At 62.9% G+C, this 115,343-nt stretch carries 96 protein-coding genes and 1 tRNA gene (1 of these 97 running past the window's edge); 67 read left to right on the top strand and 30 right to left on the bottom strand.

Annotated elements, in window-relative coordinates:
- A protein-coding gene (locus CKO35_RS07155; protein WP_200174058.1) for a phosphoenolpyruvate carboxykinase (GTP) crosses the window boundary here: on the top strand, positions 1-1,665 show its 3' portion. The gene continues 210 nt to the left of window position 1, outside the view; only the last 1,665 of its 1,875 coding nucleotides appear in the window; its start codon lies beyond the left edge, outside the window; it ends in the stop codon at positions 1,663-1,665.
- 195 nt (positions 1,666-1,860) lie between these two features.
- Here the strand turns inward: CKO35_RS07155 and CKO35_RS07150 are convergent, their stop codons facing one another.
- Complete coding sequence (locus tag CKO35_RS07150) at positions 1,861-3,069, bottom strand: helix-turn-helix transcriptional regulator (protein ID WP_200174056.1); 1,209 nt, start codon at positions 3,067-3,069, stop codon at positions 1,861-1,863.
- 322 nt (positions 3,070-3,391) lie between these two features.
- On the opposite strand from CKO35_RS07150, the gene CKO35_RS07145 reads away from it, so the two are divergent.
- From CKO35_RS07145 to CKO35_RS07105, 9 genes are all read left to right on the top strand, one after another.
- Complete coding sequence (locus CKO35_RS07145) at positions 3,392-5,476, top strand: vWA domain-containing protein (RefSeq protein ID WP_242467070.1); 2,085 nt, start codon at positions 3,392-3,394, stop codon at positions 5,474-5,476.
- A gap of 23 nt (positions 5,477-5,499) precedes the next feature.
- Positions 5,500-6,252 carry an ABC transporter ATP-binding protein gene (locus tag CKO35_RS07140; protein ID WP_200174055.1) on the top strand — a complete coding sequence of 251 codons (753 nt, stop codon included), beginning with the start codon at positions 5,500-5,502 and terminating at the stop codon, positions 6,250-6,252.
- A gap of 6 nt (positions 6,253-6,258) precedes the next feature.
- Complete coding sequence (locus tag CKO35_RS07135) at positions 6,259-8,094, top strand: ABC transporter permease (protein ID WP_200174053.1); 1,836 nt, start codon at positions 6,259-6,261, stop codon at positions 8,092-8,094.
- Positions 8,084-9,775 carry a formylglycine-generating enzyme family protein gene (locus CKO35_RS07130; protein WP_338031765.1) on the top strand — a complete coding sequence of 564 codons (1,692 nt, stop codon included), beginning with the start codon at positions 8,084-8,086 and terminating at the stop codon, positions 9,773-9,775. The genes CKO35_RS07135 and CKO35_RS07130 overlap by 11 nt, the downstream gene beginning before the upstream one ends.
- 37 nt (positions 9,776-9,812) lie before the next feature.
- Positions 9,813-10,457 (top strand): glycine zipper domain-containing protein, encoded by a 645-nt coding sequence (locus CKO35_RS07125; protein WP_200174044.1) that lies wholly within the window; start codon positions 9,813-9,815, stop codon positions 10,455-10,457.
- Entirely contained in the window at positions 10,454-10,996 is a 543-nt protein-coding gene (locus CKO35_RS07120) for a hypothetical protein (RefSeq protein WP_242467069.1), read from the top strand. Before CKO35_RS07125 ends, CKO35_RS07120 begins: the two co-directional genes overlap by 4 nt.
- Positions 10,993-12,174, top strand: coding sequence for a S41 family peptidase (locus tag CKO35_RS07115; protein ID WP_200174042.1), 1,182 nt, complete (start codon positions 10,993-10,995; stop codon positions 12,172-12,174). Before CKO35_RS07120 ends, CKO35_RS07115 begins: the two co-directional genes overlap by 4 nt.
- 86 nt (positions 12,175-12,260) lie before the next feature.
- Positions 12,261-14,474 carry an NHL repeat-containing protein gene (locus tag CKO35_RS07110; RefSeq protein ID WP_200174040.1) on the top strand — a complete coding sequence of 738 codons (2,214 nt, stop codon included), beginning with the start codon at positions 12,261-12,263 and terminating at the stop codon, positions 14,472-14,474.
- 102 nt (positions 14,475-14,576) lie between these two features.
- The gene (locus CKO35_RS07105) at positions 14,577-16,787 is read left to right on the top strand and encodes a PepSY domain-containing protein (RefSeq protein WP_200174038.1); all 2,211 of its coding nucleotides are present in this window, start codon (positions 14,577-14,579) and stop codon (positions 16,785-16,787) included.
- A 12-nt stretch (positions 16,788-16,799) separates the two neighbouring features.
- On the opposite strand, the gene CKO35_RS07100 is transcribed toward CKO35_RS07105, so the two are convergent.
- Together CKO35_RS07100 and CKO35_RS07095 are read right to left on the bottom strand one after the other, a co-directional pair.
- Positions 16,800-19,430 carry a S8 family serine peptidase gene (locus CKO35_RS07100; protein WP_200174036.1) on the bottom strand — a complete coding sequence of 877 codons (2,631 nt, stop codon included), beginning with the start codon at positions 19,428-19,430 and terminating at the stop codon, positions 16,800-16,802.
- Positions 19,431-19,541: 111 nt separating this feature from the next.
- Positions 19,542-20,177, bottom strand: a complete 636-nt coding sequence (locus CKO35_RS07095; RefSeq protein WP_200174034.1) for a TVP38/TMEM64 family protein — start codon at positions 20,175-20,177, stop codon at positions 19,542-19,544.
- A gap of 203 nt (positions 20,178-20,380) precedes the next feature.
- On the opposite strand from CKO35_RS07095, the gene thrS reads away from it, so the two are divergent.
- From thrS to recJ, 12 genes are all read left to right on the top strand, one after another.
- Positions 20,381-22,312 carry a threonine--tRNA ligase gene (gene thrS / locus CKO35_RS07090; protein ID WP_200174032.1) on the top strand — a complete coding sequence of 644 codons (1,932 nt, stop codon included), beginning with the start codon at positions 20,381-20,383 and terminating at the stop codon, positions 22,310-22,312.
- A 3-nt stretch (positions 22,313-22,315) separates the two neighbouring features.
- Complete coding sequence (gene infC / locus CKO35_RS07085; protein ID WP_200174090.1) at positions 22,316-22,834, top strand: translation initiation factor IF-3; 519 nt, start codon at positions 22,316-22,318, stop codon at positions 22,832-22,834.
- A 110-nt stretch (positions 22,835-22,944) separates the two neighbouring features.
- A complete protein-coding gene (gene rpmI, locus CKO35_RS07080) occupies positions 22,945-23,142 on the top strand; it encodes a 50S ribosomal protein L35 (RefSeq protein WP_008931335.1) in 198 nt (65 codons plus the stop codon).
- A gap of 25 nt (positions 23,143-23,167) precedes the next feature.
- Positions 23,168-23,524: a 50S ribosomal protein L20 gene (rplT, locus tag CKO35_RS07075; RefSeq protein ID WP_200174030.1), complete on the top strand. Its 357-nt coding sequence runs from the start codon at positions 23,168-23,170 to the stop codon at positions 23,522-23,524.
- 104 nt (positions 23,525-23,628) lie between these two features.
- Positions 23,629-24,648: a phenylalanine--tRNA ligase subunit alpha gene (gene pheS, locus CKO35_RS07070; protein ID WP_200174028.1), complete on the top strand. Its 1,020-nt coding sequence runs from the start codon at positions 23,629-23,631 to the stop codon at positions 24,646-24,648.
- Positions 24,649-24,675: 27 nt separating this feature from the next.
- Positions 24,676-27,054, top strand: coding sequence for a phenylalanine--tRNA ligase subunit beta (gene pheT, locus CKO35_RS07065; RefSeq protein ID WP_200174026.1), 2,379 nt, complete (start codon positions 24,676-24,678; stop codon positions 27,052-27,054).
- 3 nt (positions 27,055-27,057) lie between these two features.
- Complete coding sequence (gene ihfA / locus CKO35_RS07060) at positions 27,058-27,360, top strand: integration host factor subunit alpha (RefSeq protein ID WP_200174024.1); 303 nt, start codon at positions 27,058-27,060, stop codon at positions 27,358-27,360.
- Positions 27,338-27,703 carry a MerR family transcriptional regulator gene (locus tag CKO35_RS07055; protein ID WP_200174022.1) on the top strand — a complete coding sequence of 122 codons (366 nt, stop codon included), beginning with the start codon at positions 27,338-27,340 and terminating at the stop codon, positions 27,701-27,703. Before ihfA ends, CKO35_RS07055 begins: the two co-directional genes overlap by 23 nt.
- A gap of 72 nt (positions 27,704-27,775) precedes the next feature.
- A tRNA-Pro gene (locus CKO35_RS07050) sits at positions 27,776-27,852 on the top strand.
- A gap of 87 nt (positions 27,853-27,939) precedes the next feature.
- Positions 27,940-29,328, top strand: a complete 1,389-nt coding sequence (locus CKO35_RS07045) for an AmpG family muropeptide MFS transporter (protein ID WP_200174020.1) — start codon at positions 27,940-27,942, stop codon at positions 29,326-29,328.
- A 43-nt stretch (positions 29,329-29,371) separates the two neighbouring features.
- Positions 29,372-30,448: a hypothetical protein gene (locus CKO35_RS07040; RefSeq protein ID WP_200174018.1), complete on the top strand. Its 1,077-nt coding sequence runs from the start codon at positions 29,372-29,374 to the stop codon at positions 30,446-30,448.
- A complete protein-coding gene (gene recJ / locus CKO35_RS07035; RefSeq protein WP_200174016.1) occupies positions 30,445-32,157 on the top strand; it encodes a single-stranded-DNA-specific exonuclease RecJ in 1,713 nt (570 codons plus the stop codon). The genes CKO35_RS07040 and recJ overlap by 4 nt, the downstream gene beginning before the upstream one ends.
- 3 nt (positions 32,158-32,160) lie before the next feature.
- Here the strand turns inward: recJ and mgtE (CKO35_RS07030) are convergent, their stop codons facing one another.
- The 3 genes from mgtE (CKO35_RS07030) to CKO35_RS07020 all read right to left on the bottom strand — a co-directional run bounded on the left by mgtE (CKO35_RS07030) (position 32,161) and on the right by CKO35_RS07020 (position 36,233).
- Positions 32,161-33,528, bottom strand: a complete 1,368-nt coding sequence (gene mgtE / locus CKO35_RS07030) for a magnesium transporter (protein ID WP_200174014.1) — start codon at positions 33,526-33,528, stop codon at positions 32,161-32,163.
- A 1-nt stretch (position 33,529) separates the two neighbouring features.
- Positions 33,530-34,897, bottom strand: coding sequence for a magnesium transporter (mgtE, locus tag CKO35_RS07025; RefSeq protein ID WP_200174013.1), 1,368 nt, complete (start codon positions 34,895-34,897; stop codon positions 33,530-33,532).
- A gap of 154 nt (positions 34,898-35,051) precedes the next feature.
- Complete coding sequence (locus tag CKO35_RS07020; protein WP_338031764.1) at positions 35,052-36,233, bottom strand: glycosyltransferase; 1,182 nt, start codon at positions 36,231-36,233, stop codon at positions 35,052-35,054.
- Between the two features lie 101 nt (positions 36,234-36,334).
- On the opposite strand from CKO35_RS07020, the gene CKO35_RS07015 reads away from it, so the two are divergent.
- Genes CKO35_RS07015 through CKO35_RS07000 form a run of 4 tightly spaced genes read left to right on the top strand, consistent with a single transcriptional unit; the run spans position 36,335 to position 41,463 of the window.
- Positions 36,335-37,069: an ABC transporter ATP-binding protein gene (locus tag CKO35_RS07015; protein ID WP_200174011.1), complete on the top strand. Its 735-nt coding sequence runs from the start codon at positions 36,335-36,337 to the stop codon at positions 37,067-37,069.
- Positions 37,066-39,582 carry an ABC transporter permease gene (locus tag CKO35_RS07010; protein WP_200174009.1) on the top strand — a complete coding sequence of 839 codons (2,517 nt, stop codon included), beginning with the start codon at positions 37,066-37,068 and terminating at the stop codon, positions 39,580-39,582. Before CKO35_RS07015 ends, CKO35_RS07010 begins: the two co-directional genes overlap by 4 nt.
- 33 nt (positions 39,583-39,615) lie before the next feature.
- Positions 39,616-40,716 carry a lipocalin-like domain-containing protein gene (locus CKO35_RS07005; RefSeq protein ID WP_200174086.1) on the top strand — a complete coding sequence of 367 codons (1,101 nt, stop codon included), beginning with the start codon at positions 39,616-39,618 and terminating at the stop codon, positions 40,714-40,716.
- 60 nt (positions 40,717-40,776) lie between these two features.
- Positions 40,777-41,463, top strand: coding sequence for a cytochrome b/b6 domain-containing protein (locus tag CKO35_RS07000; RefSeq protein WP_200174007.1), 687 nt, complete (start codon positions 40,777-40,779; stop codon positions 41,461-41,463).
- A 98-nt stretch (positions 41,464-41,561) separates the two neighbouring features.
- On the opposite strand, the gene CKO35_RS06995 is transcribed toward CKO35_RS07000, so the two are convergent.
- Positions 41,562-42,020: a c-type cytochrome gene (locus CKO35_RS06995; protein WP_200174005.1), complete on the bottom strand. Its 459-nt coding sequence runs from the start codon at positions 42,018-42,020 to the stop codon at positions 41,562-41,564.
- A 211-nt stretch (positions 42,021-42,231) separates the two neighbouring features.
- Here CKO35_RS06995 and CKO35_RS06990 point away from each other — a divergent pair, with 211 nt between their 5' ends.
- The 3 genes from CKO35_RS06990 (at position 42,232) to CKO35_RS06980 (ending at position 44,630) form a co-directional block, all read left to right on the top strand.
- The gene (locus CKO35_RS06990; RefSeq protein WP_200174004.1) at positions 42,232-43,164 is read left to right on the top strand and encodes an MCP four helix bundle domain-containing protein; all 933 of its coding nucleotides are present in this window, start codon (positions 42,232-42,234) and stop codon (positions 43,162-43,164) included.
- Complete coding sequence (locus CKO35_RS06985) at positions 43,157-43,870, top strand: methyl-accepting chemotaxis protein (protein WP_200174002.1); 714 nt, start codon at positions 43,157-43,159, stop codon at positions 43,868-43,870. Before CKO35_RS06990 ends, CKO35_RS06985 begins: the two co-directional genes overlap by 8 nt.
- 73 nt (positions 43,871-43,943) lie before the next feature.
- Entirely contained in the window at positions 43,944-44,630 is a 687-nt protein-coding gene (locus CKO35_RS06980) for an HAD family hydrolase (protein WP_200174000.1), read from the top strand.
- Between the two features lie 51 nt (positions 44,631-44,681).
- Here the strand turns inward: CKO35_RS06980 and CKO35_RS06975 are convergent, their stop codons facing one another.
- Positions 44,682-45,305, bottom strand: a complete 624-nt coding sequence (locus CKO35_RS06975) for an arylesterase (RefSeq protein WP_200173998.1) — start codon at positions 45,303-45,305, stop codon at positions 44,682-44,684.
- Here CKO35_RS06975 and CKO35_RS06970 point away from each other — a divergent pair.
- The 6 genes from CKO35_RS06970 (at position 45,304) to truD (ending at position 54,379) form a co-directional block, all read left to right on the top strand.
- Entirely contained in the window at positions 45,304-45,993 is a 690-nt protein-coding gene (locus CKO35_RS06970) for an ABC transporter ATP-binding protein (RefSeq protein ID WP_200173996.1), read from the top strand. The two genes, CKO35_RS06975 and CKO35_RS06970, sit on opposite strands and share 2 nt — an antisense overlap.
- Entirely contained in the window at positions 45,990-48,482 is a 2,493-nt protein-coding gene (locus tag CKO35_RS06965; protein ID WP_200173994.1) for an ABC transporter permease, read from the top strand. The genes CKO35_RS06970 and CKO35_RS06965 overlap by 4 nt, the downstream gene beginning before the upstream one ends.
- A gap of 75 nt (positions 48,483-48,557) precedes the next feature.
- Positions 48,558-50,729 (top strand): GTP diphosphokinase, encoded by a 2,172-nt coding sequence (gene relA, locus CKO35_RS06960; protein WP_200173992.1) that lies wholly within the window; start codon positions 48,558-48,560, stop codon positions 50,727-50,729.
- Between the two features lie 24 nt (positions 50,730-50,753).
- Positions 50,754-51,380, top strand: coding sequence for a tetratricopeptide repeat protein (locus tag CKO35_RS06955; RefSeq protein WP_338031763.1), 627 nt, complete (start codon positions 50,754-50,756; stop codon positions 51,378-51,380).
- Positions 51,377-53,317, top strand: coding sequence for a DNA repair helicase YoaA (locus tag CKO35_RS06950; protein ID WP_200173988.1), 1,941 nt, complete (start codon positions 51,377-51,379; stop codon positions 53,315-53,317). The genes CKO35_RS06955 and CKO35_RS06950 overlap by 4 nt, the downstream gene beginning before the upstream one ends.
- 24 nt (positions 53,318-53,341) lie before the next feature.
- Entirely contained in the window at positions 53,342-54,379 is a 1,038-nt protein-coding gene (gene truD / locus CKO35_RS06945) for a tRNA pseudouridine(13) synthase TruD (protein WP_200173986.1), read from the top strand.
- A 28-nt stretch (positions 54,380-54,407) separates the two neighbouring features.
- On the opposite strand, the gene tsaB is transcribed toward truD, so the two are convergent.
- From tsaB to CKO35_RS06920, 5 genes are all read right to left on the bottom strand, one after another.
- Positions 54,408-55,100 carry a tRNA (adenosine(37)-N6)-threonylcarbamoyltransferase complex dimerization subunit type 1 TsaB gene (tsaB, locus tag CKO35_RS06940; protein ID WP_200173984.1) on the bottom strand — a complete coding sequence of 231 codons (693 nt, stop codon included), beginning with the start codon at positions 55,098-55,100 and terminating at the stop codon, positions 54,408-54,410.
- Positions 55,101-55,160: 60 nt separating this feature from the next.
- On the bottom strand, positions 55,161-55,640 hold the full coding sequence (locus CKO35_RS06935) for a PAS domain-containing protein (protein ID WP_200173982.1): 480 nt from the start codon (positions 55,638-55,640) through the stop codon (positions 55,161-55,163).
- Between the two features lies 1 nt (position 55,641).
- The gene (locus CKO35_RS06930; protein ID WP_200173980.1) at positions 55,642-56,415 is read right to left on the bottom strand and encodes a Crp/Fnr family transcriptional regulator; all 774 of its coding nucleotides are present in this window, start codon (positions 56,413-56,415) and stop codon (positions 55,642-55,644) included.
- A 4-nt stretch (positions 56,416-56,419) separates the two neighbouring features.
- Positions 56,420-57,004, bottom strand: coding sequence for a Tll0287-like domain-containing protein (locus tag CKO35_RS06925; protein WP_200173978.1), 585 nt, complete (start codon positions 57,002-57,004; stop codon positions 56,420-56,422).
- A gap of 116 nt (positions 57,005-57,120) precedes the next feature.
- Entirely contained in the window at positions 57,121-57,663 is a 543-nt protein-coding gene (locus CKO35_RS06920) for a Smr/MutS family protein (protein WP_200173976.1), read from the bottom strand.
- 145 nt (positions 57,664-57,808) lie between these two features.
- On the opposite strand from CKO35_RS06920, the gene surE reads away from it, so the two are divergent.
- From surE to rpoS, 5 genes are read left to right on the top strand one after another with little or no spacing between them, the layout of a single operon-like run.
- Positions 57,809-58,561, top strand: coding sequence for a 5'/3'-nucleotidase SurE (gene surE / locus CKO35_RS06915; RefSeq protein ID WP_200173974.1), 753 nt, complete (start codon positions 57,809-57,811; stop codon positions 58,559-58,561).
- A 23-nt stretch (positions 58,562-58,584) separates the two neighbouring features.
- The gene (locus tag CKO35_RS06910) at positions 58,585-59,223 is read left to right on the top strand and encodes a protein-L-isoaspartate(D-aspartate) O-methyltransferase (protein ID WP_420870743.1); all 639 of its coding nucleotides are present in this window, start codon (positions 58,585-58,587) and stop codon (positions 59,221-59,223) included.
- A complete protein-coding gene (locus CKO35_RS06905) occupies positions 59,220-59,804 on the top strand; it encodes a YqaA family protein (protein ID WP_200173970.1) in 585 nt (194 codons plus the stop codon). Before CKO35_RS06910 ends, CKO35_RS06905 begins: the two co-directional genes overlap by 4 nt.
- A 10-nt stretch (positions 59,805-59,814) precedes the next feature.
- Entirely contained in the window at positions 59,815-60,732 is a 918-nt protein-coding gene (locus CKO35_RS06900; RefSeq protein WP_200173968.1) for a peptidoglycan DD-metalloendopeptidase family protein, read from the top strand.
- A gap of 33 nt (positions 60,733-60,765) precedes the next feature.
- Positions 60,766-61,806: an RNA polymerase sigma factor RpoS gene (rpoS, locus tag CKO35_RS06895; RefSeq protein WP_200173966.1), complete on the top strand. Its 1,041-nt coding sequence runs from the start codon at positions 60,766-60,768 to the stop codon at positions 61,804-61,806.
- Positions 61,807-61,829: 23 nt separating this feature from the next.
- On the opposite strand, the gene CKO35_RS06890 is transcribed toward rpoS, so the two are convergent.
- Positions 61,830-62,207 (bottom strand): Mth938-like domain-containing protein, encoded by a 378-nt coding sequence (locus CKO35_RS06890; protein WP_242467067.1) that lies wholly within the window; start codon positions 62,205-62,207, stop codon positions 61,830-61,832.
- 137 nt (positions 62,208-62,344) lie between these two features.
- Here CKO35_RS06890 and alaC point away from each other — a divergent pair, with 137 nt between their 5' ends.
- The 14 genes from alaC (at position 62,345) to thrC (ending at position 79,358) form a co-directional block, all read left to right on the top strand.
- Positions 62,345-63,550 (top strand): alanine transaminase, encoded by a 1,206-nt coding sequence (alaC, locus tag CKO35_RS06885; RefSeq protein ID WP_200173965.1) that lies wholly within the window; start codon positions 62,345-62,347, stop codon positions 63,548-63,550.
- Positions 63,551-63,805: 255 nt separating this feature from the next.
- The gene (locus tag CKO35_RS06880) at positions 63,806-64,171 is read left to right on the top strand and encodes a response regulator (protein ID WP_200173963.1); all 366 of its coding nucleotides are present in this window, start codon (positions 63,806-63,808) and stop codon (positions 64,169-64,171) included.
- A 35-nt stretch (positions 64,172-64,206) separates the two neighbouring features.
- Positions 64,207-66,534: a chemotaxis protein CheW gene (locus CKO35_RS06875; protein ID WP_200173961.1), complete on the top strand. Its 2,328-nt coding sequence runs from the start codon at positions 64,207-64,209 to the stop codon at positions 66,532-66,534.
- Entirely contained in the window at positions 66,531-67,034 is a 504-nt protein-coding gene (locus CKO35_RS06870) for a chemotaxis protein CheW (protein ID WP_200173959.1), read from the top strand. Before CKO35_RS06875 ends, CKO35_RS06870 begins: the two co-directional genes overlap by 4 nt.
- Positions 67,035-67,070: 36 nt before the next feature.
- Positions 67,071-69,539, top strand: coding sequence for a methyl-accepting chemotaxis protein (locus tag CKO35_RS18190; RefSeq protein WP_274600805.1), 2,469 nt, complete (start codon positions 67,071-67,073; stop codon positions 69,537-69,539).
- Between the two features lie 77 nt (positions 69,540-69,616).
- Positions 69,617-70,459 carry a CheR family methyltransferase gene (locus tag CKO35_RS06860; RefSeq protein WP_200173957.1) on the top strand — a complete coding sequence of 281 codons (843 nt, stop codon included), beginning with the start codon at positions 69,617-69,619 and terminating at the stop codon, positions 70,457-70,459.
- Positions 70,456-71,067 carry a chemoreceptor glutamine deamidase CheD gene (gene cheD, locus CKO35_RS06855; RefSeq protein ID WP_200173955.1) on the top strand — a complete coding sequence of 204 codons (612 nt, stop codon included), beginning with the start codon at positions 70,456-70,458 and terminating at the stop codon, positions 71,065-71,067. The genes CKO35_RS06860 and cheD overlap by 4 nt, the downstream gene beginning before the upstream one ends.
- 79 nt (positions 71,068-71,146) lie before the next feature.
- Positions 71,147-72,373 carry a methyl-accepting chemotaxis protein gene (locus CKO35_RS06850; RefSeq protein WP_242467066.1) on the top strand — a complete coding sequence of 409 codons (1,227 nt, stop codon included), beginning with the start codon at positions 71,147-71,149 and terminating at the stop codon, positions 72,371-72,373.
- 62 nt (positions 72,374-72,435) lie between these two features.
- Positions 72,436-73,500, top strand: a complete 1,065-nt coding sequence (locus tag CKO35_RS06845; protein ID WP_200173953.1) for a chemotaxis-specific protein-glutamate methyltransferase CheB — start codon at positions 72,436-72,438, stop codon at positions 73,498-73,500.
- A 75-nt stretch (positions 73,501-73,575) separates the two neighbouring features.
- Positions 73,576-73,881 carry an STAS domain-containing protein gene (locus tag CKO35_RS06840; RefSeq protein WP_200173951.1) on the top strand — a complete coding sequence of 102 codons (306 nt, stop codon included), beginning with the start codon at positions 73,576-73,578 and terminating at the stop codon, positions 73,879-73,881.
- Between the two features lie 10 nt (positions 73,882-73,891).
- Positions 73,892-75,625 carry an ATP-binding SpoIIE family protein phosphatase gene (locus tag CKO35_RS06835; protein ID WP_200173949.1) on the top strand — a complete coding sequence of 578 codons (1,734 nt, stop codon included), beginning with the start codon at positions 73,892-73,894 and terminating at the stop codon, positions 75,623-75,625.
- A 79-nt stretch (positions 75,626-75,704) separates the two neighbouring features.
- Complete coding sequence (locus CKO35_RS06830) at positions 75,705-76,799, top strand: HD domain-containing phosphohydrolase (protein ID WP_200174081.1); 1,095 nt, start codon at positions 75,705-75,707, stop codon at positions 76,797-76,799.
- Between the two features lie 84 nt (positions 76,800-76,883).
- The gene (locus CKO35_RS06825) at positions 76,884-78,194 is read left to right on the top strand and encodes a homoserine dehydrogenase (RefSeq protein WP_200173947.1); all 1,311 of its coding nucleotides are present in this window, start codon (positions 76,884-76,886) and stop codon (positions 78,192-78,194) included.
- A gap of 24 nt (positions 78,195-78,218) precedes the next feature.
- Complete coding sequence (gene thrC, locus CKO35_RS06820; protein WP_200173945.1) at positions 78,219-79,358, top strand: threonine synthase; 1,140 nt, start codon at positions 78,219-78,221, stop codon at positions 79,356-79,358.
- Positions 79,359-79,497: 139 nt separating this feature from the next.
- Here the strand turns inward: thrC and CKO35_RS06815 are convergent, their stop codons facing one another.
- Both CKO35_RS06815 and CKO35_RS06810 read right to left on the bottom strand, forming a co-directional pair.
- Positions 79,498-80,355, bottom strand: coding sequence for an ATP-binding protein (locus CKO35_RS06815; protein ID WP_200173943.1), 858 nt, complete (start codon positions 80,353-80,355; stop codon positions 79,498-79,500).
- 83 nt (positions 80,356-80,438) lie between these two features.
- Positions 80,439-80,885: a DUF2721 domain-containing protein gene (locus CKO35_RS06810; protein WP_200173941.1), complete on the bottom strand. Its 447-nt coding sequence runs from the start codon at positions 80,883-80,885 to the stop codon at positions 80,439-80,441.
- 125 nt (positions 80,886-81,010) lie between these two features.
- Between CKO35_RS06810 and CKO35_RS06805 the strand changes: the two genes are divergently transcribed.
- Positions 81,011-81,478: a bacteriohemerythrin gene (locus CKO35_RS06805; RefSeq protein ID WP_242467065.1), complete on the top strand. Its 468-nt coding sequence runs from the start codon at positions 81,011-81,013 to the stop codon at positions 81,476-81,478.
- Positions 81,479-81,516: 38 nt separating this feature from the next.
- Here the strand turns inward: CKO35_RS06805 and ettA are convergent, their stop codons facing one another.
- Entirely contained in the window at positions 81,517-83,184 is a 1,668-nt protein-coding gene (gene ettA / locus CKO35_RS06800; RefSeq protein ID WP_200173939.1) for an energy-dependent translational throttle protein EttA, read from the bottom strand.
- A 247-nt stretch (positions 83,185-83,431) separates the two neighbouring features.
- Between ettA and CKO35_RS06795 the strand changes: the two genes are divergently transcribed.
- Entirely contained in the window at positions 83,432-85,210 is a 1,779-nt protein-coding gene (locus CKO35_RS06795) for a sensor domain-containing diguanylate cyclase (protein WP_200173937.1), read from the top strand.
- Here the strand turns inward: CKO35_RS06795 and CKO35_RS06790 are convergent.
- Both CKO35_RS06790 and CKO35_RS06785 read right to left on the bottom strand, forming a co-directional pair.
- The gene (locus tag CKO35_RS06790) at positions 85,200-85,976 is read right to left on the bottom strand and encodes an ABC transporter permease (protein WP_200173930.1); all 777 of its coding nucleotides are present in this window, start codon (positions 85,974-85,976) and stop codon (positions 85,200-85,202) included. The genes CKO35_RS06795 and CKO35_RS06790 overlap by 11 nt on opposite strands.
- Positions 85,973-86,896, bottom strand: coding sequence for an ABC transporter ATP-binding protein (locus CKO35_RS06785; protein ID WP_200173928.1), 924 nt, complete (start codon positions 86,894-86,896; stop codon positions 85,973-85,975). The genes CKO35_RS06790 and CKO35_RS06785 overlap by 4 nt, the downstream gene beginning before the upstream one ends.
- Positions 86,897-87,026: 130 nt before the next feature.
- On the opposite strand from CKO35_RS06785, the gene CKO35_RS06780 reads away from it, so the two are divergent.
- Positions 87,027-88,415 carry a leucyl aminopeptidase family protein gene (locus CKO35_RS06780; RefSeq protein ID WP_200173926.1) on the top strand — a complete coding sequence of 463 codons (1,389 nt, stop codon included), beginning with the start codon at positions 87,027-87,029 and terminating at the stop codon, positions 88,413-88,415.
- 25 nt (positions 88,416-88,440) lie between these two features.
- Here the strand turns inward: CKO35_RS06780 and CKO35_RS06775 are convergent, their stop codons facing one another.
- From CKO35_RS06775 to CKO35_RS06750, 6 genes are all read right to left on the bottom strand, one after another.
- Positions 88,441-89,871, bottom strand: a complete 1,431-nt coding sequence (locus CKO35_RS06775; protein WP_200173924.1) for a Glu/Leu/Phe/Val family dehydrogenase — start codon at positions 89,869-89,871, stop codon at positions 88,441-88,443.
- 91 nt (positions 89,872-89,962) lie between these two features.
- Positions 89,963-90,151 (bottom strand): hypothetical protein, encoded by a 189-nt coding sequence (locus CKO35_RS06770; protein ID WP_242467064.1) that lies wholly within the window; start codon positions 90,149-90,151, stop codon positions 89,963-89,965.
- Positions 90,152-90,296: 145 nt separating this feature from the next.
- Complete coding sequence (gene cydC / locus CKO35_RS06765; protein ID WP_200173922.1) at positions 90,297-91,973, bottom strand: thiol reductant ABC exporter subunit CydC; 1,677 nt, start codon at positions 91,971-91,973, stop codon at positions 90,297-90,299.
- Positions 91,970-93,631 (bottom strand): thiol reductant ABC exporter subunit CydD, encoded by a 1,662-nt coding sequence (gene cydD / locus CKO35_RS06760; RefSeq protein ID WP_338031762.1) that lies wholly within the window; start codon positions 93,629-93,631, stop codon positions 91,970-91,972. The genes cydC and cydD overlap by 4 nt, the downstream gene beginning before the upstream one ends.
- A gap of 74 nt (positions 93,632-93,705) precedes the next feature.
- The gene (gene cydB / locus CKO35_RS06755; protein WP_200173920.1) at positions 93,706-94,710 is read right to left on the bottom strand and encodes a cytochrome d ubiquinol oxidase subunit II; all 1,005 of its coding nucleotides are present in this window, start codon (positions 94,708-94,710) and stop codon (positions 93,706-93,708) included.
- Positions 94,711-94,729: 19 nt separating this feature from the next.
- Complete coding sequence (locus tag CKO35_RS06750) at positions 94,730-96,118, bottom strand: cytochrome ubiquinol oxidase subunit I (protein ID WP_200174073.1); 1,389 nt, start codon at positions 96,116-96,118, stop codon at positions 94,730-94,732.
- Positions 96,119-96,266: 148 nt separating this feature from the next.
- On the opposite strand from CKO35_RS06750, the gene CKO35_RS06745 reads away from it, so the two are divergent.
- The 4 genes from CKO35_RS06745 to CKO35_RS06730 all read left to right on the top strand — a co-directional run bounded on the left by CKO35_RS06745 (position 96,267) and on the right by CKO35_RS06730 (position 101,523).
- Entirely contained in the window at positions 96,267-96,836 is a 570-nt protein-coding gene (locus tag CKO35_RS06745) for a TetR/AcrR family transcriptional regulator (protein ID WP_200173917.1), read from the top strand.
- Positions 96,837-96,839: 3 nt separating this feature from the next.
- Positions 96,840-97,184 (top strand): DMT family transporter, encoded by a 345-nt coding sequence (locus tag CKO35_RS06740; protein ID WP_200173914.1) that lies wholly within the window; start codon positions 96,840-96,842, stop codon positions 97,182-97,184.
- A gap of 127 nt (positions 97,185-97,311) precedes the next feature.
- Positions 97,312-98,445 (top strand): efflux RND transporter periplasmic adaptor subunit, encoded by a 1,134-nt coding sequence (locus tag CKO35_RS06735; RefSeq protein ID WP_200173913.1) that lies wholly within the window; start codon positions 97,312-97,314, stop codon positions 98,443-98,445.
- An 18-nt stretch (positions 98,446-98,463) separates the two neighbouring features.
- On the top strand, positions 98,464-101,523 hold the full coding sequence (locus CKO35_RS06730; RefSeq protein ID WP_200173911.1) for an efflux RND transporter permease subunit: 3,060 nt from the start codon (positions 98,464-98,466) through the stop codon (positions 101,521-101,523).
- 10 nt (positions 101,524-101,533) lie between these two features.
- Here the strand turns inward: CKO35_RS06730 and CKO35_RS06725 are convergent, their stop codons facing one another.
- The 3 genes from CKO35_RS06725 to CKO35_RS06715 form a co-directional block, all read right to left on the bottom strand.
- Positions 101,534-103,579, bottom strand: a complete 2,046-nt coding sequence (locus tag CKO35_RS06725) for an ATP-binding protein (protein ID WP_200173909.1) — start codon at positions 103,577-103,579, stop codon at positions 101,534-101,536.
- A 61-nt stretch (positions 103,580-103,640) separates the two neighbouring features.
- A complete protein-coding gene (locus CKO35_RS06720) occupies positions 103,641-104,807 on the bottom strand; it encodes an FIST signal transduction protein (RefSeq protein WP_200173907.1) in 1,167 nt (388 codons plus the stop codon).
- A 26-nt stretch (positions 104,808-104,833) separates the two neighbouring features.
- Positions 104,834-106,882 (bottom strand): putative bifunctional diguanylate cyclase/phosphodiesterase, encoded by a 2,049-nt coding sequence (locus tag CKO35_RS06715; RefSeq protein ID WP_200173905.1) that lies wholly within the window; start codon positions 106,880-106,882, stop codon positions 104,834-104,836.
- 126 nt (positions 106,883-107,008) lie between these two features.
- Here CKO35_RS06715 and CKO35_RS06710 point away from each other — a divergent pair, with 126 nt between their 5' ends.
- On the top strand, positions 107,009-107,986 hold the full coding sequence (locus CKO35_RS06710) for a quinone oxidoreductase family protein (RefSeq protein ID WP_200173903.1): 978 nt from the start codon (positions 107,009-107,011) through the stop codon (positions 107,984-107,986).
- 4 nt (positions 107,987-107,990) lie between these two features.
- Here CKO35_RS06710 and CKO35_RS06705 read toward each other — a convergent pair whose 3' ends face one another.
- Positions 107,991-108,734 carry a hypothetical protein gene (locus CKO35_RS06705; protein ID WP_200173901.1) on the bottom strand — a complete coding sequence of 248 codons (744 nt, stop codon included), beginning with the start codon at positions 108,732-108,734 and terminating at the stop codon, positions 107,991-107,993.
- A gap of 247 nt (positions 108,735-108,981) precedes the next feature.
- On the opposite strand from CKO35_RS06705, the gene fabI reads away from it, so the two are divergent.
- The 5 genes from fabI (at position 108,982) to CKO35_RS06680 (ending at position 113,882) form a co-directional block, all read left to right on the top strand.
- Positions 108,982-109,758 (top strand): enoyl-ACP reductase FabI, encoded by a 777-nt coding sequence (fabI, locus tag CKO35_RS06700; RefSeq protein WP_338031761.1) that lies wholly within the window; start codon positions 108,982-108,984, stop codon positions 109,756-109,758.
- A 3-nt stretch (positions 109,759-109,761) separates the two neighbouring features.
- Entirely contained in the window at positions 109,762-111,171 is a 1,410-nt protein-coding gene (locus tag CKO35_RS06695; RefSeq protein WP_200173899.1) for a bifunctional enoyl-CoA hydratase/phosphate acetyltransferase, read from the top strand.
- 3 nt (positions 111,172-111,174) lie between these two features.
- A complete protein-coding gene (locus CKO35_RS06690) occupies positions 111,175-112,368 on the top strand; it encodes an acetate/propionate family kinase (protein ID WP_200173897.1) in 1,194 nt (397 codons plus the stop codon).
- Positions 112,369-112,509: 141 nt separating this feature from the next.
- Positions 112,510-112,716 (top strand): dodecin family protein, encoded by a 207-nt coding sequence (locus tag CKO35_RS06685; protein ID WP_200173895.1) that lies wholly within the window; start codon positions 112,510-112,512, stop codon positions 112,714-112,716.
- A 497-nt stretch (positions 112,717-113,213) separates the two neighbouring features.
- Entirely contained in the window at positions 113,214-113,882 is a 669-nt protein-coding gene (locus tag CKO35_RS06680; protein WP_200173893.1) for an AbiTii domain-containing protein, read from the top strand.
- A 116-nt stretch (positions 113,883-113,998) separates the two neighbouring features.
- On the opposite strand, the gene CKO35_RS06675 is transcribed toward CKO35_RS06680, so the two are convergent.
- Positions 113,999-115,150, bottom strand: a complete 1,152-nt coding sequence (locus CKO35_RS06675; RefSeq protein WP_200174069.1) for a transposase — start codon at positions 115,148-115,150, stop codon at positions 113,999-114,001.
- Positions 115,151-115,343: the final 193 nt, after the last annotated feature.

Raw genomic sequence — 115,343 nt, 5'->3', positions numbered from 1 at the left:
CGTCCCAACAGCTTTGCCTGTTTTTCCGACCCCAGTGACGTGGCCCGGGTGGAGGATCGTACCTTCATCTGCAGCCTGCGCAAGGAAGACGCCGGCCCCACCAATAACTGGGAAGACCCCCGCGCCATGAAGCAGACTCTCAGCGGCCTGTTCGATGGTTGCATGCGGGGGCGCACCATGTATGTCATTCCCTTCAGCATGGGGCCGCTGGGCTCTCCCATCTCCCAGATCGGCGTGGAGCTGAGCGATTCCCCCTATGTGGTGGTCAACATGCGCATCATGACCCGCATGGGACGCAAGGTCATCGATATCCTCGGCGAGGGGGATTTCGTCAAGTGCCTGCACTCGGTGGGGGCCCCCCTGGCTCCGGGCCAGCAGGATGCCAAATGGCCCTGCAATCCCGACACCAAGTACATCGTACACTTCCCCGAAGAGCGCTCCATCATGTCCTACGGCAGCGGCTATGGCGGCAATGCCCTGCTGGGCAAGAAGTGCTTTGCCCTGCGCATCGCTTCATCCATGGCCCGGCAGGAGGGATGGCTGGCGGAGCACATGCTGATCCTGGGGGCGGAATCTCCCGAAGGGGAAAAGACCTATCTGGCGGCCGCCTTCCCCAGCGCCTGCGGCAAGACCAATTTCGCCATGATGATCCCGCCAGAGTCTCTGGACGGCTGGAAGATCACCACGGTGGGTGACGACATCGCATGGATCAAGCCCGACTCCTCCGGACAGCTTTATGCCATCAACCCCGAGGCGGGCTATTTCGGGGTGGCGCCGGGCACCAATTACAAGACCAATCCCAATGCCATGGAAACGGTCAAGGCCAATGCCATCTTCACCAACGTGGGCGTGACGCCGGACGGAGATGTCTGGTGGGAGGGCATGAGCGACGAGCCGCCCAAGGGCACCATCACCTGGACAGGCGCGGTGTACGACCCGTCCTCCGGCAAGCCGGTGGCCCACCCCAATGCCCGTTTCACGGTGCCGGCCGGTCAATGCCCGAGCATTGATCCCGAGTGGGAAAACCCCAGAGGGGTGCCGATCAGCGCCTTTATCTTCGGTGGTCGCAGAAGCACCACCATTCCCCTGGTGTACCAGTCCTTCAACTGGAGTTCCGGGGTCTACCTGGCGGCCACCATGGGCTCGGAGATGACCGCCGCGGCCTTCGGCAAGCTGGGGCAGGTGCGCCGGGATCCCTTCGCCATGCTGCCCTTTGCCGGGTATCACATGGGGGATTATTTCAATCACTGGCTGCAGTTCGGTCGCGATCTGCCGTCACCACCGCGCATCTTCGGGGTCAACTGGTTCCGTAAGGATGAACACGGCAACTTTGCCTGGCCCGGTTTCGGCGAGAACATGCGGGTACTCAAGTGGGTCATCGATCGCGTCAGAGGCAGGACTTCGGCGGTGGAGAGCCCCATCGGCTGGATGCCCCATTACAACGATATCGACTTCAAGGGCCTGGATTTCTCCATGAGGGATTTTGACAAGGTGATGGAGGTGGATCGGGAGGCCTGGAAGGAGGAGTTGATGGCCCACGAGGAACTGTTCTCCAAGCTCTATGACAAGTTGCCCAAGGAATTCTTCTTCATGCGGGAACTGCTGCTGTCGGGGCTGTGGCGTTCGCCGGAGCACTGGCATCTGGCGCCCGAACGGGAAGTCTGATCCCTATACCGGCCGTTCCGGGCGCACGGACGATGTCCCGGGCTGAAGGCATCCTCCACTGGGTGGAGGATGCCTTTCAGGGATAGGCAAGATGTGGTCCTGGTGGCGGCCATGTGCCGGCTCCACCGGGGCGCCAGACGGGGCGGATTGGCCAGAGGAGAGCGCAGTGCTCGGATTCGTCCCGCCCGGAGAGAATCAGGCTACCCGGGAGTCCTTGTCCACAGTCGCGGACTGGCTGTACAGGGCTGAGTTCGTGTCCCTGATCATGTCCAGCAACTGGTGTCGCCGGTAGACCCCCGTCTTTTGAAAAATGCGATGCATGTAGGTCTTCACCGAGGATTCCGAGATGGACAGGGAGTCGGCCACCTCGCGATAGGTTTTTTCAGCGAGTACCTGTTTCAGGACCTGCTGTTCCTGGTCCGAAAGCAACTGAATCAATGCCTCCGGCAGTTCATGCTCCGGGTGTGCTCGGGTTGGGGCATCACTGGCTTCCGTCCTTTTGCGGGGAATGAACAATACCAGGACGGCCATGTTCAGCAGGATCAGGGCGACGAAGGCCATGGTTTCTGCCGCCCCTCCCAGGGCCATGCCGAGCAACTGCCCCGCCAGAATACCCGCGCAAAGCACCCCGACCCCATGGCCGAAGGCGCGCACCAGATCGGCCTGATTCAGAACCAGGGAAAGCAGCAGCAGATCAACGATGCCTGCCGCGGCCATCATGAAGAACATGGCTCCATGGATGCCGGGTCCACTGGGCAGCAGCGACCAGAGGGCAAACGCCGCCAGCGCCGAGGCCACTCCCACCAGCATGGCGGTGGGTTGAGTGTATTTCACCAGCCAGAGGCAGCCGATGGCACCGGCGCCATAGAAGACGACTTCAAGTCCCGGGATGATGGCATGGGCATCATAGGCGGGAATCAGCCCCCCATACATCAGTCCTGAGACGATCTGAAAGACAAAGATGAAGGGCAGATAAATCAGTAACTGATGCGGATGGGGGTTGATTGCCTCTCTGCGCTGCCGCGCGGGTCCCAGTGGTGTCAGCAGGAATAACAGCATCACGCTGATGAGGGTGAGCTTGAGATGGGGGGACAGAGGGGCCAGTCCCACGACCAAGGCAAGCAGGTTGCCGGAAGCCAGGGCCATGGCGGCAAAGACGACGGGGCGTTCCGAGGCCTTGAGACACTGCCCCATGCGCAGGGAAACCGGGGCGGAGACAATTCCCAGCAGCACCATGAGGAGGGTGGCCAGACCTCCTCTGAACTCCAGTGACAGCAGGCTGAGTGCCACGGTGCCGATCAATCCGGCGTAAATCAATCGCTGGAGACGCTGCGCCGGCATGCCCGGGCCGAAATGGGCCAGTGCAAACAGGGCAAGGATATGGGGGGCAAGAAACCACATCATCAGGTGGTCCTGTTTGAGGAATACCCCCGACATGGGAAACAGTGTCAACCATGCGATAAACAAGGCGGCAATGCCGATCCTTGCAATGTGTTGGGGAGCAAGCGTCATTGAAGGCCCAAGTCGCTGATATTTTTGAGAGTCTACACCATGGTTTACAAGGGGCCAATCCAGGGTTGACAGGCTGACGACTTATATGGGAGTGGGTGTCCGGGTCATGATTGCCCATCACTCAAGGCCCTCCCGCGGGAAGTCACCGATGAATGTTTCGCCTGTTGCCAAACGTCACGTCAGTATGTTCACGCTCAGTCTTGGGATAGTGCTGATGTGCGGCGCCCCTGCACTGGCCGACCTTTCCGCGCTGGAAGGGACCGTGGGTCATTCATCTCCCGCATCGGCCCTGTGGGACCTTGAAGGCGCCCACGGGCATGAATCCCCTGTCGCCGCGGATCTCAGGGAGGACGAGATCCGCTGTTCCGGGGAAGTCCCCTGCGTGGAGATTGCCACCGATCTGCCAGTCCGGGGGCTTCCCCGTCCCTTCTCCCATGTCTACCGGGAACCCAGGGCTGAAGAGGGGATGATTGTCCTGGCCAATGTGCCCGCCTTTCGCCCCCTGTATGTGTTCGAGCGTCGCGACCTGGACTTCACCCAGGGGGCGGACCCCCGGGGCTGGTACCGGGTAGGCGCCACCCGCGCCAAACCTGACGGCTGGATGCAGGCCAGGGACTTGCTGGAGTGGCGTCAGGCGCTGCTGGTTTCCTATACCCATCCGGGTGACGCCATTGAAGGACGCAACCCGGTCCTGATGTTCAGGGATCGTCAGGCACTGGAGTCGGTGGTGGATGACATGGACATGTCGGGTCGGGCCAAGGCGATTTATCAGGGTATCGGCAAGGGTGAGGTGCCGGAGACCGTCATCAGCATGGAACCGGCCCGTTTCGTGGACATCACGCGCCAGTTCTACATGCTGCCCATCATCGACTGGCAGGAAACCCGGATTCACGGCGACGATGCCCGCCTGCTCCAGCTTGCCGCCGCCGTGCCGCGCCAGCGTGGCGCCGACACGCTGGACGACGAGGCGTATCGCACCCAGTCCCTGATGGGCAGAACCCAGGCCGGGGCGAGTGCCAGGGACCTGAACGTGGATATCGTGTTCGTCATCGACACCACCCGCAGCATGCAGCCCTTCATCGACATGACCCGGGAGGCGGTGGTCCGCATGACCCGCCAGTTCACCGCCGAGACCACGGACCGGTTCCGTTTTGGTCTGGTGACGTTCCGGGATTCCACCGATGTGATCCCCGCTCTGGAATACGTCACCCGCAACCACACCCCGACCCTGGTAGACAGCAACAGCCTGGTCGATCTGCTGGGCAATTCCGCCCGCGCCACCCAGGTGGGTAGCCTGGATTACGCGGAGGAAGTCTTTGCCGGGGTGGATACCGCCTTGCGCAGCCAGTGGCGCGAGGGGGCCTTGCGTTTCATGATCCTGGTGGGGGACGCCAGTTCCCACCCCAAGGGACACCCCCAGAACGTGACCGGCAAGGATGAGGTGGACCTGCGCCGGGAACTGGATGATGCCCAGGTCCATCTGCTGGCCATCCACCTGCAGGATCCCCGCGCGGTGGAGGATCATCCCGTCGCCCAGGCCCAGTTTGCCCGCCTTTCCCGTATTCGCGGTGATGAGTCCCATTCGGCCCTGGAGGCCGTGGATGCCTTCAAGGAAGCCGACTATCAGGCCCTTGCCGACCGGGTGACCAGGGATATCAACAAGCTGTTGACCACCACCATCGGCGCCGGGGAGGTCGTGGCCGAGGGTGCGGCAAACGGGGCACCGGCCGGCGGGGCCGAGCCGGTTCTGGAATCCGTGGCCAGCCTGTGGAAGGCAGCCATGGTGGAGTATATCGGCCGGGATGCCAATCCACCCAAGGATGTGGTGGCGTGGTCCCTGGACCGGGATCTGGTGAATCCGGCCGACCGCGCCCTGGATGTGCGCGTACTGGTGAACCGGGAACAGCTCAGCACCCTGGCCCAGTCCCTGGACATGGTGGTGCAGGCCCTGATGCGCGCCGAAGTGACCCAGGCCCAGTTTTTCGAGGCATTGCAGGGCGTGGCCGGGCAGACGATGAAGCGACCTGACGAGATCGGTCAGGGCGCGCGCCTGGCGGAGACGGGCCTGCTGCCCGCCTTCATCCAGAGTCTGCCCTATCGCAGCGATATCCTTTCCCTGACCGACGAGATGTTTGCCAGCATGACCACCGAGCAGCGGTCCCAGCTGGAGTGGAGCATCCTCGCCAAGCTGGAGCAGTACCGGGCCATCAACGAGCAGGTGGATGCCTGGTTCCGTCTCAACGATGCCGATGAGGACAGGGACATGGTCTACCCGCTGCATCTTGATTACCTGCCCTGAGCGGGCGGGGAGGGCACACCGGCATGTCCACGGCCATGCTCTGTCTGGATGGGGTCGTCAAGTGCAGGGAACAGGGAGGCAGCCGTTTTGAACTGGAGATCCCGGCCTTTTCGGTGAGCGCCGGTGAACTGGTGGCGGTGGTGGGTGCCAGCGGTTGCGGCAAGAGTACCCTGCTCGATCTGCTGGCCATGGTGATGGAACCCACGGAGACGGACCGGTTTCATTTCAGGCCCAGTCAGGATGCCGCGCCCATCGACGTGGGTGGGCTCTGGACCCGCGCCCGGGAGGGTGAACTGGCGGGACTGCGGCGAGACTATCTGGGCTATGTGCTGCAGACCGGAGGGCTGCTGCCCTTTGTCAGCGTGCGAGACAACATACGGCTGCCGGGACGGATCCGGGGCGGTTCCGACGCCGGGCAGGTGCGGCGCATCGCCGCCCTGGCGGGGCGTCTCGGCGTGGCGGCCTGTCTGGATCGCATGCCCCATGCCCTGTCGGTGGGGCAGCGGCAGCGGGTGGCCATCGCACGGGCCCTGGCCCATGCCCCTCGCCTGGTGCTGGCCGATGAGCCCACGGCGGCAGTGGACAAGGCCCGTGCCAGGGACATCATGCAGGACTTTCACGCCCTGGCCCGGGATGAAGACGTGGCGGTGGTGATGGTGACCCATGACGTGGAACTGGTGATGGACCACGCCGATCGCTTCTATACCTTCGATGTGCAACAGATCACTGCGCAAAGGACTCGCTCCGTCTGTCGTCCGCTCCATGTCGTGCAGTAGGTTTCCATGTCCAGCCTGAGCCCGTTTCGAGTCATCCCGGCCCTGGCGGCCTCCCACCTGCGTCATGACTGGATTCTCACCCTGTGTCTGGTGGTGGCCCTGGCGGCGGTGATCGCCCCCTTGCTGGTGTTGATGGGGCTCAAGCACGGCACCATCGAGACTCTGCGCGATCGCCTGGTGGAAGATCCGGTGTTCAGGGAGATCCGGCCCGCCCAGACCCGTCAATATACCCCGGACTGGTTCGAGGACGTGGCGCGGTGGCCGGGACTGGCCTTCGTCACGCCGACCATCCTGCCCCTGTCATCGGTGCTGCAGGTGGTGCATCCGTTGTCGGGTCGCGCGGAACTCTTTGACCTGGTGCCCACGGCGGCCGGTGACCCTCTGCTGCTGGAAAACAATGCCCGGATCCCCGGTGAGGATCAGCTGGTGCTCAGCCATGAAGCCGCGCGCCGTCTGGGGGTGTCCGCCGGAGAACGCCTGACGGTTCGGGTGACCCGCTCCCGCGCGGGGCGCACGGAGCAGGCCGAGGCGGAACTGCTGATCGTGTCGGTGCTGGCACCCCGGGCCGGGCATCTGCCGCGGGTATATGCCCCCCTGCCGCTGGTGCTGGATGTGGAGGCCTACAAGGAGGGCTATGGCGCCCCCCGGCGTGGCTGGCCGGGTGAGACGCCGGAGCCCTACCTGAGTTTTGACGGTGCCATCCTGTTGCTGGAGACGCCCCTGGATCCCATTGCCCGCACCGGGCTGGTGATCAATACCGGCTTTGCCAGGATGCAGGAGGCATCGCCCGAGCGGGTGAGGGCGCTGCTGGGGTTTGTCCCGCCGTCCGGGTTTCACGCCTATGAACTGCTGACGCCGGGCACCGCGATCACGGTATCGAACCTGCGGGTCATCGAACAGAAGCTCAGGGGGCAGGAACGCTGGCTGTTGCCCTATGTGGACGCCTTGCAGACCCATGCCGGATCGGGACTTCCCTGGTCGCCGGTGGGACTTTCCCTGACGCCGGCGCAGACGGCTCGCCTGGGCATCGATCCCTTGCCCTGGGGCGGTTTCACGGCAAGTGCCTCCCCGGGTGAACGCCTGGTTTCGGTTCTGTTGCCCGGTGATGCGGTGTCACCGAAGCCCCGGCTGGCCGTCGGCAGCACTGGGGTGGCCCCCCTGTCGCTGGAGCTGGTGGTGCGGGGGCAGACCGCTCTGGATCGTCCCGTGGTGCCGGTGGAACTGCTGGGGGTGCTGCGCACGGCCACTCAGCGTGCGGTACTCCATGACCCCGATACCCTTCGCTTCGAGATGGCCCGGGGCGGCTACCGTGGATTTCGTCTTTATGCCGCGGGCATCGATGATGTCCCCGCCCTGGCCCGACGCCTGGAAGCCCAGGGCATCGAATACCTGGCCGAGGTGGAGGCCATCGAGCGCATCCAGGTTCTGGATGCGGGGCTGGGCCGGCTTTTTCAATTGATAGCCATCCTGGGCATCAGTGGGGGGACCGCCGTGCTGATCGCCAGCCTCTATGCCGCCGTGGAGCGTCTGCGGCGGGATCTGGGCGTGCTGCGTCTGCTGGGATTGGCGCGTCGACATGTGTTTTTTTTCCCGGTGGTGGAAGGGGCGATGATTGCCGCCCTGGGACTGCTGGCCGCCTTTGCCGGCTACGGAGCCCTGGCCATGACCATCAACCACACCTTTGCCGGTGAACTGGCGCCGGGAGAGCGTTTCTGCACCTTGCCGAACAGCCATGTCCTGGTGGCCGTGGCCGCCACGCTTTCGCTGGCGATTCTGGCTTCACTGGTGGCCGCCTGGCGGGCCACTCATATCGATCCGGCGGAGGCCATCCGTGAACAATGAATGGAGACTGTCGAGACAGATTCCGCGGCACGGAATCTGTCTGCTGCTGATTCTGGTCTTGCTGGGTTCCTGGGCGGGCGCGGATGACACATTGACGCCCACCTTCTTCAACCCCCGGCCCGCGCCGGGGGATATCGTTCTGCCCATGCCGGACAATGCCGAAATGGTGTTTCGTGCCATCCGGGTGCCGGGCAGCGGGTTCTGGGGGGACCGGGACCGGATCATCCAGATCGGTGACGCGGCCGGGGGGATCTTCGAGGGACTGCAGCGCACCCAGATCAGTGGTTCGTTTCCCAGTGGGGACGGCGAGGGCTGGGACATCATCCTGGCCAAGTATGAACTGACCCGGGCCCAGTATGTGGCGGTGATGGGCATGGATTCCCTGCTGGCGGTCAGCGGCGACCCGGAGGATCAGAAGCTGCCAACGCTCCAGGGGCGGGCACTCCGGGACGCCCTGACCCTGCCGCTGACCTTTGTGAGTCATCAGGATATCCAGACCTTCGTTCGCCGTTATAACCGCTGGCTGTTTGATCCGGATCATCCGGAACGGATCCGGTCACTGCCCCGGGTGGACGGTGTCCCGGGCTTTCTGCGGCTGCCCACCGAGGATGAATGGGAGTACGCGGCCCGGGGTGGTCTGCCTGCCCTGCAGGCGGGGACATTCAATGACCGGCTGCCCTTTCCGGAGCGGGAGATCAATGAATATGCCTGGCATCTGGGCAATGCCCGCCATCAGCTCCGGTCTGTGGGGCTGCGCAAGGCCGATGCCCTGGGATTCCATGACCTGCTGGGCAATGCCCAGGAGATGACCGCCGGCCTGTTCAGGCCCGAAGTCTGGCAGGGCAAGCCGGGCGGGGTAGCCGTCCGTGGCGGCAGCGTTTCCACGCCACCCGCGGAACTGCGAAGTGCCCTGAGGGCTGAGTTGGATGCCTACGCCTGGAACGCGGACCAGGGGCGCATGGAAGAACGGCGCTCCTTCAATACCGGCGTGCGCCTGGCCATCGGTGCCAACGTGGTGGTCAATACCGCGCAGCGCAGCCGCATCGAGCAGGAATACGAGCAGTACCGGGCGGATCTGCGCCGCACCATGCCCGTGGGACGCACCCTGGACAATCTGGTGGCCCAGGCCTCGGTGCAGCTGGGGACGGTGGAACCCATCCTGGCCCGCCTGATGGAGGATAACGCGGCCCTGCGAGAGCCGCTCACGGCGGTCCAGGCGCATATGGACAGGGCCCGGGAACGCCTGGAACTGGCCCAGCGGGAGAGCGCCCGCAGTCTGGCCCAGGACGCCGCCCGCAACGGCGTCAATCTGAGTGTCTATCTGTCCCGTCTCGACCGGCTGCAAGGCAGCCTGGAAACCGCCCGTCGGCTGGCGGAGCTCTCAACCCGATATCAGGAGCAGGTCACCGCGGTGGAGATTTCCATCAAGGACCTTGAAGGGGCCGCCAGGGAACAGATGCAGGGCTACCGGGACAAGGTGTCCGCCCTGGGGGATTATGAGCCCGCCTACATCGAACAGGCATTCACGGCCCTGGCTGCCCGTGAAACCCCCAGACGGGAGCAGGTGGTGCTGGAACTGCTCAGGAGCCATGCGGAGGCGTTCAATGAACAACGCAGGGCCGATACCGAACGCTGGATGGAAGATTACCGGGAGCGCTTCCGGGGCTTCACTGATGGCTGATGATCTACTTGACCGAGACAATCTAAGGGGAAAGACCATGAATAGCACATGCAAGGGTCTGTCACTGCTCTGTGCCGTGGCACTGCTGGGGGGGTGCGCCACCATGGATGATCAGCAGCGCACGCGGGGGGAAGGTGCCGCCGGCGGAGCCCTGATCGGCGGCCTTCTGGGCTACGCCATCGACCGTGAGCGCGGCGCCGCCGTTGGGGCCTTGCTGGGCGCCGGGGTCGGTTTTGCCGTGGGCAATGAGATCGCAAAGCGCAAGCAGGCCTATGCCAGTACGGAAGACTTCCTGGACGGCGAGATTGCCCGGGTGGCTGAGTTCAATACCACGACCGTGGCCTACAACCAGCGTCTGGGCACCGAGATTGCCCAGCTGGAACGGGAATCCCAGACCCTGCGTACCCGCTATGAGGCCGGCAACGCGGACCGCAGGACCTTGCAGGCCCGTCGGGATGACCTCAGGGGCCGTATCGAGACCGCTCAAAAACTGGAAAAGACCCTGGAAGATGAACTCAAGGTCCAGAACGCCATCCTGGCCCAGGAAGGCAAGGATCGACCCAAGGATGACCCCTACATCGCCCGACTTGAGCAGGAAGTGGCGGCCCTCCAGGCCAACCTGGAGCAGTTACGGGAAGGCAGCGCCCAGCTGGCCCGTATCGACCAGAGGCTGTCGGTATGAAGGTGAACAGACTGATGGTGGCCACCTTTCCCCTGGCGTTGCTCACCGCCTGCGCCACTTCCACGGACCCTCGGGAAGGGGGATTGCTGGGGGGGATGCAGGGACTGGGCAGCGGCGCCTATGAGGCCCGGGTTCAGGAACGGGAGGCGCGTCTGGAGGAACTTCGCCAGACCCAGCGCATGCTGGAGGGTGAACGGGATGATCTGGAGCTGCGCAAGGCCGAGCAGAATCGGCAGGTGGCCGCCGAGCGTGCCCGTCTGAGCCGGCTCGATGCGGATGTGTCAGCCCTGGACCGGGAGGTGCGGACCTTGTCCACCCAGCATGGACAGGGGGATCGGCGGGTACAGGAACTGCAGGCCCGTCTGGCCGGCCTCAAACAGCAGATGGGGCAGCAGCAATCCGCCCTGGATGCCCTGGAGGGGGAGGGGCTTGGCGACACTGACGCAGACCTGAAACGGCGTCAGCTGGAGCAGCAGCGCCTGGCATTACAGAAGGAATATGAATTGCTCATGCAGCTTTCCCTGGAGCTGGCCCGTTGAAACGAAGTCTGGTGCTGTTGCTGGCCTGTCTGACCATCACTGCGGGGGTTGCCCGGGGCAGTGAGAACGGTGACGCGCTGATTCCCCTGGATGAGATTCGTCAGATCATCCGGGAGCGCGCACTGAGTCCGCCCGCCGAATCGATCCTGCAGGGGTTGTCAGTCGAAAATCTGGAGCAGGATCTGCGGGTCCTGGATCCCTATGCCCGCTACTTTCCTGCGGGCACCTGGCGTTCGCCCATGTTGAGCCGGGATGCCTGGGTGGGGATCGGTGCCGATCTGGTGTTTCAGGACGGCAAGGTCATGCTGTTGCCTTACCAGGGCGGCAGTGCCGCCCTGGCCGGCATTACGGAAGGCATGCAGCTGCTGCAGGTGGATGATGCTCCCGTGGCCGGGCTTTCTCCCCGGGAACTCCTGCGCGTGCTGCAGGGGCCGGAGGGAAGCCCCGTGACCTTGACCCTGTTACCCGGGGGGCTGAACACCGGGCCCGTGAAACAGATGATTACCCGGCAGCGGTTTCGTCCCCTGGACGTGGAGCTGGTGGGCCCGTCCGGGCAGAGGATTCTCAAGGTACGGGATTTCATCGGCGGCCTGACGCGGCCGGCGTTGCTGGCAACACTGGATTTCGTGCTCGCATCATCCGGTTCAGGCACTGACGGAGACATGCCCCTGATCCTGGATCTGCGGGATTCAGGGGGTGGGGATCTGTTCGAGGCGCTGGACATGGCCGCCCTGTTCCTGCCCGAGGGTGCCGTGCTGGGCAGTGTGCAAGGGGCTGACGGTCATTCCACCGTTTTTCATGCGCCCCCCGGAACAAAGGTGGAGATCCCCGTGGTGCTCTGGGTGGGGCCGGATACGGCCAGTGCGGCAGAAGTGTTTGCAGGGGCGCTGCAGCACCATGGACGGGCCAAGGTCGTGGGGCGACCGACCTTCGGCAAGTGCAGCAGTCAGACGGATGTCAGCCTGTCGGATGGTTCGGTGCTGCGCTTGACCAACAGGATGATCCTGCTGCCCGGAAACAGGAGCTGTACGGCCACGGGCATTCAGCCCGATGTGGTGGTGAGCATGGCGATGCTGCGGGACCCTTCGCGTCTGCTGGTCATGTCCCGGGCCCTCCAGCATGGCGGTTCAGGGACTGCCACTCCGGCTGTCGGGCATGGGCCGCAGATCCAGAAATGATCACACCAGGAGAATGCTTGACGGGATGTCAATCACCTTTGCCGCCCGGTCACGGGCGGTCTTTTTTTGCGACGGGAGTCCATGCCATGAGTGTAGTGCGCGGGTTCATGCTGATGTTGCTGCTGTGTCTTCCGGGCCTGTCCGGGGCGGAGTCGGCGTCATGGCCGAACGAGTTGCTGGCACTGGAACAGCAGGATCGTCTCACGGTACGTGCAATGGCCGCCTATGGCCTGTTGCCGGATCGCTATCGCGCGCTGGCGATGGAATTGCGTGGGCAGGGGCTGGATCTGCTGGCGGCGGACAGGCGCCGGCTCGAAGGCTGGATTGATGATGGGAAACTGTCGGCCGAACATCTTGCGGCCCTGGCGGCACTGCTGGAACTCATGACTCCGCCACTGGTGGCGGCCGATGGCATCAGGGGTGAGGATATCCCGCCGCAACCGGCGAGCCCCACGACCTCGGGGGCCTGGTATGCCGTGGTCCGCACCGTCGACCTCAATCTGCCGAACCAGGAGGCACCGATCGAGGCATCCCGGTTGCTGCGGGATCACCAGGGGCGCTGGCATGTGCTGTTCAAGCAGGTCAATGATGGTCGGGCGGCGATGGCCAGACTGGATACGCAGACCCTGCAACCGGAAACGGGTCCGGTGTCGTTGATCCATGAAGGCCGACCGCTGGGTTATGTTCACAACGGGGTGTTTACCCCCGAAGGGGAACTGATCATCTCCCGCATGGCCACGGGCAGTGAATCACCCTTGCTGAGACTGTTTCCCGGTACTGAGCGGCCAGCCGAGCCGATCACCCTGACGGGCGAGATCAATCAGGTGGGGGGTGCCTTTGATCTGGATCTGGACCGTCAGGGCAATATTCACGTGGTGGAGGCCGCGTCGGACTTTGCGGGTCTCAAGGGTGTCAAGAAGTTCTCGCCGGACGGCCGTTTCCTGGCCTTTTTCAGTGGCCCCAATGGCCGTGAGGAGCACCAGTACGGCCGCATCCGTGATCTGCGCATCTCCGCCGACGGTATCATCCATGTGGGGGATACCCATCGTGTGAAGCGTCTGTCCGCCGAGGGCAAACTACTGAACATTCTGGCTTCTCCGCCTGACGAGATGGCCTGGCGGGGTGGCCCCATTGCCGTGGATGGCAACGGTGTCGTTTTCCTCGCGGATACCGCCCATGGCCGGATTCTCAGGTTCTCTCCGCAGGGGGACCTGCTTGGTGTCATTGGCCGACGGGGGAGCGATACCGGCGAGTTCATGTTCCTGCGCGATCTGCAGGTGGATGAGGCCGGGCGCCTGTATGTCCTGGACGACATGCGGGACGCTGGCCACAAGTCCCGGCTTCGATTGCAAGTCCTGGTGCCTTCAGACAAGGCGCCCGAACCCATGCTGTCGGAGCGACTGCACCTGGCTACCTGGGAGCAGGAAGGGGCCAGGGATATTGCGGTGGGTCCCGATGGTAGCCTCTGGGTGCTGGCGCGCTGGGAAGAAAAGACGGAAGACGGCACCATCGGTGTGGTCAGGATTCTGCGTCTGAACCAGGACGGTGAGCTGGCCACGCATTTCGGGCAGTGGGGGACCGCACCGGAAGCCCTGAATGTGCCGGAGTCTCTGGCCGTGGGGCCGGACGGGACATTTTATGTGCTGGATACCGGTGAACCCGGGCCGGTGGTCAAGGTCTTCGATCCGCAGGGTGGTTTCCTGCGGGGCTGGGGCACCATCGGCACCTATGAGCAGCGTGAAGAGCCGGGGGTGTTGCGCAGTCCGCGCAAGATCCGGGTGGCGCCGGATGGCACCCTGCTGATCACCGACCCCATGAAATCGGGTGTCCTGCGTTTTGATGCCCAGGGGCATTTTCTGCATCAGGCGGGACGGGAGCGGGAAAGGTATTCCAGCGAGATCAAGGGTTTCCCCCAGTATCCCGAAGATGCCTTTGCCGTGGCCGACGGGCGCATCTTCATGCCGGACAAGAACAATGGTCTGATCCAGGTGTTTGATGCCGATGGCGGTTTCCTGCGGCTCATCCGGCGCGAAGGGGGGTATCTGGGCGGGCTGTCGATTCCCAAGGGGCTGGTGGTGGATTCCAGGGGGCGGATCCTCGTTACCGAGGGCCATCATGTTCAGGTCTTCAATGGGGATGGTTCCCTGGGTGTGAGGCTGGGTGCACCAGGCGGGCGGGATGGTCATTTTGACGAATCGGTACGGATTGAAATCGCACCCGATGACGGCTTTTATGTCCTGGATACTTTTCTGATCGGCGGCCGCTTGCCTCGTATCCAGCATTTTCGGGCGTTGCCGTAGGGGCGTGCGGATGGTTGTTTGCCTGGGTCAACGCATTGTCTTGCTGTGCGTGTATGGTGTTGAAGCTCTTCACCATCAACCTTTTGGAGTGCAACCCAACCCATGGCCCCTCATCTCAAGCGGACGCTGAGCTGGTTCCATCGCTGGCTCACCCTGATCCTGCTGCCCCTGTTCGCCCTCATCATCATCACCGGAGCGATCCTGTCCTTCGATCCCATCCTGGATGATCTCCGGTCGGGACCGGCCGCCGGGGCGCCGGCGGATGCCGCCGCTCTGGTGCGTTTGCTCAACCAGATCGATCCCGGGCAGCGGGCTCGGTCCGTGGTGGTGGAAGAGGGCGGTGTAGTGCTGCTGGAGTTCCGCGAGCAGGGCCGTTCCCAATTCATGACCTTTGACATGGAAACCGGCGGATTACTGGAGCGGCGCGGTGAAAAAGGAGGGTTCTTCAATACCGTTAAACACCTGCACAAGGATCTGTTGCTGAACGCCGCCATCGTGGTGGAGATCGCCACCTATCTGATGGTGCTGGTGATCATTGTCGGTCCCTTTCTGGCCTGGCCCCGGTTGCGCCGGACCCTCATGGGTTGGCATACCCTGGGTGGTTGGATAGCCCTGCCGCTGGTGCTGATGATCGCCGTGACCGGTATTCTCATGTCCCTGCACATTGGCACGCCGCGGCTACCCCCGCTGCACCCGGATGATCGGCCCATGGGGATGGCATCGGCCATCGAGCAGGCCATGGTCACTGGCGATCTTTCCGGGGTTCGGAAGGTGACCCGGGTCAAGAACGCGGCCGCCGCAGTCTGGGGTGTGGATCCGGCCGGCGAGGCGGTTCACGTGATGAGCCGGCATGGCGTGATCCGGCAGGACCGCTTCCCGGGACTGGTGAAGGCGCTCCATGAAGGCACCTGGGCCGGTGCCTGGTCCGGCCTGATCAATCTGCTGGCGTCCGTGATCCTGATGGGATTGATGGGGACAGGGCTTTGGTCCTGGGCCCGTCGTATCCGCCAGGGCCGCCGGCGCACCGGCGATGAGGACGCGGATATCCTGGTGGCCCATGCCAGTCAGACCGGGACGGCGGCCAGGCTGGCCGACCTGACCCGCCAGGCCCTGCAGGCCGGGGGTGCCCGGGTGATGCACGCCTCGGTGGCGGGATTGTCCCCGGCGGAACTCAAGGGATTTCGCCAGGTATTCCTGATTGCGTCCACGGCGGGGGAAGGGCAGGTGCCGGAACAGGCGCGTTCGTTTCTCAAGGCCCTGGAGGGGGCGGATCTGGCTGGTTGCCGGTTCTCCATCCTGGCTCTGGGGGATCGAGGCTATACCCACTTCTGCCGTGGCGGCGAGCAGCTGCGTACTGCCCTGCTGGCAGCCGGGGGTGAGGAAGTCCTGCCCATGGTAAAGGTGGATGGGGATCCGGCGGCGGACTGGCGCTGCTGGCTGGACCGGGTGGCCGCCCTGCTGGGTATCGGTCTTGGGGATGTGGCCGCGCCCCGAGGGGATCAACCCGTCCGGCTGACCCTGCGGGAGCGGCATCAGCTCAATGATTCCGCGGATCCGGATACCCATGAGGTCTGGGCCCTTCGATTTGAAAGCGATACGCCGCTGGCATTCCGGCCCGGGGATCTGCTGCTGGTGCGGCCCGGTGCCGGTGAGCCGGCGCGCCCCTATTCCATCGGCAGCACGCCGGACGATGACCCGCGCTCGCTCCTGCTGACCGTATCCCTGGCAAGCCATCGGGAAGCGGACGGGACGCCGCGGCTGGGCAAGGCTTCGGGCCTGCTGTGCCGGCAACTCAAGGAGGGCGACATGCTGGAGGGGCAATTGCGCGTCCATCCGGACTTCAATCCCCCCGAGGACCCGGAGAGACCGATGATCATGCTGGCCGCCGGTTGCGGGATTGCCCCCTTCATCGGCTTCATTGCCGAGCAGGCCTGCCGGAAATCCCACCGGCCAACCTGGTTGATCTTCGGCAATCGCAAGCGTGCCGGGGATTTCTTCCATGGCGAGCGGCTGGAGGTCTGGCATCGGGCCGGGTATCTGAACCGGCTGGATGCGGTGTTTTCCCGGGATCCGGAGGGGGGCGGGTATGTGCAGGACCGGCTGCATGGCGTCGCCGACGAGTTGATGGACTGGGTGCTGGACCGTGACGCGGTGATCTATGTCTGCGGCAATGCCCGGACCCTGGGGGAAGGGGTGCGTACGGCCCTGGCGCAGATCCTGGCAGCTCGCGAGGGGATGACGGTGGAGCAAGCCGTCCGGCGCCTCCAGGAATGGGAGGCGCGGGGCAAGCTGCGGATGGACCTGATCGATTAAGTAAGGCGTACTTCACCGCCGGGAACGTTGAGGCAGCTTCTGCGTGACTGCCTCAAGTCCCTGATTCTCAACACCGGAACGGAAGCCGGTGACAAACCCGATGTGTTGTATTTCCCCTGGTTTCAGCTCGATCAGGGTCAGTTGATCCAGGTTGACGTAGGCGCCGCAGGCTTCGCCGGTCGTGCAAATCCGACCGTCATTGTCCAGATCCGAGCCCGCCAGCACGTAATACTGCCCCGGTTCCGCCCGTAGCGAAAAACGATACTGCCCATCCGCGGCCCGGACTTCAGCCTGTGCCCGGGTTTCAAAGGTGTCAGGATCGAGCAGCAGGATGTAATGGGGGCCCGCATCTTCCGGCTGAGCCTGGTCAGGTGCCTCGATCAGGAGGCCTATACCGATGGCGGCGGAGGGTGCATCCTCACTCCGGAATATGACTTCTCCCGAATAGGCACCGGGCATGAGATCGGCCGTATCCACGCTGACCCGGTAAGTACCCAGGCCATGGTCATCCACCTGGGTGGGGGTGACCTGGATCCAGCTTCGATTGCCGTCGGCGCCGGTGATGCGTACCTGCCCGCCGATGGCGCTGACATCGACTTCCCTGGGGCCGGTGAAGGCGCCGAACTGGAGTTGGCCGGGAGAAACCAGGATCAACGGTGTGGGGTCCTGACCGGCCTGCTGTACCGCCTTCAGGGCGTTGATGAGGCCGTATCCATGCTGATTCGTGCGGATGGCATTGCCCATCTCGCCGACCCGGTCGGTAAGCAGGCCTTGTGCCAGCCACTGCTGAAATACATCGGCTGTGATCGTGGGGTTGAGGCTGCGCATCAGCCCGAGGATTCCCGAGACGTGGGGAGCGGCCATGGATGTCCCCTGACGGAATTCATAGCTGGCCTGCGGGATGCCGGCAATGTCGTTCACATGGGTGCTGAGGATGCCGTCCGGATAACCATCCGCCGTCGTATCCACGCGCATGTCCCCCCCGGGCGCCGCCAGATCGATGTGAGGTCCGAAGCTGGAGTAGGGCGCGCGTCGGGCACGGGCGTCCAGGGCGGCGACGGAGATCACGCAGGGATAGCTGGCGGGATAGACCGGTTCGCTGGAACTGGTGTTGCCGGCCGCTGCAACCACCAGAATGCCGGCATCACAGATCTGCCGGTAGAGCGCGGCCGTCATGTCGGACGCCGCGGGTCCACCCAGACTCAGGTTGATGACATCCGCGGGTCTTGAAGGCAGTGTGCCGGAGTCGTTGGGCAGTCCGGCGGCATACCGGACTCCCTGCACGACATCGTAGAGGGTGCATGCGCCACCCTGTCCGCAGACGCGAACCGGCATGACGGCAATATCCCGCCCGGCGCCTGCGATACCAATGCTGTTGTTGGTCGCCGCGCCGACAATGCCGGCCACCAGCGTGCCATGCCAGGAACTGCTGCCGGGGAGGGGGCCGTCACCCGGATCCATGGGGTTCGGTCCTGTGGTGCCGCTGGGCCAGGCGACGAAGTTCCAGCCATCCCCCTGCATGCCGTTGGTGGTGAGCTGGTCGGACAGATCCGGGTGACTCAGGAACACTCCGCTGTCCAGGACGGCAACCACCACATTGGGTGATCCGGTGGTGATGCCCCAGGCCGATGGCAGGGAAACCATCGGATAGTGCCATTGCAGGGGATAGAGACGGTCGTCAGGCAGGTTTTGTAGCTGGTAGACATAGTTGGGCGTGGCCTGTCTGACAGCCGGATGCCGGGTAAGCCCCACGGCCAGATCCATGGCGGGATTGCGCAGGTGCCGTTCATGGTCGGCTCCGGGAGTGCGGCGGTCATTGCCCAGGGACAGGGGGTTGAGGACATCGCCGGCGGTGCGTCCGCTGTCAAGGGATAGCAGAAATCCACGCTCGGCATCCCCGCCCAGGATGCTGAGGCCGGGGGTGTCCACAAGTTGCCGAGCGAACAGGGTGGATGACGAGATGTCGTGCCGGTTGGTGCCGATGTCCGTGGATTCCTGATGCAACTGCAGCAGCACCTGGTTGGCGACCATCGGTCGATGGGGGCGGATGGGTTCGGGATATCCCATTTCCTGCAGGGACTGGATGCTTGAGCCGATGGTCAGCACGTATTTTGAGGTACCCAGTGCGGCCTGAACATCAAGGAAGAATTCGCCATTGTCCGGTGCCCGTACCTGTTGTACCGGCACGGCGCCGATGGAGGCGTCCGCAAGCTCGGGGAGTGCCTGTCCGCTCCAGCCGTCTGCCCGCCACAACACCAGGTCGACCTCGTTGCGGCCGGCCTGGAAGTCGGCAATGTAGAGGGTCGCCCGTTGACCGGCGGTCAGTCTGACCCGATAGGTGTCAAAGGGGTCGGGCTCACTGCGAAACCGGTCGTCCAGGCGACCGGTCGGTTCGGCGGTGACGAAGCCCCCCACCACGACAGGGTTGCCCAGGCGCTGGGCATCCGCAAAATCCCGATTACTGAGGAATGGGGCCCTGGGATCGTTCAGGGAGGTGTCGACCGTATGATAGGGGGGGATCGACAGGGTACCCCGGAGCTCCACGACGGAGCCGTCACCGCCTCCACCCCCGCAGGCTGCCAGCAGCAGCGCCAGGGTGGGCAGGGTGATGGCCCTGAAAGGAAATGCGGAGGTCAGTGTCATCGGACATTTCTTCCGAGCTGTGGGCAGGAGGGTGCGTTTCAAGGATCTTAGCAGTGCGCGGCCGTGGTTGAAGTCCGGGAGGCAGGTCATGTCTGTTCCGGGAACCGCGGGTCAGCGATTTTTGCCCCCCGATGCGCGCAGGGAGAGCAGGGTGGGTGTCAGCACCAGCAGGGCCAGGATGCCCAGGGGCAGCAGCAGGCCCGGGGACAGGATGTCGCTCATGGCCAGGGTTTCGGCATGGGCCAGGGTGGACAGCTCCGCACCCAGGCCCGCCACCACGAAGGAGATGGGCAGCAGCCCCAGAAAAGTGGCCACCAGCACATGGCGCAAGGGGATCGGAAACACCACCGGCAGGACGTTGATCAGCCAGGCCGGCACCAGGGGGAACAGCCGCGCCGCCAGGATCACGTTGAAGGCGTTTGCGTTCACTTTCGCCTCCATCCTCCGCAGCCGGTGCCCCCAGCGACGCTGGATGGGGGCCTGGAACAGCTGGCGCCCCACCGCTCCCACCATGACGGCGCTCAAGGCCGAGCCGGTGGCACTGAGCACGGCCCCCAGCGGACCTCCGAACAGAAATCCTCCCGTCAGCATGAGCAGGAATCCCCCGGGAAAGGGGGTGACCTTGCCGAAGGTCACGGTGATCACGTAACCGATGGCCGTCGCGACCGGATGCAGTGCCGCCCATGCAACCAGGGTTTCCTGGGATGAGGCCAGCCAGTGGGTCAGATTGAAGAGGGTCTCGTTCATCTCCGGTTCATTGCGGGTGACTTGTGATTTTTCATCAATTTCGCTAGCCTGAGCGTCGTTGTCGGGTTCACATGCTGGCAGCGCGGGGCCTCCGGTCATCCTTACCCCGGGATGAGCAGTCCGTAGCCCTTTCCCACGGGGTTTTCCCTTCATCACGAACAGCGCACGACCCCTCGTACAGGCCGGCGCAGGAGATATTCCACATGCCCGTCATCACCCTTCCCGACAACAGCCGGCGCAGCTTTGATGCGCCCGTCACCGTGGCCCAGGTGGCCGCCGATATCGGTCCCGGTCTGGCCAAGGCCACCCTGGCCGGCAGGATCGACGAACGCCTGGTGGATGCGTCCCACCTGATCGAGGACGATGCCCGTCTGGCCATCATCACCGACCGGGATCCGGAAGGGCTGGACATGATCCGCCATTCCACCGCCCACCTCATGGCCCAGGCGGTGAAGAGCCTCTACCCCGGCGCCCAGGTGACCATCGGTCCCGTGATCGAGGACGGGTTCTACTATGACTTCGCCTACGAGCGCCCCTTCCATCCGGAAGACCTGGAAAAGATCGAGGCGAAGATGAAGGAACTGGCCAAGGCCGACCTGAAGGTAGAGCGCCGGGTCATGCCCCGTGACGAGGCGGTGGCATTCTTCCGCGAACAGGGGGAGGAATACAAGGCCCGGATCATCGCCGACATCCCCACCAACGAGGACATCTCCCTGTACAGCCAGGGCGACTTCACCGATCTGTGCCGTGGGCCGCACGTGCCCAGCACCGGCAAGCTCAAGGCCTTCAAGCTCACCAAGGTGGCCGGCGCCTACTGGCGCGGGGACTCCAAAAACGAGATGCTCCAGCGCATCTACGGCACCGCCTGGCCCAACAAGCAGCAGCTGGAGGATTATCTCCACCGCCTGGCGGAAGCGGAGCGCCGCGATCATCGTCGCATCGGTCAGGAACTGAACCTGTTTTCCATCCAGGAGGATGCCGGCGGCGGTCTGGTGTTCTGGCACCCCAACGGCGCCCGCATCCGTCGCGCCATCGAGCAGTTCTGGTTCGAGATGCATGAGCGGGCAGGGTACGAGTTCCTTTACACCCCCCACATTGCCAATCTGGAGCTGTGGAAGACCTCCGGGCACGCTGACTTCTATGCCGAGTCCATGTACGAGCCCATGGAGGACGAGCATCAGGCCTTCCAGCTCAAGCCCATGAACTGCCCCTTCCATGTGCTGGTGTACAAGGACCGGCTGCGTTCCTATCGGGATCTGCCCCTGCGCTGGGCGGAGATGGGTACCGTGTATCGCCGCGAGATGTCCGGCGCCCTGCACGGCCTGATGCGGGTGCGTGGATTCACCCAGGACGATGCCCACATCTTCTGTCGGGAGGACCAGATCGAGGCGGAGATTCTGCGCATCCTGGATCTCACCCTGGCGGTGTTGCAGGCCTTCGGGTTCGAAAACTTCGACATCAATCTGTCCACCCGTCCGGACAAGGCCGTGGGCTCGGATCACATCTGGGAGCACGCCACCGCCGCACTGCGGGCGGCCCTGGAGAAGAAGGGGCTGGCCTATGACGTGGACGAGGGCGGCGGCGCCTTCTATGGCCCCAAGATCGACATCAAGATCCGCGATGCCATCGGCCGTCAGTGGCAGTGTTCCACCGTGCAGTTGGACTTCAACCTGCCGGAACGCTTCGACATGGAATACGTGGCGGACGACAACACCCGCAAGCGCCCCATCATGATCCACCGCGCCCTGCTGGGTTCCGTGGAACGCTTCTTCGGCGTGCTTATCGAACACTATGCCGGTCACTTTCCCCTGTGGCTGGCCCCGGTGCAGGCGCAGGTGCTCACCATCACCGATCGGCAGGACGATTATGCCCGTCAGGTGGCCGATTTGCTGCGTGAACAGGGCTTCCGCGCCGAAGTGGACTTGAGAAACGAGAAGATCGGCTTTAAAATCCGCGAGCATACGCTTCAACGAGTGCCGTATCTGCTGGTCCTGGGGGACCGGGAAAAGGATACGGGTACAGTCGCCGTGCGCACGCGCGATGGGCGGGACCTGGGGTCGATGGAGATCGACACCCTGATTCAGCGTCTCTCCCTCGAAACCGCGAGCCGCGGCCATTCTGTTTTGGAGGATTGACATATCAGCGCTGGTAAAGAGAACCGATTAAACGAGCAGATCAATGTGCCCCAAGTGCGCCTGATTGGTGAAGACGGCGAGAACATGGGGGTCATGCTGACGCGCGAGGCGATGCGAATTGCCGAAGAGGCCGAACTGGATCTGGTGGAGATCGTGCCTACGGCCGATCCACCGGTCTGTCGGGTGATGGATTACGGCAAGTTCAAGTTCGAGCACAGCAAGAAAACACAGGCTGCCAAGAAAAATCAGAAACAGGTTCAGATCAAGGAAGTCAAGTTCCGTCCGGGAACGGACGAAGGCGACTACCAGGTCAAGCTTCGCAATCTCAACCGCTTTCTGGAACATGGTGACAAATGTAAAGTCACCATCCGTTTCCGCGGCCGTGAGATGGCGCACCAGGAGCTGGGTGCAAGGTTGCTCGACCGGATCGAAGCCGATCTGGGCGAACTGGCCACGGTGGAGCAGCGCCCCAAAATGGAAGGTCGCCAGATGATCATGGTGATCAGTCCCAAGAAGAAGTGAGCAGTCGGCAGTAACAGGCAGCCACAAGAAAACGGATGCACGGGTCCCGGTACACCTGTGCGTTTCGACCAACATGTCGTCAGTGAGGCGACATCATCCGGAGTTCAAAGATGCCGAAGATGAAGACCAATCGGGGCGCCGCCAAGCGCTTCACCAAGACCGGCTCGGGCGCCTTCAAGCGTGCCCAGTCCCATCGTCGTCATATCCTGACGAAGAAGAGCACCAAGCGTAAGCGTCACCTGCGCTCCGCCGCCCACATCCATGCCTCGGATGTGGCCGCCGTGCGTCAGATGTTGCCCAACGGCTGAGCCGAGTCACCCAGGAGTTTAGAGCATGCCCCGAGTTAAAAGAGGTGTAACCGCCCACGCCAAGCACAAAAAGGTGCTGGACAAGGCGAAGGGTTACTATGGTGCCCGCAAGAACGTCTATCGCGTTGCCGTGCAGGCCGTCACCAAGGCCGGTCAGTACGCCTATCGCGACCGCCGTCAGCGCAAGCGTCAGTTCCGCGCCCTGTGGATCGTGCGCATCAACGCCGCGGCCCGCGAATTCGGCCTGTCCTACAGCCGTCTGATCGACGGTCTGAACAAGGCCGGCGTCGAGATCGATCGCAAGGTGCTGGCCGACCTGGCGGTGCATGACCTGCCTGCCTTTGGCCGTATCGCCGAGCAGGCCAAGGCTGCCCTGGCGTAAGCACTGCGGACGCAGGCCTGCCCCGTTCGGCGGGGCGGGAACGTCAAGAGGGGAAAGGCCTGGCCTTTCCCCTTTTTGTTTTCAACGCAACGACGGAAGCTCACGTGGAATCCCTTTCCAATCTCACCGACGCGGCGCTCACGGCGATCCGTGCATCCGCCGACCTGCGCCATCTGGATGAGCTGCGGGTGCAGTACCTGGGCAAGAAGGGCGTCATCACCGAACAGTTGAAATCTCTCGGGGCATTGCCGCCGGAGCAGCGCCGGGAGGCCGGTCAGGCCATCAACCAGGCCAAGCAGGTGGTGGCCGAGGCCCTGGAGGCGCGCCGCGAGGCCCTGGAACTGGCGGCCCGGGAAGCCCGTCTGGCGGCGGAGACCCTGGATGTGACCCTTCCAGGGCGGCGTCAGGAGCCCGGCGGCCTGCATCCCGTCACCCTGACCATCGAGCGCATCCAGGCCCTGCTGGAGCAGCTGGGCTTTGCGGTGGCGGAAGGTCCCGAGGTGGAGGACGACTACCACAATTTCGAGGCCCTCAACATTCCGTCCCATCACCCGGCCCGGGCGATGCATGACACCTTCTATTTCGATGCCACCACCCTGCTGCGCACCCATACCTCGCCGGTGCAGGTGCGGGTGATGGAAAACCAGGCGCCGCCGCTGCGCATCATCGCCCCCGGTCGCGTCTATCGCTGCGATTCGGATCTCACCCATAGCCCCATGTTCCATCAGGTGGAGGGGCTGGTGGTGGATGAGCAGGTGACCTTTGCTCATCTGCGTGGCGTGCTGGACGCCTTTTTGCGGGCCTTCTTCGAGCAGAATGATCTGAAGACCCGGTTTCGGCCTTCCTATTTCCCCTTCACCGAGCCCTCCGCCGAGGTGGACATCCAGTGCGTGCAGTGCGGTGGCCACGGCTGCCGGGTCTGCAAGCAGACCGGCTGGCTGGAGGTGATGGGCTGCGGCATGGTGCATCCCAATGTGCTGGGGCATGTGGGCATCGACAGCGAACGTTATTCCGGCTTTGCCTTCGGGCTGGGGGTGGAGCGCATGGCCATGCTGCGCTATGGGGTCAACGACCTGCGGCTGTTCTTCGACAATGACATCCGTTTCCTGCGCCAGTTCGTCTAACCCATTCCGAATCAAGGTTGAGTATCCATGAAAATCAGTAATCAATGGCTGGGTCAGTGGGTGGATCACGGCCTGGCGGTGGACGCCCTGGGACATCGCCTGACCATGGCCGGCCTGGAACTGGACGCCGTCACGACGGTGGCGCCGGATTTTACCGGCGTGGTGGTGGCCCATGTGATCGCCGTGGAACCTCATCCGGACGCAGACAAGCTGCGGGTCTGTCAGGTGGATGACGGCAGCGGCGAGCCGGTGCAGGTGGTCTGCGGCGCCCCCAACGTGCACGTGGGCATGCGCGCCCCCTTTGCCCGGGTCGGCGCGGTCCTGCCCGGTGATTTCAAGATCAAGAAGGCCAAGCTGCGGGGAGTGCCGTCCTTCGGCATGCTCTGTTCCGCCCGCGAGTTGGGTCTGTCCGAGGCCCATGAAGGTCTCATGTCCCTGCCGGACGAACCGGCGGCGGGCACGGACATCCGTGCACTGCTGGGGCTGGATGACCTGGTTCTGGAAGTGGACCTGACGCCGAACCGGGCCGATTGCCTGAGCATGGCCGGGGTGGCCCGGGAAGTGGCGACCCTGACCGGTCGGCCCCTGAAGGTCCTTGAGGTGCCGGCAGTGCCGGCGGCCTGCGAGGATGTGTTCCCGGTGCGCCTGGAGGCGGCCGCGGACTGTCCGCGCTATGCCGGCCGGGTGATCCGGGGTGTGAATCCCGCCGCGCCCACGCCGCTGTGGATGCAGGAACGTCTGCGCCGGGCCGGAGTCCGCAGTCTGGGTCCGCTGGTGGACGTGACCAACTACGTCATGCTGGAGCTGGGGCAGCCCATGCATGCCTTCGATCTTGCCGTGCTCGACCGGGCCATCGTGGTGCGTCGGGCCAGGGCCGGGGAAACCCTGGTATTGCTGGATGGCCAGCAGCTCACCCTCGATGGCGATGATCTGGTGATCGCCGATGAGGGCAAGCTGCTGGCCCTGGCAGGCATCATGGGCGGCGAGGCCAGCGGCGTGACCGATGACACCCGGGATGTATTCCTGGAATCGGCCCACTTCGTGCCCACGGCGGTGGCCGGACGCGCCCGTCATCACGGTTTGCACACCGAATCCTCCCATCGTTTCGAGCGGGGCGTGGACCCGACGCTGCCCCTGCGCGCCCTGGAGCGGGCCACACAATTGCTGTGCGAGATCGCCGGCGGCACCCCGGGTCCGGCTACCATGGCCGAGGCGGCCGACCAGGTGCCGATGCGTGCGCCCATCACCCTGCGGCCTGCCCGGGTGGGTCGTCTGCTGGGTCTGACGTTGCCGGTCGAGCGGATGCGGGAGATCCTCGTCGCCCTGGGCTGTGAAGTGACCGGGGCAGGGGAGGCCTGGCAGGTGACAGTCCCCGCGTTCCGCTTCGATCTGGCCATCGAGGAAGATCTGGTGGAGGAGATTGCCCGGGTTCACGGTTACGACGACCTGCCTTCCGAGTTACCCCTGGTACGTCCCGGCATCACCTGGCTCGATGAGACGCGGGTGGACCCCCGGCGTCTGCGTTCCCGTCTGTGTGACCTGGGGTATCTGGAGGCCATCACCTTCAGTTTCGTGGACGAGGCCCTGGAAGCCCGGTTCTCTCCGGATACCCGACCGCTCAGGCTGGCCAACCCCCTCTCGTCGGAGTTGGCGGTGATGCGTACCACCCTCTGGCCGGGGTTGGTGAAAGCAGCTCGACACAATCTCAACCGCCAGCAGACGCGGGTGCGCCTGTTCGAGACGGGGCTGAGGTTCGTGCCCGAAGGCGATGTACTGAAACAGGAAAAGGTCATCTCCGGCCTGATCTGCGGTGCCCTGCTGCCGGCCCAATGGGGGCAGGCCGAACGCCCGGTGGACTTCTTCGATCTCAAGGGGGACGTGGAGTCCCTGCTGGCCCTGGCGGGACTGGACCGGCGGGTGAACTGGCAGGTTGGCCGTCATCCGGCGCTGCATCCCGGCCAGAGCGCGGAGCTTGTGCTGGACGGAGAGTCCCTGGGCTGGCTGGGCGCCCTGAACCCGGCGCTGGAAGCGGAGCTGGACCTGGAGATGCCGGTGTTCCTGTTCGAATTGTCCCTGGACAAGGTCTGCCGGGGGCGTCTGCCCCGGTTCCAGGAACAGAGCCGGTTCCCGGCCATTCGTCGCGATCTTGCCCTGCTGGTGGATGCCGCCCTGCCGGCTGCCCGGGTGGTGGAGGTGATCGAGGGTGCCGGTCATGAGTCCCTCAAGGGGGTGAACCTGTTTGACGTGTATACGGGGCAGGGGGTGCCGGAAGGTAGAAAAAGTCTCGCTTTAGGCTTGATTTTACAGGATTTATCCAGCACTCTTACCGACGAAAAAGTGGACGAGATGATCCACGGCATCGTGACCAAATTACAAGAAGAGGTTGGGGCGACCCTCAGAGCTTGATCGATGGCATTGACAAAGGCGGAGATGGCGGAGCGGCTACATGAAGAACTCGGGCTTAACAAGCGTGAGGCCAAGGAGCTCGTGGAGCTCTTCTTCGAGGAAGTTCGTACCGCACTGGAATCGGGAGAGCAGGTGAAGTTGTCCGGGTTTGGCAACTTCACCCTCAGGGACAAGAACCAGCGACCCGGTCGCAATCCCAAGACCGGTGAGGAAATTCCCATTTCCGCCCGTCGCGTGGTGACGTTCCGTCCCGGTCAGAAACTGAAGGCGAGGGTCGAGTCCTATGCTGGAAGCGGGCAACAATAGCGAACTTCCGGCCATCCCCGGGAAGCGTTATTTCACCATCGGGGAGGTCAGCGAGCTGTGCGGGGTCAAACCCCATGTGCTGCGCTACTGGGAACAGGAATTTCCCTCCCTGAAGCCCGTCAAGCGGCGAGGCAACCGCCGCTATTACCAGCGACAGGATGTCATCCTGATCCGCCAGATCCGCAGCCTGCTCTATGAGCAGGGCTATACCATCGGTGGCGCAAGGCAGAAACTGTCGGGGCAGGAGGCCCGTGAGGATACCTCTCAGAGCCAGCAGATCATCCGGCAGATGCGGCTGGAACTGGAGGAGATCCTGCATATCCTGCGGCAGAAGCCTTCGTGAAAAATATTCGGAATTTTGACTGAAAAAGACCTTCACAAATGAAAATACACCCCCTATAATGCTGCACTTTCTCGGGGCGTAGCGCAGCCTGGTAGCGCACCTGCATGGGGTGCAGGTGGTCGGAGGTTCAAATCCTCTCGCCCCGACCAAATCCTGAAAAACCCGGCCAAAGGCCGGGTTTTTTGTGCCCGTCATTTATCCTGTTCCCGCGAACCTTGCCGGGGGTGCCGCGCATCATGAGTACCGAGGTCGTTCCAGAACACCGCCGGGACTGGCGCGCCGCCCTGGCCGTCTATCGGCATCCCCGGGTCATCGGCATGCTGTTCCTGGGCTTTGCCGCCGGATTGCCGCTGCTGCTGGTGGGAGGCACGTTCACTGCCTGGCTGCGGGACCTGGGGGTGGAACTGGCCGCCATCGGTTTTCTGAGCTGGGTGGGTATGGCCCACAGCATCAAAATCTTCTGGGCACCGGTGGTGGACCGCATGCCCCTGCCGTTCCTGACCCGGTTGCTGGGCCGGCGGCGGGCCTGGATGATCCTGGCCCAGGGGGTGATCGCCCTGGGGCTTTTGGGTATTGCCCTGACCGATCCCCGGGAACATCTGTGGCTGGTGGCCGTCTGGGCGGTACTCACCGCCTTCGGTTCGGCGACCCAGGATATCGCCATCGACGCCTATCGCATCGAGGCGGTGAGCCGGGACCGGCAGGGGGCCATGGCGGCCTCCTATATCTTTGGTTACCGTGTGGCCCTGCTGGCCGCCGGGGCGGGCGCGCTGCACCTGGCCGCAGTGGGGGATTGGAGCCTCTCCTATGGGGTGATGGCCGCGCTGATGGCCGTGGGCGTGGTCACCACCCTGATCATCCGCGAGCCGGAAGTGGTCATCGACGGCGGCACCCGGCAACTGGAACAGCGGGTGGTGGATTATCTGGATCGCACCGCTCATCGTGGTTGGCGGCGCCGCTTCACCGCCTGGTTCATCGGCGCGGTGGTCTGTCCCTTTGCGGATTTCTGGCATCGTTACGGCAGGATGGCCCTGCTGGTGCTGCTGTTCGTGGCCCTGTTTCGCATCAGCGATATTTTCATGGGGGTGATGGCCAATCCCTTCTATCTGGACCTGGGCTTTACCAAGACGGAGATCGCCAACGTGGCCGCGGCCTTCGGTCTGGCCATGACCCTGATCGGGGCCGCCCTGGGGGGGCTTCTGGTGATGCGTTTCGGTATCACCCGGATGCTCATTGCCACCGCCTGTCTGGCTCCCCTGACCAATCTGACCTTTTCCTGGCTGGCGACCCTGGGTCCGGAGTTGCATGGTCTGGTATTTGCCATCATGGCGGACAATCTCAGCGGCGGACTGGCCATCTCCGTGTTCATTGCCTATCTGTCGAGCCTCACCAACAGCGCCTATACGGCCACCCAGTACGCCCTTTTCAGCTCCATCATGACCCTGCCGGGTCAGTTTCTGGCGGGCTTTACGGGACTGCTGGCCGAGCAGGTGGGCTGGGTCTGGTTCTTCGTCTCATCCGCCCTGGTCGGTCTGCCGGCCATCGTGCTGGCGGTACTGATCGCCCGTCTGGCCAATCCGGACCGGATGGTCAGACCCGGTCGCCCGGAAGATATCCGCACATGAGGTCCTGGTGAGGGTGATGCCGAGCGCCATCGGAGATCACATCATGCAACGATCGTATCCCGTCCCCGCGGATCAGGCCCTGTACCTGGTCCTGCCGGGTCTGCTGACGTGCGCCGCCCGGTGGCAGGCCGACTATGGTGGCCTGGGGCGCTATCCCGCGCTGGAATGGTTGTGGTCCAGGGGCAGGCCGGTCGAGCCCTGTGCGGATGCCCTGGAAACCCTGCTGTGCCGGCATTTCGGTGCCGGTGCCGATGCCCCCATGGGAGCCCTGACCCGGTTGGCCGTCACCGACGGCATGCCCGAGGGGTACTGGTTTTGTGCCGATCCGGTGCACCTGACGGTGGGGATGGATGACCTGATCCTCTCCCGGGCCGTTGGCCCGTCGCTGACGGACGACGAGAACGATGCCCTGGTCGCCCGGATCAACGATCACTTCCAGGTGCGCCCCTGGACGCTGCACGCTGCCGCTCCCGGGCGCTGGCATCTGTACCTGGAGGCGGACCCGGGGTTGGCCACGGTGCCCCTTTCCCGCGCCATGGGACGGCGAGTGGGAGGATTACTGCCCCGGGAGGGGGCCGCCGCCCAGGCCTGGCAGCGGGACCTGACGGAACTGCAGATGCTGCTGTTCGGCGCGCCGGAGAACGAGGCCCGGGAGGCCCGGGGCGAGGCCCCGGTGAACAGCCTGTGGCTCTGGGGCGGCGGCCGCTGGCCCAACCCGTCACCGCCGGAGAAATGGGCGGCGGCCTGCGGACGCGGCCCGCTGCTGGAAGGGTTGTGTCGCTGGACCGGGACGCCCCTGCATCCCCTGCCGGATAACGCCGCGGCATGGCGGCCCTCCGGGTCGGGGCAGGGTCCCGTGCTGGTGGTGCTGGAAGATCTTTTTGCCGCGGCCGTCGCGGATGATGTGGAGGCCTGGATGCATGCCCTGGCTGCCCTGGAGCAGGACTGGTTCGAACCCCTGCGCCAGGGCCTGGGCCGGGGCCGGTTCCGGCACCTGGTGATCCAGGGCGAGGATGGCCGGGGGATATGGCTGGATGGCCGGGCGCGCTGGCGCTGGTGGCGGCGCCCCCGTCCGTTCGGAGAATGCCATGGGAGCACCGACGGGGGGCACGCCCCATGAAGGCCGCCCGCAGACTGGAACGGGCACAGGCCGTGACCGACGGCGCCGACCTTTTGACCCGGCTCTATGCCAATCGGGGTGTCATGGACCCGGCGGAGCTGGACCACTCCCTATCCCGCCTGGCCCCGTTCCGTGCCCTGGGCGGGATCGACCGGGCCACGGCCCTGCTGGCCCAGGCCCTGGCTGAAGGGCAACGGATCCTGGTGGTGGGGGATTTCGATGCCGACGGCGCCACCAGCACTGCCCTGGCCCTGCGCGCCCTGCGGGCCATGGGGGCGGCGGCAGTGGATTATCTGGTGCCCAACCGGTTCGAGTACGGCTACGGACTGACGCCGGAGATCGTGGAGGTGGCTGCGGGCCGGGGGCCGGACCTGATCATGACCGTGGATAACGGTATCTCCAGTCTGGAGGGGGTGACGGCGGCCCGGGACCGGGGCATGCGGGTGCTGGTGACGGATCATCACCTGCCCGGGTCGCGGCTGCCCGAGGCCGAGGCCATCGTCAATCCCAACCTGGCCGATGATCCTTTTCCCAGCAAGGCCCTGGCCGGGGTCGGGGTGATCTTCTACGTCATGGCGGCCCTGCGCGCCCGCCTGCGCGAGCAGGGCTGGTTCCAGCGCAGGGGTATCCCCGAGCCCAATCTGGGCAATCTGCTGGACCTGGTGGCCCTGGGGACCGTGGCGGATGTGGTGCCGCTGGATCATAACAACCGCATTCTGGTGGAGCAGGGACTGCGGCGCATGCGGGCCGGGCAGGCGGCGCCGGGGATCCTGGCCCTGCTGCAGGTGGCGGGCCGCAATCCGTCCCGGGTGGTGGCCACGGACCTGGGGTTCGCCGCCGGGCCGCGGCTGAATGCGGCCGGGCGCATGGACGACATGGGGATCGGCATCGAATGTCTGCTCACCGATGATCCGGTGCGCGCCCTGTCCCTGGCGCAGGCCCTGGACGACCTGAACCGGGATCGCCGCGAGGTGGAGGCGCAGATGCAGGACCAGGCCCTGGACAGCCTGAGCCGGCTGCTGGAAGGCGGGCTGACGGGGACGGTGGGTCACGGCCTGTGCCTGTATGAACCGGCCTGGCATCAGGGGGTGATCGGCATCGTGGCTTCCCGCATCAAGGACCGGATACACCGGCCGGTGATTGCCTTCGCCGATGCCGGTGATGGCGTGCTCAAGGGATCGGCCCGTTCCATTCCCGGATTGCATGTCCGGGACGCCCTGGATGCCATTGCCACGGCCCATCCGGGCCTGGTGAGCAAGTTCGGCGGCCATGCCATGGCGGCGGGCCTGAGCCTGCCGGCGGAGCATTTCGAGACCTTCCGGCAGGTGTTTGACGAGACCGTGCGCCGGAGCGTCGATCCGGCCGCTCTGGAAGGGGTGGTCCGCAGCGACGGCCCGCTGGCCCCCCATGAGTTGACCCTGGAGGCCGCCGAGGCCCTGCGCGCCGGGGGGCCCTGGGGGCAGGGTTTCCCGGAACCCCTGTTTGACGGTGAGTTCCTGGTGCTGGAGCGACGCTGGCTCAAGGGCAGGCATCTGCGCCTGCGCCTGAGCCATCCCGACGGGGGGGAGGCGATCACCGGCATTGCCTTCAACGCCGACCCGGATGACTGGCCGGAGGGCCGTGACCGGATGCACCTGGCCTATCGTCTGGACAGCAACGAGTACCGGGGCCTGTGCTCGGTCCAGATGGTGGTGGAGCACGTCTTCTGAGCGCTACATCCCCGCCATTCGCAGCACCAGGGTGGCCACGGCGAAGTACATCACGATGCCGGCCACGTCCACCACCGAGGTCACCAGGGGGGCGCTGGCGGTGGCCGGGTCCAGCCTGAAACGGTTCAGGATGAAGGGCAGTACCATGCCGAACATGCTGCCGGTGATGACCACCAGCACCATGGAAATGGCGATGGCGATGGCCACCTCCGTCCCCCCCAGCCACAGGCCGATGAGCCAGACCGCCAGTCCCAGGGTGATGCCCAGGCCCAGGGCCACCACCAGCTCCTTGCCCCAGAGCCGGAACCAGTCCCGGGCCTGGACATCGCCGGTGGCCAGGGCGCGCACCATCAGGGTGGAGGCCTGGGCCCCCGCGTTGCCGCCGGAGGCGATGACCATGGGCAGGAAAAACACCAGGGCGACCACCTTCTCGATGGCCGCCTCGAAGAAGGCGATGGCGGCCCCGCTCACGATGTTCACTGCCACCAGGATCACCAGCCAGCCGATGCGCTTGCGGTAGAGCATGCCGGCGGTGGCATCCTTCACGCTCAGGTTCAAGACCCCCACCGAGCCCATCTTGTGGAAGTCCTCGGTGTCTTCCTTCTGCACCACGTCCATGACATCGTCCACGGTGATGATGCCCGCCAGGATGTTGTCCGCGTCCACCACCGGCAGGGCCTGCAGGTCATAGTGGCCGATCAGGCGGGCTGCCTCCTCCCGGTCTTCCAGGGTGCGGATGCGGATCACATCCCGATGATAGTGCTGTTCCACCCGGGTTCGGGGACGGGAGAGCAGCAGATCCTGCAGGCTGATCCAGCCCAGCAGGTGACCCGCGTCATCGGTGATGAACAGGGTGTTGAGGGTCTCCCCCACATGGGCCTGTTCACGCACATGATCCAGGGCCTCGCGCACGGTCCAGGCAGGGGAGAGGGCCACGAACTCCGGGGTCATGAGGCGGCCGGCGCTGTGCTCCGGGAAGGCCAGCAGGGTCTTGAGCACCTGCTGGTCCGCCTCCGGCAGCATCTCCATCAGGGAGTCGGTATGTTCATCCGGCAGTTCGTCCAGGATGGCGGCGGCATCGTCGTAGGACAACTCGCCGATGAGGCGGGTCTTTTCCTCGTCAGTAAGATCCTCCAGCAGTTCGGTCTGCAGGCCGGTATCCAGGTAGGCATAGACCGAGGAGGCCCGCTCCGGCGGCAGCAGCTGCATCAGCCGCACCCGTTCGGCCCGCGCCAGTCCGGGCAGGGCGTGGGCGATGTCCGGCTCCGCCAGATCCGCCAGCAGGGCCTGGATGCACTCCCAGTCCTGTTCCGCCAGCAGGGCGGACAGATCGGCCAGGGTGGGGCGTTCCAGGGTGGCAGTCTCGTTCATGTCACAGGACTCCGTCGGCAGGCAGGTTCAGGATCGCCACGGCCAGGCTGAAATAGATCAGGATCCCCGCCACGTCCGCCACCGAGGTCACCAGCGGGGCGCTGGCGGTGGCCGGGTCCAGGCGCGCCAGGCTGAGGATGAAGGGCAGTATCATCCCCACCATGCTGCCCACCACCACCACCATGGCCATGGCCATGGCCACCAGCAGGGCGATCTCGGGGCCGCCACGCCACAGGCCCACCGCCGAGACGGCAATACCCATGGTCAGGCCCAGGGAGGTGGCCACCAGCAGCTCCTTGCCCCAGAGCCGGAACCAGTCGGAGGATTTCACATCTCCGGTGGCCATGGCCCGGACCATCAGGGTGGAGGCCTGGGCCCCGGCGTTGCCACCGGAGGCGATGATCAGGGGCAGGAAGAATACCAGTACTACCACCGCCGCGATGGTGTCCTCGAAGCTGGCGATGGCCATGCCGCCGAACATGTTCAGGAACACCAGCACCAGTAGCCAGCCGATGCGCTTGCGGTAGAGCAGCGAGGGCCGGGCATCCCGCAGGCTCAGGTTGAGGGCGCCCACCGAGCCCAGCTTGTGGAAGTCCTCGGTGGTTTCTTCCTCCACCACGTCCATCACGTCATCCACGGTGACGATGCCCAGCAGCACCCCGTCGTCGTCGGTGACCGGCAGCACTTCCAGGTCATAGTGCTGGATCAGCCGCACCGCCTCGGCCCGATCCGCGTTGACGGAAATGGTGATCATGGGCTCGGTGCCCAGGCTGGAGACCGGCTCGTCGGCCCGGCCCATGACGAAACGCCCCAGGGGAATGCTGGTCAGCAGCCGGCGCTCGTCATCAATGACGAAGATCACGTTGGCCATCTCGCCCCGTGCCTTCTGCACCCGGATGAAGTCCAGGCTGTCCTGGATGGACCAGTCCGCCGCCACGGCGACGAACTCGGGCGTCATCAGGCGCCCGACGCTGTTGTCCGGGTAGTCCAGCAGGGTGAGGGCACGCCGAATGGCGCGAAAGGGCAACAGCCGCAGCAGCCGGCGCACCTCGTCCCGGGGCAGATCCTCCAGCAGGGCGGTGAGGTCGTCGGGCAGCATCTCCGACAGGATATGGCGGGCATCGGCCTGGGCAATGCGGTCCAGCAGGGCGTGCTGGTGATGGGGGTCCAGGTAGGAAAAGACGTCCACCTTGCGGCCGCGGGCGAGGGCGCTGAAAACCCGCTCCACGGCGCCATCCTCCAGGGCCATCAGCACATGGGCGATGTCCTGGATACGCATGATGTCCAGGGTCCGGCGCAGGGCTTCATGGTCGTCCTGCTCCAGAAGGTCGCGGACCGTGGACAGGTACTGTTCGAATTCCAACTCCATCGGCGGCCTCCGCCAAGGACACACTCCATCCGCGGCAACGGATGGCACGGGGGAGGGTCGCTCAAGCGATGCGTGTTGCGGGAACCGAGGACGGCGCCATGGGCATCGGCCGCCTCTGGGTGCAGGGCGGTCGATTATAGCAATCCGCCCGGCGCTACGGAATGTCTCGGGACAGTCCGTCAACCCGGGCGCCGTTGCTGACCGCGCCGTAGAGCGCCAGCATGCGCGCGGCCATCTCCGGCGCACTCCAGTCCTGGGCACATTGCCGGGCCTGGTGCGACAGGGTCTGTTGCAACTCGGGGTCGGACAGCAGGCGGATCGCCTGCCGCGCCAGGTCCCGGTCGTCCGTCGCCACCAGGGCGCCCTCGCCGGTCAACAGGATGTCCCGGGTGCCCATCACGGCGGTGGAAACCACCGGCACGCCCAGGGCCATGGCCTCCAGCAGGACCAGCCCCTGGGTCTCGGTGCGGGAGGCGAAGACGAATCCGTTGCCGGCCCGGTAGCAGTCCAGCAGGGTGGTGCGCCGGTCCAGATAACCGGCAAAGCGCACCGCCTTTTCCAGTCCCAGTTGCCCGGTGAGACGGCGGATGTGGCCCATGGCGGGTCCGTCGCCGGCGATCACCAGCATGGCGTCAGGGATGGCCCGGCGGACGTCGGCCATCATGTGCAGCAGGGCGTCGATGTTCTTTTCGAAGGCAATCCGGCCCACATGAACCAGCAGGGGGGTGTCGTGGTCGATTCCCATGTGTTGCCGGAATGCCGCGCCGTCCCCGCCAGCGAAGGCCTCCTGGTGAATCCCCGTGGGGATGATGGACATGGGGGTTTTCACCCCGTAGCCCGTCAGGATCTCGGCCATGGCCCGGGAGGGGACGACGACCGCATCCACCTGATTGCACTGACGCCGTGATAGGTGACGTGCCACGGACCGCATCCAGGTCCGCGGCAGGAAGGAGAGGTAATGGAACAGGTATTCCTCGAAATAGGTATGGTAGGACTCCACCACCGGGATGCCCAGTCGCCGCCCCAGGGCCAGGCCCGCATGGTGGGCCACGAAGGGGGTGTGCACATGGATGAGGTCGAACCCTTCCCGGGCCAGTTCGTCGGCATGGGCCATGATCCGCCGGGCCTTCATCATCCGGTCCTCCGGATCCAGGACCACGTAGCGGGAGGGGATGCGCAGGATATGGGATTCCCCCTCGTGTCCGGCGGGATAGGCCGGGGCGATCAGGGTGACATCATGGCCTTCCCGGCGCAGCTGGCGCCGGAAGGTGGCGATGGAGGTGGAGACGCCGTTGATGCGTGGGAAGAACACATCACTGATCATCAGGATCTTCACGGGCCGGTGTGCTCCCCTCGGGTGTCAGGATCGGCCCGGTGGGGCCGTTTCGGCCGCTGATGTTAAGGTTTTCACATGACGATTCGGTGAACGGGATATCCATGGACAACCGGCAGACGCAGATCACGGATCCGACGACCCACGCCACCCGGGAAGCCCTGGTGGTGCTGGAGGCGGTGAGCAAGTCCTTTCGCGAGGGAGAGAAGACGCGAATGGTGCTGGACCGGGTGACGGCCCGGATCCATGCCGGCGAGATCGTGGCCCTGGTGGGACGCTCCGGCTCGGGCAAGTCCACGCTGCTGAATCTGATCTGCGGCATCGAGGCCCCGGATCAGGGCGGGATCCTGGTGGAAGGTCGGCGTCTGGACACCCTGGGCGAGCGTGACCGGACCCTTTACCGTCGCGCCCGGGTGGGTTTCATCTACCAGTTCTTCAATCTGATCCCCACCTTGACGGTGGCGGAAAACGTCGCCTTGCCCCTGGAACTCAATGGAGTACCCGCCGGGGAGAGGGTGGGGCGGGTCATGGCCTTGCTGCAAGCGGTGGACCTGGCGGACCGGGGCGATGCCTTCCCTGATCGGCTCTCCGGCGGTGAGCAGCAGCGGGTGGCCATTGCCAGGGCCCTTGCCCATGAGCCGCCCCTGCTGCTGGCGGACGAACCCACCGGCAATCTGGATGCGGAAACCGGTGCCCGTGTAATGGCGCTGCTGCATGGGCTGGTACGGGAACAGGGGCGCGCGCTGGTGCTGGTGACCCACAGCCCGGAGGTGTCAGCCATGGCCGACCATGTCTGGGAACTGATGGACGGCCGCCTGCGGCCGTGGGGGGCGTCATGAGGTGGCTGACCACCCGGGCACTGATTCGGGATCACCGCCGCCATCCCTGGAACCTGATCTTTGCCGTTCTGGGCGTGGCCCTGGGGGTGGCCATCGTGGTGGCGGTGGATATTGCCAACAGCAGTGCCTCCCGCGCCTTCGGACTGTCCATGGAGACGGTCACGGGGCGGACCACCCATCAGCTCGTCGGCGGCCCCGGCGGACTGGAGGAAGGGCTCTACACGCAGCTGCGCCTGCAGGGATTCCGGGACAGTGCCCCGGTGGTGGAGGGCCATGCGCGGATCCACGGCGAGACCTTCATCCTGCTGGGGCTGGAACCCTTTGCCGAACGGCCGTTCCGGGACCATGCCGCCGGCGGCCGGGACGGGCGCATCAACCGACTGATCACCGAGCCGGGCACGGTGATGCTGGCGGCGAACACGGCGACGCGATTGGGTCTGGCGGAGGATGACGCCTTTTCCCTCGTGGTGGGTGCCACCGCCCATGCGGTGACCCTGGCGGGGCGCGTGGAAATTGATGAGCCGGGGCTGGAGGGCTACGTGCTGACGGACATCGCCACCGCCCAGGACCTGCTCCGGCGTCACGGCCGCCTGGATCGCATCGACCTGATCCTGACCGATGAGGGGCACGTGGACCGGCTGCGGGAGATCCTGCCGCCGGGGGTCCGGGTGGAAACAGCCGAGTCCCGTACCCGGGCCACCGCCGAGCTGAGCCGGGCCTTTCACGTCAATCTGCTGGCCATGAGCCTGCTGGCCCTGCTGGTGGGCGCCTTCCTGATTTACAACACCCTGACCTTTGCGGTTCTCAGGCGCCGTCACCTGCTGGGTAATCTGCGCATGCAGGGCATGACCCGGGCGGGGGTGTCCGGACGGATCATTGTCGAGGCGGCCTTGTTGGGGCTGGTGGGCAGCCTGCTGGGCCTGGCGGCCGGCATCCTGATCGGCCAGGGGCTGGTTCACATGGTTACGCGGACGGTCACAGACCTGTATTTCGTGGTCACCGTGACCCAGCTGGCCCTGGGACCGGCGGTGATCCTGAAGGGGCTGTTGCTGGGCCTGGGGGTAACTCTGATCGCGGCCCTGGGACCTGCCTGGGAAGCGTCGGGCGTGAGTCCCCGGGAGGCCTTGCGCCGTTCCGGGCTGGAGCACCGGGTGCGTCGGGTTCTGCCCTGGTTGTTGCCGGCGGGCGGGGTACTCATGCTATCCGGCTTCCTCCTGGTGGGCTGGCCCGGCCAGAGCCTGCTGCCGGGTTTTTTTGCCCTGTTCCTGCTGATCCTGGGCTACGCCTGTCTGATCCCTCCCCTGGTGTGGCTCATGGCTCGCCTGCTCTCCGGCCCGCTGGGACGCGGGTTCGGCGCTCCCGGACGACTGGCGGCTCGGGGCATCGGCGCCGGCATCAGTCGCGCCGGTCTGGCGGCCACGGCCCTGGCCATTGCGGTGTCCGCCACTGTGGGGGTGGGGATCATGGTCGACAGCTTCCGCGGCAGCGTGGACCTGTGGCTGGGCCAGACCCTGCAGAGTGATCTCTACGTCAGTGCCCCAGGGCGCTCCACCCTGGGGGTGAACCCGGTGTTGCCCGACAGTCTGCCGGCCCGGGTGGCGTCGCTACCCTCGGTGACCGACCTGAGCACCGCCCGTCGGGTCCATCTCCATACCCCTTCGGGGCCTCTGGAAATGATGGCCATCGACCCTTCCCCGCGGACGCCCGATGGTTATGTCTATCTTGAAGGGGGCTCATCGGCCCGGATCTGGCAGCGCCTGGCCATCGACGAGGTGATCCTGATTTCGGAACCGCTGGCCTGGCGCAAGGGCATTGGCGTCGGCGACGCCCTGACCCTGCCCACGGATCGGGGCGAGCGCGCCTTCCAGGTGGTGGGGGTGGTGCAGGACTACAGCGCGGCCCAGGGCATGGTCACCCTGCACCGGACGCTCTATGACCGGTACTGGGATGATCCCGGCGTGGCATCGCTGGGGCTGAACCTGGCACCGGGGGTGAGCCTGGAGCGCGGGTTGTCCGAACTCCGGGCGCTGGCCGCCACGCTGGATGAGCCGGTGTTGATCACCGCCGCCGGCGAGATTCATGCCCACTCCATGGCCATTTTCGACCGCACCTTCGCCGTCACCCATGTTCTGCGGCTGCTTACCGTGGGGGTGGCCTTCATCGGCATCCTCAGTGCCCTCATGGCCCTGCAACTGGAGCGGTCCCGTGAGCACGCGGTATTACGGGCCACCGGCATGACCCCCTTGCAGTTGGCGGGCATGGTGACCTTGCAGAGCCTGCTGCTGGGCCTGGCCGCCGGTCTGGCGGCGATCCCCCTGGGAATGCTCATGTCCGATGTCCTGATCGAGGTGATCAATCAGCGTTCCTTCGGCTGGAGCATGACCCGGACCCTGCCGCCGGTGGTACTGGTCGAGGGGCTGCTGCTGGCCCTGACGGCATCCCTGCTGGCCGGTGCATATCCCGGCTATCGCATGGCCCGGGTGCGTCCGGCCGAACATCTGCGGGAGGCGTAGCCCATGTGGATCCGGAAACCATTCCCTGGCGTACTGACCCTGGTCTTGTCGGTCGTGTGGCTGACGGCCTGCAGTCCCGGACCTGGTGTGCCCGAGGCACAGCCCCTGGATGCCATGACCCTGCTGGGCGGCGACCTGGATGAGGGCTTTGAACGCGCCATCAAGCCCCGGACCTTCCTCTTTCCCGAGGATCACGGCCCCCATCCCGGGTTTCGCAACGAGTGGTGGTACATCACCGGCAACCTGGACGACGGGGCGGGGCGGCGGTTCGGCTATCAGATCACCTTCTTCCGGGTAAGCCTGGCACCGACGGCCCCGGAATCCGCCTCGGCCTGGGCCACCAACCAGGTCTGGATGGCCCATCTGGCGGTCACGGACGTGGCGGGTATCGGGCATCGCGCCTTCGAGCGGTTTTCCCGGGGCGCCATGGGGCTGGCCGGGGCACGGCTGGACCCGTTCCGGGTCTGGCTGGATGACTGGGTGCTGGCATCCGATGGGGGCAATGACTTTCCCTGGCGGCTGATGGCCTCATCCGGCGACATCGAGCTTGAGCTTCGGCTGATGCCGCAAAAGCCCCATGTGCTGCAGGGGGACCGGGGTCTGAGCCGCAAGTCCGCGGCACCGGGCAATGCCTCTTACTACTATTCCTTCACCCGTCTGCGGACCGAGGGGGTGATTCGTATCCAGGGGCGCGAACATGGGGTGTCCGGCCTGTCCTGGATGGACCGGGAGTGGAGCACCAGCGCCCTGGAGGAGGGGCAGGTGGGGTGGGACTGGTTTTCCCTGCAGCTGGCGGACGGGCATGACGTGATGTACTACCGGTTCCGGCGGGAAGACGGTAGCGAGGATCCCTTCAGCAAGGGGCTGTGGGTGACGCCGGAGGGAGAATCCGCATTGATCGGAGTCGAGCAGGCCCGTCTGGAAGTGCTGGAACGCTGGACCGGACCGACGGGGCATCGCTACCCGGTGGCCTGGCGTCTGCATCTGCCGGTGCAGGGGCGGGTGCTGGAGATCCGGGCGGTGCGTCCGGATCAGGAGATGGATCTTTCGGTGCGTTACTGGGAAGGGGCGGTGGATGTGCTGGAGGCAGGCGAGGTGACCGGGCGGGGCTATGTGGAGATGACGGGGTATTGAAGCATTTCAGCCGCTGTTTTTTGGTATGGTCGGCCTTTTCGACGGCCATCGGGAGGTTTCATGGACAAGGGTTATGCAAGACATTACGGCAAGATCATCCGGATCTGGGATCTGCCCACCCGGCTCTTTCACTGGTCTCTGGTGATCCTGCTGTTCGGGTTGTGGTACACCAGCCGGGACGTGATGACCCTGCACTGGCACATGTGGCTGGGGTATGCGCTGATCGCCCTGCTGCTGTTTCGGATCCTCTGGGGGGTGATGGGGACCCGGTCGGCCCGTTTCTCGGATTTTCTCGCCGGTCCGGTGACGGTGTTCCAGTATTTCAAGGGCCTGTTCAGCGGCGACGGCCATCGGCATCCCGGTCACAATCCCATGGGGGGCTGGGCGGTGATGATCATGCTGGGCCTATTGATGTTCCAGTCCTTCACCGGTCTGTTTGCCAATGATCAGATCTTCAACCGGGGACCCTTCGCCCGCATGGTGTCATCATCCACCAGTGACTGGCTGACCGGCCTGCATAAGCTCAACTTTGATCTGATCCTGATCATGGTGGGCATCCATGTCACGGCCGTGCTGCTGTACTGGCTGCTGAAGCGGGATAACCTGATCCTGCCCATGATCACCGGGCGCAAGCGGGTGACGTGGTACGGGGCCGAGGATGTGAAGTTTGCCAACGTGTGGTTGGCGGTGGTGCTGCTGGCGGTCTGTTCCGCCCTGGTGTGGGCGGGGATCACCTACATCCCCTGATGCCGAGGGTATGCCTGGTGGGAGCGAGCCAGCTCCCACCAGGCTGCCGAAGGGTTCACCTCAGGCATGGGCAAGGGGAGGGAGCCCCTACCTCCGGATCAGCGGCGGGAGACGCGGAAATCGTCGTGGCAGGTCCGGCAGGTCTGACCCAGGCGACCGATCTCCATGCGGATCTCGCGTTCTCCGGCATCGCTGTTCACCACCTCCAGCAGACGGGCGGCCTGAGCCTCGAAATTGCGGGCCAGCTCATCGAAGCGGGCGCGGTTGGTCCAGACTTCCGGCTTGGAGGCGGTATCACCCAGATCGGAACCGTCCACATAACCCTGCCAGGGCAGATCGGCGGTGCGGGCCATCTGTTCGGCATGTTTGGCCAGGACTTCACGGTCAAAAGGCATGTCGCCCTGGGCCATGGCGCCCATGGGGCCCATGTTCCACTTGAAGACCTGGAAGACGGCCTTGCGATACTCTATGGCATCGTCCGCTTCCACGGCCCATGCGGTACCGACGGCCAGAGTCAGGGCCAGTCCGGCAATCAGCGCTTTTGCGGTGGTCTTCATGGTGTCGTATCTCCATCGTGACTGAATCGTATGAGCGGGCAAGTCTATCAATTCCTTCTAAGTATGTAACGGTCGTCTTGGCGGATTCATTGGGTTTTCAAGTAATTCCCGCTCAGGTCGATATGAAGGAATCAACGCTTTATTCGACAGAAAGGTCCATATTCTGTCGAGTGCCTGTCAGAATGTTGACGGCATATTCAGGGGGGATCCCATGGGAATCAATCTAAGCATCCGCCAGCGCCTGTTCGTCATGATCCTGGTCAGCCTCGCCTTGATGGCCGCCATCGCACTCATGGGACTGACGGGTATGACTCAGGTCGAACGCCAGCTCCAGACCGTCTATGACGACAGGCTTGTGCCCATGGGGCAACTGGGAACCATCAGCGAGTTGCTGATGAGTTCCCGCATGAACCTGCGCATGGCGCTGAGCGACCCCAGTCAGCAGGTCATCGATTCATCCCTGGAGCGGGTGCGGGAAAACCAGCGGCGCATGGACCTTATCTGGGCGGAGTACGTGCAGACCTTCCTTACCCCCCGTGAAGCCCGATTAGCCAGCAATTTCGATGCACAGCGTGGTGAATTGCAGCGCCTGGGGATTGATCCGCTGGTGAGTGCGCTGGAGTCCTGGAACTGGCAGGAGGGGGAGCGGATCCTGCAGGGGGATCTTGCGCGGACCTATCAGCAGGCCGCGGACACCCTGCGGGAAATGATGGACCTGCAACTGGAAGTGGGACGTCAGGTTTACGAAGAATCCCTGGTGTTCCACAGCCGGATACGCAATGGGATGGTTCTGATCTTCTTACTGGGTCTGGCCATCACCGCGACGGTGGGAGGGTTGCTGATGAGGCGGATCACGTCTGCCCTGGACCAGTTGGTGACGGCCACCGGTCGGATGGCGCAGGGTGATCTGCAGGCCAGGGTGCCAGCGGATGGGAATGACGAGCTGACCCGATGCGGACGTGCCTTCAACGACATGAGTGACAGTTTTCGCACTATCCTGGGGCAGGATCCTGGGGCAGGTGAATGGTGCCACTTCTCAGCTCGCGGCGGCATCGGAACAGCTCTCCACGGTGACCGACCAGACCTTGCGGCGGGTGGGGGAACAGCAGTCCCAGACGGAGTTGGTGGCCACCGCCATGAATGAGATGACTTCCACCGTGATGGAGGTCGCCCGCAGTGCCTCGGAGGCATCAACCGCGGCGGCGAAGGCCAATGATGAATCCCGCGAATCCCAGGCCATCTCGACGCAGGCCATCCAGGCCATCCAGGAACTGGCGGACGAGATCAGCCGGGCCGCCGATGTGATCCATAAACTGGAGGCCGACAGCGAGAAGATCGGTGCCGTACTGGATGTGATCCAGGGAATTGCCGAACAGACCAACCTGCTGGCCCTGAACGCAGCCATCGAGGCTGCCCGGGCCGGGGAGCAGGGGCGCGGCTTTGCCGTGGTGGCGGACGAGGTGCGAACCCTGGCCAGTCGGACCCAGAGCTCCACCCAGGAGATCGAGTCCATGATCAAGAGTCTGCAGGACGGAGCCCGGGCCGCGGTACAGGTGATGCAGTCGGGCCGCAAGCGGGCGGAGGACACCTCGACCGGGGCCGGCGAGGCCGATAAGTCCATGCGCGCCATCGTCGCCGCAGTGGGCACCATCACCGACATGAGCAGCCAGATCGCCAGCGCGGCGGAAGAGCAGAGTGCCGTGGCCGAGGACATCAACCGGAACGTGGTGCGCATCAGCGAGAGTGGCCATGATGTCTCCTCCGGGGCCCGGGAAACCGCCCAGGCCGCCCATGATCTGGCCCGTCTGGCGGCCGAGCTGAGGGCGGCCGTGGAGCGCTTCAGGGTTTAACGTGAAGGAATCCGGGTGAGGGGCGGGTCAGCCCCGGCTGTATTCCGACCGCGCAACTGGGTATGCTTGCGGGATGAACATACGCTGCATCACCTTCGACCTGGATGACACCCTGTGGGACTGTGCCCCGGTGATCCAGAACGCGGAACGGGTTTTCCATGACTGGCTCGGTGTCCACTATCCACGCATCGCCGAACGCCACGATCTGGAGGGCATGATCCGTCATCGCCAGGCCTGGTTTGCCGAGCGTCGGCACCTGCACTACGACATGACCCGGTTGCGCAAGCACTGGCTGCGCATCCTGGCGGCCCAGTCGGGCTACGGGGACGAACTGGTGGAACCGGCGTTCCGGGTGTTCTGGGAGGCCCGCAATCAGGTTTCCCTTTACGACGACGTGCTGGAAACCCTGGATCGTCTGCGCGGGCATTTTCGCATCGGCGCCATCACCAACGGCAATGCCTGCGTGCATCACATCGGCATCGGTGACCGGTTCGATTTCGTGATCACCTCCGCCGCCGCCGGGGCCGCCAAGCCCTCCTCGCGGATTTTCACTGCTGCCCTGGACGAGGCTGGCGTGGCCGCGACCGAAACCCTGCATGTGGGAGATGACGCAGAGCGTGATGTGCGTGGTGCGGCCCGGATGGGAATGCGCACCGCCTGGGTCAATCCCCGTTCCCTGGCCTGGGAGAACGGCGGTGCGCCACCGGATCTGACCCTGCGGTCGGTGTCGGAACTGCCGGCCCGGCTGTTGCCCCGCTGAGCCGCCATTTCCTTTCCCTTCTCCCTCAGAGGGGAAGACGGATCAGACAGGTTACGGATCACCTTGTGCCAACACCGCCTCCAGCACCTTCCATACCGTGTCCAGCATGATCGGCTGGGCCTCGGCAGTGGGATGGATGCCGTCCGCCTGCATCAGGTCCGGCTCCAGGGCCACCCCCTCCAGCAGGAACGGCACCAGCGGAACCTGATATTCCGCGGCCAGTTCATGGTAGATCCGGTGGAACCTCTCGGTAAAATGCCTGCCCAAGTTGGGCGGCACCTGAATCCCCACCAGCAGTACCCGCGCGCCGCTGTCCCGGCTCAGCCGGATCATGCGGGACAGGTTCTCCCGGATTTCGCCCAGGGCGATGCCCCGCAACCCGTCGTTGCCGCCGAGACTGATGATCACCAGTTCGGGCTGATACCGTTCCAGGGCGCGGGGCAGGCGGGTCAGGCCGCCACGGCTGGTCTCTCCGCTGATGCTGGCGTTGACCACGGTCCAGGCATGACCGTTTTCCTCCAGGCGCCGTTCCAGCAGGGCCACCCAGCCCTGTTCCACGGGGATGCCCCAGGCAGCACTCAGGCTATCCCCCATGATCAGCAGGGCAGGACGTTCGGCCGCCGCCGTGGCGGGCAGGCACAACAAGCACAGCAACAAAAGGAGTCGTGATCCCATGGTGTCTCAATCCCCCGCCGCCGTGGTGTCGGCAAGCAGTCTGGTCAAATCCGTTCATGGCCCGGGTGGCGAACTTGCCATTCTAAAGGGTGTGGACCTGACCGTGGCAAATGCCGAGGTGGTGGCCATCGTCGGTGCTTCCGGCTCGGGCAAGTCCACCCTGCTGGGCCTGCTGGCGGGATTGGACCTGCCCACGGACGGCGAGGTTCAGTTGTTGGGGCGTTCCTTGGGGGGCCTTACCGAGGATCAGCGGGCCATGCTGCGGGCCGGTCAGGTGGGGTTTGTGTTTCAGTCTTTCCAATTGCTGCCGGCCCTGACCGCCCTGGAGAACGTGATGCTGACCTTGGAATTGTCCGGGCGGGGCGGGGATGCCCGGGCCGGTGCCATGGAGGCCCTGGAACAGGTGGGTCTGGCCCGGCGGATGGCCCATTATCCCGGCCAGCTTTCCGGCGGCGAGCAGCAGCGGGTGGCCATCGCCCGGGCCTTTGCCGCCCATCCCCGGGTACTGTTTGCCGATGAACCCACCGGCAATCTGGACCAGCAGACCGGAGAACAGATCATCCGCCTGCTGTTCAATCTCAAGGCGGTCTACGGCACGGCCCTGGTGCTAGTGACCCATGACATGGCGCTGGCGGCCCGCTGCGAGCGTCGCTACCGGCTCAATGACGGCGTGCTGGAGGCGGCATGAACCAGGTGTTGCGGTATTCCTGGCTGTCCCTGGGACGGGAATGGCGCGCCGGTGAGCTGCGCATCCTGGCCATGGCCCTGGTCATCGCGGTGGCGGCCGTCACCTCGGTCAGCTTCTTCACCGACCGGGTGCAGCGGGGCATGTCCCAGCAGGCCACCCAGTTGTTGGGAGGGGACCTGAGCATCACCTCGTCCGCCCCCCTGGCACCGGCCGTGGCCCAAGAGGCCTCGCGCCTGGGACTGGAGACGGCCCGTCATGTGAGCTTCCCCAGCGTGGTCATGGCCGGCGATGACTCCCAGCTTACCGAGGTCAAGGCCGTCAGCGACGGCTGGCCGCTGAGGGGTTCGGTGCGTGTCAGTGACGTCCTCTTCGGAGACGAGGGGGAAATCAGCGAGGTGCCCGGACAGGGCGAGGCCTGGGCCGAACCCCGCCTTTTCCAGTTGCTGGGCCTGGCGGTGGGTGATCGATTGCAGGTGGGGGATCTGGAGATGACCCTGACCCGGGTCCTGACCTATGAGCCGGACCGGGGCGGAGACCTGTTTCAGCTGGGACCCCGGGTGCTGATTCATCTGGAGGACCTGGAAGCCACCGGGCTGGTGGTGCCGGGCAGCCGGGTGAATCACCGCCTGCTGGTGGCCGGCACCGAATCCCAGGTGGCGGCGTTTCGTGACTGGGCCGGTGCGAACCTGACGGAGCGGGAGCGTCTGGAAGGGGTCGGTGATGCCCGACCCGAACTGCAGGGTGCCATCGCCCGGGGCGAGCAGTTCCTGGGGCTGGCGGCTCTGGTGGCGGTGCTGCTGGCGGGAGGTGCGGTGGCGGTGGCGGCCCGGCACTATAGCGATCGTCAGTCCGATGTGAGCGCCGTCATGCGCTGCCTGGGGGCGTCCCGGGCCTTCGTGCTACAGGTCTTCATCCTGCGCATCCTCTGGCTGGCCCTGCTGGCCAGTGCCGTGGGGCTGACGCTCGGCTTCCTGGCCCAGGGGTTCCTGGCGGCCCTGCTGGCCCAGTGGTTCCCGGGCACGTTGCCGTTGCCGTCCCTGTGGCCGGCGTTCACGGGTCTTGGGGTGGGGGTGGTGACTGCCCTGGGTTTTGGCCTGCCGGCCCTGTTGCGGATCGGTCAGGTACCGCCGCTGCGGGTGCTGCGCCGTGATCTGGGGGCGCCGCCCCCCGCCATGTGGCTGGCCCTGGTGCTGGCCCTGACCGCCCTGGGCGGATTGTTGCTGTGGCAGGCGGGGGATGTACGGCTGGCGGCCTGGGTCCTGGGCGGCGCCGGTCTGACGGTGGTGATGCTGTGGGGCGCGGCCTGGGCGCTGGTGTTGGGACTCAAGCCCCTGCGCACCCGGGGTGGGGTGGCGCTGCGGTTCGGTCTGGCCAATCTGTCCCGGCGCGGGGCCTTGAGCGCGGTCCAGCTGGCGGCCTTTGGTCTGGGGATCATGGCCCTGCTGTTGCTGGCGCTGGTGCGGGTGGACCTGCTTTCCAGCTGGGAGGGCAGCCTGCCGCCGGAGGCCCCCAACCACTTCATGATCAACGTCCAGCCGGACCAAGTGGAGCCCCTGCGGGCGCTGTTCGAGCGCGAGGGCCTGCCGGCGCCCACCTATTACCCCATGATCCGCGGCCGTCTGACGGCGGTGAACGACGAGCCGGTGCGTCCGGAGACGTTTGCCAACCCCAGGGCGGAGCGGCTGGCCTCGCGGGAGTTCAACCTCTCCTTTGCCCGTGATCCGCAGCCGGACAACCAGGTGGTGGCGGGACAGTGGTGGTCCGACGACACCGACGGCCGGGAGTTTTCCATCGAGGAGGGTCTGGCACAAACCCTGGGCCTTACGCTGGGCGACGTGCTGGAATTCAATGTGTCCGGCGAGATCGTGACCGGCCGGGTCACCAGCCTGCGCAGCGTGGACTGGGATTCCTTCAACGTGAACTTTTTCGTGCTGTCGCCGCCGGTCCTGCTGGACGATCAGCCCATGACCTATGTGACCAGCTTTCATCTGGCGGAGGGGCGTGCCGATCTGCTGACGGCGATGGTGAGGCAGTTCCCCAGCATCACCATCCTGGACGTGCGGGCCCTGATGCAACAGGTGCGCGACATCATCGACCGGGCCAGTCTGGCGGTGGAATACGTGTTCCTGTTCACCCTGGCGGCGGGGGTGACCGTGCTCTACGCGGCCATTCACGCCACCCGCGATCTGCGCCGGCGGGAAAGCGCCATCCTGCGCACCCTGGGCGCCGGTCGGCGTCAGGTGCTGGTGGGCCTGCTGGCGGAATTCACCGTCATGGGCGCCCTGGCGGGCCTTTTGGCCAGCGCGGGCGCCAGCGGCATCGGCTGGGTGCTGGCCCGTCAGGTATTCGACCTGTCCTATGCCTTCAACCCCTGGCTCTGGGTGCTGGGCATCGGTGGCGGTGCCCTGGGAGTGGGACTGGCCGGCTGGCTGGGTGCCCGTTCCGTGCTGCGCCAGCCGCCGCTGCTCACCCTGCGTCAGCTTACCTGATACCGATACCCATGGAACCTGCTGCCGGCGGGCGGAGATCGCCCCGGCAGCCACAGATGGATATACTTTGCGCCCATGCGTCATACCCGATACGACAAGTCATCCCTGGTCCACGAGTCCCGCGAAGCCCTGGCGGCGCGTTTCACGCCCCCCGGGAGCGGTACCGACGTGCGTCTGTCCATGGCCCTGACCCATGCCCTGGCCGAGCACGAGCGCCAGCCCCGTCAGCCCCATTGCCTGGATGTGGCCGAGAACCTGCGGGTGCTGGGGGTGGACAAGGACACCCTGATTGCGACCCTGTTGCTGGATGCCCATTTCGACGGCAGCCTTTCAGATGATGACCTGTCCCGCCATTTCGGCGAGCAGGTGGCACGGCTGGTGAAGAACGTGCATCTGCTCACCACCTTCCGCAGTGCCCCGGGCCAGCTGGACGGCGCGCCGGAGCAGGCCGAGCGGTTGCGTCGCATGTTGCTGGCGATGGTGGACGACGTGCGGGCGGTACTCATCAAGCTGGCCTATCGCCTGCAGCATCTGCGGCTGATGTCCCAGGAGCCGGATGCCCTGGCCCGGGCCTATGCCCGGGAGACCCAGGAGATCTTCACCCCCCTGGCCAACCGCCTGGGCGTGGCCCAGGTCAAGTGGGAGATGGAGGATCTGGCCTTCCGCATCCAGGACCCGGATCACTACCGCATGGTGGCCAAGCTGCTGGAGGAGAGCCGGCTGGAGCGGGAACAGTACATTCAGGACTTCACCGAGCGTCTGCGTCAGGCACTGGCGGAGGAACAGGTGGAAGGGGAGGTGCGGGGCCGGCCCAAGCACATCTACAGCATCTGGAAGAAGATGGACCGCAAGCAGCTGGAGTTCCAGGATCTGTACGACCTGCGGGCGGTGCGGGTGATCGTCGACAAGGTCGCCACCTGCTACGCGGTGCTGGGGGTGGTGCACAGCCGCTGGCCCCATATTCCCAAGGAGTTCGACGACTACATCGCCAATCCCAAGGACAACGGCTACCAGTCCCTGCACACGGCGGTCATCGGCCCCAACGGCAAGGTGGTGGAGGTACAGATCCGCACCCGTGACATGGACGCCTTCGCCGAGCTGGGGGTGGCCGCCCACTGGCGCTACAAGGAAGGCGGACGGGAGGACCAGGCCCTGATGCGCGCCATCGCCTCCCTCCGACGCCTGCTGGAGAACCAGGAGGATGACCGGGAACTGCTGGAAGACTTCCGCTCCGAGCTGTTCCAGGACCGGGTCTTCGTGCTGACCCCCAGGGGGGATGTGGTGGACCTGCCCAAGGGCTCCACCCCGCTGGATTTTGCCTATGCCATCCACACCGAGGTGGGTCACCGCTGCCGGGGCGCCAAGGTCAACGGACGCATCGTGCCCCTGACCCAGGAACTGCGCTCCGGTGAACGGGTAGAGGTTCTCACCACCCGTCAGGGCGGACCCAGCCGGGACTGGATGAATCCCAACATGGGGTATCTGCGCACCTCGCGGGCGCGGGCCAAGGCACGCAGCTGGTTCAAGCTGCAGGATCACGACAAGAACCTCCAGGAAGGACGGCAGATCCTGGAGCGGGAGGCCCATCGGCAGGGCGTGAACGAGCCTGACATGGAGGAGCTGATCAGGCGCTTCCATCAGCCCGGCCGGGACGATCTGCTGGTGGCCATCGGCGCCGGCGAGATCACGCCGGCCCAATTGGCCAGTGCCCTGCAGGTGCCCATCAGCCTGACCGCCGAGGAAACCCTCATGGGCCGGCGCACCCGTCGTCCCGCGGACAAGGGCGGCAGTGGCGAAAAAGGCATCCAGATTCGCGGGGTGGGCAATCTGCTCACCCAGGTGGCCCGCTGCTGCCGACCGGTACCGGGGGATCCCATTGTCGGTTTCATCACCCGGGGCAAGGGCGTCACCATCCACCGGCGGGATTGTGTCAATATCCTGCGCATGCCCACCGAGAAGCGATATCGCCTGGTGGAGGTGAGCTGGGGCGAGGAGCGCCAGGCCTACCCGGTGGTGGTGCATGTGGAGGCCTTTGATCGTCAGGGATTGTTGCGGGACATCACCCAGGTGTTGGCCAATGACCGGGTCAATGTCCTGGCCGCCTCCACCCGTACCGATCCGGCGGAACGCACCGTGACCATGGATCTGACCCTGGAGATCACCGATACGGGCCAGCTCAGTGCGGTGATGGACAAGATTGGCGCCCTGCCGAACATCTTCGCGGTGCGGCGGGTGGCCACCGGCTAGCCGATGCATCTGGAGGAGCCCTTTGTGAGACCCCGTGACCGATCCATCCGGTATCCGGCCGCCCTGCTGGTGGTACTGATTCTGTCCGGTTGTGCCGCCGTACCCGACATGCGGCCGCAACCTCGTGCGCCTGTGCCGACGCCCACGCCGGTGCCGCAGGAGCCGGCCCCGGCCCCGGTTCCTGTCCCCCAGCCGGAGGTGCGTGCCCCTCAGGCCCCGGTGATTGCCGGTGACACCCGCCCGCAGCGTCAGGCCCCTCCCAACGGTACTGATACCATGGGCCAGGCCCCGCCTGCAGCGGCCCGGGTCCCGCCGCCGCCTGCCGTGGTGGCCCTGGCCGGGGATGCGGACCGTCACATGGCCGACGGGCAGCCGGAGCGTGCCGCCGCCGCCCTGGAGCGGGCTCTGCGCATCGCTCCGGACGATGCCCGTCTCTGGCACCAGCTTGCCATGGTGCGGCTGCACCAGGGAGCGGCGGGAGAAGCGGAGAGCCTGGCCGCCAAGTCCAACAGCCTGGCCAGGAGTGATCGTGCCCTGCAGTCGGACAACTGGCGCATCATTGCCCAGGCCCGGCGTCTGCGCGGGGATGAACGAGGGGCCCTGGAGGCCCTGGAGCGTGCCCGGGCGCTGCAGCCGGGACGCACCGGATGACCGTGCCGGCCGAGGCGGCCGAACTGCTCGGGGATGACGGCCCTCTGGCGGATGCCATCGAGGGGTTTCGTGCCCGTCTGCCCCAGCAGCAGATGGCCGCCGCCGTGGCCCAGGCCCTGGAGGACAAGGACACCCTGGTGGTGGAAGCGGGGACCGGTGTGGGCAAGACCTTTGCCTATCTGGTGCCGGCCCTGCTCAGTGGTCGCAAGGTCATCGTCTCCACCGGTACCCGCAATCTTCAGGATCAGCTGTTTCACAAGGATCTGCCTCTGATCTGTCGAAACCTGGGGCTGTCGGTACGCTGTGCCCTGCTCAAGGGGCGTTCGAACTATTTGTGTCCCCATCGCCTGCGTCTGACGGCGGCTGAAGGCCCGCTGCTGGAGGCCCGTCTGCACGCCCCTCTGCGCCTGGTGGAACGCTGGGCGGTGGGTACCCGCACCGGCGATACCGCCGAATTGTCCCAACTGGCGGAGGATGCGGAGATCTGGCCCCGGGTGACCTCCACGGCGGACAATTGCCTGGGAACGGACTGTCCCGAGTATGGGGGGTGTTATGTGCTGCGGGCCCGGCGCCGCGCCCAGGAGGCCGATCTGGTGGTGATCAATCACCACCTGCTGTTCGCGGATCTGGCACTCAAGGACGAGGGGTTCGGCGAGCTGCTGCCGGCGGCCGAGGCCTTCATCCTGGACGAGGCCCATCAGTTGCCGGATGTGGCCGGCAGTTTCTTCGGCGTCAGTCTCAGTGCCAGGCAGTTGCTGGAACTGGCCCGGGATACGGTTTCCGAGCAGGTGAACGAGGCCCCGGACATGCCCCAGCTACGGGATTGGGCGGATGGGCTGGGCAAGGCGGTAAAGGATTTCCGGCTGGCCATGGGGGAGGGCATGCGCCGGGCCCCATGGCCGGCGTTGGCGGCCACCCCCGGCATGGACACGGCCCTGCAGCGGCTACGCGCGGATCTGCAGTCCCTGGCCGAGGCCCTGGAGGTGGTGGCGGAGCGGGGCAAGGGGTTGGAGGGCTGTGCCCGGCGGGCCCTGGATCTGCTCCAGCGCCTGGCCCTGTTCGATGGTCCCCAGGAGGATGCGGTGCAGTGGTACGAAACCTGGACCCGGACCTTCAGTCTGCATCTGACCCCGCTGGATGTGGCAGGACTGTTCCGCCAGCATCGCGGGGCCTGCGACAGCGCCTGGGTGTTCACCTCGGCGACCCTGTCGGTGGATGGCCGCTTTGATCACTTCAACCGGCGCCTGGGCCTCGGGGTGCCCCGTGGTCTGCAGCTGGACAGCCCCTTTGACTACGCCGCCAATGCCCGGCTCTATATTCCCTCGGGGCTGCCCGAACCCAATCACCCCGGTTATACGACGGCGATGGCGCAGGCGGTTCTGCCGGTGATCGAGGCCAATCCGGGCGGCACCTTCATGCTGTTCACCAGCCACAAGGCGTTGCAGGCCGCCGCCGCCTGGCTGTCCCGGCGCCTGGATCGACCCGTCCTGGTACAGGGCACCGCCCCCCGGCAGGAGCTGGTGGCGCGTTTTCGCGAGGCGGGCAATGGTGTCCTGCTGGGGGCCCAGAGTTTCTGGGAAGGGGTGGATGTGCGGGGCCGGGCACTCAGTTGCGTGATCATCGACCGTCTGCCCTTTGCCTCGCCCGGTGATCCGGTGCTGGAGGCCCGCATGGAGGCCATCCGCCGCGAAGGCGGCAGCCCCTTCACGTCGTTGCAGATCCCCCAGGCGGTGATCGCCCTCAAGCAGGGAGTGGGGCGCCTGATCCGTGATCCGGATGACAAGGGGCTGCTGGTGCTGTGTGATCCCCGTCTGCAGACCAAGTCCTATGGCCGTATCTTCATGAAAAGTCTGCCACCGGTGGGCCGGGTCAGGGATCTTGACCAGGCCCGGACCTTCTTGCAGGGCCTGGGCGAACCCTCCTGCCAGCAGGCCTGAACCTTCAACCCGATCGAGTCCCTGATGACCTCCTTTCACACCCCCCTTGCCCGTCCCCTGACGGCCATCCTGCGCCATCGGCCCGAAGACTTCCTGGTGGAGGAGATCCCCGCAACCCTGCCCGAGGGGGAGGGTGAGCATGTCTGGCTCAGCATCCGCAAGCGGGGCATGAATACCGATACCGTCGCCGCCCTGCTGGGACGCATCGCCGGTGTGCCGCGCCGTGCCGTCGGGTATGCGGGCCGCAAGGACCGCCATGCGGTGACCACCCAGTGGTTCAGCGTCCACCTGCCGGGTCGGGAGGCGCCAGTCTGGTCCGAACACCTGCCGCCGGAGGTGGAGATCCTGGAGGCACGAAGACATCGTCGCAAGCTCCAGACCGGCCACCTGCAGGGCAACCGGTTTGTGCTGGTGCTACGCCAATGCGAGGGGGATCGGGACGCGGCACAGGCCAGGCTGGTGATGATGCAGCAGCGGGGGGTGCCCAACTTTTTCGGTGCCCAGCGCTTTGGTCATGACGGCGGCAATGTCGCCAAGGCCGAGGCCTTGTTCCAGGGCACTCTGCAGGTACGCGACCAGAAGCTGCGGGGGATCTACCTGTCCGCGGCCCGTTCGGAGATCTTCAATCGCGTCCTGGCGGCCCGGCTTGAGGATGGGATCTGGGATCAGGCCCTGCCCGGTGATGCCCTGCAACTGGATGGACGGGGCAGTTTCTTCATTTACCAGGAGGACGATCCCACGGTACCCGAACGGCTGGCGGCCCAGGCCCTGCATGTGACCGGTCCCTTGTGGGGTCGGGGCGATCCGGCGACGACGGGGGGGGTGGCAGCGCTGGAGGCCGGTGTCGCGGCGACCCTGCCGGTCCTGGCCCGAGGTCTGGAGGCGGCGGGTCTGACCCAGGAACGGCGTGCCCTGCGCATCCGCCCACAGGCGCTGACCTGGGAGTGGGAGGATGAACAGACCCTGCAGCTGGGTTTCACGCTGCCCGCCGGCGCCTTTGCCACCACCCTGGTCGAGGTTTTCGCCGACACCGACACCGGGGCCGACGGCGGAGAGGGATGAGGGGAAATCCGGGACGGGTGCCGGGCCGTCAGAGGGCCTGATGTCGGGGTTTTTCCGCCACCCGGTTGCGCAGGTATACCGGCAGGGCCGATTCCGCCGGGACCGCCCGGCCCCGGGCGAAATCCCGGGCGGCAAGCCGGGCCACCTCGGCGGCACTGGGCAAGGCGTCCGGCATCGGCCTTCCGCTCAGACAGTCCCCGAAGCGGGTGGTCAGTACCGTCTCGTGGGCTGACCAGCCATGGCCCACCCCCAGCCAGCCCCGCCATTCCGGCAGGGGGGCATCGTCGGGGGCGCAGACCCGTTCTTCGCCTGCTGCGACGGCCAGGCCGTCCCCGTCTCCCCGGAAGGCGCCCCAGTAGACTTCTCCCATGCGGGCATCCAGGGCGGCCAGTACCTGGTCCGCCCCTTCATCCAGGCCTTGCTGGGCCAGTGCCGCCAGGGTGGAAACGGGTACCACCGGCAGATCGGCGGCAAAGGCGGTACCCTGGATCACCCCGACGGCGATCCGGACGCCGGTAAAGGCCCCCGGTCCGCGGCCGAAGGCCAGGGCATCCAGTTGTCCCAGGGACAGCCCCGCCTCCGCCAGCAACCCCTCCATCATGGGCAGGATCAGGCGGGCATGGGCGCGGGCTTCCACCTCGAAACGGACCCAGACATCCCGGTCCAGAAGCAGGGCGGCGGAACAGGCCTCGGTGGCGGTTTCAATGGCCAGCAGTTTCATGGGGCGTCAGTGGGGTGTTCGTGAGTGGTATGGGGGGATGATGAAGGACGGAGAAGGCTGTCAGACCGCGCCGCTCTGACGGGATTCCGGGGTGAGTGCGACAGAGAGATCCGGATTGGCTTCCCGTCGGGCGGCTTCGAGGGCCTGCTCGGCCTCCACCTGGGCGGTGATGTCCTTCTGGATGCCGATGTAGTAGGTGAGCCGGTCCTCGTCGTTGAATACCGGTGTGATACTCAGCTCATTCCAGAACAGGCTGCCGTCCTTGCGGTAATTGCGCAGACGTACCCGGCAGGGCATGCCGCGTTCCATGGCGTCACGGATTTGAGTCAGGGCGGCCTGGTCGCGATCATCGTTCTGCAGGAAGCGACAGTCCTGATACAGGATCTCTTCGGCACGATAGCCGGTCAGTCGTTCAAAGCCTTCGTTCACGTAGATGAGGATGGTGTCCTCGCCCTCCCGCTCGGCGATGGTCACGCCGTCATTGCAGGCATCCACCGCCAGGGCCAGCAGGGCAGGATCAATCAGACGTTCGCGTGCCATGTCAGATCCGGGAGAGAAATTCCGAGCCGCTCAGGTTCTCAAGGGCTTCCAGGTTGTGGAGATGGATGATGCCGGCCTTCTCGGACAGATAACCCCGTCGTTTCCAGTCGGCAAAGAACCGGCTGACGGTTTCCACCGTGAGGCCCAGCAACTCACCGGTCTCGGTGCGGGACAGCGGCAGGGGCATACTGGGGTAGTGGCCGTTCTTGGCCCGCCAGTAGAGCAGAAAGGTGGCGAGCCGTTCGCTGGCTTTTTTGGTGCCCAGCTCCAGGGCCAGATTTTCCACTTGCTGCAGCGCCAGTGCCCAACGGGCCAGCAAGGCATGGTTCAGGGTGGCATGTTCCGCCTGCAGCTGCTTGAGCACCGGCAGCGGCAGGCGGCAGATCTGGACCGGGGTCAGGGTGGTGGCTGTATGATTGTAGGCAAGGCCCATCAAGCCTTCCGCCCCCATCACGTCTCCCCGGGTCAGCAGTCGCAGAATCTGATCGCGACCATTCACGGCAGTGCGGGTCAGTTTGATCACGCCGTCCTTGAGGGTGAAGGCCGCGGTGGCCGTGGCGCCCTCTCGATAGAGGACATGGCCCGAAGGCAGATCCAGATGCTCCGCCGGGTTGTTGAGGCTGAATACCACCTCGTCCGGCAGATCACCAAACAGACTGACACCCCTGACCGGGCAGCGACGGCAGTCGTTGTCCATTCGGGGCGCCACGGGACGACCCGGCAGGGCATGCCTGCGGCGCCGGTGGGGAATCGCCGGGTCTTCACCGCCCAGCATCAGATCACATGGGTTGGACAACGGTGAACGCCCCCCTTATCTGGCCTTCTGCATAGCCACGGGCCTGGTCATCGGGATACATGCGGAGCAGGGCATGCTCCACGTCATAGCGGATCGCCTGCCCGTGGCAGGTCAGGCAGGCCTCACCGGCGGGGATGGCACGCATGTAACGGAACTCCCGTTCTTCCCCGCGCTGATAGATTTCGTAGAATTCCATGGTTTGAGGAGACTCCCCGGCAGCCAGCCTAGCCTCGAAGGATTCCAGAACCAGCCGCTCCCAGCCGTCCGGGGTATTTTCCGGGTTGCGGATCTTGAGGCTGGTACGGCCGATATTGAGGCCGCTGGATTCAGAAACGGCCCGGGATATGTCTCCGGCCCGCTGGCTGCAGACCTCGATGGCATGCAAGGGGCCTCCGCTCTCCAGCGCCTGCTTGAGCTCACCCTGCAGGGTGCCGCCAAAATGCTGTACGGCGGCCCGAATGTTCTCGATGCGGGGCTGGATTTCTTCACCCGCTTCCTGGGCTGTCAGGCCCGGACTGCCGATGGCGAGCAGCACTGCCGCCAGCGTGGCCAATGAATGTCTTGTCATGTCATGCCCTCCCGGCAACGAGGCGGATATGGCCTAACGACGGGTCTGCCTATGGGTTTTCATACTACCATGGTATGGATCTGTATCGTGCAACGATTAGCGGCCTCGTGACGTTGTTACCCGGAGAGCCGGAGCAGGACCAGCACTGCTCCGGTGCCGCCCTCTGCTGGAGGGGCCGAGCAGAATGCCAGGATCTCGGATCGTTGCTGCAGCCAGTGAGCAACCCGGCTCTTGAGTACCGGTCCCTTGTTGCTGGAGCGCAGTCCTTTGCCGTGAATGATTCTGACACACCGCAGCCGTCTCTCCCTGGCGGCGGCAAGGAAAAGACTCAGCTCGGCGTGGGCCTCGCGCGCCGTCATGCCATGGAGATCAAGCTCCGCCGCGATCCGGTAATGCCCTCGTCGCAGTTTCCTGATCACCTGCCGCTGAAGGCCCTCCCGGAAAAATAACAGCTCGTCTCCAGGCTGTATGTCGGTTGCCCGAAAGGGATCTTCCGCCAGATCTTCCAGGGCCCGACGCTGATCGGCTTCGGTTTGACGGGGATGAGGGGAGGGGCGCCGCCGCTGTAGTATGGCGCGGTCTGTTTTCACGGGTTCCACCGGACCGACGGCCTGACGGAAGAGAGTGCTGTCGTCATCCTGCGGGTCTTTGACAGGCATGTTCTTGAATCCGATGTCAGTGCGCGTCTGCTGACGGGTTGGGGTGATGGGATACCATGATTCCGCCTGTCGGAAAGATGCAGAGGGCATGCGACAAGGACGGGCTTTCCAGTATATTAACCACTTGACTTCAAAGTGACTCCCTATGCGCATACTGCTCAGTAACGATGATGGTGTCCACGCACCGGGCCTCCAGATATTGGCGAAGGCCCTCAGAACCTGTGCCGAGGTGAATGTGGTGGCACCCGACCGTGACCGCAGTGGCGCCAGCAATTCCCTGACCTTGTCCAGGCCGCTGAGGCCGGAGACCCTCGATAATGGCGATGTGCGGGTGGACGGCACCCCGACGGACTGTGTGCATCTGGCCATCACGGGACTGCTGGAACAGGAACCGGACATGGTGATCTCGGGGATCAACTCGGGTGCGAATCTGGGAGACGATGTGCTCTACTCGGGAACCGTCGCCGCCGCCATGGAGGGGCGTTTCCTGGGATTGCCCGCCATCGCTGTTTCTCTGGCGGGGTATCCCAGTAACCATTTTGATTCTGCCGCCCGTGCCGTCATGGAACTGCTGGAACGGTTGCGCAACATGCCCCTGCCTTCGGACACGATTCTGAATGTCAATGTTCCCAACCTGCCCTGGGATGAGATTCGTGGATTCCAGAGCACGCGGCTGGGGCATCGCCACAAGGCAGAACCCGTGACCCGGGCGACCGACCCCAGAGGGCGCCCCATTTACTGGGTTGGGCCGGCCGGACCGGAGCAGGATGCCGGGCCTGGTACCGATTTTCATGCGATCCGTTCCGGCTTCGTGTCCGTGACGCCGATCCAGGTCGACCTGACCCGCTACGATGCCATGGATGTGGTCGGTCGCTGGCTGACGGGAGAGCAGGCTTGAACCACGATCTGGCCGGCATCGGCATGACCTCCCAGCGTGCCCGGGACCGTCTCGCGCGCAGGCTGGGGGAACTGGGAATCAGGGATCCTCGGGTGTTGTCGGTGATGCGGGCCACCCCGCGGCATCTGTTTGTGGATGAAGCGTTGGCTCATCGGGCCTATGAAAACACGGCACTGCCGATCGGATTTGGGCAGACCATTTCACAGCCTTTTATCGTCGCAAGAATGACCGAGGCCCTGCTGGAGGGGGACTTGCCGGAGCTGGTGCTGGAGGTGGGGACAGGTTCGGGTTATCAGGCCGCGGTACTGGCCCAGCTCGTTGGGCGCGTGATCAGCCTTGAACGGGTCAGGCCCTTGCAGCGGCGTGCCCGCGAGGTGCTCAGCAGCATGCGCTTGCACAATGTGAGCCTTCGCCATACGGATGGTACCCATGGCTGGCCCGAGAATGCCCCCTATGACGGCATCCTCCTTACGGCTGCTCCCAGGGAAATTCCCGAGCCCCTGCTTTTGCAGCTCAAGGTGGGGGGACGGTTGCTGGCCCCGGTGGGAGGAGAGCAGGAGATCCAGTCCCTGGTGCGCATCACCCGGACCCCGAAGGCCTTCGTCAAGGATGAGCTGGGGCCGGTCAGTTTCGTGCCCCTGTTGCCCGGAGAGGTATCATGAGGTTGTTCGGGCCGCTGTACGACCGTGTCATGGTCTGGTCAAGGCATCGGCATGCGCCGCGATATCTTGCCGCCCTGTCCTTTGCCGAATCGTCTTTTTTTCCCGTGCCTCCCGATGTGATGCTGGCCCCGATGGCGGCGGCCCGGCCCCATCAGGGACTGTATCTGGCCTTCATCACCACCCTGTTTTCGGTGCTGGGCGGGTTGCTGGGGTACCTGCTCGGATATCTGGCCTTTGGCCTGCTGGAACCCGTGATCCTGACGGCGGGCTATGGCGATGAGCTGGCACGGGCCAAGGAGTGGTTTACCCATTGGGGGGTTTGGGTGGTGCTGGTGGCTGGCTTTTCTCCCATTCCCTACAAGCTGTTCACCATCACCGCCGGCGCCCTGTCCATGGCCCTGTTGCCCTTCCTCATCGCATCGTTTCTGGGGCGGGGCGCACGGTTCTTTGCCGTGGCGCTTTTGATCAGCTGGCTGGGTCCCGTGGTGGAACCAAAACTGCGGCCCTATATCGAATGGCTGGGATGGGTGACGGTGGCCTGCCTGTTGCTGGCGGTTGCTCTTTATCATTGGTACGGATGAACGAGACACGGTGAAGGGACTGGCGCTCATTCTGTTGCTGTTGTTATCGGGTTGCGCTGCCATCAAACCCGAAGATCCGGCGTTTCGCTCCGGAACCTATACGGTTCGTCAGCATGAAACCCTCTATTCGATTGCCTGGCGTTATGGCCTGGAATGGCAGGAGCTGGCCCGCTGGAACGGGATTCGCGAGCCTTACACCATCTATCCCGGCCAGCGCCTGCGGATGAATCCGCTACCGGGACAGTCCAGGACGGCAACGGCAGCGGCAACGACTGCCACGCCGCCACGGACCACGGCGACCGCTCCCCGGGAAACCCCGGCCGACTCCCCGCCGCCGCGGGCATCCACGCCGACACCGGCACCGGTCCCGGCGCCGTCCACTTCCGCTTCTTCCGCGCCCGCCGCCCGTCCCGAGCCAACGGCCCCGGCTTCCTCCAGACCCGTCCCGACGACGACACCCCCGCCCGCTGCCTCCACGCCGCCTCGCCCGGCCCCCGTGGCCCAGCCGGTGCGTGACCCGGTCACCCCTGCACCGTCACCGGCGGCCTCAGGTGGTCCCCTGGTCTGGCAATGGCCTACCAATGGCCAGGTCATTCGTCGCTTCGATGCGCAGGGGACCGGCAAAAAAGGTATTGCCATCGCCGGTCAGCGTGGCCAGCCGGTGCGCGCCGCCGCCGCCGGTCGCGTGGTTTACAGTGGAAGTGGACTTGTCGGATATGGGAAGCTTATTATCATTAAGCACAACGATAGTTATCTAAGTGCTTACGGTCATAATGACAATATCCTTGTCAACGAAGGTGCCAGGGTAGCTGCGGGACAGCAGATCGCCCTGCTTGGTGACTCCGGTACGGATCGACCCATGCTGCATTTCGAGATTCGCAAGGATGGAAAGCCGGTGGATCCCTTGCGTTACATGCCAGACCGATAACAAGGGGCGTGGCAGCCCCGCACAGGAGGTCACATGCCCAGGCGGCGAGACAAGAACCCCGTGTTTGAGGATGAGGAAGAGCGGCCGGATGAGGATGAACGTGTCGAGGAGGAAACACTAGACCCTGAACAGACTCCATCGTCATCACTGGCGGATGTGGATGCCGATGAGGCGGAGTCGTCAGTGGCGGAAGATGAAGATCAACCCAGGGTTTTCGCCGCGGGCGAAGTGCCCAAGAGCGACATGGATGCCACCCGGATCTATCTGAGCGAGATCGAGTTCTCACCCCTGCTGACACCGGAGGAGGAGGTCCATTACTCGCGTCTGGCCCAGCGGGGGGACGAGTACGGTCGATGCAAGATGATCGAATGCAATCTGCGCCTGGTGGTCAAGATCGCCCGCCGGTACATGAATCGCGGTCTGGCCCTGCTGGATCTCATCGAAGAGGGCAATCTGGGGCTGATCCGGGCGGTGGAAAAGTTTGACCCGGAACGGGGCTTTCGCTTTTCCACCTACGCCACCTGGTGGATCCGCCAGACCATTGAGCGTGCGATCATGAACCAGACGCGGACCATCCGTCTGCCCATCCATGTCATCAAGGAACTGAACGTCTATTTGCGCGCATCCCGACAGCTGGCCCAGGAACTGGATCACGAGCCGACGGCGGAGGAGGTGGCCAGACACCTGGACAAACCGGTGCAGGATGTAAAGAAGATGCTGGCGCTGTCGGAGCGGGTGACTTCGGTGGACCTGCCCATCGGCAAGGAGAGCGACCGTCCCCTGCTGGATGTCATTCCCGACGAACAGACGCCGGAGCCCTCCGAACTGATCCAGGACGAGGACGTGGTCCATTATGTGGACGAGTGGCTGATGGAACTGGACGAAAAACAGCGGGAAGTGATCGTGCGCCGCTTCGGGCTCCATGGCTTCGAGCGCAGTACCCTGGAACAGGTGGGGCTTGAACTGGGCGTCACCCGGGAACGGGTGCGGCAGATCCAGATGGATGCCTTGAAACGTCTGCGCAAGATCCTGGAAAGCCGGGGGTTTTCCGAAGAGACGCTGCTGCAGAACTGAAGCCTTTCCCGGCGGGTGGGCCTTCAGTTTCCCGGCAGCATCAGGGCGGCGGCCACCCGCCGCCCTTCGCTCATGATGGCATTGTAGGTGCGGCAGGCGGCGGGGGTGTCCATGATTTCCAGGCCGATGCGAAGATCCCGGAACCGCTGCAGAACTTCCCTGGCAGGGAACCGCGGTTCCGGACCGGTCCCCAGCAGGATGATCTCCGGTGAGTGCGACAGGATGGGTTCCAGACTCTCCAGGGACAGTGCCTCCCTGGAACCCACGCCCCAGTCTGGGATGAGGGCGTGGGGCAGCACCACCAGGCTGCTCTCGTAGCGGGTCTGGTTGACCTGAATCCAGGTCGTGCCATGGGCCGTGATCACGTGCTGGCCGTCACCGTATTCGCGAGTCATCTTCATGGGGTCGAAGCTAACGCCACGGTCCCGGCAAGGCAAGTGCGGATCCACCTGATTGACAGGTTTCCGGGTGCCCAGTATCGTTTCCGGTTTATCTGCAGTCTTCTCATTCTTCCCCTTCTGCAACGCGGATTACCCCTGTGATCGAAGAGTTTCCGAGAATCAAGCGACTTCCCCCCTACGTCTTCAGTATCGTCAATGACCTGAAGGCCAAGGCCCGTGCCAGAGGCGAGGATGTGATTGATTTCGGCATGGGGAATCCGGATCAGCCCACCCCGGATCACATCGTCGAAAAGCTGGTGGAGGCATCGCGGCGCGGTGACACCCACCGCTATTCCATGTCCAAGGGCATCCCGCGTCTGCGGCGGGCCATCTGCCGCTGGTACAAGGATACCTATGACGTGGATCTGGACCCGGAGACCGAATCCATCGTCACCATCGGTTCCAAGGAAGGGCTGGCCCATCTTGCGCTGGCGACGCTGGGGCCCGGCGATGCGGTGCTGGTGCCCAATCCGGCCTATCCCATTCACCCCTACGGCTGCGTCATCGCCGGCGCCGATATCCGCCATGTCCCGCTGACGCCGGATGTGGATTTTTTTGCCGAGCTGGAGCGCTCCATCCAGGATTCCTGGCCGCGTCCCAAGATGCTGATCCTGAATTTCCCCGCCAATCCCACCACCCAGTGCGTGGAGCTGGAATTCTTCGAGAAGGTGGTGGCCATTGCCCGTGAGCACAAGATCTGGGTAGTTCATGACCTGGCCTATGCGGAGATTGTGTTTGACGGCTACAAGGCCCCTTCCATCCTGCAGGTACCCGGCGCCAAGGACCTGGCGGTGGAGTTCTACACCCTGTCCAAGACCTACAACATGCCTGGTTGGCGGGTGGGTTTCATGTGCGGCAATCCCACTCTGGTATCCGCCCTGGGCAGAATCAAGTCCTATCTTGACTACGGTACCTTCACCCCGATCCAGGTGGCAGCCATCACCGCCCTGGAAGGCCCCCAGGAATGTGTCGAGGAGATCCGCCAGCTGTACCGGGTACGCCGGGATGTGCTCTGCGACGGCCTCAATGCCCTGGGCTGGCCGGTGGAAAAACCCAAGGCCACCATGTTCGTGTGGGCGCCCATTCCAGAACAGTACCAGCACATGGGGTCCCTGGAGTTCTGTAAGAAACTGTTGCGGGATGCCAAGGTCGCGGTGTCCCCGGGGATCGGTTTCGGCAGCTACGGCGATACTCACGTCCGTTTCGGCCTGATCGAAAACGAACACCGGACCCGTCAGGCCCTCAGGGGAATCAAGGCCATGTTCCGTGCCGATGCCAAGGCCGAGGCTGAAAGACCCGGTTGATACGGTAGGTCGGCTGGGCGACTTCAAGGGGGTGGCCTTCGGGCCACCCTTTTTTTTGGCGTAGCCTGTCAGTGATACAGGTTGTACGGGTTGCTGGTGCCAGTGCTTCGGGTGACGCCTTTGTGCGGTCCGTCACATTTCGCTTACGTTCTGTCTTCTTTGAAATTAGGATATATGCTCAGTGGAACCGGTTGGGCTCAAGAACGCTCACTCTGAGCCGACTATTCGGAGTAAGACATCAAGGAGAAGTTCGCAATGCCCAAGACGATCCTCACGGTGGATGACTCCGCCTCCATTCGCCAGATGGTGTCCTTCACGCTCAAGGGGGCGGGATATGCCGTTACCGAAGCGGTGGATGGCCAGGACGGCCTCGACAAGGCCCGTGCGGGACAGTTCGATCTGATTTTTACCGATCAGAACATGCCGCGAATGGATGGTATCAGTCTGATCAAGGCCCTGCGTGGCCTGCCCCAGTACAGGACGGTCCCAATCCTCATGCTGACCACCGAGTCGGGGGATGCCATGAAGTCCCAGGGGCGGGCTGCGGGGGCCACCGGATGGCTGGTCAAGCCCTTTGATCCCCAGAAATTGCTGGAGGTCGTCCGTAAGGTCATCGGCTGAAGCGTGAAGCCTCAACCCATGCAGGGGCAAGTGGCATGACCATCGATATGAGCCAGTTTTATCAGGTGTTTTTCGACGAGGCTGCCGAGCACCTGACCGAAATGGAAAGCCTGCTCCTGGAACTGGACGTGGATGCGGCCGACAAGGAGATGCTCAACGCCATCTTTCGTGCCGCCCACTCCATCAAGGGGGGGGCCGGCACCTTCGGTTTTACCGACATGGCGCGGGTGACCCATGTACTGGAGACGCTGCTGGACCGCCTGCGCAAGCAGGAGCTGCAGCCCACCACTGACATGGTGGACGCCTTTCTGGACGCCGGTGACGTGCTCAAGGCACAGCTGGCGGCACACCAGGAAGGAGGGCTGTATGAAGCCCCCCGTATTGCGGAAGTCTGCAACAGGCTGGAAAGACTGTCCGATATGGAGGTGACACCGGGTCCGTCTGCCGTGCCCCTGTCCCCGGATTCCTCTGCTGAGCCGGGTTCCTCAACCGGGCATGATGGCGATCAACAGTACTGCCCGGCGTGGGTGATCCGTATTCATCGGGAACAGGCGGGACTTGGGCCTGATGACTCTCTGGATGGACTGGTCGCTGCCCTGGCAGAACTGGGGCACCTTGAGCCAGAGGACATGGGGGAGGGCACCCTGTGCTGGCAACTGACCGCGCCGGTTTCCCGTGCCCGGATCATGGATCTGCTGGACTTTGTCTGTGATGCCGCCGGCGTGCATGTGGAACCCCTGGACGATCCCGGGGCGTCGGATGCCGATCCCGGTTATGGCTTTTTCGAACCACTGGTCGACGGCGTTACAGCCTCCAGTCCGGTGGTGGAAACCATAGCCGGGGTCGGTGGGGAGGAGGCATACGGGCTGTTCGAGGATGCCCCGGGGAGTGGCGGCCAACCGGTGGAGCGGGAGCGTTCCGGGTACGGGTTGTTCGAGGGTAACCCAGGCATGCTCCAGGTCACTGCTCTGGAGACCCGGGAGCAGGAGGAGGTGACGCAGGGTTTTGGTTTCTTCGATGACGCGCCCGGAGGCCCTGGGCGAGTAGCATCCGTCGACAACCCGGCACCCCCCCCGGGGCCGCCCTCCGACGGTGCCGCTCCGCTCCCGGGAGGCGGGCGCCGCCAACCCCCGCCGCGGCGGGTGCCTGCCGGGGGAGATGCCTCCATCCGGGTCAGCGTGGAAAAGGTGGATCAGCTTATCAATCTGGTGGGCGAACTGGTGATCACCCATGCCATGCTGGCGGAATCGGTGTCCAGTCTGGACCCGGCGAGCCATCAGTCCATCTTCAACGGCCTGTCCGGCCTGGAACGGAATTCCCGGGATCTGCAGCAGGCCGTCATGTCCATCCGCATGATGCCCATCAGTTTCGTGTTCAACCGTTTTCCACGGGTGGTCCGGGATACGGCCGCCTCCCTGAACAAGAAGGTCAACCTCAAGCTGGTGGGGGAAGATACCGAACTGGACAAGGGGCTGATTGAGCGGCTGGCCGATCCACTGAATCACCTGGTCCGCAACAGCATCGACCATGGCATCGAGCCGCCCGGGGAGCGCCGGGCTGCCGGCAAGCCCGAAGTGGGGCAGATCGTGCTGCGCGCCAGTCATCAGGGCGGCAACATCGTGGTGGAGGTGAGCGATGATGGTGCCGGCCTGAACCGGGATCGACTGCTGGCTAAGGCGCAGGAAAAGGGCATTCCCGTGTCCGACAATCCGTCCAGCAAGGAGGTCTGGCAACTCATCTTTGCCCCGGGCTTCTCCACCGCGGAGAAGGTTACGGACATCTCCGGTCGCGGTGTCGGCATGGATGTGGTGCGCCGCAATATCGAACAGATGAATGGCCGGATCGAGATCGACTCCGAGTTGGGGCAAGGGACAAGGATCGTGATCCGGTTACCCTTGACTCTGGCCATTCTGGACGGCATGTCGGTGCGCATGGAAGACGAGATCTTCATCTTGCCGCTCACCGCGATTCGCGAGTCCGTTCAACCCCGGCGTGAGCAGGTCAGGACGATATCCGGCAAGGGGCGTGTGTTTCAGGTGGGTGAAGAATACCTGCCCCTGATTGAACTGGGGCGTATCTTCTCGCGGCAAGGGCGCAGGATGTCGGTGGAGGATGGCATCGTGGTGATCGTGGATACCAACGAGGGCCGGGCGGCGCTGCTGGTGGATGAACTGGTGGCCCATCACCAGGTTGTGATCAAGAGCCTGGAAACCAATTACCGAAAGGTGGAAGGGGTGTCCGGTGCCACCATCATGGGTGACGGGAGGGTGGCCCTGATCCTTGACGTGGATGAACTGATGCGACTCAATCGCAGGCTCGGGTCGCCCATGGTGGCCCCTATGGAGCCGGGAGCTGGTACATGACTGAAACAGCGCGGGGCAAGGCCGTCATCAGTAGTGATGAAAGCCGTGAATACCTGACTTTTACCTTGGGTGATGAGGAATACGGCATCGACATCCTCAACGTACAGGAAATACGTGGCTATGACGCAGTCACCAAGATTGCGAATTCCCCTGATTTCATCAAGGGCGTGATCAACATGCGCGGGGTGATCGTCCCGATCATCGATATGCGGCTGAAATTTCATCTGGGCACGGTGGAGTATAACCAGTTCACCGTGGTCATCATCCTGAACATCGGTGGCCGGGTCGTCGGCATGGTGGTGGATGGGGTATCCGATGTCATTGCCCTCAAGCCGGAGCAGATACATCCTGCCCCGGAATTCGGTGCCCTCCTGGATACGGCCTATATCGAGGGGCTGGCCACCCTTGAAGAGCGAATGGTCATCGTTGTGGACATTGAAAAGTTGATGAGCAGCGGTGAGATGGGATTGGTGGATCAGGTTCAGTCCGGCTCGGTCTAGCCGTCTTCACGAAGGAACCCGGTGGGGGATACGCACATGCGCTGGTTCGACAATCTTTCAGCAGGAATCAAGATCGGTTTCCTCGGTGGGGTGCTGATTCTGGCTCTGGGATATGCCGCTTATGAGGCCTATGTGGGTTTCAGCAGCTGGTCCGGCTATTCGCAGCAGATCCGGGATAACCGTCTGCCATCCATGCGGGCGTTGACCAGCCTCAATACCGAACGGATGGCTATCCGTGCCCAGACGATGGAGGTTCTGGTCCATCATGACGCCTATGTGGACAAGGCGGGCCTGCGCAGCATTGCCGGCCAGCGGGTGCGGTCCTGGGAGAATATCGATCGCAACTGGGCCGAGATCAGCGACATTCCCCGATTGACGGAAGAAGGGCGACGGATATTCACCCGGCTGACGGGTGAATATCTGGCCTGGAGGACCATCTACGTCGACCTTGACCGCTTGCTCCAGGAGATGATCAGCACCACGGATCCGGCGCGTTTCGACCAGCTGATGAATGAATACCGGGACATCATGCACCGCATGATCCCCATTTCAAACACCATGGGTGCCACTTTCGATGAGCTGGTGGAAGGCAACATGGCCCGTGCCACGGCCCAGGCCACTCAGGCGGTCGCGGATTCCCAGGCAGAGATTCGCAAGGTCATCTGGCTGGCCGCCATCACGGTCATCCTTGCCATTGGGCTGGCCACACTGACGTTCATCAGTCTGGTTCGCCCGCTTCGTTCACTGGTCACACATTTCGCCGCCATCGGCGAGGGGCATTATGATCAGAAGATCCAGGATAATCGCAAGGACGAGATCGGTCTGGCCCTCAGGGGGCTGTCCGAGATGCAAGCCAAGCTCAAGGCGGATATTGCCGAAACCCGGCGCATCTCGGCCGAGAACCTGCGCATCCGCTACGCACTGGATAGCGTATCGTCCAGTGTGATGGTGTCGGATCCTGGCGGTCAGATCATCTACGTCAATCAGGCGGTCCTGGAGATGTTCCGCCGCGCCGCCAACGACATCCGCAAGGATCTGCCGAATTTCAATCCTGATCAGATTCTGGGCTCCAATGTGGATATCTTCCACAAGAATCCCTCCCACCAACGTCAGATGATGGAGACCATGCGTTCCACACTTGATACCCAGATCAGGATCGGAGTTCGAACCTTCCGTCTGGTGGCCAATCCCATCATGAATGATTCGGGAGAGCGGGTCGGGGTGGTGATGGAATGGACGGATCGCACTCAAGAGCTGATGGTGGAAGAACAGGTCAGTACACTGGTGGAAGGTGCCGTCAAGGGGGATTTCTCCAAACGTATCCCCACAGGCGAGCTGACGGGGTTCTTCAAACGCCTGGGTGAGGGTGTTAACACCCTGATGGAAAAGACCGCCTCCGGATTGGCGGAAGTGGCCCGGGTCCTGGATGCGGTCTCTCATGGCGATCTCACCCAGCAGGTCACGGGGCAGTACGAAGGTACCTTCGGCCAGCTCAAGGACGACACCAATACCACCGTGTCCCGCCTCAGGGAGTTGATTTCTCAGATCAAGGAATCCGTGGACGCCATCAATACTGCGGCGCGGGAAATATCCATGGGCAATGCCGACCTGTCCCAGCGTACCGAGGAGCAGGCCTCCAGTCTGGAGGAAACCGCTTCCAGCATGGAGGAGCTGACATCCACGGTGAAACAGACCGCGGATAATGCCCGCCAGGCCAACCAGCTTTCCAATACGGCCCGTGAAACCGCCACCACCGGTGGGGAAAAAGTGCGCGCCGCAGTGGCTTCCATGAAGGCCATCACCGAGAGCTCCGAAAAGGTCAGCGAGATCATTGCGGTCATCGACGGTATCGCCTTCCAGACCAATATCCTTGCCCTGAATGCCGCCGTGGAGGCAGCCCGTGCCGGTGAGCAGGGGCGCGGATTTGCGGTCGTGGCCGGAGAGGTGAGGAATCTGGCCCAGCGTTCCGCGTCCGCGGCCAAGGAGATCAAGGCCTTGATCGCGGAGGATGCCGCAACCATCAGTGAGGGGAGCACGCTGGTGCTTGAAGCCGGTGACGCCATGGAGGAGATGGTGAATCAGATCAAGCGCGTGGCTGATCTCATCTCCGAAATCTCCGCCGCCGCCGATGAGCAGAGTTCGGGCATAGAGCAGGTCAATACTGCAGTGACCCAGATGGACGACGTGACCCAGCAGAATGCGTCCCTGGTGGAAGAGGCCGCCGCCGCGGCCGAGTCTCTTGAGGAACAGGCCCAGGGCCTGGCCCGGGCGGTCAATGTGTTTCGTATTGATGATGCCGCAAGAGCACCATCCGGCACGCCTTTGTTGGCGGCTGCGGCGCCGGCTCAACGGAAGATCCCGCCAGTCAGGGGGGCATCAAAATCCGTATCCCAGGGGACCCCGCGTCTCTCATCGAAGACCCACGGTGCGAGGCCGGGAGCCGCCGGTTCGAAAAAAACTTCGCCTGGTCACAGCCCGTCCGAGGATGAGTGGGAGGAATTCTAGTTTTTCAGGGATTGGACCCTTGGGGGCCGTTTCCCTGGGTACGGACGGTGAGGATTTGGTGATGAGATCAGCCTTTCATGCGCCAGCGTGAGTTTGTCTTCACGGATCAGGATTTCGAGCGCATTCGAAGTCTCATTTATACCCATGCAGGGATTTCACTGAGCCTGACCAAGCGGGATATGGTTTACAGCCGACTGGCAAGGCGGCTGCGTGCAAACGGCATGACATCATTCCAGGTTTATCTGGATGCCCTGATGGAGGATGGGGCCGAATGGGAGGAGTTCGTCAATGCCCTGACCACTAATCTGACCGCTTTTTTCAGGGAATCCCATCATTTTCCCGTGTTGGCCGAGCATCTTGCCAGTGCCAGGGCACGTGTCGAACGCCCGCTGCGAATCTGGTCCGCCGGCTGTTCCACGGGGGAGGAGCCTTACACCATCGCCATGACGGCCATCAACGCCTTTGGTGTCTGGAATCCTCCCGTGAGGATACTGGCCACGGATCTGGATAGTCAGGTGATCAGGCAGGCCGCCCAGGGTATTTACCATTCGGATCGGGTAAGCAAAGTGCCCGAGGGAGACGTGAAGCGTTTTTTTTTGCGGGGCTTCGGAAGCAATGCGGGCATGGTGCGGATGCGGCCTGAAGTCAGAAGGCTGGTGACTTTCCGGACGTTGAATCTTCTGGGGGCGGCATGGCCCCTCAAGGGGCCTTTCGATGTCATTTTTTGCCGAAATGTACTGATCTATTTCGACAAGCCGACACAATACAGGCTGATGCAGCGCTTTCATCAGCTCATGACTCCCGATTCCCTCCTCTTTGTGGGACATTCGGAGAGTCTGGCCCATGCCACGGACCTGTTCCGTCTCAGGGGAAAAACCATTTACGAGCCTGTCAGGAGGAGCCAATCGCTCTGCGAATGAAGAATACCCATGAAAATGTATTGGCGAAAAATCATTATTTTGACAGGCATTTCGAGATCAACGCCGTCAAGATCCTTCCGGGAGAATACTATGTTACCGGACTGGACCTCATGCTGGTGACCGTGTTGGGTTCCTGTGTCGGGGCTTGCATCCGGGATCGGGTGAGCGGTATCGGAGGCTTGAATCATTTCATGCTGCCGGATGACCGGCGGGGAGAAGATGCCCGTGTGGGTAGCGCCATGCGCTACGGTGATTACTCCATGGCGATCCTCATCAATGAAGTCCTCAAGCTGGGTGCCCGGCGGGAGAATCTTGAGGCAAAGATCTTCGGCGGCGGGAATGTTCTTCAGGGATTCACCCATAATCCGGTGGGAGAGCGGAATGCACGTTTTGCGGTTGACTATCTCAACGCCGAGGGTATTCCCATCGTGGCAAGGGATCTCATGGGGATTTATCCCCGAAAAGTGTATTTCCGCATTTCCGATGGAAGGGTGTTGGTGCGCAGGCTCAAGACGCTGAAGAATGAAACCATCCTTGACCGTGAGTTGAGATACAGCCAGAGACTTCGTCAGTCCCCCATGTCGGGGGAGGTGGAATTGTTTTCCTGATGCATCGGGATGACTGGTGCATGGGCGGATGGGAACCCATTTCTGTCCAGGGAGTGTATAGAACATGAGGAGTCAACATATGCAGGACAGCAACGCACCATCATTCCTGGCCGTGTTGGCGGATCATTGGGCGGCAGTTTTGAGCACCCTTGTATTTTTTTTTCTTGCCATGCTGTTTCCCTCGGTGTTGCCCGGATGGTTGGGGGTTCTGCTGGTGGGTCTGATATGGCCCTCGTCATTCCTTTTGGTGCGGGCTCGGGAGAAGGCATCCAGAGCGCGCCGGCAGGTTACTGCCATCCAGGAGGATGCCTCCCAGGGGCAAGACCGGGCGTTGTGGGAACTGGTGCTGGAAATAGACAAGCTGATGGCAACCGAGATCACCGAACTGCGTGAGCTGGTAGGACAGACATTGAAGCTGGTTTCCCACGCGGCCGCTGATCTGCGTAAGAGTTTCGAAAACCTGTCCTTTGTTTCCGAGGAGCAGCAGCAACTGCTTGTGACCCTGGTGGGAGATCTTGCCGGTAACAGTGGGTCCGCCGAAGTCTTCGACATGAATACATTCATCCTTGAGAACTCACGGGTGATGAATGATCAAGTGCAGATGCTGGTTGAAATCAGCAAGCACAGCGTGGACGTGGCTCATCAAGTGGATGACCTTTCAAAGCAGATGGATGAGATCTTTTCATTGCTGGACAGCGCCAAACATATTGCTGGTCAGACCAATCTGCTTGCACTCAATGCCGCCATCGAAGCGGCCAGGGCGGGAGAAGCCGGCAGAGGCTTTGCTGTTGTTGCTCAAGAAGTGCGCAAGTTGTCACGGGATTCCCACCAATTCAACGAACAGATCCGCACCTTGGTGGAGCAGGCGAGCCGCGTGTTTGACCATACCCGCGAGATCGTCGGCCGCATGGCATCCCAGGACATGAATGCCTCAATCACGGCGAAGGGTACGGTCGATGACATGATGGACCAGGCAAAGATGCTGAACCAGACCATGGAGCATGGCCTGAGTCGGGTTTCAGAAGGGGTTGGGCAGTTGCAGCAGAATGTGGGTGCCGCCGTGCGCCTGTTGCAGTTTGAGGATATTGCCACTCAGGTTCTGGAGCGGGCCTTTCGCAGGATTGACTTCATGGAGCGATTCATTACCGAGTTGCGACAACTGCCGCTGGCTGGGCAGGGTGAGTCCCGGTTGCAACTGGATGAGGCCAGAAAGCGGCTTGAGCTGTTGCGCTCAGAGTTACGGGAGGCATCCCATCGGCCCGTGCATCAGAAGTCCATGGACGAGGGTGAAATCGAGTTCTTTTGATCTGGACTGGCGATTCCGTTCCTGTTCGTTCGGCCAGTGAAGAACTTCATGATGAGGATTGTGTGAACAATAAAATTCGCGTACTGATCGTGGATGACTCCGCGCTGGTCAGAAAGGTGCTGAGTGAGATCCTGAGCGCAGCCCCTGACATCGAGGTGGTGGGCACCGCCCAGGATCCCTTTGTGGCCCGGGAGCGGATCAAGCAGCTGAGTCCGGATGTCCTTACCCTTGACGTGGAAATGCCGCGTATGGACGGACTCACTTTTCTTCGCAATCTCATGCGGTTGCGTCCCATGCCGGTGGTCATGGTCTCCTCCTTGACGGCTCGGGGCGCCGATGTCACCCTTCAGGCCCTTGAGTTGGGCGCGGTGGATTTTGTCACAAAGCCGACCCTTGATGTCACCCGTGCATTGACTGATTACAGCCAGGAATTGATGGCCAAGGTAAGAATGGCGGCGATTGCCCGTCCGCGCAGCCGGATGACGCTGGCTCCGCCTCCCGTTCGTTATTCTGTGGATGAGGTGGTACCAAAGCGCCCATCTGCCGGGCAATGGCGTACCACGGATCGTGTGCTGGCAATCGGTGCCTCCACGGGGGGGACGGAAGCAGTCAAGGATGTGCTCATGGGATTGCCTCCCGATTGCCCCGCCGTGGTGGTGGCCCAGCACATACCGGCTGGTTTCAGCCGGGCCTGGGCGGAGCGTATGAATCGCCAGAGCCCGCTGGTGGTCCGGGAAGCTGAAAATGGTGATCGTCTGGTCAATGGTCATGTCTACATTGCTCCCGGGGACCATCATCTGCTGGTGGTCAGGGATGGATCCCGCTATGTCTGCCAGCTCAGTCAGGCTGCGCCGGTTAACCGCCATCGTCCCAGCGTGGACGTGCTGTTTCGTTCGGTGGTTCAGTCTGCCGGGACCAATGCTTGTGCCGCGTTACTGACCGGCATGGGAATTGATGGCGCCCAGGGGCTCAAGGAACTTCACGACGCAGGGGTTTTCACTGTTGCCCAGGATGAAGCCAGCAGTGTGGTCTGGGGCATGCCGGGCGAGGCGGTCAAGCGTGGCGGGGCCTCCAAAGTGTTGCCGTTGCATGAGATAGCCTCTGCCCTGCTCAAGGCTTCCTCCTGAACCGGACATGCGGTGTTTCGACCGGTTCCCGGTTGATGGCCAGTCGATGATTCTATTGTTTTCGGAGCATGATTCATGAGTATCAGCCGCCACATTGATGAGCAGAACAGTCTCATTACCATCAGGATTCAGGGACGTTTCGATTTTTCCGAGCACCGTCCATTCAGGGATGCCTATCGGGATATTCCACCGGGTTTCGCGCGTTATCTGGTGGATCTGTCCGAGGCCAGTTACCTGGACAGTTCGGCCCTCGGGATGCTGCTGCTGTTGAGAGAACACGCGGGTGCGGACATCGGTCGGGTGACGATTGAGGGATGTACCGGTGATGTCATGAGAATACTGAAAATAGCCAACTTCGATCGTCTGTTCATTCTGGCATAGGTGCCGGTCGATGGGTTCTCGCGCGACCACACCCAGCGCAAGGCAGGATGTTGACGGTTCGGTGGGACACCGTGGCACGGCATTGATCGTGGACGATGAAGCCACGAACCGGCTCCTCCTCGGTACCATGCTCAGGCGAGAAGGATTCCACGTCATCGAGGCGGAGGATGGGTATCAGGCCCTGAGCCTGTTCGACGCCTCATCCCCCGATATCATCTTCATGGACGTGATGATGCCGGGCATGGATGGTTTTGAGACGACGCGCAGGATCAAGGCGCGGTCCGGCGCGGATTTCGTGCCCGTGATCTTCCTTACCGCGCTGCATGATGATCACTCCCAGGTCCGCTGTATCGAGGTCGGTGGCGACGACTCCTTGTCCAAGCCCTTCAGCTTCACCATTCTCAAGGCGCGCATCGTCGCCATGGAAAGGGTGCGTGACCTGCATCGCAGCATCGCCGCCAAAAACCGGATGCTGGCCGGGTTACTGGAAATCGACAGACAGGAGCAGGCCCTTGCGGAGCGGATCTTCAGCTATGCTGTCAATGATCGCAATGTGGCGAGAGAGCATCTCGGGCTGTTGCTGCGGCCGGCGGCGACGTTCAACGGGGATCTTTTTTTGAGCCAGTATCTTCCCGACGGCAGTCTGCGGGTCCTGCTGGGTGACTTCACCGGGCACGGTCTTGCTGCGGCTATCGGCGCACTGCCTGTATCCGACGCCTTTCATTCCATGACCCGCAAGGGCGTGGTGGATGAAATGGTGCTGGAGGAAATCAATAGCAAACTATACCGGGTGTTACCCGCCGATCGCTTCATGTGTGCCTGCATGGTGACCTTGCCTGCCTCCGGAGATGTCATGCGTTGGTGGAATGGCGGCATGCCGGATGCCATGCTGTGCCATGCGGATGGAATTCGCAGGCTGTCTTCCCATTCCCTGCCTCTGGGGATCATGCCCGAGCTCACGGAGCGTGACGTGCCCCGTGAAGCCCCCCTGAAGAGGGGAGATCGCGTGCTTCTCATGACGGATGGGTTGCTTGAGGTGCGGGACACTCAGGGCCGTTCATTTGGTGAGACGGGCTTGAAATCTCTGATCGAAAGCTGGCGGCATGGCAGCAGCTTGATGACGGCACTTGAACCGGCTCTGGATGCTCACTGCAAGGAGACTCAACCTCAGGATGACATTGGTGTCGTTGAGATTCCGTTTGTGCCAAGGCTCTTCGGCAGAATGTCCGCAAGCACCGTTCAATACCCATCCCATACGGGGGAATGCTCCTGTTCCATCGTGTTGAGGGATGAGCGTCTTGGCAGTATTCCCTCGGTGGAGTCGTTACTTGCGTCTCTGGGGTTGCTTGAGGAACTCTGGGAGCATGTGGGTTCCCTGGAAACCATTCTCCACGAGCTCTATGCCAACGCACTGGAGCACGGGGTGCTCAAGCTTCCCTCCTGGATGAAAACGACACCCGACGGATTTTCTTCATACTACACTGAACGGGAAAACCGCCTTGCGGCGGTTCCCGTCGGCAGCATTCGAGTGGACCTGCACTATGAGCCTGACTCGCCGGCCAGCAAGGTCAGGATTACCATCACGGACAGTGGTCAGGGGTTTGACATTGACAGGCCCTGTGAGCCGTTGCATGTTTCGGTCAGGCCTTGGGGGCGTGGTATCGCCCTCGTCAGGGAGTTATGCGAATCAGTCAATTATTACAATCAGGGTACGCAGGTGGAGGCTGTCTATCGATGTGCCTGATCATGGGTAAAGATTTGTGAAATACGGTCATCGAAATCAGGATGGACAGTACCAGCTTGATCGCAACTCAGCCCGCATCATGGTTGTGGACGATGAGCGTGCCAACCTGATCCTGATGGAGCGTCTGCTGCGAAGTGATGGTTACGGCAATCTGGTCATGGTGCAGGATCCACGCGAGGTCATGAATGCCTACCGGGCGGAAAGGACTGACCTGATCCTGCTGGATATCCAGATGCCCTATCTGGATGGATTCCAGGTCATGGAGCAGTTCAGTGCACTGGATGACCCCCTGGTGCCGCCGATCCTCGTACTCACCGCGCAGGCCAGCCGCGAGTACATGTTGCGTGCCCTCAATGTGGGAGCGCGAGATTTCATCGGCAAGCCATTTGACCGTGCCGAAGTGCTGGCCAGGGTCCGTAACATGCTCGATGTGCAGCTTGCACATCGTATGACCCATGACCAAAAGGATGTGCTGGAGCAAATGGTGCGCGAACGCACTGAAGAGATTCGCAGCACCCGCCTGCAGGTGGTGCAGCGTCTGGGGCGGGCCGCGGAGTATCGCGACAATGAGACCGGTTACCACATTCTCCGCGTGAGCCACACCTGCGAGTTGCTGGCCCGTCATCTGGGGTGGAGCCATGCACAGTGCGAGCGCATGCTTCATGCCAGTCCCATGCATGATGTGGGCAAGATCGGTATTCCGGACCATATTCTGCTAAAGCCCGGCAAGTTGACCCCGGAGGAATGGCGCATCATGCAATCCCACACCATCATCGGCGGGGACATACTCGGCGGTGATGAGTCCGGTGTGCTGAATCTGGCAAGAGAGATTGCCCTGACTCACCACGAGAAGTGGGATGGCAGCGGTTATCCTCTGGGGCTGAGCGGGGAACAGATCCCTGTGAGCGGGCGTATCGTCGCGCTGGCGGATGTGTTCGATGCCCTGACTTCCGAGCGGACCTACAAGAAGGCCTGGCCGGTTCAGGATGCCCTGGATCTGATCCGCAATTCCAGTGGCAGTCATTTCGACCCCCACCTCACCGAATTGTTTTTCAGGCTGGTGCCCGAAATACTGGCCATCCGGGACCGTTTTGCCGAACCGTCACTGCTGGAAACAGACCGGTACTTCACCATGGGTGACCAGTACCACCCCATGGGTAAGGATCCCGGCTGACCCCCCGTGAGCGGTATCATGCTCCATAGGGCATTCTGATTCCGTTATAATCCCGCGATTTCCCGCGCCGAAGGAGTGTTCCTGTTGAAACCCGTCAAGCTTGGCCTGCTGGGCCTGGGTACCGTGGGCAGCGGTACCGCCAACGTGCTCAAACGCAACAGTGATGAGATCACCCGCCGGGCCGGCCGGGGCATCGAGATCGTGGCCGCCGCCGGCAAGAACCTGGAGAGTCACAATTGCCGTGACGTCACCGGCATGCGCCTGACCGAAGACGCCTTCTCGGTGGTCAACGATCCCGAGGTGGAGGTGGTGGTGGAACTGATCGGCGGCACCACCCTGGCCCGCGAGCTGGTGCTTTGCGCCATCGACCAGGGCAAGCATGTGGTCACCGCCAACAAGGCCCTGATCGCCCTGCACGGTAACGAAATCTTCGCCCGTGCCCAGGAAAAGGGCGTCATCGTCGCCTTCGAGGCGGCGGTGGCCGGCGGCATTCCCATCATCAAGGCGATCCGCGAGGGGCTGGCGGGCAATCGCATCAACTGGGTGGCCGGCATCATCAACGGCACCGGCAACTTCATCCTCACCGAGATGCGCGACAAGGGCCGCGATTTCCAGGATGTGCTGGCCGAGGCGCAGCGCCTGGGCTATGCGGAGGCCGACCCCACGTTCGATGTGGAAGGCATCGACGCCGCCCACAAGCTGACCATCCTGGCCTCCATTGCGTTCGGCATCCCGCTGCAGTTCGATCGGGTCCATACCGAAGGTATCACCGGCATCACCCGGGAGGATGTGGCCTATGCCAATGAGCTGGGTTATCGCATCAAGCACCTGGGGATTGCCCGCCGCACCGAGCAGGGCATCGAACTGCGGGTGCATCCCACCCTCATTCCGGAGCGACGCCTGATCGCCAACGTGGACGGGGTCATGAACGCGGTCCTGGTATCCGCCGACGCCGTGGGTCCGACCCTCTATTACGGTGCCGGTGCCGGTTCCGAGCCCACCGGTTCCGCCGTGGTGGCGGATATCGTGGACGTGGTGCGGGCCATGACCACGGACCCGGAGAATCGCGTGCCCCATCTGGCCTTCCAGGCGGATACCCTGTCGGATACCACCATCCTGCCCATGGAAGACGTGAAGACCTCCTTCTACCTGCGGTTGCGGGTGCTGGATCGTCCCGGCGTGATGGCCGACATCACCCGCATCCTGGCCAGCCTGGACATCAGCATTGAAGCCATCCTGCAGAAGGAGCAGGATGACGACACCACGGAAGCGGACGTGATCCTGCTCACCCACGAGGTGCGCGAAGGCAACATGGTCCAGGCCATTCGGGAGATTGAGGCCCTGGAGACCGTGAAGACGCCGGTGATCCGCATTCGTCTTGAGAATCTGAAGTAAGCCATCCGTACCCGAGAGACCATCATGCCTTTTCGACCCCGCTACACCGGTATCATCGAGCGTTATCGCGACCGTCTGCCGATCCACGATGACACCCGCATCATCGGTCTGGGGGAGGGCAATACGCCCCTCATCCGCCTGAACAACATTCCGCGCCTGATCGGCAAGGAAGTGGATATCTACGTCAAGTACGAAGGTCTGAATCCCACCGGTTCCTTCAAGGACCGGGGCATGACCATGGCTGTGACCAAGGCGGTGGAGGATGGCTCCAGGGCCATCATTTGCGCCTCCACCGGCAACACCTCCGCGGCTGCGGCGGCCTATGCGGCCCGGGCCGGCATCACCGCCTTCGTGCTGATCCCCGACGGCAAGATCGCCCAGGGCAAGCTGGCCCAGGCCATGATGCACGGCTCGGTGGTGATCCAGATCAAGGGCAATTTCGATGACGGCATGCGCCTGGTGAAGGAAGTGGCCGACAGTGCGCCGGTGACCATCGTCAATTCCGTCAATCCCTATCGTCTGCAGGGCCAGAAGACGGCGGCCTTCGAGATCGTGGAGGAACTGGGCCGGGCGCCGGATTACCACTGTCTGCCGGTGGGCAATGCGGGCAACATCACCGCCCACTGGATCGGTTACTGCGAGTATTCCTCCGCATCCGGCGACCATGTCACCGAATCCTGCGGCTTCTGCAAGGGGCGCTGCATGTATGCCGGTGGCGCGGTGGTGGGCAACCGGCCCAGGATGGTGGGTTATCAGGCCGCGGGCAGCGCACCCTTCATGCGCGGCCACATGGTGGACAACCCGGAAACCGTGGCCACCGCCATCCGCATCGGCCATCCCCAGTCCTGGGACTATGCCTGGAAGGTCAAGGAAGAGTCCGGCGGCTGGTTTGACGAGTGCAGCGACGAGGAGATTCTGGCGGCGCAAAAGCTGCTGGCGGAGAGAGAAGGGGTGTTCTGTGAACCGGCTTCTGCCACCTCCCTGGCGGGTGCCTTGCGGGATGTGCAGCAGGGCAGGATCCCCGAAGGCTCCAGCATCGTCTGCACCCTGACCGGTCATGGCCTGAAGGATCCCGATACCGCCATCAGCCAGTCCACCCGGGCACCGCTGACGGTGGATGCCAGTCTTGAGTCAGTGAAGCGGGCGATCCTGGAGAATATGTAAGGTCTCCTGCTTTTCGTCATTCCTGCGTTCATGCGCCACTCCCGCGCAAGCGGGAGCCCGGCGTTTTCAGTTCACCAGTGGATTCCCGCTTTCGCGGGAATGACGACGTTGGCAACCTACAGGGATGACGTTGGCAAGCTCACTTCACGTGAAGCCCCCCCACCCAATCACGGGCAAACTGCCACGCCACCCGGCCACTGCGCGATCCTCGCAGCAGGGCAAACCTCAGCGCCTGTGTCCGGCAGTTTTCGTCCATGGCCACGCTCCCAAGCCGTGCCAGCCAATGTTCCACCACCGCTAGGTACTGTCCCTGGTTGAAGGGATGAAACGACACCCACATCCCGAACCGCTCCGACAGTGACACCTTCTCCTCCACCGCTTCGCCTGGGTGGATCTCGTCTCCTTCTCGCCGTACCTCCAGGTTATCCGCCAGCCGTTCAGGCATCAGGTGGCGTCGATTGGACGTGGCATAGATCAGCACGTTCTCCGGGGTGCCTTCCAATGCACCGTCCAGAGCCGCTTTCAGGGCTTTGTAGGCGGGTTCGTCCGCCTCGAAGGACAGGTCATCGGCAAACAGGATGAACCGTTCGGGACGCTCCCGCAGCGGGGCGACGATCTCCGGCAGATTGACCAGGGCCTGGGCGTCCACCTGCACCATGCGCAGACCTTGATCTGCATACCGGGTGAGCAGGGCGCGCATCAGCGAGGACTTGCCAGTGCCTCTGGCACCCCACAGCAGGGCGTTGTTGGCGGGAAGCCCCTGCACGAACTGGCGTGTATTACGGTCCAGCAGGGATTTGGGACGATCGATGTGCAGCAGGTCATCCAGATCAAGCGGCGGCACATGGGGGATGCACTGCAGATGATGGTTTCGCCAGCGGAAGGCGGGCGCTTGCCAATCGGGTGCCGGGGCGGTTCCTGGCAGCAGGGTGTCCAGGCGGTTCAGCAGGGATTCCGCCTGATCCAGCAGTTGATGCAGTGGGTGGGTCTCGTGCATGGGTGATCCCTGGAATCGGTGTCGTTGCCGAAGGGTAGGCATTTTATCCCACTTGGCAGGCCGGGGGAGGTTGCAAGCGGTCATCACTCGCCGATCTTGGTGAGATTGAGGCTGCGGATGGCCAGGAAGACCTCTCTCAGGAAGGCTACCAAGGCGCCGATGAGGCAGAACATGGCAAGTACGAACAGGGTGCCGATGAGTAGAGGATTATCGATACCGAGAAAATACTCGATGAATGCGGAGACGATGGTCAGGCAGATCAGCAGGGCGGTGGTGATGCCCAGGGTGATGCCCAGGTGTACCATCCGCACCCTGGCTTCCAGCAGTTCCAGTTCCCGGATGGCGGTCTTGTGAAATTCATGGTCTTCGTAGCGTATGCGTTCCAGCAGGTGACGCCGCCGATCCACCACCCGGGACAGTCTTGAGACAAAGGCGTTGATGAAGCCGGCGATGCCCACCAGCAGGAATACCGGGGCAACCGAAAGCTGGATCACGGTGGAGATATCGAAAAGGGTCTGTGCCGACGACATGGTTTTTCCTGATGGGGTTTCCTATGGTGTTGTAACGGCCCGCGCGGACCGGTTTCATTCCCTCACAAACGAGCGTCCAGTGGAAGTAATGTATCCCGCTCCGCTGTGCTATGGTCATAGGCAAGATGAACAGACCGATCGAGAGGTGCCGCATGATGACCGAGCACACCGAGTCTGCAGATATATCCCAGGTGACGGAAAATTTCATGGACAAGGACCATGACGAGGCCATGGCCTTGCTGGCACGGGTGGTCCAATGTCTTGAGGACATGCCGGCATCAAAGGTGGAGAGTGGCCGGTTGCGTGATGATCTGCGGGATTTCATTGAGCACAGCCGTGCCCACTTCCGGCGTGAAGAGGCGCTGATGAAGGCGGTGGAATTCCCGCCGTTCCAGCTCCACAAGCAGGAGCATGATGCCCGCCTGGAGGCGCTGGTGGCCTATGTGGATGATCTGGATGCCGGGGTTCTTGAGCCGGCGGATTTGAAACGGTTGTTCAATGAGGATTTCGTGCCATGGTACAGGCGGCATTGCGCCACCATGGACAAGGCGACTGCCCGGTTCGTGGCTCGAAAGGAGGGCGGTGAGACGTAGAGGCACGGTATGCCGTGCCTCTACGGTCCATCCTCGGGTCAGCCCTCCAGGCGTCGGTACTTCACCCGGTGGGGCTGGTCCGCCTGGGCACCCAGGCGCTTCTTGCGATCTTCCTCGTACTCCTGGTAGTTCCCCTCGAAGAACACCACGCTGCCGTCCTCCTCGAAGGCCAGGATGTGGGTGGCGATGCGGTCCAGGAACCAGCGGTCGTGGGAGATCACCACCGCGCTGCCGGGGAAGGCCAGCAGACCTTCTTCCAGCGCCCGCAGGGTTTCCACGTCCAGGTCGTTGGTGGGTTCGTCCAGCAGCAGCAGGTTGCCGCCGCTCTTGAGCAGCTTGGCCAGATGCACCCGGTTGCGTTCCCCTCCGGAGAGCTGCTTCATCTGTTTTTGCTGATCGCCGCCCTTGAAGTTGAAGCGGCCCACGTAGGCCCGTGAGGGCATCTGGTACTGCCCCACCTGGATGATGTCCTGGCCGTTGGAGATCTCTTCCCATACGGTCTTTTCATCGGCCAAGGCGTCACGGCTCTGATCCACATAGGCCACCTGGACCGTCTCGCCGATGCGGATGGTGCCGCTGTCGGGCTGTTCCTGGCCCACGATCATGCGGAACAGGGTGGACTTGCCCACGCCGTTGGGTCCGATGACGCCGACAATACCCCCGCGCGGCAGGCTGAAGCTCAGGTCCTCGTAAAGGATCCGGTCGCCATAGGCCTTGCCGACCCCGTCCAGTTCCACCACCACGTCACCCAGGCGGGGGCCCGGCGGGATGTAGATTTCCTGGGTCTCACTGCGTTTCTGGAACTCCTGGGAAGAGAGTTCCTCGAAGCGCTTGAGGCGGGCCTTGCTCTTGGAAGTACGGCCCTTGGGGTTGCTGCGCACCCATTCCAGTTCCGCTTCCATGTTCTTGCGGCGGGCGCTTTCCTGCTTTTCCTCGATGGCCAGGCGCTTTTCCTTCTGTTCCAGCCAGGAGGAGTAGTTGCCTTCCCATGGGATGCCGTGGCCCCGGTCCAGTTCCAGGATCCAGCCCGCCACGTTGTCCAGGAAGTAGCGGTCATGGGTGACGGCCACCACGGTGCCGGGGAATTCCTGCAGGAAGCGCTCCAGCCAGGCCACGGATTCGGCGTCCAGGTGGTTGGTGGGTTCGTCCAGGATGAGCATGTCCGGGGCGGAGAGCAGCAGGCGGCACAGGGCCACGCGGCGGCGCTCGCCGCCGGAGAGTTTGGTGACGTCGGCATCCCAGGGGGGCAGGCGCAGGGCATCGGCGGCCACTTCCAGCTTGCGATCCAGATCCCAGGCGCCGGCGGCGTCGATCTTGTCCTGCAGTTCCGCCTGTTCCGCCAGCAGTGTGTCGAAGTCGGCGTCCGGATCGGCAAATGCTTCTGCAATGGCGTTGAACCTGTCTACCAGGCCCTTGATCTCGCCGACACCTTCCTCCACGTTGCCGCGCACGTCCTTGGCCGGGTCCAGCTGGGGTTCCTGGGGCAGGTAGCCGATCTTGATGCCGGGCTGGGGACGGGCTTCGCCGACGATGTCCTTGTCCACGCCGGCCATGATGCGCAGCAGCGTGGATTTCCCGGCCCCGTTGTACCCGAGCACGCCGATCTTGGCGCCGGGGAAGAAGTTCAGATAGATATCCTTGAGGATTTCCTTCTTGGGCGGGACAACCTTGCCCACACCATTCATGGTGTAGATGTACTGGGCCATGGATTCAACCTGTGAGTGAAACGTAACCTGACATTATCTTGAATAACCAGCTCGGGTTCCAGTGTGGGGAGGCCTGCCGTTGATAACCGTGCCCAATACACCTGTCGGATGCAGGCTTGCAAGCCTGTGAGGGGTTTGCAATGCTGAAGCCATTCATGATGGCCCTTCCGCGGACGACCCGGACCTCCATGCCCCCTTCAGCCACCGCGCCTTCGGGAGTACCTTGATGCCTGGCCAGAGGGGGAATATGCCGTTACTGCACGCGGGGGTATTGGGTCTGCTTGCCTTGCTGCTGTTTGTGGTGGCGGACATGACGTGGGGGCAGCGACTCATGGATCGGTCACGGGCCGAGGTGACCAGCCAACTGGCCACGTTGAGATCCCGCCTGGAAGGGGAGCTTAATGCCGCCATCTTTCTCACCCGGACATTGGCCACCTACACGGCCTTGAACCCTGCCCTGAGTGAAGAGGATTTCGGCCGTGTGGCCGACCAGCTGCTGCGCGAATCCAGACAGGTCGTTCGCAATATCACGTTGGCGCCGGATAACGTCGTCCGCTTTGTCCATCCGCTGGAAAACAACCGGCCCATACTGGGGGTGGACCTGCTGAATCATCCCCTGCAGGGGGATTCGGTCCGGCGCATGATCGCCTCCGGAGAGCCGGTCCTGGCGGGTCCATGGCCGCTGGTGCAGGGCGGCGAGGCCCTGATCATACGCGTGCCGATTCATGTTCATGAGAATGGGTGGGGCGAACGCTACTGGGGGCTTGTCAGTGTACCCATTGACATGGACGCGATTTACACCATGGTGGGACTGAAAGGGTTTCAGCATGAGCTGGATATCGGCATTCGTGGCCGTGATGGAATGGGGTCACAGGGGGAGGTCTTTTTCGGCAATCCCGGGTTGTTCGACGGCAACGGCGTGCGGCAGGAAGTGAGCATGCTTGGCGGGGGGTGGGAATTGGTGGCCGTCCCCAGGAATGGCTGGAGGGCGGCGGCGGGCAGGCCTCCGGGCTGGTACCTGGTGGGTTTCCTGCTGGTTCTGGTCTGCGCCGTGACTGCCTGGAAGCTCTCCGATCAGACCCTTCGTGTCAGGGACTCCGAATTACGCTATCGAGTCCTGAACGAGCGCCTGCAGGCCATTATCGCCGCCATGCCTGATATCTGCTTCGTGCTGGACCATGATGGACGTTATCTGGACATCTTTGGAGGCATGGATGCGCGCTATTACCATGAGGGCCATCAGGGGTTGCTGGGCAGGCGTCTGCACGAAGTGTTGCCCCTGGACAAGGCGGACGCCTTCCTGAACATGATCCGGGTGGCGCTGGACAGCGGGTGCCTGCAGTTCATCGAGTACGATCTGGATGCAACCGAGGTCGATGGGCTGGATCCGGGGGCGGGGCCGAAGGAACGGCTTTGGTTCGAGGGCAGGATCATGCCTCTGGATGCACATGTCATGGGGTGCCCGGCGGTGATCTGGCTATCGGTGAACATCACCCAGCGGAAGAATGCCCAGGATCGTATCCGGTACATGGCGTTGCATGACCCGCTGACCGGCCTGGCCAACCGCGCCCTGCTGCAGGATCGCATTCTGCACGCCCTGGAGCAGTCACGGCGCCAGGGCACCTATTGTGCCTTGCTGTTTCTGGATCTGGATGAATTCAAGCCCATCAATGACCGGTTTGGCCACGAGGTGGGCGACCTGTTGCTGTGCGAGGTGGCCAGGCGTCTGGAAGGCTCGGTGCGCGCGCTGGACACGGTGGCCCGGCTCGGCGGGGATGAGTTCGTCATCCTGCTGGAGAATGTCCCCGATGCCGCGCTCCCTTGCGCCGTTGCGGAAAAACTGCTGGCCGCATTGAGTCGGCCTTTCACCTTGCTGGGCGCTGAATGCACCGTCACCTGCAGCATCGGCATCAGTATCTATCCCATGCATGGTGAGCATTATGACACGCTGATGCGGCATGCGGATCAGGCCCTGTACCAGGCCAAGACCCTGGGCAGGAGGGGTTATCGCGTCTTCACTGCCTGATGCCGATGCCCTTGTTGAGCAGGTAAAGGGCGATACCGTAGAGCGCCAGGATGAAGCCGATGATGATGCCGTAGGACAGCCACAGGCTGAAGTCCGTGACCCCCAAAAAGCCGTAGCGGAAGGCATTCACCATGTACAGGATCGGGTTGAACATGGACACGCCCTGCCAGAACTCCGGTAGCAGGGTGATGGAATAGAACACCCCGCCCAGGTAGGTGAGGGGGGTGAGAATGAAGGTGGGGATGATGGAGATGTCATCGAAGCTGCGGGCAAACACCCCGTTGATCAGCCCTGCCAGGGAGAACAGGGCCGCGGTGAGGACCACCACGGACAGGGCCACTGCCGGGTTGTGGATGCTCAGGGGGCTGAAGAACAGGGACACCAGGGTGACCGCCACTCCCACCGCCAGGCCCCGGCAGATGCCGCCGCCCATGAAGCCCAGGATGATCAGGTAATTGGGGACGGGGGAGACCAGCATCTCCTCCAGGTGGCGCTGGAACTTGGAACTGTAGAACGAGGACACCACGTTGGCGTAGGCGTTGGTGATCACCGCCATCATGATCAGCCCCGGGATGATGAAGTCCATGTAGCGGATGCCGTCCATCTCTCCGATCCGGGCGCCGATCAGGCCACCGAAGATGACGAAGTACAGTCCCATGGTGATCATGGGGGGCAGGATGGTCTGGATCCAGATGCGCGAGAAGCGCAGGACTTCCTTGATGATGATGGTCTTGAAGGCGATCCAGTTGCTGTGGGCATTGGTCATTTTGCGCGCCCCCTGTCCACCATGTGCATGAAGAGTTGTTCCAGTCGATTGGTCTTGTTGCGCATGCTGCGCACCTGGATACCTTCCCGGTTCAGGTCCACGAACAGGCGGTTGAGGCTCACGTCCCGATCCACGTCCGCCTCCAGGGTGAGTTCATCCACCCAGCGCAGGCGATGGCCGGTCAGATCGGGCAGATGCACCAGGGGGCGGGTCAGATCCAGGACGAAGGTCTCGGTGTTGAGCTGACCCAGCAGGCCCTTCATGGTGGTGTTTTCGATGATCCGGCCGTGATCGATGATGGCGATGTTGCGGCAGAGGGTCTCGGCCTCTTCCAGATAGTGGGTGGTGAGGATGATGGTGCACCCCTGCTGGTTGATGTCCTTGAGGAACTGCCACATGGAGCGCCGGATCTCGATGTCCACTCCGGCGGTGGGTTCGTCCAGGATCAGCAGTCGGGGCTCGTGGACCAGGGCACGGGCAATCATCAGACGCCGTTTCATGCCACCGGAAAGCATGCGGGCCATGTCCTTGCGCTTCTCCCAGAGACCCAGTTCCACCAGGTATTTTTCCGCCCGTTTCCAGGCCTCCTTGCGGGGGATGCCGTAGTAGCCTGCCTGGTTGACCAGGATTTCCTGTACCGGCTCGAAGGTGTTGAAGTTGAATTCCTGGGGCACCAGCCCCAGGCAGCGCTTGGCGGCATACAGATCCCGGTCAAGGTCATGACCGAAGATGGACACGCTGCCGCCACTCTTGTTCACCAGGGAGGCGATGATGCTGATGGTGGTGGACTTGCCGGCCCCGTTGGGGCCGAGCAGGGCAAAGAAGTCCCCGGGCTCCACGTCCAGGTCGATGCCTTTGAGGGCCTCAAGGCCGTTCTTGTAGGTCTTGGTGAGCTGACGGATGCAGAGGGCTTTGGGCATGGTCTGTCTGTGGCATTCCCGCAGGAGAGGGCGAGTAAAACAGAAAATTCTAACATAACCTTCGAGGCTGGGCTTCTGCACACCGTAAAACCGCGTAAAATGGTCACTCACGCCCTCTCAGGACACGCCCATGCTCGACTGCTTCGATACCCGTTCCGACGCCGATCTCATCGCCCTCGTCCCGGTGGAAGGGGATACCCTTGAGCAGTGGCTGGCGGATCAGCCGGTGCGTATCGGCAATTGGGTACGGGCCTCCCGTTTCGAGGGGCGTACCGGCAGTGTCCTGCCCCTGCCGGACGAGGACGGCAGGGTGAGGCAGGTATTGGTGGGCGTGGACAGCAAAGCCTCCACCTGGGCCATTGGCAATGTCTCCAGCCGCCTGGGAGAGGGGACCTATCACCTGGCGTGCGACTGGCCGGTGGAACGGCTGATCCGGGCGGCCATAGGCTGGGGTCTTGGGTCGTATCGCTTCGAGCGTTACAAGACCTCGGAGCGACCCCGGCCCCGATTGAGCCTGGCCCATCTGCCGGCCGCCGATGCCGATGCGGTGACGCGGATGGTGGTCGCCATCGGACGGGTCCGGGATCTGATCAACACCCCCGCCCAGGACATGATGCCCCAGCACCTGGCCGAGGCGGCCCGGGAACTGGCCCATCGGCATGGGGCCGCCTTCAGCGAGATCGTCGGCGAGGACCTGCTGGCGCAGAACTACCCCTGCATCCATGCCGTGGGTCGTGCCAGCATCCACCCGCCGCGCCTGATCGAACTGCGCTGGGGAGATCCGGCCCATCCCCGGGTCACCCTGGTGGGCAAGGGCGTCTGCTTCGACAGCGGCGGCCTGGATATCAAGCCCGCCAGCGGCATGCGCCTGATGAAGAAGGACATGGGCGGTGCCGCCCATGTGCTGGGGCTGGCCGACCTCATTATGGGGGCCGGGTTGCCCGTGTACCTGCGGGTGATGGTGGGTGCGGTGGAGAACGCCATCTCCGGCGACGCCTTTCGCCCCGGCGACGTGCTGCGTTCCCGCAAGGGGCTGACCATCGAGATCGACAATACGGACGCGGAAGGCCGGCTGGTGCTCTGCGACATGCTGGCCGACGCCGCCGAGGAATCCCCCGAGGTACTGCTGGATTTCGCCACCCTGACGGGGGCGGCCCGGGTGGCGGTGGGCACCGAGATCGGTGCCTTCTTCACCAATGACGAGACCCTGGCCGAGGGCATCGGCCGGCATGGGGAGACGGAGGAGGATCCCTGTTGGCGCCTGCCGCTGCATGCCCCCTATCGTTCCCAGCTGGACAGCCGGATTGCGGATCTGACCAATACCGGCAGTGGCCCCTACGCCGGTGCCATCACCGCCGCCCTGTTCCTGCAGGCCTTCGTGCCCGACGGGCAGGTCTGGGGACATTTCGACATCATGGCCTGGAACAACCGCAACCGTCCCGGCCGCCCCAAGGGCGGCGAGGCACTGGGGGTGCGCGCCGCCTTTGCCTGGCTTGAGGATCGCTACGGCAAACGCTGACCTTGGCCTTGGGTGTGTTTGCCTCTCAGTAGGCCCCCAGGTCCAGGCTGGCCCCGCTGATGCGGCTGATGGCCACCGCATAGGCCGCCGTCCGGTAGTCCATGACCCGGTCATGGGCCCGGCGCATGCGGTCGATCTCCTGGAAAGCCACCCGCATGGCGTCATCCAGTCCGGAGCGCACCAGGTCCAGTTCGTCGGCACCGCGCAGCAGGGATTCTCGCAGCCAGTCCGGGGACTGCTCGCCGCTCATGAGTTCTAGGGCGGAGACGATGTGCTGCCCCCGCACTTCGTCCAGGCGGCGTTCCAGGCGGCCGAAACGCATGTGGGAAAGGTTGCGGATCCATTCGAAGTAGGACACCACCACGCCGCCGGCGTTGGCGTAGATATCCGGCAGGATCACCGTACCCCTTGCGCGAAGGATCTCGTCCGCCTCGAAGGTGATCGGGCCGTTGGCTGCCTCAATGATCAGGGGAGCACGGATGCGCTCAGCGTTGCCGGCGTGGATGACCCCTTCCAGGGCGGCGGGAATCAGGATGTCGCAGTCCCGTTCCAGCGCCGCGGCGCCCGGTTCCACCCATTCCACCCCGGGAAACCCCTGTACGCCGCCGGTCCGGTTCATGTACTGGCGGACTTCCTCCACGTTCAGGCCCGCTTCGTGGACCAGGGCGCCGTCCCGTTCGATGATGGCGATGATGTGGGCGCCGTCCTCTTCCTGGAGCAGCTTGGCGGCATGGTAGCCCACGTTGCCCAGGCCCTGGATGATGATGCGCTTGTCCTTGAGACCGCCTTCCAGTCCGGCTTCGGCCATGGCTTCCGGGTGGCGGAAGAACTCCCGCAGGGCATAGTGGATGCCCCGGCCGGTGGCATCCAGCCGGCCCGGCATGCCGCCCAGTTCCACCGGCTTGCCGGTAACGCAGCCCACGTAGTTGATGTCTTCCGGGTACAGGTTCTTGTAGGTGTCCAGGATCCAGGCCATCTCCCGCTGGCCCGTGCCCACGTCCGGGGCGGGGACGTTGGTGGCCGGGCTGAGAAATCCCCGGCGGGCCAGTTCCCGGGCAAAGCGCCGGGTGATGAGTTCCATCTCGTCGCGGGAATATTGCTCCGGATCGATGCACAGGCCGCCCTTGGAGCCGCCGAAGGGAATGTCGACGATGGCGCATTTGTAGGTCATCAGGGCCGCCAGGGCCTCGGTGGTGTCCTGGTCGATGCTGGGGGAGAAGCGCAGGCCGCCCTTGGCGGGCAGGCGATGGGTGCTGTGTACCGCCCGCCAGCCGGTGAAGGTACGCACCTCGCCGCGAATCTTGAGGGGAAAGGTGACCTGCAGGATGGCGCTGCAGGTCTTGATGGCCCGGTCGGCGCCCGGTTCCAGTTTGACGAAGGCCAGGGCGCGATCCACCATCCGGGCCACGCTCTGCTGGAAACTCACGGGCGGCGGGGACTGTGTATCGTCCGGCATGGCTGACTCCTGGCGTCTGGACTGTCTGAGTTCAGCCTACACCCGATCCCGCGGGAGATGCCAATCCCGGGCCGGGGATCGCTGATCCGGGTCAGGTGGCGGGTTTTTGCTGTCGTCGACCGAGTTTGTCCCGCAGCACCCGCCGGGTGTTCTTGTGGGCGTCGCTGAAGACGAAGCGGCCGGCCAGCACGCAGCCCTTCATGCCCGGTTCACAGGGGCGGTTTTCCACCTTGTGGCAGAGCCCCTTGCTTTCATGGGGACAACCCCACCCTCCCATCATGGTCTCCTGTCTTTTGTCGTTTTCGTAATCTTCCCCGTCATCACTCCCGCCGTCTTCCGTCACTCCCGCGAAAGCGGGAGTCCAGGACTCCGGCCCATGAATGGGTTCCTGCTTTCGCGGGGAATGACGCAATTCCTGCAAAAATCTACGATGACGCCATTTCCTGCAAGCGTCCCTCCTGCAGCCTGTAATGGGTGGTGCAGGGCGGAGCCATGGCCGGCTCATGGGCGATCACCAGGGTTGCCCGTCGGGACAGCCAGGGCGTCAGACGCTGCCTGAGGCGCTCGATGGTGGCCGGGTCCAGGCCCCGGAAAGGCTCATCCAGGATTACCACGGGGGCATCCTTGAGGATCAGCCTGGCCAGGGCCAGACGTCGGGCCTGACCACCGGAGACCAGGGCACCGCCTTCGCCCACCGCGGTGTCCAGACCCTGGGGCAGGGCGGCGATGAAGTCGTCCAGACCGGCCAGGAACAGGGCCTCGCGCAGGGTCTCTTCGTCGGCCTCCGGTCGTGCCAGGCGCAGGTTGGCGGCGACGGTGTCGGCAAACAGCACTGTCTCCTGCCCGAGTACCCCCACGGTGTCGTACAGGTCGGTGTAACCCATGGACTGGACCGGGATGCCGCACACCCGGGCCTCGCCCGCCTGGGGCGCCACCAGACGCAGGGCCACGGTGGTGAGACTGGTCTTGCCCGCGCCGCTGGCGCCGGTAACGAGCACGCTCCGACCCGGTTGGAGGCTCAGATCCACCCCGTCCAGAATCCAGGGGGCATCGTTGCCGTAGCGCAACCGGATGCCCTCCAGGGTGAGGCTGCCTTCACCGTCGGGCCGTTGGGGGTGGGCCGGTTCCGGCAGGCTGGGACGGGTATGGGCCACCTCCAGCAGTCGGGCGGCGGCGGCACGGATCTGCCCCAGGCGCTGATAGGCCCCCGGCAGCATGGCCACGGCCTCGGACAGGCCCAGGGTGGCCAGAACCAGCAGTACCACGATGGGGGCCGTCACCAGGTCTTGCGACAGCCAGCCCACCCCCAGCCACAGGGCCAGCCAGACCGCCCCCAGACCCGCCAGCATGGCGGCCGTGTCCCCCAGGGCGCCCCAGCGCACCAGCCGGATCTCGGCCTCCGCCCGGTCCCGTTCGGCGGCGGCCAGGGCGGCCCGTTGCCGGGGCAGGGCGCCGAATACCCGCAGCTCCGCCAGTCCCTGCACGCCTTCCACCGTCCGTTCCCGCACTTGGGCGGCGGCCTGGATGCGCGCCTCTCCGCTGCGTCCGCCCAGGGCCACGGCGATGGCGGGCAGGATCAGGCCGGCCAGGGCCAGCACCGCCACCACCCACAGCACCGTGAGGGGCGCCAGCAGACCGAAGAACAGGGCGCCCCCGAGCAGGGTGAGGACGGCGGTAAGGGTGGGCGTGATGACCCGCAGGAACAGGCCGTCCAGGGTATCGATGTCACCCACCAGCCGCTGCAGCAGGTCGGCGGAGCGAAAGCGGGCCAGGGTGCCAGGATCCAGGGGCGACAGGGCACGGAACAGCCAGCTGCGCAGATCCGCCAGATGGCGCAGCACCGCTTCATGGTTGACGATGCGTTCGGCATAGCGGGCCACGGTACGCCCCACGGCCAGGGCGCGGATGCCGCCGGCGGGGCGGTAGACATCCAGGGCGATGATCAGCCCCGCGCCCGCCAGGGCCGAGGCTGTGATGAACCAGCCGGACAGGGCCAGCAGGCCGGTGGCGGCCACCACGGTGAGGACCGCCAGCAACAGCCCCCCCAGGAACCAGGGCAGGCGCGGCAGGGCAAGGCGAAGGAAAGGAATCAGATCGTTCATGCAGCCCCGCTGGATTCGCTGGCATCATGGACCACGCGGCCGTCCTGGATGGTGATGACCCGATCCGCCCAGGCCAGTACCCGAGGGTGGTGACTGGCGATGAGCACGGTGGCGCCGGCGGTGGCGGAGCGTTCCAGGGCTTCGAGCACCAGGGCTTCGGCCTCCGGGTCCAGCCCGGCGGTGGGCTCGTCCAGCAGCCACAGGGGGGCCTGTTTGAGGGCGGCCCGGGCCAGGGCGACCCGCTGGGCCTGCCCACCGGAGAGACCGCGTCCCCGTTCTCCCAGCACGGTCTCCAGTCCCAAGGGCAGCCGGTCGGCAAAGGCCATCACCCCGGCGTCGGTAGCGGCCCGGATCACCGTGGCCTGATCCGCGTCGGGGTGGCTTAGACGGATGTTGTCGGCCAGGGTGCCGGTGAAGAGATGGGGGCGCTGTCCCACCCAGGCCGCCTGACGCAGGGGATCGGGGGCGGCGCCGTCCACGCTCACCTGGCCCTGGTCGGGCTCGATGAAACCGGCCAGCAGGTGCAGAAGCGTGGACTTGCCCGCGCCGCTGGGTCCGGCCAGGGCCACCCGTTCACCGGGGCGGATGTCCAGGCTGATCCCGCGAAGGGCGGTGCGCCGACCTTCATCAAAGCCGACATGTACGTCCCGGAACCGGATCGACACCCCGCCGGAACGAGACGGCGTGGGCGGTGGTGGCGTGGGCGTCGGCGGGGCTTGTTGCCGCAACAGGGGCAGGATGGTCTGGGCCGCGCCCAGGGCCGCCGCCCGGTCGTGGTAGTGCAGGGCCAGCTGCCGCAGGGGCTGGAAGAAATCCGGTGCCATCAGCAGGATGAACAGCCCCGAGAACAGGGTGAGCTGGGTGGCCGGCCCCCATTGCAGATAGCCGATCAGTGCGAAACCCACGTACATGGCCACCAGGGCGATGGCGACGGCACTGAAGAATTCGAGCACGGCGGAGGAGAGAAAGGCCACCCGCAGGACCTTCATGGTGGTGACCCGATAGCCGTCGGCGGCCTCGGCCACTTCCCGGGCCGCCCGTTCCTGGGCGTTGAACAGGCGCAGCGTGGTCAGGCCCTGGAGCCGGTCGAGAAAGTGCCCGCCCAGGCGGGACACGGTTTCCTGCTGACGCCGACTGACCTGTTCGGCGCCCATGCCCAGCAGGGCCATGAAGAAGGGAATCAGCGGGGCGGTGAACAGCAGGATCAGGGCGGCGAGCCAGTCCTGGGTGAGGGCGGCGATGAAGATCCCCAGGGGCACCAGCAGGCTCACCGCCACCTGCGGCAGGTAGCGGGCGTAATAGCCGTTCATACCCTCCACCTGCTCGACGATGGCCGAGGAAAGGCTGCCGCTGTGGCGATTTGCCAGACGTACCGGGCCCAGGGCGGCCATGTGGGCAAAGAGTTCGTCCCGCAGCCGGCTCTGGATGCTCAGGGCCGCCGCCTGGCCCAGGGTTTCCCGGGACCAGTTCAGGGCCGCCCGCAGCCCCATGACCAGGGCCAGCCAGGCAAAGGCTCCCGTCAGTGCTGACAGGCCGTCGCCATGGGTGATGGCGCGATCCAGGATGAAGGCCAGCAGGCCCGCCTGGGCGATCACCAGCAGTCCGGACAGGACGCCGGCACCGCCCGCCAGGCTGAGCAGACCCCGGGCCGGGGCCACGCGGGCGTTGAGCCAGCGCTTCGCCTCGGCATTGGGGATGGCGGGGGTGTCGTGGGGGGATGTGCTTGCGTCGTTCAGTGGTAACCCTCTCCGATCCGGACCTTGCCGCGGAACACCCAGTAGGTCCAGGCGGTGTAGGCAAGGATGATGGGGATGACGAACAGAAGCCCGATCAGGGTGAACAGCTGTGCGTCGGGCGATGAGGCCGCGTCCCAGAAGGTGTGGTGGGGTGGGACTGCATAGGGCCACATGCTGATCAGAAGGCCCAGGTAGGCCAGCAGGAACAGGGCCAGGGTGGCGATGAAGGGCGTGCCCTCGGCCCGCCGACCCAGGCCGCGCCAGAGCCACACACCGGCCAGCAGGGACAGGGTGGGGAAGATCCACAGCACGGCGGCGTGCTCCAGCCAGCGTTCGAGGATATGCGGGTGGGCCACGGCGGTCCACAGGCTCACCAGCAGGAAGACGAACAGTACCGCCAACACCATGCGCCCGGCGATGCGGTAGGCCAGGGTCTGCAGGTCACCCTCGGTCTTCATGATCAACCAGGTGGCACCCAGCAGGGTGTAGCCGGCCACCAGGCCCAGCCCGGTCATGACCGTGAACGGGGTGAGCCAGTCGAAGGCACCGCCCACATAGGAGAAGCCTTCCACCTCGAAGCCCTGGATGTAGGCGCCCACCACGGCGCCCTGGGCAAAGGCGGCCACCAGGGACCCGCCGAAGAAGGCAATGTCCCAGCGCCGTCGCTTGTGGGGTTCGGCCTTGAATCGGAACTCGAAGGCCACGCCGCGGAAGATGAGCCCCGCCAGCATCAGGAACACGCCGATGTAAAGGGCGGGCAGGAACACGGCATAGATGAGCGGAAACGCCGCCAGCAGGCCGGCGCCGCCCAGGATCAGCCAGGTTTCGTTGCCATCCCATACCGGGGCTACGGAGTTCATCATGACATCGCGGTGTTCGTCACTGCCGGCAAAGGGGAAGAGTATACCCACTCCCAGGTCGAAACCGTCCATGAACACGTACATGAACACGCCAAAGCCGATGATGACGATCCAGATCAGGGTCAGGTCGATCAGTTCCATGTCTGCGCGCTCCCGGCCGTCAGGCCATGGTCTTGTCGTCGGCGGCGGAAAACGGCCGCTTGGCGTGGGCACCCGGATGGTCTTCTGACAGGTCCGTCTGATCCGGTCCCTGGCGGATGATGCGGACCAGGAAGCTGATGCCGGCGATGAATACCACCGCGTAGACGGTGACGTAGCCCACCAGGGTGAACAGGGCCATGGCGCCGGTCAGGGAGGGGGTGAGCCCTTCCGCGGTACGGATCAGGCCGTAGGCCAGCCAGGGCTGACGTCCCACCTCGGTGACGAACCATCCCGCCAGAACGGCCACAAAGGGTAGCGGAATCATCAGGCTGGTCAACCTCAGGAAGCGTTTTGATTCCACCAGACGATCCCGCCAGGTGAGCCAGGCGCCCCACAGGGCGATGACGATCATGAGCAGGCCGATGCCCACCATGACCCGGAAGGACCAGAACACGATGGGCATGTGGGGGCGATCTTCGGGCGCCCATTCCTTCAGGCCGGGGACCGTGCCGTTCCACTCATGGGTCAGGATCAGGCTGGCCATGTTGGGGATGCCGATCTCCAGGAAATTGCGTTCCTGGGATTGACTGGGAATGGCGAACAGGAGCAGGGGGGCGCCATCGGTGGTTTCCCAGACCCCTTCCATGGCCGCCACCTTGGCGGGCTGGTGCTTGAACGTGTTGAGACCGTGCACGTCCCCCACCAGCAGCTGGGCCGGGGCAGCGATGGCCAGCATGATCAGGCACATCTGCAGGGCCTTCCTGGATGCCTCCGGTGCCTTGCCCTTGAGCAGATACCAGGCCGACACGCCGGCGACCACGAAGCCGCCGGTGAGAAATGAGGCCAGGGCCACATGGAAGAAGCGGGGGACGAAGGAGGGATTGAAGATGGCCTCGCTCCAGGAAGTCAGGTGGACGATGCCGTCCCGCAACTCGGCCCCCGCCGGGGTCTGCATCCAGCTGTTGGCGGAGAGGATCCAGAACGAGGATATGAAAGTGCCCAGGGCCACCATGCAGGCGGCGAACAGGTGGGTACCCCTGGGGACCTTGTCGCGACCGAACAGCAGCACCCCCAGGAACACCGCCTCCAGGAAGAAGGCGGTGACCACTTCATAGGCCAGGATCGGGCCGAGGAAGTTGGCGCTGGCATAGGAGAATACGCTCCAGTTGGTGCCGAACTGGAACGACATGACGATCCCGGACACCACCCCCATGCCGAACACCACGGCAAAGACCTTGGTCCAGAATCGGGACAGTTGCTCGTAGGCGGGGTTGCCGGTGCGGTAGAGCAGGCCCTCCAGCAGGGCGATGTAGGAGGCCAGGCCGATGGTGAAGACGGGGAAGATGGCGTGGAACGAGACCACGAAGGCAAACTGGATTCGGGATAGGAGTAGGGGGTCAAGCTCCATCATGGGGTCGGTCCTCGGGCCCGGATTCGAAGGTTCGCATTCTGTCCAGTGTGTTCGTTATTTCCCATGATTTTGGTCAATCTTTGTCGGCTCGATACCCGTTGTGCCGGGTATTGAAAGGATACCGACCGGCTGGTATGTTCTTGCCATGAATCCCCAATCCGGCTTGCGCAAGAAACAACCGGCCCGGGTTCGGCGTGCATTGCTGGATCAGGGGGCGCGCCTGTGTTCCGAACATGGCGTGCCAGGACTGACCCTGCAGGCGGTCGCGGACGCCGCCGGCGTGACCAAGGGGGGGCTGTTGCACCATTTCCCCTCGAAGCAGGCGCTGGTGGAGGCCATCTTTGATGACCTGCTGCAGCGTTTCGAACACAGCATCGATCGTCTGATGGCCCTTGACGCTGAACCCCATGGGCGTTTCACCCGGGCCTATGTGATCGCGACGATGGAACTGATCGGCATGGACGAGTTCATCAAGTGGCAGAGCCTCATGATGACCATGCTGACCGATCCGGGCATCAGGCAGGGCTGGAAGCGCTGGATGGAAGCCCAGCAGGCACGATACAGGGAATCCGATGAGGATGGCCGGCTGGTGCTGGCCCGGTATGCCGCCGATGGAATCTGGCTGGCCGCTGTGCAGGGACATTCCATCCTGGAGTCCGGCGGGCAAAGGGATGAGTTGCTGGCGCATTTGATCGGCATGACGAGGAGTCCGTAATCCATGAATCCATCTCTGGCCGTGTACGGTGTGCTGGGAATGGCCATCCTGCTGGAAGTGATCGGCACGATGTTCCTGCAAAAATCCGATCAGTTCACCCGTCCTGCGCCAACCCTGCTCATGGGGCTTTGCTATCTTGGGGCTTTTTATTTTCTCTCCCATGTCTTGAAGAGCATCCCGGTGGGGGTGGCGTATGCCCTCTGGAGCGGCTTGGGTATCCTGCTCATTTCTCTGGTGGGTTATCTGGTCTTTCGGCAGTCTCTGGATCTGGCCGCCTGGATCGGCATCGGCTTCATCATTCTGGGGGTCATCATCCTGAATGTTTTTTCCAGTACCGTGTCCCATTGACGTGCAAGGTATCCGATTCCGTGGCCGGAGAGTGTAATCTGCCTCTTTTCAGGTTCCGCGCCGCGGATTGGGCGACGGTCGTTTCCATCAACTTTTCTGCTGGTCTGCCAAAGGCTGTGTCCCGGACATGAACAGAAGACTCATCAATCGGCGCATGATCCTCATGCTGCTGGTCGTATCCCTGCTGCTGGGCGGTGTATTCGGTTACAAGGCCTTCATTAATGCCCTGATCACCGACATCTTCGACAACATGCCCGAACCAGTGGCCACCATCACCGCCACCGAGGCCAGGGAACAGGTCTGGCGACCGCAACTGGAGGCGGTGGGCAGTTTTGCCGCCGTGCAGGGGGCCGACCTGACCACCGAGGTGAGCGGTATCGTGCAGGAGATCCTGTTTGATAACGGCGCCCGGGTCCGGGCCGGGGAGGTATTGATGCGCCTGGACAGCCGCACGGATGTGGCCCAGCTCCGCCGCCTGGAGGCGGCGGCCCGGCTGGCGGATCTGGAACTGGAGCGGGCCCGTCGGCTGGTGCGTCAGAACAATATCTCTGAAGCGGAGTTGCAGCGCCGGGAGAGCGAGGCCGAACAGGCCGCGGCGGCGGTGCAGGAACAGGCGGCCCGCATCCAGCAGAAGACCCTGACGGCACCCTTTTCCGGCCAGCTCGGCATTCGTCAGGTGAATGTGGGTCAGTTCCTCTCCGCCGGCGATCCGGTGGTGTCCCTGCAGGCCTTGAACCCGATCTATCTCAATTTCTCCCTGGCGGAGCGACGCCTGGGCGAGGTGGTGCCGGGGTTGCCGTTGCGGGTGAAGGTGGATGCCTTTGAGGATACCTTCGAAGGTCGCGTCCGCGCCATCGAGCCCGCTGTGCGGGCCTCCACCCGTACCTTCGAGGTACAGGCCATCATCCCCAATCCGGAACAACGGCTGCGCCCCGGCATGTTCGGTCGCGTGATCCTGGATGTGGGGGAAGAGGCGGCGGTGGTGGTGGTACCCCAGTCGGCGGTGAGCTTCAATCCCTACGGTGATTCGGTCTATGTGATCCAGTCCGGTGACGAGGATGAGTTGCGGGTGCGCCAGCGGTTCGTGCGTACCGGCACCCGGCGAGGGGATCTGGTGGTGATTCTGGAAGGGCTGGCGCCGGGTGAGCGGGTGGCCACCAGTGGCCTGCTCAAGCTGCGTAACAACGCCGTGGTGAAGATCAATGACGATCCCGATCTGCAGCCCGGCGAAGAGTCGGCACCCACACCGCCCAACGCCTGATGCGGCCGGAGAGCCTCGATGCGATTCACTGATGTCTTCATCCGCAAGCCGGTGCTGGCCACGGTGGTCAGCCTGTTCATCCTGCTGCTGGGTATCCGCGCCGGCTTCGACCTGAACGTGCGCCAGTTTCCGGAGATCCAGAATGCGGTGGTCACCGTCAGCACCACTTACATCGGTGCCGATGCCAACCTGATCCAGGGCTTCATCACCACCCCCCTGGAACGGGAGATTGCCGCCGCCGAGGGGATCGATTACCTGGTCTCCACCAGTATCTCCGGCGTCAGCACGGTGCAGGCCTATCTGCGCATGGACTATGATCCCAACGAGGCCCTGACCCAGATCGCCGCCCAGGTCAACAAGGTCCGTTCGGATCTGCCCCAGGAGGCGGAAGAGCCGGTGATCCAGTTGTCGGTGGGCGAGACCATCGCCGCCATGTACATGAGCTTCTATTCCGAGGTGCTCAGCGACAACCAGATCACCGACTATCTGGTGCGGGTGGTGGAGCCTCAACTGGCCACCCTGCCGGGGGTGCAGCGGGCCGAGATCCTGGGAGCACGGACCTTCGCCATGCGCATCTGGCTCGACCCGGAGCGGATGGCGGCCCTGGATGTGACCGGTGCCGATGTGCGCCGCGCCCTGCAGGCCAATAACGTCCTCTCGGCGGTAGGGAGTACCAAGGGCCGTCTCATTTCTGTGGAGCTGACGGCGGAAACGGACCTGTCCAGCGCCGAGGGTTTCGAGCAACTGGTGGTTCGATCGGAGCAGGGCGCCATCGTCCGGTTGCAGGATATTGCCGAGGTGGAGCTGGGTTCCGAGAGCTATGACAGTTCCGTGAGCTTCAATGGCCAGTCCGCCACCTTCATCGGCATCGAGATCTCGCCGGATGCCAATGCCCTGGATGTGATCGCCGATGTTCGACGGGTCTGGGAGCGGGAGATCGAGCCCCAGTTCCCCGAGGGCCTCAAGGGGGACATCGTCTATGACTCCACCCTCTACATTGAGAGCGCCATCCAGGAGGTGCTGATCACCATCGTGCTGGCGCTGGTGATCGTGGTGGGGGTGATCTATGCCTTCCTCGGTTCCATGCGCAGCGTGATTATCCCGGCCCTGGCGGTGCCCCTGTCCTTGATCGGCACCCTGTTCCTGATGCTGCTGATGGGGTTTTCCATCAACCTGCTCACCCTGCTGGCCATGGTGCTGGCCATCGGTATCGTGGTGGATGACGCCATCATCATGGTGGAGAATGTCCATCGTCATATCGAGGAGGGCATGAAGCCGGTGGAGGCGGCCCTGCAGGGTGCCAGGGAGCTGGCCTGGCCCATCGTTGCCATGTCCACCAGCCTGGTGGCGGTCTTCATTCCCATCGGCTTCGTCGGCGGCATCACCGGTACCCTGTTCGTGGAATTCGCCTTCACCCTGGCGGCCTCCGTGATCCTCTCCGGTGTGATCGCCCTGACCCTTTCTCCCATGCTCTGCTCCCGCCTGCTCAAGCCCCATGGCGAGGGCGGCAAGGGACGTTTCGAGGCCTGGCTCGATGCCCGCTTCGAGGGGTTGCATCGGCGTTACGAGCGTCGTCTCCATGGCGCCCTGGAAGATCGTCATGTGGTGCTGGTGTTCGGCCTCATCGTGCTGGTGTCCTGCTATTTCCTGTTCATTACCAGCAGCAGCGAACTTGAACCCCCCGAGGACCAGGGCTTCGTCTTCTCCATCGCCCAGGGGGATGCCCCCATGACCCTGGATCAGCTGGAACGCAACACGGCGGTGATGAACCGGTATCTGGACGAGATTCCAGAGCTTTCCAACATCTTCATCATCAACGGTTTCGGCGGGGGTACCAATTCCGCGGTGGCGGGTTTCGTGCTGGCGCCCTGGGACGAGCGTGATCGCAGCACCCAGGCGGTGCTGGATCATGACCTGCAGCCCCGGCTGGAAGAGATCCCTGGGCTGAGCATCTTCGCATTGGAGCCGCCATCCCTGCCCAGTGCCGGAGGTGGGGCTCCGGTGGAGTTCGTCATCCGCTCCACCGATCCGTCCGAGAACCTTCTGGAGGTTTCCCAGGAAATTATCGGCCGGGCCATGGCCAGTGGTCGCTTCATCTACATCGACGGTGATCTCAGGATCGACCGTCCCCGGACCGAGATCCATATCGACCGGGAAAAGGCCGCCCTGATGGGGGTGGACATGCAGACCCTGTCGGCGGATCTTTCCTCCCTGTTCTCCGGCGGTTTCGTGGGACGCTTTGCCCTGGATGACCGGTCTTACCGGGTCATTCCCCAGCTGCAGCGGGTGGATCGGCTGACGCCGGATCAGATCGAGGATCTCTATACCCGCAACCGGGACGGCGAGCTGGTACCCCTGGACACCCTGATCACCCTGAAGGACTCGGTGCATCCCCAGCAGCTCAAGCGCTTCCAGCAGCTCAACGCGGTCACCCTGTCCGGTGTTCCCCGGCCGGGTGTGACCCTGGGTGAGGCCCTGGAGGTGCTGCAGGAGATCGCTGCCGATGTCCTGCCGCCGGGTTACAGCGTGGATTATGCGGGGCAGTCACGTCAGTTCATGACCGAGGGGCGTCAGCTGGTGGTGACCTTCTTCTTCGCTCTGGTGGTGATCTATCTGGTGCTGGCGGCCCAGTTCGAGTCCTTCCGTGACTCGCTGATCATGCTGATGACCGTGCCCATGTCCATTGCCGGCGCACTGCTGTTCGTCAGTCTGGGCCTGACCACCCTGAACATCTATACCCAGGTGGGGCTGCTGACCCTGATCGGACTGATCACCAAGCACGGCATCCTGATCGTGGAATTCGCCAACAAGCTGCAGGAACAGGGGCTGTCCCGCCGGGAGGCGGTGGAAAAGGCGGCCGGAATCCGGCTCAGGCCCATCCTGATGACCACGGCGGCCACGGTGCTGGCCATGATTCCACTCCTGATCGCCAGTGGCCCGGGCGCCGGTTCCCGGTTTGCCATGGGGCTGGTGATCGCCGCCGGCATGACCCTCGGTACCTTGTTCACCCTGTTTGTGGTGCCGGCGGTGTATACCTACCTGGCCCGGGACCGGGCTGGGTTAAACGGGGCGGTGTGACCTGTTCGATTCACGGGTCGCCATCCAGCATTTGCTGCAATGTCGGCAGCAGCCTGTCCATCTGTTCCAGCAGCACATGAAGCGCCTGCCGGATCTGGGAGGATTCGGCCTGCTGCCGGCACAGGCTTTCCAGTTGTTGGGCGGCATCCCTGGCGGGCAGTGCGTACAGTGTTCCGCATTGTCCCTTCAGGGTGTGCGCCTGGATGCCCAGATCGTTGATATCAGATGCCGCCAGGCTGTGCTGCATGTCATGAAGCTGGCTATCGATACCTTCCATGAAAAGTGACAGCACCTGCTTCAGCAGAGGCTCGTCACCACCGATCTGGCTGAGTGCGTTCTGCCAGTTGAAAAGGGCAGTTTGCCCGGCAGGCGCTGGTGTCGGCATGGGAGCTTCCTGGTTCATGGCCTCCAGGAACCAGTTTGGTTCATTTTCAGTGTGGATATTTCTGATCTCCAGGGTGCCCGGCGACATTGATTCAGTGTCGGGCCGATGGTCATGGCCGATGACTTTGAGAATTTCCTGGACAAGCAGAGTGAACTGGATGGGTTTTGCCACATACCCCTGAATCCCGCTGGCGAGAAAACGCTCCCGATCTCCGGCCATGGCATGGGCTGTCAGGGCAATGATGGGGCAGGGGGTCCAGTGATTTTCAACCTCCTGCTGACGAATGTGCCGGGTGGCCTCCATGCCGTCCATGAGCGGCATCATCATGTCCATCAGGATGAGGTCAAAACGGCGGTGGGCGGCAAGTTCCACCGTTTCGATCCCGTTTTCCGCTACGGTGCATACCGCATTGATGCGCTCAAGCAGCTTTCTGATCACCAGTTGGTTGATGCTGTTATCCTCGGCAATCAATGCCTTCAGACGCATCTTTTTGAGCTGTTCGGCAAGCAGGATATGGGGGGTCCGGGCATCGCTGGTTTCTGGTCGCGTGCCGTGGCGCAGCCAAAGTCTGACCGTGAACTCAGAGCCTTTGCCCACCTCGCTGGTGACGTTGATCTCGCCGCCGAGCAATTCCACCAGTTTTTGGGTGATGGTCAGGCCCAGGCCCGTGCCTTCGAAGCACCTGCTATAGGTATTGTCCCCTTGCTCGAACGCATCGAAGATCCTGCCGATGACATGGGTGGGGATGCCGATGCCAGTGTCCCTGACCGACAGTTGCACCTCGGAGGCGGCTTCTTCGCGGGCAAGCAACCGTGCCTGGAGACTGACCTCCCCCTGCTCGGTGAACTTGATGGCGTTGCCGAGCAGGTTGATCAGGATCTGGCGCAAGCGGGTGGCGTCCACGCAGACGTATTCTGGCAGATCCGGGGCCAGGTGATGGGTAAGCCTGAGTTGTTTAGCTTCCGCTGTGGGCATCTGGCTTCCCAGAGTCTGTAGCAGCACCTCTTTCAGGTCCAGGTTCCTGGATTCCAGGACCATCTTGCCGGCATCAATCCTGGACAGATCCAGTACGACATTGATGATGCCCAGCAGGTGTTCCGCAGACAGTCTGGCCAGATTCAGCTGTTCCCTGACTTCTTTCGGTAACGGGGTATTCAGGACCACATCCAGAAGTCCTAGCACACCATTCATGGGTGTCCTGATTTCATGGCTGATGTTGGCCATGAACAGGTTTTTGGTTCTCTCGGCGCTCCGGGCGGCTTCCATCTGCTGCTTGAGTTCCTGCTCGTAAATGCAGGCGCGAATGGCCTGCGACAGTTTTTCCATCAGTTTGGGCAGGGAGTTGAAGAGATCTTCACTGATCGGTGTGCCGGTCTTGCGCAGCACCAGGATGCCGAAACCGGTCAGATGGAACACGTACCAGTGATGCGCTTCGCCGTCTTCCCTCTGCAACGGGAGACGCGTCAGCCAGGGATGGAGTGTGTCCGGTTGCTCCGGCATTCCGATCCGTTCCATGAACGCCTGGTAATAGGGTCTGTGGACCACATTCCGTGGAATGGCCGCCACGACTGCTTTTGAAACTCCCTGAGATGCCTCATCAACGAGACGCATGACGACGGCAAGGTTGAAGTTGCACAGCCGCATCATCGTGCCCAGGCTGTGCCTGAGCATTTGATTCAAGTCCAGACTGTGGCCGACCGAGAATGCAATTTCGTAAAGGATCTGTGTCGCTTCAAGTCGTCTCAATTGACGGCCCCTCTCCCACGTCAAGCAGGCAAAGCACGGATGACTTGTTCAGGAAGTCCATGTAATCGTTTCCAGTATTGGCGATTTCACCCAGTGTGAAGGCTCCGAACAGGGGCATGCCGGCACCGGCGCCCTCCAGTTCCTGGTGGATCCTGTCGCCGAGAAACAGCACCCGGGAGATACAATCGATGAAGAGGGCGGGCGAAGCCGTGTCACAACTGCCCTGTGATTCTGCGATGACACGGGCTTGGGTGGCCGCCTGAATCAGGGAGTCCGGGGTGCCGTTGAGCAGTCTGACGAAACAGCCTTCCTGGACTTCTCCCACACATATCAGGGATTGATCCCCCACTACCATCAATGGGTCGCGGACCACCAGTTCACTGTCCAGCTTGGAGATGCCGAAGGGATAGGCCTTGGCGATATCGAAAAAGTTCTCCCTGGTGATGTTCTGGCCGCCATGATCCCGGATCATCCGGCGATACACTTGGAAGGCCGGCTGCCAGTCAAGGGTATGGATGATGTTCCTTTCCGATGAGGTAACCTTGAGGGTGTCGCTGATGGGCTTCCAGCCATGGGTGACGCCGATGCGGCTGACCAGGGGAATGTGGGCCAGGACCGCCGTATCCTGACAAAGCCCGTCCGGTGTGATGATGCAAGGCCGCTTTTTAAAGCTCAGTGAGCCGGCTCCGCCGCCGACGAAGTTGACATCCAGTCCGAAGTACAGGAAAAGCGATTCGATGAGAGCGCTGATGCGGCTGGACAAGCCATCTACAAACACGATGACAGTACTGTTTTCCAGTACTTCGGGCCATGTGGCATGGGTCTGTGCAAGGCTCTGGTCAAGATCCGCGTCGGCATCACTGAGCCCCCGCACCACAGCGAGTTGTGCCGTGACGGGGAGTCCCACCAGAAGGGTGCCGCTGAAGCAGGGTCTGCGCTCATGGATGATCTGCGGGAAAATGCCGCCGAATACCGGTAACGGACATTCCCGGAACAGGCGTGTAGCCTCGTCATGGGGCCAGTTGTCCTGATCACAGCCCAACACCATGATGCTTGAGACCCCGGATTCCTGAGCCATGCGTTGCAGGCAAGGAGTCAGTGCATCGAGATGGCCGGTCGGTTCCATGTGAAGGCGGATGGGACTCGTGATCATGGGACTTGCTTCCACTGGTCGGTCATTCACTGAATATCGGTATCGTGGATGATTCCTTCACTCAGACAGCGCAGCAGTTCATCGGCCCTGACAGGTTTGGAAATCAGATAACCCTGTATCTCGTTGATGCCCAGCGCATCCAGATAGTCCCGCTGGCGCTGGTTTTCCACGCCTTCGGCAATGGTCTTGAGGCCAAGGCCCTGGCTCAGGGCCGTCAGGGAGCGGATGATGGCCCGGCTGTTTCTGTACTCGGTGATGTTCTCAATGAAGCTCTTGTCAATTTTGAGGGTGGTGAGCGGGAATCTGAGCAGATATCCGTATGATGAGTAGCCGGTGCCGAAGTCATCGATGGCGATATTGAAGCCCATGTCCCTCAGCCGCTTGAGGGTCACGATGGTGTCTTCAGGGCTGTGCATGGCGATGTTTTCGGTGATTTCCAGTTCCAGGCACCGGGCCGGGATGCAGTGCCGCTCCGTGCTGGCCAGGATTCGATCGGCGAGGTCTTCCAGTTCGAACTGGCGGGCAGACAGGTTGATGCCCATTCTCAGATCGAGTCCCTGGCGCCGCCAGATTGCTGCCTGGCGGCAGGCCTGTTCGATGATCCAGTCCCCTACATGTTGTATCCTTCCAGACTCTTCCAGCAGGGGGATGAACTCTGCGGGGGAGATGATACCCCTTTGGCTGTGTTGCCAGCGGATCAGCGCCTCGACGCCGACGATCCTGCCGCTGGACAATTCCTGCTGGGGCTGGAAGACCATGAAGAACTCGTCCTTGTCCTGGGCAAGGCGCAGGTCGGTTTCAAGCAGTATGCCCATGGCCTTGTTTTCCAGACGGCCTTGCTGGTGAAACGCCAGTTTGGTACCGCTTCCCAGACGGGCCTGGCGCTGGGCCTGCCGGGCAAGCCCCAGCAGTTCCGCGGCGCTGGATCCATCCCGTGGGTAGATGCCGCCACCGGCGGAGAACTCCACGAAGACAGCCTTGCCGTTGATGAAATGGGGTTTGTCCAGGTGGGATAGGTAAGCCTCATGGGAGCCTTCCATGGCCATGGCCACGCCGAAGGCGTCGGCTTCCAGCCGACAGAGCAGGGTGTCCGGGGCGGCATGTTGCCGAAGACGCTGGGCGAACACCCGCAGGATATTGTCGCCGGCGGCATGGCCGAAGGCATCGTTGATGCGGTGCAGACGGTCAATGTCCAGAACCATGACCATCCATGGATCCTTTTCCGTGCTCATGTCCAGTCGTTCCTGCAGCAAGCGCAGGAACAGCCTTTCCTTGGGCAAGTTCGTCAGTTCGTCATGCTCCACCAGATAGAGCACCTGATTTTCCAGGGCGCGCAACCCGGTCACATCCTGGAATGCGCCAATCATCATGCCCTGATCCGCCGATGGTTTGCCCTGCATTCGCAGAATGCGTTGTTTGCCTCCTTCTCCCAGTCGTACTTCCAGGTCCAGCCCTTCGTGATGACTCATGCTCAGTTCGAGTTGATTCTTCACCTCAGTCCGCTGTTTTGCATCTACCAGTGCGATGAAGTGATCAATGCAGTCAGGGAGCGGTTCATACCAGCCCAGCACGGCACGGGTTCCTTCCGACCAGTGCAGTGTCCCGGACTGCTGGTGCAGTTGCCAGAATCCCAGTCTGGCCAGTCTGCAGGCACTTTCCTGTTCAGCCCGTGCCTGCCTCAGTACCGATTCCCGCTCCGCACCACTGAGCACATAGCGGACGCGTCGGGACAGTAGGGGCAGATTGATGGGTTTGGTCATAAAGTCGGTGGCCCCGGCATTGAAGGCTTCATCGATCGACCGGACATCTTCAGCGCTGGTCAACATGAGAATGGGGATCCAGGCACCTTCATCCTGGGCACGGATGGTGCGCACCACGCCAAAACCGTCCATCTCCGGCATGGTCACGTCCAGCAGAATCAGATCGGGGTGATGCCGGGCAAAGGCCTCGATACCTTGCCTGCCGCCGTCCGCCTCGATGACTCGGTAACCCTGCCGTGAGAGGGCGACCCGGACCATGAGTCGGATGGTGGGGTCATCATCGATGATGAGGATGTTTGCGGTGGTGGCGGTCATTGATGACTCGATTCAGGTATCAGGCATGACTGTGGCGCATGAATGCTGTGGTGGCAAAGATTGACTGAATATGTTTCGCTCAGGCTTTTCCTGCGACGATTTGCGTAAAGATCCGGAGACAGAGTCATGTCCTTTGTCGTGCAGATTCAGAAAACCGGCGGTCCCGAGGTCCTCGAATGGGTCAGATCACCCCCGGGTGAACCGGGGCCGGGGGAGGTCTGTCTGCGCCAGACGGTAATCGGTGTCAATTTCATTGACATCTATTTTCGTCGCGGGTTGTACCCATTGCCGAAGTTGCCGTGCGGTCTTGGCATGGAGGCGGCTGGTGTGGTGGAAGCCCTGGGGCAGAACGTGACCGGGTTGCAGGTCGGCGATCGAGTGGCCTACGCCACTCCCCTTCCGGGCGCTTACGCCCAGCGGCGGGTCATGTCCGCCGACAGGCTGGTGCGTTTGCCCGAGGATATCCCGGACGATACCGCCGCGGCCATGATGCTCAGGGGCATGACGGTCCATTATCTGTTGCGTCGTACCTGGCCGGTGGCGAGGGGGCAGTATGTCCTTGTCCATGCCGCTGCCGGTGGTGTCGGGCTCATGCTCTGCCAATGGGCACGGTATCTGGGGGCCGAGGTGATCGGTGTCGTGGGCAGTCCAGAAAAGGCCGATCTTGCGACAGCGTATGGTGCCAATCACGTCATTGTGGGCACCCGGGAGGGGTTCGTTGACAGGGTGATGGAAATTACCGATGAGCGCGGTGTCGACGTGGTCTACGACTCGGTCGGCCGGGATACGTTCATGGGGTCGCTGGATTGCCTGCGACCGCTGGGTATGATGGTTAGCTTCGGCAATGCCTCCGGTCCTGTACCTCCTGTGGATCCGGCCATGCTGGCAGGGAAAGGTTCGCTCTTTTTCACTCGACCCAGCCTTTTTCATTACATTGCCGCTCGGGAAGACCTTGAATGGGCCGCAGCGGAACTGTTCGAGATGGTCAGGAGCGGTGTGGTGACAGTGCCCATTCATCAACGATACCCCCTGCAGGAAATCGCCCGGGCTCATGAGGACATGGAAACCCGACGCACCACCGGCAGCAGCATCTTGCTGCCCTGAGGATTCACCAGTTGCCGTCCAGCCCCAACCGGGTATTGCGAAGACAACCATGAAAGGCTAGCACTGAGCTGCCGACATGTTGATCCCAGCAGGATACGATGGCGTCAAAGCAGGTTTCCAGGAGGGTCATTTCCCCCCGGGCACGTTTATGGCATTCGAAGGCCGCTCTGTCGGAGAGGGTGTCAACGGTATGGTGGGTTACGGTCAGTGGGCCATGAGCCAGTATCCACTGCATGGCTTGGCGGGCCCCGTCCAAGGAGAATTTCAGAGTGATGGCGGATCCCTGTTCATTCTCCACCTTGAGGCGAATTTCACTTCCCTCCATCAGGGATTCCAGAAGGGGCGGCAGTGCATGTCCGCGGGAAGGCTCCCAGACAGGCCACTCCAGGCTTTGAACCCACGCCCCCGTTGACGGATGGGAATCAATGGGGGTGTCCGGGGCTTGCTGGAGAGCGTGCCTCCTGCAGGTCATGTCCACATCGATCTCCGCTTCCAGCAAGCCATTCCTGATGTGAATGGGGGGAACACCATTGACCAGCAGGGCAATCTTGACCGGCCCGTTCTGCGTCTGGCCCACCGCGAGGGCATGGCCTTCATCGCTGCGTGTATAGGCCAGCAGGGTCAGCGCTTTCTCACCAGGCGGCTGGCTGTAACTGATCCACCAGTCCTGAAAGCGCTCAGCGGCGAAGGCCGGCAGGCCCGTCGCTATCAGCAGACAGGCGATCAGCAATTTTGTCGGCACTGGCATGGTATCGGCTCCTTGCTGAGTCCGGGGGCATTGGTACGGTTTTTATATGAGCCAGTGAATATTTGTACGTCAACCATGAATGCGACATGGATTTAACCCGTCTTGCACCAAGAATGCCGATGAGCCTTGCAGAAATCACAAATTGACATGCAGCTATCATGCGCTTCTGCTAATCTTCGCTGCAATGCAACATAAATCAGGTTCACCTGTCTGAACCAGTGAACACCGCGACGATTGGAGGTTGCCCATGATGACTCAACCCTTTTCCATGCAAGGGAAAACCGGCATCGTCACCGGTCTCGCCAATGCCGATAGCATTGCCTGCGGTTGTGCCCGCGCGCTGCATCAGGCTGGCGCAGAAATGATCGTGACCTATGGCCATCCCAAGGCCGAATCCCATGTCCGCCCTCTGGTCAGCGACTTGGGAGATCCTGAACTGATGCTTTGTGATGTACTGGACCAGGCTCAGGTGGATTCTTTGTTCCGGCGTGCCGCCGAACGTTGGGGCAAGCTGGACTTTCTCATCCATTCCATGGCATTTGCTCCCAGGGAAGATCTCCATGGACGGGTGGTGGACTGCTCTCGGGATGGATTTGCCCTGGCCATGGACGTTTCATGTCATTCCTTCATTCGCTTGGCCAAACAGGCCGAACCACTGATGAAGGAAGGCGGCACCCTGATCACCATGTCCTATCACGGTGCCGAAAGGGTGGTGGATAACTACAACCTCATGGGGCCGGTCAAGGCAGCCCTTGAATCCAGTGTGCGTTACATGGCAGCGGAGCTGGGTCCTCGGGGTATCCGGGTTCATGCCATTTCTCCCGGTCCCATCCGTACCCGGGCGGCCTCGGGTATCCAGGATTTTGAAGATCTGGCCCATGCCGCCGAGAGCCGTTCCCCCCTGCGTCGTCTGGTTACCATCGAGGATGTGGGGAATTGCGCTGTCTTCCTGGCCTCCGGGGCCGGTCAGTCACTTACCGGCAGTACCCTTTATGTGGACGCCGGTCATAGCATAAGGGCCTGAATCATGAACAAGAAAACCGATTTGGGTTATATCGAAAACCGCACCTTTGATGAAATTCGAGTGGGTGAGGAGGCCTCCATCGAGCGCCGGCTCACCATGGATGACATCAAACTGTTCGCCATCATGTCCGGGGACGTGAACCCGGCCCATGTGGACGAAGACTTTGCGAAAAGTTCCCGCTTTCAGGAAATCATTGCCCATGGCATGTGGGGGGGGGCGCTTATTTCCACGGTGCTGGGCACTGAACTGCCCGGGCCCGGAACCATCTATCTGGGCCAGACGCTGAGATTTCGGGCACCGGTGGGGCTGGGAGACATTCTCCAGGTGAAGGTCAAGGTTCTTGAAAAGGAGCCGGAAAAGAATCGCATCAAGTTTGATTGCCGATGCACCAATCAGGAGGGCAGGGATGTCATTGAGGGGGTGGCGGATGTGCTGGCACCCACCGAAAAGATTCGCCGTCCCCGCACGGTCATGCCCCGGGTGCGTATGTCCGAGCGGGCACGTCTGCATGAACTCCTTCACGCCGCTACTCACCCCGAGCCCGTGGACATGGCTGTGGTGCATCCGGTGGACGCACCCTCCATCCTGGGCGCCCACGAGTCCGCCAGGGCCGGGTTGATCCACCCCATTCTCATTGGTCCGGAAGAGCGTATCCGCGCTGCGGCCGATGAGGCAGAGATTGACATCAGTGACTATCGGATCATCCATGTCCCCCATAGCCATGCCGCCGCCGAAGAGGCTGTCGCCATGACCCGGGCGGGCAGTGTGGGGGCAATCATGAAAGGGGCGCTGCATACTGATGAGCTCCTGCGGGAAGTGGTGCGCAAGACCGCCGGCCTGCGAACCGAGCGGCGCATCAGTCATGTCATGGCTTTCGACGTTCCCACGTATCCACGCCCACTGTTCATCACCGATGCCGCCATCAACATCTATCCAACGCTGGCCGACAAGGTGGATATCGTCCAGAACGCCATCGACCTTGCCCATGCCGTCGGTAATGAACTACCCAGGGTAGCCATCCTGTCGGCAGTGGAGACGGTAAACCCCAAAATTCAGTCCACCCTGGAGGCGGCCGCCCTCTGCAAAATGGCGGATCGGGGGCAGATTGTCGGTGCACTCATTGATGGTCCTTTGGCATTTGACAATGCTGTATCCGAAGCCGCTGCCGCCGCCAAGAACATCACTTCCCCAGTGGCGGGCCGGGCAGACATCCTGGTGGCCCCCGACCTGGAGGCCGCCAACATGCTCATGAAGCAGTTAACCTATCTGGCGGATGCCACGGGAGCCGGTCTGGTGGTGGGGGCTCGGGTACCCATCGTACTGACCAGTCGTGCCGATGATGCCATTACCCGCATGGCCTCCTGCGCCTTGGCACTACTGTTGGCGGATTATCAGAAAAAGAAGGGGCGGTAAGACATGCGTGACATCCTGGTCATCAACAGCGGCTCATCCAGCCTTAAATTTGCCATGTTGGGTCTGGATGATCTCCGCGCTCTGGATGATTTTTCAGTCCATTATCAAGGCCAATTCTCCGGGCTTGGCGGATGCCAGGCCCACTTGGTGATACGGGATGGCCAGGGGAAAATACTGCGTGATGACCATTTTGCCGCCATTGACGACCTCTATGACCATGCTGCAGCCTTGAAGGATCTGCTCAAGTGGATGGATGAAAACACCGACAGCAGCCGTATCAGGGCGATTGGTCATCGGATCGTCCATGGCGGACGACACTACCGTCAGCCCGTCCGTCTCGACGAAGGTGTTCTTGATGATCTTGAGACGCTCATTCCCTTGGCGCCGTTACATCAGCCCCATTGCCTGGGACCCGTTCGCATGCTGTTAACCTTGCGTCCCGATGTGCCTCAGGTGGGCTGTTTTGATACCGGTTTCCATGCCGGGCAGGATCCGGTTGCGCAGGCATTTGCACTGCCTCGTCGTCTTACCGAGGCCGGGTTGATTCGCTACGGTTTTCACGGTCTTTCCTACGAATACATTAGTCGTCGTTTCCCCGCGTACCTGCACCGACCCGAGACAGGAAGGGTAATTGCCGCGCATCTGGGGAATGGAGCCAGTTTGTGTGCCATGCTCAATGGGGTCAGTGTTGCATCTACCATGGGTTTTACCGCCCTGGATGGGCTGCCGATGGGAACTCGTTGCGGAAATATCGACCCTGGGCTTGTCCTGCATCTTCTGACAGCGGAGGGCATGACTGCTCAGCAGGTGGGTGACTTGCTTTACAAGCAGTCAGGCCTTCTGGGGGTTTCCGGTATCAGCGGGGACATGCGGGATCTTCTTGAAAGCGAAATGCCTTCGGCAAAAGAAGCCGTTGATTTGTTTGTCTACCGAATCATCCGGGAAATCGGGAGCTTGAGTGCTGCCCTGGGGGGAGTGGATCACTTGGTCTTCACCGCGGGCATTGGTGAAAATGCTGCTCCCGTAAGAGAAATGGTCAGCAAAGGATGTGAGTGGCTGGGGATTCGGTGTGATCATTCCCGTAATCAGCGCGGGGAAATCCGCATAAGCGAGGATGGCAGCCCGGTGGGCGTATGGGTCATCCCCACCAATGAAGAACGCATGATCGCTTGGCATACTGCCCATTATTGCCATTGATTGCGCGGAAAATCCCGTCACTCTTGACTAGACTGTTGGTATCGAAGGGAACAGGTGGGCGGTTTCATTCCAGTTTCATTCGATCAAGCCGGATAAAAATGAATTGCCGCCGCTTTCAAGCGGGAGGCGAGGAGTCTAATCATGAGTGTGTATAAAGTCATTGAACTGATCGGTACGAGCGCCACCTCCTGGGAGGATGCCGCCGCTCAAGCTGTTGCCAAAGCCCGATCCAGCCTGCGTGAACTGCGTATCGTTGAAGTCAATAAGCTGGACATGAAGCTGGATGAGGCGGGCAATATTCTCGCCTATCGGGCCCGTCTGAATGTTTCATTCAAGTACGAAGATTAGCGGGATCCCCAATGGCTGTCTAAGCTGACTGGATAATACTGAACGCGTTCCGCCATCTCCATTTCAAGGCGCTTGTTCATAACATCTCTGTCCGTAAAGGGTCGCTTATCAGCGACCCTTCTTCGTTATGAGGGCTGAAATGTCAACGCATCGCGAAACTCCTGGTATTGCCATGGATGCAACACAGAGTAGGAAGAAATATGGGATTTTTAGTTCTTATTTGCTTACTCGGGAGGGTAGTAAAAAAACTGTATGTTTTTCCATTGTTTTTTTTCGTGCATCACTGCGGGGTGGCATGAAAGCCTCCTGTGAATGATTTTCATGACAAGCGGGCACTGGAGGCAGATAGCCGGTATCAAAACATCGCGATAATTATTTGACACTTGAATAGCACCAAATGGAATAATCGTGGTACGCCATTCTGTCAGATTATTGGATCGATGCAGCTGAGCAGGTATCCCGGGCCAAAAGGCCTCTCAACCAAGGAGAAAAAGGTGATGACTTCTTTGATCGATGAGCTTGAAGGCAGTCTCAGTGATGGGGATCAGCAATTGTCTGATCTCATTCCTTCCGCCATCAATCTAGCCACCATGCTCAGGCATCGAGCGCTATCTGCTTGGTTGCGCATTGAGTTTGAGGGCTTCGCCCATGACGCTGAATTGCCGATCTATCGCGCGAGAGTCCCCGGCCATATCATGGCGCGTTCCCCGCAGTATGGCTGGATTCCCGCACCGATTGATGAAAGCCTGAAACATGAGCATGCCCATACGGAAATTCGTTATTCAGTTGCGGATATTGAAAGAACCTGCATGAACTGCAAGAAAGGGCGGGGTATCCAGCTTTCCTTGCCGGAGGAACAATTGGGTTACCTTCAATCCAGAATCAATCTGAAGGCGGATCTAGCGATCACAATTAATCGAACTTCTTTTTGCCAGATTCTCAAGGTGATCCGCGGTTCAATTTATCTTTGGGTTCGCGATGTCAAGGCCCTGGGCATCGGGGATGCAAGCAATTCTTTTACTGATGCTGACCGTGAAATTGCAGCATTCCTTGATGATCCTGAAAAACTTCACGCACTCGCATTTGATACGCTGGACAAATTGCCTTTGCCGGAAGTTCGTCAATCAAACTTTCTGGAGCGCCTTTTTTCTGTCACTGCACCCTGATTTTCTAATCAGGATGCAAGAAGGCAACTTCTTCACGCAAAGGGTGTTACAACTAAAAAAAGATATTTTGAGGTGGGGCATTCCCGCGCAAGCGGGAACCCGGCTGCGGCAGGTTTTCAAGCCGCATGCTTTTCGAAAATCTGTCTTGCCATGGATATCCCTCTCATCCGCCGATGCTTGCGACGAAGAGCCAGTGCCGACAGGGTTTCAGGAGTTCCGATAGCGGGACCGAAGGTTTTCAGTACATGATCGGCATGACGGAGAAACTGCTGTGGTTCCATTCCAAGTCTGACCAGTAACCTGGGTGATGTGTCCGGAATTAACCCACGTTTCATCGGATGTACGCAGCGCCCCAGGGTCTCACCCAACTCAAGATACTCTTCCAGCGAAAAGGGAATGGATTGTTCAAAATCATCCGATTCCTCAAAGAACATCAGTGACGCCTGAGGGATATTCTTCAGAGATCTTTCTGGTTGTAACTTGTTGTTTTCAGAGGCATGATCCTTGGTGGAACCAATGCCGCCTAGTGAAGGGGAGGGAGGCGTTTTCAGGGTTCTCAGGGGAGGGGCAGGAGCAGTTTTTGCTTTGCGATCACGGGGGCATTTTTCCGCATCCTCACGCGCCGTGACATTTCTGATCCGTCTGGCAATGGACGTGTATTCGCTGCGTTCCAGATTGTCTGCAATTCCAGCCCGTATCGGGTTGAGATCCACATAGACCATGGCTGCCAGCAGGGCCTGTTCATCGAGCAATGCCTGACTCCTGAAACGGCCCTCCCAGAACCGTCCCTTGACGCCGTCTTCCTGGTTTGCCTGTCTGGCGATGGACTCGTTCAGTACTCTCATGAACCAGGACACATCGTGCAGTCGGGCTCGGTAAATTTCGGTAAGTTCTTCTATCTGCGCCATTTCTGCGGCACTCATCCTGACTCTGTCCTCGGACAGGTAGCGCTGAACGGAAGTTGGGCCGGCAAAAAGCTGTGTCCAGCGGGTGAGTATCTGCTCGGTTGTCCATGCATGAGTGCGCGAGGAATCCACGCGGAGAACCACATGGTAGTGGTTGGACATCACGGCGTAGGCCGCGATATCGATGGCAAAGACAGAGGACAAGGAAAGGATTCGGGCTTCAATCCAGGCGCGGCGGTGTTCATAACTGGCGCCAGTCAGAGGGTCATGGCCGCACAGAAATGCCCGACGCACGCAACGACTGACCACGTGGTACCACGGGGTTTCTTCAAGGCTGATGATTGCTGCGCGAGGTTGAGTCATGTTCGGAGCATAGCCTGTTTTGGCTGAAGTTTCAAATAAAGTGGGTGTCCTTTTTAAAAGCATCAAAAAAACGGGTAACCGGAATATCTGGTTGATCTCTACCTTGGCGTTCATTCACAAATTTCACTTTCTCAACGGAAAAGCTGGTTGTTTTGTTGCCTCCTAACCATATATCACATAATATCCACCTGTG

Source organism: Ectothiorhodospira shaposhnikovii (genome assembly GCF_016584105.1).
In the GTDB taxonomy this organism is placed as follows: Bacteria; Pseudomonadota; Gammaproteobacteria; order Ectothiorhodospirales; family Ectothiorhodospiraceae; genus Ectothiorhodospira; species Ectothiorhodospira shaposhnikovii.
This window is presented reverse-complemented; position numbering and strand designations above follow the sequence as displayed.

What these genes read in the sequence shown, in the direction of transcription:
- CKO35_RS06890 (WP_242467067.1), bottom strand. Translation starts at nt 62,207, where the DNA reads ATGAAGATGACTCGCGAATACGGTGACGGCCAGCACGTGATCACGGCC.
- ettA (WP_200173939.1), bottom strand. Translation starts at nt 83,184, where the DNA reads ATGGCCCAGTACATCTACACCATGAATGGTGTGGGCAAGGTTGTCCCG.
- CKO35_RS07150 (WP_200174056.1), bottom strand. Translation starts at nt 3,069, where the DNA reads ATGATGTGGTTTCTTGCCCCCCATATCCTTGCCCTGTTTGCACTGGCC.
- CKO35_RS06850 (WP_242467066.1), top strand. Translation starts at nt 71,147, where the DNA reads ATGCAGGACAGCAACGCACCATCATTCCTGGCCGTGTTGGCGGATCAT.
- CKO35_RS06675 (WP_200174069.1), bottom strand. Translation starts at nt 115,150, where the DNA reads ATGACTCAACCTCGCGCAGCAATCATCAGCCTTGAAGAAACCCCGTGG.
- CKO35_RS07000 (WP_200174007.1), top strand. Translation starts at nt 40,777, where the DNA reads ATGGACAAGGGTTATGCAAGACATTACGGCAAGATCATCCGGATCTGG.
- fabI (WP_338031761.1), top strand. Translation starts at nt 108,982, where the DNA reads ATGATGACTCAACCCTTTTCCATGCAAGGGAAAACCGGCATCGTCACC.
- CKO35_RS07100 (WP_200174036.1), bottom strand. Translation starts at nt 19,430, where the DNA reads ATGACACTGACCTCCGCATTTCCTTTCAGGGCCATCACCCTGCCCACC.
- CKO35_RS07055 (WP_200174022.1), top strand. Translation starts at nt 27,338, where the DNA reads ATGCTGGAAGCGGGCAACAATAGCGAACTTCCGGCCATCCCCGGGAAG.
- CKO35_RS06735 (WP_200173913.1), top strand. Translation starts at nt 97,312, where the DNA reads ATGAACAGAAGACTCATCAATCGGCGCATGATCCTCATGCTGCTGGTC.
- rpmI (WP_008931335.1), top strand. Translation starts at nt 22,945, where the DNA reads ATGCCGAAGATGAAGACCAATCGGGGCGCCGCCAAGCGCTTCACCAAG.
- CKO35_RS06695 (WP_200173899.1), top strand. Translation starts at nt 109,762, where the DNA reads ATGAACAAGAAAACCGATTTGGGTTATATCGAAAACCGCACCTTTGAT.
- CKO35_RS07015 (WP_200174011.1), top strand. Translation starts at nt 36,335, where the DNA reads ATGGACAACCGGCAGACGCAGATCACGGATCCGACGACCCACGCCACC.
- CKO35_RS06840 (WP_200173951.1), top strand. Translation starts at nt 73,576, where the DNA reads ATGAGTATCAGCCGCCACATTGATGAGCAGAACAGTCTCATTACCATC.
- CKO35_RS07110 (WP_200174040.1), top strand. Translation starts at nt 12,261, where the DNA reads ATGAGTGTAGTGCGCGGGTTCATGCTGATGTTGCTGCTGTGTCTTCCG.
- CKO35_RS06730 (WP_200173911.1), top strand. Translation starts at nt 98,464, where the DNA reads ATGCGATTCACTGATGTCTTCATCCGCAAGCCGGTGCTGGCCACGGTG.
- cydB (WP_200173920.1), bottom strand. Translation starts at nt 94,710, where the DNA reads ATGGAACTGATCGACCTGACCCTGATCTGGATCGTCATCATCGGCTTT.
- CKO35_RS06705 (WP_200173901.1), bottom strand. Translation starts at nt 108,734, where the DNA reads ATGCCAGTGCCGACAAAATTGCTGATCGCCTGTCTGCTGATAGCGACG.
- CKO35_RS07040 (WP_200174018.1), top strand. Translation starts at nt 29,372, where the DNA reads ATGCAACGATCGTATCCCGTCCCCGCGGATCAGGCCCTGTACCTGGTC.
- truD (WP_200173986.1), top strand. Translation starts at nt 53,342, where the DNA reads ATGACCTCCTTTCACACCCCCCTTGCCCGTCCCCTGACGGCCATCCTG.
- CKO35_RS07120 (WP_242467069.1), top strand. Translation starts at nt 10,454, where the DNA reads ATGAAGGTGAACAGACTGATGGTGGCCACCTTTCCCCTGGCGTTGCTC.
- CKO35_RS06785 (WP_200173928.1), bottom strand. Translation starts at nt 86,896, where the DNA reads ATGCCCAAAGCCCTCTGCATCCGTCAGCTCACCAAGACCTACAAGAAC.
- CKO35_RS07135 (WP_200174053.1), top strand. Translation starts at nt 6,259, where the DNA reads ATGTCCAGCCTGAGCCCGTTTCGAGTCATCCCGGCCCTGGCGGCCTCC.
- relA (WP_200173992.1), top strand. Translation starts at nt 48,558, where the DNA reads ATGCGTCATACCCGATACGACAAGTCATCCCTGGTCCACGAGTCCCGC.
- CKO35_RS06925 (WP_200173978.1), bottom strand. Translation starts at nt 57,004, where the DNA reads ATGACAAGACATTCATTGGCCACGCTGGCGGCAGTGCTGCTCGCCATC.
- CKO35_RS06790 (WP_200173930.1), bottom strand. Translation starts at nt 85,976, where the DNA reads ATGACCAATGCCCACAGCAACTGGATCGCCTTCAAGACCATCATCATC.
- CKO35_RS06715 (WP_200173905.1), bottom strand. Translation starts at nt 106,882, where the DNA reads ATGACCGCCACCACCGCAAACATCCTCATCATCGATGATGACCCCACC.
- tsaB (WP_200173984.1), bottom strand. Translation starts at nt 55,100, where the DNA reads ATGAAACTGCTGGCCATTGAAACCGCCACCGAGGCCTGTTCCGCCGCC.
- rplT (WP_200174030.1), top strand. Translation starts at nt 23,168, where the DNA reads ATGCCCCGAGTTAAAAGAGGTGTAACCGCCCACGCCAAGCACAAAAAG.
- surE (WP_200173974.1), top strand. Translation starts at nt 57,809, where the DNA reads ATGCGCATACTGCTCAGTAACGATGATGGTGTCCACGCACCGGGCCTC.
- CKO35_RS06815 (WP_200173943.1), bottom strand. Translation starts at nt 80,355, where the DNA reads ATGCACGAGACCCACCCACTGCATCAACTGCTGGATCAGGCGGAATCC.
- CKO35_RS06875 (WP_200173961.1), top strand. Translation starts at nt 64,207, where the DNA reads ATGACCATCGATATGAGCCAGTTTTATCAGGTGTTTTTCGACGAGGCT.
- thrS (WP_200174032.1), top strand. Translation starts at nt 20,381, where the DNA reads ATGCCCGTCATCACCCTTCCCGACAACAGCCGGCGCAGCTTTGATGCG.
- CKO35_RS06905 (WP_200173970.1), top strand. Translation starts at nt 59,220, where the DNA reads ATGAGGTTGTTCGGGCCGCTGTACGACCGTGTCATGGTCTGGTCAAGG.
- rpoS (WP_200173966.1), top strand. Translation starts at nt 60,766, where the DNA reads ATGCCCAGGCGGCGAGACAAGAACCCCGTGTTTGAGGATGAGGAAGAG.
- CKO35_RS06830 (WP_200174081.1), top strand. Translation starts at nt 75,705, where the DNA reads ATGGTTGTGGACGATGAGCGTGCCAACCTGATCCTGATGGAGCGTCTG.
- CKO35_RS06780 (WP_200173926.1), top strand. Translation starts at nt 87,027, where the DNA reads ATGCTCGACTGCTTCGATACCCGTTCCGACGCCGATCTCATCGCCCTC.
- thrC (WP_200173945.1), top strand. Translation starts at nt 78,219, where the DNA reads ATGCCTTTTCGACCCCGCTACACCGGTATCATCGAGCGTTATCGCGAC.
- CKO35_RS07125 (WP_200174044.1), top strand. Translation starts at nt 9,813, where the DNA reads ATGAATAGCACATGCAAGGGTCTGTCACTGCTCTGTGCCGTGGCACTG.
- ihfA (WP_200174024.1), top strand. Translation starts at nt 27,058, where the DNA reads ATGGCATTGACAAAGGCGGAGATGGCGGAGCGGCTACATGAAGAACTC.
- CKO35_RS06810 (WP_200173941.1), bottom strand. Translation starts at nt 80,885, where the DNA reads ATGTCGTCGGCACAGACCCTTTTCGATATCTCCACCGTGATCCAGCTT.
- CKO35_RS06975 (WP_200173998.1), bottom strand. Translation starts at nt 45,305, where the DNA reads ATGGGATCACGACTCCTTTTGTTGCTGTGCTTGTTGTGCCTGCCCGCC.
- CKO35_RS06680 (WP_200173893.1), top strand. Translation starts at nt 113,214, where the DNA reads ATGACTTCTTTGATCGATGAGCTTGAAGGCAGTCTCAGTGATGGGGAT.
- recJ (WP_200174016.1), top strand. Translation starts at nt 30,445, where the DNA reads ATGAAGGCCGCCCGCAGACTGGAACGGGCACAGGCCGTGACCGACGGC.
- CKO35_RS06805 (WP_242467065.1), top strand. Translation starts at nt 81,011, where the DNA reads ATGAACAGACCGATCGAGAGGTGCCGCATGATGACCGAGCACACCGAG.
- CKO35_RS06720 (WP_200173907.1), bottom strand. Translation starts at nt 104,807, where the DNA reads ATGATCACGAGTCCCATCCGCCTTCACATGGAACCGACCGGCCATCTC.
- CKO35_RS06995 (WP_200174005.1), bottom strand. Translation starts at nt 42,020, where the DNA reads ATGAAGACCACCGCAAAAGCGCTGATTGCCGGACTGGCCCTGACTCTG.
- CKO35_RS06685 (WP_200173895.1), top strand. Translation starts at nt 112,510, where the DNA reads ATGAGTGTGTATAAAGTCATTGAACTGATCGGTACGAGCGCCACCTCC.
- CKO35_RS07105 (WP_200174038.1), top strand. Translation starts at nt 14,577, where the DNA reads ATGGCCCCTCATCTCAAGCGGACGCTGAGCTGGTTCCATCGCTGGCTC.
- CKO35_RS06980 (WP_200174000.1), top strand. Translation starts at nt 43,944, where the DNA reads ATGAACATACGCTGCATCACCTTCGACCTGGATGACACCCTGTGGGAC.
- cheD (WP_200173955.1), top strand. Translation starts at nt 70,456, where the DNA reads ATGAAGAATACCCATGAAAATGTATTGGCGAAAAATCATTATTTTGAC.
- CKO35_RS06880 (WP_200173963.1), top strand. Translation starts at nt 63,806, where the DNA reads ATGCCCAAGACGATCCTCACGGTGGATGACTCCGCCTCCATTCGCCAG.
- CKO35_RS06795 (WP_200173937.1), top strand. Translation starts at nt 83,432, where the DNA reads ATGCCGTTACTGCACGCGGGGGTATTGGGTCTGCTTGCCTTGCTGCTG.
- CKO35_RS07045 (WP_200174020.1), top strand. Translation starts at nt 27,940, where the DNA reads ATGAGTACCGAGGTCGTTCCAGAACACCGCCGGGACTGGCGCGCCGCC.
- mgtE (WP_200174013.1), bottom strand. Translation starts at nt 34,897, where the DNA reads ATGGAGTTGGAATTCGAACAGTACCTGTCCACGGTCCGCGACCTTCTG.
- CKO35_RS06990 (WP_200174004.1), top strand. Translation starts at nt 42,232, where the DNA reads ATGGGAATCAATCTAAGCATCCGCCAGCGCCTGTTCGTCATGATCCTG.
- CKO35_RS06775 (WP_200173924.1), bottom strand. Translation starts at nt 89,871, where the DNA reads ATGCCGGACGATACACAGTCCCCGCCGCCCGTGAGTTTCCAGCAGAGC.
- CKO35_RS06750 (WP_200174073.1), bottom strand. Translation starts at nt 96,118, where the DNA reads ATGGAGCTTGACCCCCTACTCCTATCCCGAATCCAGTTTGCCTTCGTG.
- CKO35_RS07010 (WP_200174009.1), top strand. Translation starts at nt 37,066, where the DNA reads ATGAGGTGGCTGACCACCCGGGCACTGATTCGGGATCACCGCCGCCAT.
- CKO35_RS07140 (WP_200174055.1), top strand. Translation starts at nt 5,500, where the DNA reads ATGTCCACGGCCATGCTCTGTCTGGATGGGGTCGTCAAGTGCAGGGAA.
- CKO35_RS06835 (WP_200173949.1), top strand. Translation starts at nt 73,892, where the DNA reads ATGGGTTCTCGCGCGACCACACCCAGCGCAAGGCAGGATGTTGACGGT.
- CKO35_RS06710 (WP_200173903.1), top strand. Translation starts at nt 107,009, where the DNA reads ATGTCCTTTGTCGTGCAGATTCAGAAAACCGGCGGTCCCGAGGTCCTC.
- CKO35_RS06725 (WP_200173909.1), bottom strand. Translation starts at nt 103,579, where the DNA reads ATGCTCAGGCACAGCCTGGGCACGATGATGCGGCTGTGCAACTTCAAC.
- CKO35_RS06935 (WP_200173982.1), bottom strand. Translation starts at nt 55,640, where the DNA reads ATGGCACGCGAACGTCTGATTGATCCTGCCCTGCTGGCCCTGGCGGTG.
- CKO35_RS06970 (WP_200173996.1), top strand. Translation starts at nt 45,304, where the DNA reads ATGGTGTCTCAATCCCCCGCCGCCGTGGTGTCGGCAAGCAGTCTGGTC.
- CKO35_RS06950 (WP_200173988.1), top strand. Translation starts at nt 51,377, where the DNA reads ATGACCGTGCCGGCCGAGGCGGCCGAACTGCTCGGGGATGACGGCCCT.
- mgtE (WP_200174014.1), bottom strand. Translation starts at nt 33,528, where the DNA reads ATGAACGAGACTGCCACCCTGGAACGCCCCACCCTGGCCGATCTGTCC.
- pheT (WP_200174026.1), top strand. Translation starts at nt 24,676, where the DNA reads ATGAAAATCAGTAATCAATGGCTGGGTCAGTGGGTGGATCACGGCCTG.
- CKO35_RS06965 (WP_200173994.1), top strand. Translation starts at nt 45,990, where the DNA reads ATGAACCAGGTGTTGCGGTATTCCTGGCTGTCCCTGGGACGGGAATGG.
- CKO35_RS06770 (WP_242467064.1), bottom strand. Translation starts at nt 90,151, where the DNA reads ATGATGGGAGGGTGGGGTTGTCCCCATGAAAGCAAGGGGCTCTGCCAC.
- CKO35_RS06690 (WP_200173897.1), top strand. Translation starts at nt 111,175, where the DNA reads ATGCGTGACATCCTGGTCATCAACAGCGGCTCATCCAGCCTTAAATTT.
- CKO35_RS06870 (WP_200173959.1), top strand. Translation starts at nt 66,531, where the DNA reads ATGACTGAAACAGCGCGGGGCAAGGCCGTCATCAGTAGTGATGAAAGC.
- CKO35_RS07095 (WP_200174034.1), bottom strand. Translation starts at nt 20,177, where the DNA reads ATGAACGAGACCCTCTTCAATCTGACCCACTGGCTGGCCTCATCCCAG.
- CKO35_RS06860 (WP_200173957.1), top strand. Translation starts at nt 69,617, where the DNA reads ATGCGCCAGCGTGAGTTTGTCTTCACGGATCAGGATTTCGAGCGCATT.
- CKO35_RS07145 (WP_242467070.1), top strand. Translation starts at nt 3,392, where the DNA reads ATGTGCGGCGCCCCTGCACTGGCCGACCTTTCCGCGCTGGAAGGGACC.
- CKO35_RS06930 (WP_200173980.1), bottom strand. Translation starts at nt 56,415, where the DNA reads ATGCTGGGCGGTGAAGACCCGGCGATTCCCCACCGGCGCCGCAGGCAT.
- CKO35_RS06985 (WP_200174002.1), top strand. Translation starts at nt 43,157, where the DNA reads ATGAATGAGATGACTTCCACCGTGATGGAGGTCGCCCGCAGTGCCTCG.
- cydC (WP_200173922.1), bottom strand. Translation starts at nt 91,973, where the DNA reads ATGAACGATCTGATTCCTTTCCTTCGCCTTGCCCTGCCGCGCCTGCCC.
- CKO35_RS06920 (WP_200173976.1), bottom strand. Translation starts at nt 57,663, where the DNA reads ATGCCTGTCAAAGACCCGCAGGATGACGACAGCACTCTCTTCCGTCAG.
- CKO35_RS06745 (WP_200173917.1), top strand. Translation starts at nt 96,267, where the DNA reads ATGAATCCCCAATCCGGCTTGCGCAAGAAACAACCGGCCCGGGTTCGG.
- CKO35_RS06740 (WP_200173914.1), top strand. Translation starts at nt 96,840, where the DNA reads ATGAATCCATCTCTGGCCGTGTACGGTGTGCTGGGAATGGCCATCCTG.
- CKO35_RS18190 (WP_274600805.1), top strand. Translation starts at nt 67,071, where the DNA reads ATGCGCTGGTTCGACAATCTTTCAGCAGGAATCAAGATCGGTTTCCTC.
- CKO35_RS06910 (WP_420870743.1), top strand. Translation starts at nt 58,585, where the DNA reads ATGACCTCCCAGCGTGCCCGGGACCGTCTCGCGCGCAGGCTGGGGGAA.